This is a genomic window from Vibrio renipiscarius (assembly GCF_000827885.1).
GTDB classification, from domain to species: Bacteria; Pseudomonadota; Gammaproteobacteria; order Enterobacterales; family Vibrionaceae; genus Vibrio; species Vibrio renipiscarius.
The window spans coordinates 288,358-403,700 of the sequence record NZ_JTKH01000003.1; the positions used below are offsets into that span (position 1 = coordinate 288,358).

The 115,343-nt window shown below is 45.8% G+C and carries 108 protein-coding genes, 4 tRNA genes, 1 pseudogene, 1 riboswitch and 1 other annotated feature (2 of these 115 only partly in view); of the genes and pseudogenes, 43 read left to right on the top strand and 70 right to left on the bottom strand.

Going from position 1 to position 115,343, the window contains the following annotated elements; genetic code table 11:
- From OJ16_RS01575 to OJ16_RS01590, 4 genes are all read right to left on the bottom strand, one after another.
- A protein-coding gene (locus OJ16_RS01575; RefSeq protein WP_040986692.1) for a MurR/RpiR family transcriptional regulator crosses the window boundary here: on the bottom strand, positions 1 to 388 show its start. 464 nt of this gene lie to the left of the window's left edge; only the first 388 of its 852 coding nucleotides appear in the window; it begins with the start codon at positions 386 to 388; its stop codon lies beyond the left edge, outside the window.
- Between the two features lie 102 nt (positions 389 to 490).
- The gene (locus OJ16_RS01580; RefSeq protein ID WP_040986694.1) at positions 491 to 1,846 is read right to left on the bottom strand and encodes a PTS transporter subunit EIIC; all 1,356 of its coding nucleotides are present in this window, start codon (positions 1,844 to 1,846) and stop codon (positions 491 to 493) included.
- Positions 1,847 to 1,850: 4 nt separating this feature from the next.
- Entirely contained in the window at positions 1,851 to 2,750 is a 900-nt protein-coding gene (murQ, locus tag OJ16_RS01585) for an N-acetylmuramic acid 6-phosphate etherase (RefSeq protein WP_040986696.1), read from the bottom strand.
- A 289-nt stretch (positions 2,751 to 3,039) separates the two neighbouring features.
- Positions 3,040 to 3,735 (bottom strand): pseudouridine synthase, encoded by a 696-nt coding sequence (locus tag OJ16_RS01590; RefSeq protein WP_040986698.1) that lies wholly within the window; start codon positions 3,733 to 3,735, stop codon positions 3,040 to 3,042.
- A gap of 184 nt (positions 3,736 to 3,919) precedes the next feature.
- Between OJ16_RS01590 and OJ16_RS01595 the strand changes: the two genes are divergently transcribed.
- Positions 3,920 to 4,861 (top strand): hypothetical protein, encoded by a 942-nt coding sequence (locus tag OJ16_RS01595; RefSeq protein ID WP_040986700.1) that lies wholly within the window; start codon positions 3,920 to 3,922, stop codon positions 4,859 to 4,861.
- Between the two features lie 181 nt (positions 4,862 to 5,042).
- Here OJ16_RS01595 and OJ16_RS01600 read toward each other — a convergent pair whose 3' ends face one another.
- Complete coding sequence (locus tag OJ16_RS01600; RefSeq protein ID WP_040986702.1) at positions 5,043 to 5,825, bottom strand: ribonuclease H family protein; 783 nt, start codon at positions 5,823 to 5,825, stop codon at positions 5,043 to 5,045.
- Between the two features lie 488 nt (positions 5,826 to 6,313).
- Between OJ16_RS01600 and OJ16_RS01605 the strand changes: the two genes are divergently transcribed.
- The gene (locus OJ16_RS01605) at positions 6,314 to 6,571 is read left to right on the top strand and encodes a YdcH family protein (RefSeq protein WP_040986704.1); all 258 of its coding nucleotides are present in this window, start codon (positions 6,314 to 6,316) and stop codon (positions 6,569 to 6,571) included.
- A gap of 758 nt (positions 6,572 to 7,329) precedes the next feature.
- Here OJ16_RS01605 and OJ16_RS01610 read toward each other — a convergent pair.
- The 4 genes from OJ16_RS01610 to OJ16_RS01625 form a co-directional block, all read right to left on the bottom strand.
- Entirely contained in the window at positions 7,330 to 8,610 is a 1,281-nt protein-coding gene (locus tag OJ16_RS01610; RefSeq protein WP_040986707.1) for a DEAD/DEAH box helicase, read from the bottom strand.
- Positions 8,611 to 8,928: 318 nt separating this feature from the next.
- Positions 8,929 to 9,240: a hypothetical protein gene (locus tag OJ16_RS01615; RefSeq protein WP_152613808.1), complete on the bottom strand. Its 312-nt coding sequence runs from the start codon at positions 9,238 to 9,240 to the stop codon at positions 8,929 to 8,931.
- Positions 9,233 to 10,258, bottom strand: a complete 1,026-nt coding sequence (locus tag OJ16_RS01620; RefSeq protein ID WP_040986709.1) for a methyl-accepting chemotaxis protein — start codon at positions 10,256 to 10,258, stop codon at positions 9,233 to 9,235. Before OJ16_RS01620 ends, OJ16_RS01615 begins: the two co-directional genes overlap by 8 nt.
- Positions 10,259 to 10,803: 545 nt before the next feature.
- The gene (locus OJ16_RS01625; protein WP_040986710.1) at positions 10,804 to 11,187 is read right to left on the bottom strand and encodes a DUF2541 family protein; all 384 of its coding nucleotides are present in this window, start codon (positions 11,185 to 11,187) and stop codon (positions 10,804 to 10,806) included.
- Between the two features lie 275 nt (positions 11,188 to 11,462).
- On the opposite strand from OJ16_RS01625, the gene OJ16_RS01630 reads away from it, so the two are divergent.
- The 4 genes from OJ16_RS01630 (at position 11,463) to OJ16_RS01645 (ending at position 13,883) form a co-directional block, all read left to right on the top strand.
- A complete protein-coding gene (locus OJ16_RS01630) occupies positions 11,463 to 11,813 on the top strand; it encodes a rhodanese-like domain-containing protein (protein WP_408063494.1) in 351 nt (116 codons plus the stop codon).
- A 451-nt stretch (positions 11,814 to 12,264) separates the two neighbouring features.
- Positions 12,265 to 12,840 (top strand): HdeD family acid-resistance protein, encoded by a 576-nt coding sequence (locus OJ16_RS01635; protein ID WP_040986712.1) that lies wholly within the window; start codon positions 12,265 to 12,267, stop codon positions 12,838 to 12,840.
- 138 nt (positions 12,841 to 12,978) lie between these two features.
- Positions 12,979 to 13,470 (top strand): DUF3429 domain-containing protein, encoded by a 492-nt coding sequence (locus OJ16_RS01640; RefSeq protein ID WP_082030199.1) that lies wholly within the window; start codon positions 12,979 to 12,981, stop codon positions 13,468 to 13,470.
- Between the two features lie 11 nt (positions 13,471 to 13,481).
- Positions 13,482 to 13,883: a thiol-disulfide oxidoreductase DCC family protein gene (locus OJ16_RS01645; RefSeq protein WP_040986715.1), complete on the top strand. Its 402-nt coding sequence runs from the start codon at positions 13,482 to 13,484 to the stop codon at positions 13,881 to 13,883.
- Positions 13,884 to 13,895: 12 nt separating this feature from the next.
- Here OJ16_RS01645 and phnR read toward each other — a convergent pair whose 3' ends face one another.
- The 7 genes from phnR to OJ16_RS01680 form a co-directional block, all read right to left on the bottom strand.
- On the bottom strand, positions 13,896 to 14,606 hold the full coding sequence (gene phnR / locus OJ16_RS01650; protein ID WP_040986717.1) for a phosphonate utilization transcriptional regulator PhnR: 711 nt from the start codon (positions 14,604 to 14,606) through the stop codon (positions 13,896 to 13,898).
- Between the two features lie 222 nt (positions 14,607 to 14,828).
- Positions 14,829 to 16,361, bottom strand: coding sequence for an efflux transporter outer membrane subunit (locus OJ16_RS01655; RefSeq protein ID WP_040986718.1), 1,533 nt, complete (start codon positions 16,359 to 16,361; stop codon positions 14,829 to 14,831).
- 14 nt (positions 16,362 to 16,375) lie between these two features.
- Complete coding sequence (locus OJ16_RS01660; RefSeq protein ID WP_052810419.1) at positions 16,376 to 19,447, bottom strand: efflux RND transporter permease subunit; 3,072 nt, start codon at positions 19,445 to 19,447, stop codon at positions 16,376 to 16,378.
- Between the two features lie 9 nt (positions 19,448 to 19,456).
- Entirely contained in the window at positions 19,457 to 20,542 is a 1,086-nt protein-coding gene (locus OJ16_RS01665) for an efflux RND transporter periplasmic adaptor subunit (protein ID WP_408063495.1), read from the bottom strand.
- A 105-nt stretch (positions 20,543 to 20,647) separates the two neighbouring features.
- Positions 20,648 to 21,529, bottom strand: a complete 882-nt coding sequence (locus tag OJ16_RS01670; RefSeq protein WP_040986722.1) for a LysR family transcriptional regulator — start codon at positions 21,527 to 21,529, stop codon at positions 20,648 to 20,650.
- 145 nt (positions 21,530 to 21,674) lie between these two features.
- Positions 21,675 to 22,226: a GNAT family N-acetyltransferase gene (locus tag OJ16_RS01675; protein WP_040986724.1), complete on the bottom strand. Its 552-nt coding sequence runs from the start codon at positions 22,224 to 22,226 to the stop codon at positions 21,675 to 21,677.
- A gap of 321 nt (positions 22,227 to 22,547) precedes the next feature.
- The gene (locus tag OJ16_RS01680) at positions 22,548 to 23,489 is read right to left on the bottom strand and encodes a LysR family transcriptional regulator (RefSeq protein ID WP_040986726.1); all 942 of its coding nucleotides are present in this window, start codon (positions 23,487 to 23,489) and stop codon (positions 22,548 to 22,550) included.
- A 144-nt stretch (positions 23,490 to 23,633) separates the two neighbouring features.
- Between OJ16_RS01680 and OJ16_RS01685 the strand changes: the two genes are divergently transcribed.
- On the top strand, positions 23,634 to 24,974 hold the full coding sequence (locus OJ16_RS01685) for an MATE family efflux transporter (protein ID WP_040986728.1): 1,341 nt from the start codon (positions 23,634 to 23,636) through the stop codon (positions 24,972 to 24,974).
- A gap of 21 nt (positions 24,975 to 24,995) precedes the next feature.
- Positions 24,996 to 25,445 carry a hypothetical protein gene (locus tag OJ16_RS01690; protein WP_040986730.1) on the top strand — a complete coding sequence of 150 codons (450 nt, stop codon included), beginning with the start codon at positions 24,996 to 24,998 and terminating at the stop codon, positions 25,443 to 25,445.
- Here the strand turns inward: OJ16_RS01690 and OJ16_RS01695 are convergent.
- Entirely contained in the window at positions 25,434 to 26,468 is a 1,035-nt protein-coding gene (locus OJ16_RS01695) for a LacI family DNA-binding transcriptional regulator (RefSeq protein ID WP_040986732.1), read from the bottom strand. The genes OJ16_RS01690 and OJ16_RS01695 overlap by 12 nt on opposite strands.
- Positions 26,469 to 26,687: 219 nt before the next feature.
- Here OJ16_RS01695 and OJ16_RS01700 point away from each other — a divergent pair, with 219 nt between their 5' ends.
- A complete protein-coding gene (locus OJ16_RS01700; RefSeq protein ID WP_040986734.1) occupies positions 26,688 to 27,608 on the top strand; it encodes an aminoimidazole riboside kinase in 921 nt (306 codons plus the stop codon).
- A 169-nt stretch (positions 27,609 to 27,777) separates the two neighbouring features.
- On the opposite strand, the gene OJ16_RS01705 is transcribed toward OJ16_RS01700, so the two are convergent.
- The 3 genes from OJ16_RS01705 to pheS form a co-directional block, all read right to left on the bottom strand.
- Positions 27,778 to 28,806: a DUF4238 domain-containing protein gene (locus tag OJ16_RS01705; protein WP_040986736.1), complete on the bottom strand. Its 1,029-nt coding sequence runs from the start codon at positions 28,804 to 28,806 to the stop codon at positions 27,778 to 27,780.
- Between the two features lie 263 nt (positions 28,807 to 29,069).
- Positions 29,070 to 31,475, bottom strand: a complete 2,406-nt coding sequence (pheT, locus tag OJ16_RS01710) for a phenylalanine--tRNA ligase subunit beta (protein ID WP_040986738.1) — start codon at positions 31,473 to 31,475, stop codon at positions 29,070 to 29,072.
- Between the two features lie 18 nt (positions 31,476 to 31,493).
- Positions 31,494 to 32,477 carry a phenylalanine--tRNA ligase subunit alpha gene (gene pheS, locus OJ16_RS01715; protein WP_040986740.1) on the bottom strand — a complete coding sequence of 328 codons (984 nt, stop codon included), beginning with the start codon at positions 32,475 to 32,477 and terminating at the stop codon, positions 31,494 to 31,496.
- Positions 32,478 to 32,729: 252 nt separating this feature from the next.
- Between pheS and OJ16_RS01720 the strand changes: the two genes are divergently transcribed.
- A complete protein-coding gene (locus OJ16_RS01720; RefSeq protein ID WP_040986742.1) occupies positions 32,730 to 33,215 on the top strand; it encodes a GNAT family N-acetyltransferase in 486 nt (161 codons plus the stop codon).
- A gap of 182 nt (positions 33,216 to 33,397) precedes the next feature.
- Here OJ16_RS01720 and OJ16_RS01725 read toward each other — a convergent pair.
- From OJ16_RS01725 to uvrY, 7 genes are all read right to left on the bottom strand, one after another.
- A tRNA-Gly gene (locus tag OJ16_RS01725) sits at positions 33,398 to 33,473 on the bottom strand.
- A gap of 14 nt (positions 33,474 to 33,487) precedes the next feature.
- Positions 33,488 to 33,574, bottom strand: a tRNA-Leu gene (locus OJ16_RS01730).
- 84 nt (positions 33,575 to 33,658) lie between these two features.
- Positions 33,659 to 33,734 (bottom strand) — tRNA-Gly (locus OJ16_RS01735).
- Positions 33,735 to 33,784: 50 nt separating this feature from the next.
- Positions 33,785 to 33,858 (bottom strand) — tRNA-Cys (locus OJ16_RS01740).
- A 242-nt stretch (positions 33,859 to 34,100) separates the two neighbouring features.
- The gene (pgsA, locus tag OJ16_RS01745) at positions 34,101 to 34,658 is read right to left on the bottom strand and encodes a CDP-diacylglycerol--glycerol-3-phosphate 3-phosphatidyltransferase (protein ID WP_040986744.1); all 558 of its coding nucleotides are present in this window, start codon (positions 34,656 to 34,658) and stop codon (positions 34,101 to 34,103) included.
- 75 nt (positions 34,659 to 34,733) lie between these two features.
- Positions 34,734 to 36,566, bottom strand: a complete 1,833-nt coding sequence (gene uvrC, locus OJ16_RS01750) for an excinuclease ABC subunit UvrC (RefSeq protein WP_082030200.1) — start codon at positions 36,564 to 36,566, stop codon at positions 34,734 to 34,736.
- A complete protein-coding gene (gene uvrY, locus OJ16_RS01755) occupies positions 36,566 to 37,210 on the bottom strand; it encodes a UvrY/SirA/GacA family response regulator transcription factor (protein WP_040986748.1) in 645 nt (214 codons plus the stop codon). Before uvrY ends, uvrC begins: the two co-directional genes overlap by 1 nt.
- 379 nt (positions 37,211 to 37,589) lie before the next feature.
- Between uvrY and OJ16_RS01760 the strand changes: the two genes are divergently transcribed.
- From OJ16_RS01760 to OJ16_RS01770, 3 genes are all read left to right on the top strand, one after another.
- Entirely contained in the window at positions 37,590 to 38,075 is a 486-nt protein-coding gene (locus tag OJ16_RS01760) for a DUF3015 domain-containing protein (protein WP_040986750.1), read from the top strand.
- Positions 38,076 to 38,216: 141 nt separating this feature from the next.
- Positions 38,217 to 40,070 (top strand): Lnb N-terminal periplasmic domain-containing protein, encoded by a 1,854-nt coding sequence (locus OJ16_RS01765; RefSeq protein ID WP_040986752.1) that lies wholly within the window; start codon positions 38,217 to 38,219, stop codon positions 40,068 to 40,070.
- Positions 40,071 to 40,271: 201 nt separating this feature from the next.
- Complete coding sequence (locus OJ16_RS01770) at positions 40,272 to 42,635, top strand: DNA polymerase II (protein WP_040986754.1); 2,364 nt, start codon at positions 40,272 to 40,274, stop codon at positions 42,633 to 42,635.
- Here the strand turns inward: OJ16_RS01770 and OJ16_RS01775 are convergent.
- Together OJ16_RS01775 and OJ16_RS01780 are read right to left on the bottom strand one after the other, a co-directional pair.
- Entirely contained in the window at positions 42,621 to 44,645 is a 2,025-nt protein-coding gene (locus OJ16_RS01775; protein WP_268871266.1) for an EAL domain-containing protein, read from the bottom strand. The two genes, OJ16_RS01770 and OJ16_RS01775, sit on opposite strands and share 15 nt — an antisense overlap.
- A gap of 257 nt (positions 44,646 to 44,902) precedes the next feature.
- A complete protein-coding gene (locus OJ16_RS01780; protein ID WP_040986759.1) occupies positions 44,903 to 45,670 on the bottom strand; it encodes a nucleotidyltransferase domain-containing protein in 768 nt (255 codons plus the stop codon).
- A gap of 178 nt (positions 45,671 to 45,848) precedes the next feature.
- On the opposite strand from OJ16_RS01780, the gene yeiP reads away from it, so the two are divergent.
- Together yeiP and OJ16_RS01790 are read left to right on the top strand one after the other, a co-directional pair.
- Entirely contained in the window at positions 45,849 to 46,415 is a 567-nt protein-coding gene (gene yeiP, locus OJ16_RS01785; RefSeq protein WP_040986761.1) for an elongation factor P-like protein YeiP, read from the top strand.
- Between the two features lie 2 nt (positions 46,416 to 46,417).
- On the top strand, positions 46,418 to 46,738 hold the full coding sequence (locus tag OJ16_RS01790; protein WP_040986764.1) for an HI1450 family dsDNA-mimic protein: 321 nt from the start codon (positions 46,418 to 46,420) through the stop codon (positions 46,736 to 46,738).
- Positions 46,739 to 46,872: 134 nt separating this feature from the next.
- Here the strand turns inward: OJ16_RS01790 and ihfA are convergent, their stop codons facing one another.
- Together ihfA and OJ16_RS01800 are read right to left on the bottom strand one after the other, a co-directional pair.
- A complete protein-coding gene (gene ihfA / locus OJ16_RS01795) occupies positions 46,873 to 47,169 on the bottom strand; it encodes an integration host factor subunit alpha (protein WP_005599656.1) in 297 nt (98 codons plus the stop codon).
- 327 nt (positions 47,170 to 47,496) lie between these two features.
- A complete protein-coding gene (locus OJ16_RS01800) occupies positions 47,497 to 47,790 on the bottom strand; it encodes a hypothetical protein (RefSeq protein WP_040986769.1) in 294 nt (97 codons plus the stop codon).
- 88 nt (positions 47,791 to 47,878) lie between these two features.
- Here OJ16_RS01800 and OJ16_RS01805 point away from each other — a divergent pair, with 88 nt between their 5' ends.
- The 6 genes from OJ16_RS01805 (at position 47,879) to OJ16_RS01830 (ending at position 50,829) form a co-directional block, all read left to right on the top strand.
- A complete protein-coding gene (locus OJ16_RS01805; RefSeq protein ID WP_040986771.1) occupies positions 47,879 to 48,112 on the top strand; it encodes a hypothetical protein in 234 nt (77 codons plus the stop codon).
- Between the two features lie 137 nt (positions 48,113 to 48,249).
- Positions 48,250 to 48,798, top strand: coding sequence for a septation protein A (locus OJ16_RS01810; protein ID WP_040986773.1), 549 nt, complete (start codon positions 48,250 to 48,252; stop codon positions 48,796 to 48,798).
- Positions 48,799 to 48,948: 150 nt separating this feature from the next.
- Positions 48,949 to 49,344, top strand: a complete 396-nt coding sequence (gene yciA / locus OJ16_RS01815; protein WP_040986775.1) for an acyl-CoA thioester hydrolase YciA — start codon at positions 48,949 to 48,951, stop codon at positions 49,342 to 49,344.
- 107 nt (positions 49,345 to 49,451) lie between these two features.
- Complete coding sequence (locus tag OJ16_RS01820) at positions 49,452 to 49,748, top strand: YciI family protein (protein WP_040986777.1); 297 nt, start codon at positions 49,452 to 49,454, stop codon at positions 49,746 to 49,748.
- Positions 49,749 to 49,750: 2 nt separating this feature from the next.
- On the top strand, positions 49,751 to 50,146 hold the full coding sequence (locus tag OJ16_RS01825; RefSeq protein WP_040986780.1) for a GspS/AspS pilotin family protein: 396 nt from the start codon (positions 49,751 to 49,753) through the stop codon (positions 50,144 to 50,146).
- Positions 50,147 to 50,607: 461 nt separating this feature from the next.
- On the top strand, positions 50,608 to 50,829 hold the full coding sequence (locus OJ16_RS01830) for a hypothetical protein (protein ID WP_040986782.1): 222 nt from the start codon (positions 50,608 to 50,610) through the stop codon (positions 50,827 to 50,829).
- A 58-nt stretch (positions 50,830 to 50,887) separates the two neighbouring features.
- Here OJ16_RS01830 and OJ16_RS01835 read toward each other — a convergent pair whose 3' ends face one another.
- Positions 50,888 to 51,163 carry a DUF1289 domain-containing protein gene (locus tag OJ16_RS01835; RefSeq protein ID WP_040987121.1) on the bottom strand — a complete coding sequence of 92 codons (276 nt, stop codon included), beginning with the start codon at positions 51,161 to 51,163 and terminating at the stop codon, positions 50,888 to 50,890.
- Between the two features lie 154 nt (positions 51,164 to 51,317).
- Here OJ16_RS01835 and OJ16_RS01840 point away from each other — a divergent pair, with 154 nt between their 5' ends.
- The 5 genes from OJ16_RS01840 to OJ16_RS01860 all read left to right on the top strand — a co-directional run bounded on the left by OJ16_RS01840 (position 51,318) and on the right by OJ16_RS01860 (position 56,176).
- Positions 51,318 to 51,761, top strand: coding sequence for an META domain-containing protein (locus tag OJ16_RS01840; protein ID WP_040986784.1), 444 nt, complete (start codon positions 51,318 to 51,320; stop codon positions 51,759 to 51,761).
- Positions 51,762 to 52,037: 276 nt separating this feature from the next.
- Positions 52,038 to 53,180 carry an ABC transporter substrate-binding protein gene (locus OJ16_RS01845; RefSeq protein ID WP_040986786.1) on the top strand — a complete coding sequence of 381 codons (1,143 nt, stop codon included), beginning with the start codon at positions 52,038 to 52,040 and terminating at the stop codon, positions 53,178 to 53,180.
- A gap of 26 nt (positions 53,181 to 53,206) precedes the next feature.
- On the top strand, positions 53,207 to 54,889 hold the full coding sequence (locus tag OJ16_RS01850; RefSeq protein WP_040986788.1) for an ABC transporter permease: 1,683 nt from the start codon (positions 53,207 to 53,209) through the stop codon (positions 54,887 to 54,889).
- Complete coding sequence (locus OJ16_RS01855) at positions 54,873 to 55,553, top strand: ATP-binding cassette domain-containing protein (RefSeq protein WP_040986790.1); 681 nt, start codon at positions 54,873 to 54,875, stop codon at positions 55,551 to 55,553. Before OJ16_RS01850 ends, OJ16_RS01855 begins: the two co-directional genes overlap by 17 nt.
- An 8-nt stretch (positions 55,554 to 55,561) precedes the next feature.
- Positions 55,562 to 56,176, top strand: coding sequence for a CDP-alcohol phosphatidyltransferase family protein (locus OJ16_RS01860; protein WP_040986792.1), 615 nt, complete (start codon positions 55,562 to 55,564; stop codon positions 56,174 to 56,176).
- Positions 56,177 to 56,370: 194 nt separating this feature from the next.
- Here OJ16_RS01860 and OJ16_RS01865 read toward each other — a convergent pair whose 3' ends face one another.
- From OJ16_RS01865 to OJ16_RS01880, 4 genes are all read right to left on the bottom strand, one after another.
- Positions 56,371 to 57,306 (bottom strand): class I SAM-dependent methyltransferase, encoded by a 936-nt coding sequence (locus OJ16_RS01865; protein WP_040986794.1) that lies wholly within the window; start codon positions 57,304 to 57,306, stop codon positions 56,371 to 56,373.
- A gap of 8 nt (positions 57,307 to 57,314) precedes the next feature.
- Positions 57,315 to 58,010, bottom strand: coding sequence for a TIGR01621 family pseudouridine synthase (locus OJ16_RS01870; RefSeq protein ID WP_040986796.1), 696 nt, complete (start codon positions 58,008 to 58,010; stop codon positions 57,315 to 57,317).
- A 184-nt stretch (positions 58,011 to 58,194) separates the two neighbouring features.
- Positions 58,195 to 59,811, bottom strand: a complete 1,617-nt coding sequence (locus tag OJ16_RS01875; protein ID WP_040986798.1) for a methyl-accepting chemotaxis protein — start codon at positions 59,809 to 59,811, stop codon at positions 58,195 to 58,197.
- A 158-nt stretch (positions 59,812 to 59,969) separates the two neighbouring features.
- The gene (locus OJ16_RS01880; RefSeq protein WP_040986800.1) at positions 59,970 to 61,313 is read right to left on the bottom strand and encodes a sodium-dependent transporter; all 1,344 of its coding nucleotides are present in this window, start codon (positions 61,311 to 61,313) and stop codon (positions 59,970 to 59,972) included.
- A gap of 373 nt (positions 61,314 to 61,686) precedes the next feature.
- Here OJ16_RS01880 and cls point away from each other — a divergent pair, with 373 nt between their 5' ends.
- Positions 61,687 to 63,141, top strand: a complete 1,455-nt coding sequence (gene cls, locus OJ16_RS01885; protein WP_040986801.1) for a cardiolipin synthase — start codon at positions 61,687 to 61,689, stop codon at positions 63,139 to 63,141.
- A gap of 138 nt (positions 63,142 to 63,279) precedes the next feature.
- Positions 63,280 to 64,485 carry a cystathionine beta-lyase gene (locus tag OJ16_RS01890; RefSeq protein WP_040986802.1) on the top strand — a complete coding sequence of 402 codons (1,206 nt, stop codon included), beginning with the start codon at positions 63,280 to 63,282 and terminating at the stop codon, positions 64,483 to 64,485.
- Positions 64,486 to 64,626: 141 nt separating this feature from the next.
- On the opposite strand, the gene OJ16_RS01895 is transcribed toward OJ16_RS01890, so the two are convergent.
- From OJ16_RS01895 to pspA, 7 genes are all read right to left on the bottom strand, one after another.
- Positions 64,627 to 65,199, bottom strand: coding sequence for a DNA-3-methyladenine glycosylase I (locus OJ16_RS01895; protein ID WP_040986803.1), 573 nt, complete (start codon positions 65,197 to 65,199; stop codon positions 64,627 to 64,629).
- Positions 65,200 to 65,222: 23 nt separating this feature from the next.
- Entirely contained in the window at positions 65,223 to 68,357 is a 3,135-nt protein-coding gene (locus tag OJ16_RS01900; RefSeq protein ID WP_052810417.1) for an efflux RND transporter permease subunit, read from the bottom strand.
- The gene (locus OJ16_RS01905; RefSeq protein WP_040986805.1) at positions 68,350 to 69,435 is read right to left on the bottom strand and encodes an efflux RND transporter periplasmic adaptor subunit; all 1,086 of its coding nucleotides are present in this window, start codon (positions 69,433 to 69,435) and stop codon (positions 68,350 to 68,352) included. Before OJ16_RS01905 ends, OJ16_RS01900 begins: the two co-directional genes overlap by 8 nt.
- Position 69,436: 1 nt before the next feature.
- A complete protein-coding gene (locus OJ16_RS01910) occupies positions 69,437 to 70,471 on the bottom strand; it encodes an efflux RND transporter periplasmic adaptor subunit (RefSeq protein WP_040986807.1) in 1,035 nt (344 codons plus the stop codon).
- A 156-nt stretch (positions 70,472 to 70,627) separates the two neighbouring features.
- Positions 70,628 to 71,014, bottom strand: a complete 387-nt coding sequence (pspC, locus tag OJ16_RS01915; protein ID WP_040986809.1) for an envelope stress response membrane protein PspC — start codon at positions 71,012 to 71,014, stop codon at positions 70,628 to 70,630.
- Positions 71,007 to 71,240, bottom strand: a complete 234-nt coding sequence (gene pspB, locus OJ16_RS01920) for an envelope stress response membrane protein PspB (RefSeq protein ID WP_040986811.1) — start codon at positions 71,238 to 71,240, stop codon at positions 71,007 to 71,009. Before pspB ends, pspC begins: the two co-directional genes overlap by 8 nt.
- 75 nt (positions 71,241 to 71,315) lie before the next feature.
- Positions 71,316 to 71,984 (bottom strand): phage shock protein PspA, encoded by a 669-nt coding sequence (gene pspA, locus OJ16_RS01925; protein WP_040986813.1) that lies wholly within the window; start codon positions 71,982 to 71,984, stop codon positions 71,316 to 71,318.
- A gap of 190 nt (positions 71,985 to 72,174) precedes the next feature.
- On the opposite strand from pspA, the gene pspF reads away from it, so the two are divergent.
- The 6 genes and pseudogenes from pspF to OJ16_RS01955 all read left to right on the top strand — a co-directional run bounded on the left by pspF (position 72,175) and on the right by OJ16_RS01955 (position 78,682).
- Complete coding sequence (gene pspF, locus OJ16_RS01930) at positions 72,175 to 73,164, top strand: phage shock protein operon transcriptional activator (RefSeq protein ID WP_040986815.1); 990 nt, start codon at positions 72,175 to 72,177, stop codon at positions 73,162 to 73,164.
- A gap of 301 nt (positions 73,165 to 73,465) precedes the next feature.
- The gene (locus OJ16_RS01935) at positions 73,466 to 75,085 is read left to right on the top strand and encodes an ABC transporter substrate-binding protein (protein WP_040986817.1); all 1,620 of its coding nucleotides are present in this window, start codon (positions 73,466 to 73,468) and stop codon (positions 75,083 to 75,085) included.
- The gene (locus OJ16_RS01940; RefSeq protein ID WP_040986819.1) at positions 75,085 to 76,047 is read left to right on the top strand and encodes an ABC transporter permease; all 963 of its coding nucleotides are present in this window, start codon (positions 75,085 to 75,087) and stop codon (positions 76,045 to 76,047) included. Before OJ16_RS01935 ends, OJ16_RS01940 begins: the two co-directional genes overlap by 1 nt.
- Positions 76,034 to 76,905: pseudogene (locus tag OJ16_RS01945) on the top strand (ABC transporter permease subunit). The gene OJ16_RS01940 and the pseudogene OJ16_RS01945 overlap by 14 nt, the downstream one beginning before the upstream one ends.
- Positions 76,905 to 77,900 (top strand): peptide ABC transporter ATP-binding protein, encoded by a 996-nt coding sequence (locus OJ16_RS01950; RefSeq protein ID WP_040986821.1) that lies wholly within the window; start codon positions 76,905 to 76,907, stop codon positions 77,898 to 77,900. The pseudogene OJ16_RS01945 and the gene OJ16_RS01950 overlap by 1 nt, the downstream one beginning before the upstream one ends.
- On the top strand, positions 77,897 to 78,682 hold the full coding sequence (locus tag OJ16_RS01955) for a peptide ABC transporter ATP-binding protein (protein WP_040986823.1): 786 nt from the start codon (positions 77,897 to 77,899) through the stop codon (positions 78,680 to 78,682). Before OJ16_RS01950 ends, OJ16_RS01955 begins: the two co-directional genes overlap by 4 nt.
- 91 nt (positions 78,683 to 78,773) lie before the next feature.
- Here OJ16_RS01955 and OJ16_RS01960 read toward each other — a convergent pair whose 3' ends face one another.
- Positions 78,774 to 79,679, bottom strand: a complete 906-nt coding sequence (locus OJ16_RS01960; protein ID WP_040986825.1) for a manganese-dependent inorganic pyrophosphatase — start codon at positions 79,677 to 79,679, stop codon at positions 78,774 to 78,776.
- A gap of 234 nt (positions 79,680 to 79,913) precedes the next feature.
- Here OJ16_RS01960 and OJ16_RS01965 point away from each other — a divergent pair, with 234 nt between their 5' ends.
- Positions 79,914 to 81,119: a putative manganese transporter gene (locus OJ16_RS01965; protein ID WP_040986827.1), complete on the top strand. Its 1,206-nt coding sequence runs from the start codon at positions 79,914 to 79,916 to the stop codon at positions 81,117 to 81,119.
- Between the two features lie 127 nt (positions 81,120 to 81,246).
- Here OJ16_RS01965 and hisIE read toward each other — a convergent pair whose 3' ends face one another.
- The 9 genes from hisIE to OJ16_RS02010 form a co-directional block, all read right to left on the bottom strand.
- A complete protein-coding gene (gene hisIE / locus OJ16_RS01970) occupies positions 81,247 to 81,882 on the bottom strand; it encodes a bifunctional phosphoribosyl-AMP cyclohydrolase/phosphoribosyl-ATP diphosphatase HisIE (RefSeq protein WP_040986829.1) in 636 nt (211 codons plus the stop codon).
- Complete coding sequence (gene hisF, locus OJ16_RS01975; RefSeq protein ID WP_005599588.1) at positions 81,879 to 82,667, bottom strand: imidazole glycerol phosphate synthase subunit HisF; 789 nt, start codon at positions 82,665 to 82,667, stop codon at positions 81,879 to 81,881. Before hisF ends, hisIE begins: the two co-directional genes overlap by 4 nt.
- Complete coding sequence (gene hisA / locus OJ16_RS01980) at positions 82,649 to 83,386, bottom strand: 1-(5-phosphoribosyl)-5-[(5-phosphoribosylamino)methylideneamino]imidazole-4-carboxamide isomerase (RefSeq protein WP_040986832.1); 738 nt, start codon at positions 83,384 to 83,386, stop codon at positions 82,649 to 82,651. The genes hisF and hisA overlap by 19 nt, the downstream gene beginning before the upstream one ends.
- 12 nt (positions 83,387 to 83,398) lie before the next feature.
- Positions 83,399 to 84,013 carry an imidazole glycerol phosphate synthase subunit HisH gene (gene hisH, locus OJ16_RS01985; protein ID WP_040986834.1) on the bottom strand — a complete coding sequence of 205 codons (615 nt, stop codon included), beginning with the start codon at positions 84,011 to 84,013 and terminating at the stop codon, positions 83,399 to 83,401.
- Positions 84,014 to 84,022: 9 nt separating this feature from the next.
- Entirely contained in the window at positions 84,023 to 85,096 is a 1,074-nt protein-coding gene (gene hisB, locus OJ16_RS01990) for a bifunctional histidinol-phosphatase/imidazoleglycerol-phosphate dehydratase HisB (protein ID WP_040986836.1), read from the bottom strand.
- A 97-nt stretch (positions 85,097 to 85,193) separates the two neighbouring features.
- A complete protein-coding gene (hisC, locus tag OJ16_RS01995) occupies positions 85,194 to 86,234 on the bottom strand; it encodes a histidinol-phosphate transaminase (protein WP_040986837.1) in 1,041 nt (346 codons plus the stop codon).
- Positions 86,234 to 87,535: a histidinol dehydrogenase gene (gene hisD, locus OJ16_RS02000; protein WP_040986840.1), complete on the bottom strand. Its 1,302-nt coding sequence runs from the start codon at positions 87,533 to 87,535 to the stop codon at positions 86,234 to 86,236. Before hisD ends, hisC begins: the two co-directional genes overlap by 1 nt.
- A 4-nt stretch (positions 87,536 to 87,539) precedes the next feature.
- Complete coding sequence (gene hisG, locus OJ16_RS02005; RefSeq protein ID WP_006714239.1) at positions 87,540 to 88,436, bottom strand: ATP phosphoribosyltransferase; 897 nt, start codon at positions 88,434 to 88,436, stop codon at positions 87,540 to 87,542.
- A gap of 50 nt (positions 88,437 to 88,486) precedes the next feature.
- Positions 88,487 to 88,623 (bottom strand) — a sequence feature (His leader region).
- A 214-nt stretch (positions 88,624 to 88,837) separates the two neighbouring features.
- Complete coding sequence (locus OJ16_RS02010; RefSeq protein WP_040986844.1) at positions 88,838 to 90,433, bottom strand: Na+/H+ antiporter NhaC family protein; 1,596 nt, start codon at positions 90,431 to 90,433, stop codon at positions 88,838 to 88,840.
- 111 nt (positions 90,434 to 90,544) lie between these two features.
- Positions 90,545 to 90,728: riboswitch (Lysine riboswitch) on the bottom strand.
- 513 nt (positions 90,729 to 91,241) lie between these two features.
- On the opposite strand from OJ16_RS02010, the gene OJ16_RS02015 reads away from it, so the two are divergent.
- The gene (locus OJ16_RS02015) at positions 91,242 to 91,649 is read left to right on the top strand and encodes an H-NS family histone-like protein (protein WP_040986846.1); all 408 of its coding nucleotides are present in this window, start codon (positions 91,242 to 91,244) and stop codon (positions 91,647 to 91,649) included.
- Positions 91,650 to 91,731: 82 nt separating this feature from the next.
- On the opposite strand, the gene OJ16_RS02020 is transcribed toward OJ16_RS02015, so the two are convergent.
- Positions 91,732 to 93,036: an inosine/guanosine kinase gene (locus OJ16_RS02020; protein ID WP_040986848.1), complete on the bottom strand. Its 1,305-nt coding sequence runs from the start codon at positions 93,034 to 93,036 to the stop codon at positions 91,732 to 91,734.
- A gap of 92 nt (positions 93,037 to 93,128) precedes the next feature.
- Positions 93,129 to 93,398: a hypothetical protein gene (locus OJ16_RS02025; protein WP_040986850.1), complete on the bottom strand. Its 270-nt coding sequence runs from the start codon at positions 93,396 to 93,398 to the stop codon at positions 93,129 to 93,131.
- A 340-nt stretch (positions 93,399 to 93,738) separates the two neighbouring features.
- Between OJ16_RS02025 and mnmA the strand changes: the two genes are divergently transcribed.
- The 3 genes from mnmA to purB all read left to right on the top strand — a co-directional run bounded on the left by mnmA (position 93,739) and on the right by purB (position 97,028).
- Positions 93,739 to 94,860 carry a tRNA 2-thiouridine(34) synthase MnmA gene (gene mnmA / locus OJ16_RS02030; RefSeq protein ID WP_040986852.1) on the top strand — a complete coding sequence of 374 codons (1,122 nt, stop codon included), beginning with the start codon at positions 93,739 to 93,741 and terminating at the stop codon, positions 94,858 to 94,860.
- 28 nt (positions 94,861 to 94,888) lie between these two features.
- On the top strand, positions 94,889 to 95,506 hold the full coding sequence (gene hflD / locus OJ16_RS02035; RefSeq protein WP_040986854.1) for a high frequency lysogenization protein HflD: 618 nt from the start codon (positions 94,889 to 94,891) through the stop codon (positions 95,504 to 95,506).
- A gap of 151 nt (positions 95,507 to 95,657) precedes the next feature.
- Complete coding sequence (gene purB, locus OJ16_RS02040; RefSeq protein WP_040986856.1) at positions 95,658 to 97,028, top strand: adenylosuccinate lyase; 1,371 nt, start codon at positions 95,658 to 95,660, stop codon at positions 97,026 to 97,028.
- A 74-nt stretch (positions 97,029 to 97,102) separates the two neighbouring features.
- Here the strand turns inward: purB and OJ16_RS02045 are convergent, their stop codons facing one another.
- From OJ16_RS02045 to htpX, 9 genes are all read right to left on the bottom strand, one after another.
- Positions 97,103 to 97,678, bottom strand: a complete 576-nt coding sequence (locus tag OJ16_RS02045; protein WP_040986857.1) for a DUF3833 domain-containing protein — start codon at positions 97,676 to 97,678, stop codon at positions 97,103 to 97,105.
- Complete coding sequence (locus OJ16_RS02050) at positions 97,678 to 98,283, bottom strand: chalcone isomerase family protein (protein WP_082030201.1); 606 nt, start codon at positions 98,281 to 98,283, stop codon at positions 97,678 to 97,680. Before OJ16_RS02050 ends, OJ16_RS02045 begins: the two co-directional genes overlap by 1 nt.
- On the bottom strand, positions 98,261 to 98,803 hold the full coding sequence (locus OJ16_RS02055; RefSeq protein ID WP_040986858.1) for a DUF2878 domain-containing protein: 543 nt from the start codon (positions 98,801 to 98,803) through the stop codon (positions 98,261 to 98,263). Before OJ16_RS02055 ends, OJ16_RS02050 begins: the two co-directional genes overlap by 23 nt.
- 9 nt (positions 98,804 to 98,812) lie before the next feature.
- On the bottom strand, positions 98,813 to 100,057 hold the full coding sequence (locus OJ16_RS02060) for an SAM-dependent methyltransferase (protein WP_040987124.1): 1,245 nt from the start codon (positions 100,055 to 100,057) through the stop codon (positions 98,813 to 98,815).
- A 1-nt stretch (position 100,058) separates the two neighbouring features.
- The gene (locus tag OJ16_RS02065) at positions 100,059 to 100,862 is read right to left on the bottom strand and encodes a DUF1365 domain-containing protein (RefSeq protein ID WP_040986859.1); all 804 of its coding nucleotides are present in this window, start codon (positions 100,860 to 100,862) and stop codon (positions 100,059 to 100,061) included.
- Position 100,863: 1 nt separating this feature from the next.
- Positions 100,864 to 102,180, bottom strand: a complete 1,317-nt coding sequence (locus OJ16_RS02070) for an NAD(P)/FAD-dependent oxidoreductase (protein WP_052810416.1) — start codon at positions 102,178 to 102,180, stop codon at positions 100,864 to 100,866.
- A 12-nt stretch (positions 102,181 to 102,192) separates the two neighbouring features.
- On the bottom strand, positions 102,193 to 102,930 hold the full coding sequence (locus tag OJ16_RS02075; RefSeq protein WP_040986861.1) for an SDR family NAD(P)-dependent oxidoreductase: 738 nt from the start codon (positions 102,928 to 102,930) through the stop codon (positions 102,193 to 102,195).
- Positions 102,927 to 103,346, bottom strand: coding sequence for a nuclear transport factor 2 family protein (locus OJ16_RS02080; RefSeq protein ID WP_040986863.1), 420 nt, complete (start codon positions 103,344 to 103,346; stop codon positions 102,927 to 102,929). The genes OJ16_RS02075 and OJ16_RS02080 overlap by 4 nt, the downstream gene beginning before the upstream one ends.
- Positions 103,347 to 103,565: 219 nt before the next feature.
- The gene (htpX, locus tag OJ16_RS02085; protein ID WP_040986865.1) at positions 103,566 to 104,435 is read right to left on the bottom strand and encodes a protease HtpX; all 870 of its coding nucleotides are present in this window, start codon (positions 104,433 to 104,435) and stop codon (positions 103,566 to 103,568) included.
- 360 nt (positions 104,436 to 104,795) lie between these two features.
- Here htpX and OJ16_RS20110 point away from each other — a divergent pair, with 360 nt between their 5' ends.
- Positions 104,796 to 104,960, top strand: coding sequence for a hypothetical protein (locus OJ16_RS20110; protein ID WP_173425033.1), 165 nt, complete (start codon positions 104,796 to 104,798; stop codon positions 104,958 to 104,960).
- Between the two features lie 104 nt (positions 104,961 to 105,064).
- On the opposite strand, the gene bioD is transcribed toward OJ16_RS20110, so the two are convergent.
- Genes bioD through bioB form a run of 4 tightly spaced genes read right to left on the bottom strand, consistent with a single transcriptional unit; the run spans position 105,065 to position 108,739 of the window.
- Positions 105,065 to 105,745, bottom strand: a complete 681-nt coding sequence (gene bioD / locus OJ16_RS02090; protein WP_040986867.1) for a dethiobiotin synthase — start codon at positions 105,743 to 105,745, stop codon at positions 105,065 to 105,067.
- Positions 105,742 to 106,557, bottom strand: coding sequence for a malonyl-ACP O-methyltransferase BioC (gene bioC / locus OJ16_RS02095; protein WP_040986869.1), 816 nt, complete (start codon positions 106,555 to 106,557; stop codon positions 105,742 to 105,744). The genes bioD and bioC overlap by 4 nt, the downstream gene beginning before the upstream one ends.
- 3 nt (positions 106,558 to 106,560) lie before the next feature.
- Positions 106,561 to 107,715, bottom strand: a complete 1,155-nt coding sequence (locus OJ16_RS02100; RefSeq protein ID WP_040986871.1) for an 8-amino-7-oxononanoate synthase — start codon at positions 107,713 to 107,715, stop codon at positions 106,561 to 106,563.
- Positions 107,687 to 108,739, bottom strand: a complete 1,053-nt coding sequence (gene bioB / locus OJ16_RS02105) for a biotin synthase BioB (RefSeq protein ID WP_040986873.1) — start codon at positions 108,737 to 108,739, stop codon at positions 107,687 to 107,689. The genes OJ16_RS02100 and bioB overlap by 29 nt, the downstream gene beginning before the upstream one ends.
- Before the next feature lie 163 nt (positions 108,740 to 108,902).
- Between bioB and bioA the strand changes: the two genes are divergently transcribed.
- A complete protein-coding gene (bioA, locus tag OJ16_RS02110) occupies positions 108,903 to 110,180 on the top strand; it encodes an adenosylmethionine--8-amino-7-oxononanoate transaminase (protein ID WP_040986875.1) in 1,278 nt (425 codons plus the stop codon).
- A gap of 63 nt (positions 110,181 to 110,243) precedes the next feature.
- Here bioA and OJ16_RS02115 read toward each other — a convergent pair whose 3' ends face one another.
- The gene (locus OJ16_RS02115; protein ID WP_236688464.1) at positions 110,244 to 110,906 is read right to left on the bottom strand and encodes a DUF2057 family protein; all 663 of its coding nucleotides are present in this window, start codon (positions 110,904 to 110,906) and stop codon (positions 110,244 to 110,246) included.
- 82 nt (positions 110,907 to 110,988) lie between these two features.
- The gene (locus OJ16_RS02120) at positions 110,989 to 111,963 is read right to left on the bottom strand and encodes a porin (protein ID WP_040986877.1); all 975 of its coding nucleotides are present in this window, start codon (positions 111,961 to 111,963) and stop codon (positions 110,989 to 110,991) included.
- Positions 111,964 to 112,477: 514 nt separating this feature from the next.
- Here OJ16_RS02120 and dinG point away from each other — a divergent pair.
- Both dinG and OJ16_RS02130 read left to right on the top strand, forming a co-directional pair.
- Positions 112,478 to 114,550, top strand: coding sequence for an ATP-dependent DNA helicase DinG (gene dinG, locus OJ16_RS02125; protein ID WP_040986879.1), 2,073 nt, complete (start codon positions 112,478 to 112,480; stop codon positions 114,548 to 114,550).
- 45 nt (positions 114,551 to 114,595) lie between these two features.
- Positions 114,596 to 115,343 carry the 5' portion of a sulfite exporter TauE/SafE family protein gene (locus OJ16_RS02130; protein WP_040986881.1) on the top strand. The gene runs 32 nt beyond the window's last position, so the window shows 748 of its 780 coding nt (coding positions 1-748); it begins with the start codon at positions 114,596 to 114,598; its stop codon lies beyond the right edge, outside the window.

Here is a 115,343-nt window from a genome sequence, read left to right on the forward strand (position 1 = left end):
ATAATTCCGCACACTGATCAATCATGTCTGGCTCAATCAAACAGAGCGATTGTTCAATTTTTTCCGTAAATAAGCGCTTTGATTTTTCGACAATATCTTGCGTCGAATCTGACAACGATATCTCTTGGTACACTTGAGGCGATTGCTGCAATGCAATTTGTTGTGCCGCACCGGCTAGCTGAAGCTTGAGATCCGGAAAACCGGAACAGCCGATACTTTTAGCAAAACGAATGATCGAAGAGTCACTGATGCCTAATGTCGCCCCCATCTTAGTGGCGCTTTGGCGAGCTAAATCAAAATTCTGCTCAATAATGAATTGCGCGATTTTTTGCTCATTCACATTCATTGAATGGGCGAGTGCCTTAACCTTATTGATCAGGATGTTCATTCATTCCCTTATTCACAAAGTCTAACTTTTTATCAAAGCGTAACGTTATGAAATTATATAATTAATTGGGACGCCGCTTCAACGAAACCGCGCCCCAGAGTGCTATTCTTTAGGTTCCGTAAAACCCAGTATCAGTGATGCGATAAAACCGACCACACACGCGCTGAGTACCGCGAGCAAAAAGTGAATAATTTGCCCTTCGCCAACCAATGGGATCAGCGACAACCCGGCGGTGCCAAACGGAATGATAATCCCAACTTTAAAGGCAGCCATCACCGCGCCACCCGCAAAACCACCGATACAACCCGCTATAAATGTTTTGCCCAGTGGAAGAGAGACGCCGAACAGTAACGGTTCACCAACACCAAGCACCCCAACTGGCAGAGCACCCGCGATCGTTTTCTTCAAACGTTGGTTCTTGGTTTTAATGTAAACGTAAGCCGCTGCACCAACCTGCCCCATTCCACCCATGGCGAGAATTGGGAATAGATAGTTCAAGCCAAACGTTTCTAGAATTTGGGCATGAATTGGGATCAAACCTTGGTGTAAACCGGTCAACAATAAGAAGAGGAAACCACCACCCAGCACACCACCAACCGCAACAGAACCGGCAGAGTCATTCAATAGCGCAGCAGACACTAAGTTGCCTAGCCACATATTGACCGAGTGCGCTATCGGTTGAAGGATGATGAGCGCAACGGCTGATGAAACTAAGATCGTAACCGTTGGGGTAAAGATGAGATCCAGGCTTTCTTTGCAATGGCTTCTAAACCACAGTTCAAACTTAGATGAAAAGACACACACAAGAAGAACAGCGAACATACCGCCGCCACCAGGTACTAAGGCGTTGCCAAACAGCTCAATATTAGACAAACCTGGGCTAGCGAGAATCGCCGCCATGACCGCACCAATTGCCGGTGATGCTTGCAACTCTTTCGCGGTATTCATACCGATCATCACCGATAGCACCGCAAACACCGCTCTACCGACAATGTTGAACAGGTCGAAAATATCCGCATGCAGCGCAACAAATTCGGGAGCGACCAGCTTGAATATGTTGACTAAACCAAGCACCAAACCACAGCCAATCAATGCTGGGATAGTCGGCACAAAAATAGCCGCTAAGGTATTCAGCGCCTTACGAATCGTCATCGGTTGCGTCTCAACGCTGTCGCTCGTTGGTGATACGCCACTCTTGTTCATTCGCTTGTTGAGCACGCTCACCACTTTCGCCGCCGTTCCCATACCCGCGATGATCTGAAATTGTTCGCCAGCATCAACAATGCCTTTAATGCCTTCCACACGGCGCAATTCTTCACCATTAAATAGCGAACGATCTTTTAGCACAATGCGCACACGAGTCATGCAGTTGGTTAACGTTGCCACGTTTTCAAAACCGCCGATGTATTTTTCAATCCCATCCGCGATCACTTCCAAGTGTTCTATCTTATCCGCCATACGACTATCCTTGCTGTAACTGCTGCTTTAGAGAACGAAAAGGTTGCGCGGCAAGCGCTAGGGCTTCTTGCGCAGGAATGTCTAGTGAATGATACAAAACCGCTGCTCGAACGTTGTAACCAACGGCAATGAGTAACTCTTGAGCAATTTGTTCATTCACGTCACAGATTTGAGCGACCATATGCTTGGCGCGAATGCGCAGTTTTTCATTACTGGCTTTCACATCCACCATGAGGTTGCCATGCACTTTACCCAGCTCAATCATCACCGCGGTGCTGATCATCCCAAGCAACATTTTCTGTGCCGAACCGCTCTTCATTCTTGTCGAACCAGCCAACACTTCCGGCCCCACATCTGGCGCAATAGACAAATCCGCGTAATCACAAATCAAACCGGGACCACGAGTCGTTAACGCCACCGTTTTAGCCCCAATTGAGCGCGCATACTTCAAGCCCGCGATGACAAAAGGTGTTCTGCCACTCGCAGCAATCCCAAGTACCACATCGAGCTCATTCACCTCTCGAGCACGCAGTTCTTCTGGCGCAGACTCTGTGCAGTCTTCTATATTTTCAACGGCTTGGAGCATAGCTTGCGCGCCACCCGCGATCACTGACTGCACTAAATTTGGATCGGTTCCAAATGTAGGGGGGCATTCTGCTGAATCCAATACACCAAGCCGGCCACTCGTGCCCGCTCCAACATAAAACAGTCGACCGCCCTTTTTCATTTGTTTGGCAATCAAAGTCACGACAGTACTAATTTGCAGTAAGGTTTTGCGTATTTCAGTCGCGACTTGCATATCGTGATGATTGAGTAATGAAAGCACTTCAATCAGTGGTAATTCAGAGAGCATTTGAGTCTCTAAATTTTGCTCTTTGCTGATGGTGATAGACAGATCGTCCATACCGTTCTCCGTTGAGTTTCGACACGAGCAATATATACAAATATCGAAACTCGACAATTTATGTCGCCGCTATTTGTGATAGTTATCACGAGTAAAAAACAACACGTTGGGATCTGTAGCTAAAAAACACATCAAATCATTAAATTACAATACGTTAATAACGCTTGATGCTTTTCTATTTTATTAAGCGGAGAAAACAACGTCGAGAGTCGACATTGCATGATCTAAATGTGGGCGGTTATTTCTAAACCAATGCCTCAAGGGAGACAATACTCGACATAAATGACGATTATTGAGCATCACCAAATGACGCGACTTCATCATCGGTGAGATAACGCCATTGTCCTTGGGGAACATCCAACTGGATCGCACCAATCTTCTCTCGATGGAGAGACACCACGCGATTGCCCACCGCCGAAAACATGCGTTTGACCTGATGAAATTTGCCTTCGGTGATTGTCAGTAAAACCTCTTGCGGGTTAATCACTTCTAGCCTAGCAGGTCTTGTCAGCGTGTCCTCACCTTGCAATTGCACGCCTCGCTTAAAAAGCGCCGCCACGTTTTCCGCTATAGGACGAGATAGCCCGACTCGATAACATTTCTCGCACTGCTTACTTGGCACCGTAATATTGTAAGACCAGCGGCCATCATCTGTCATCAACACCAGCCCGGTGGTGTCGGCATCTAAACGTCCAACAATATGCAATTCTGAGACGTTTTCCACTGCCACATAATTAAACACCGACGGGTAACGTTCATCGATGTTCGAGCAAATAGTGTCCGCTGGCTTATGCATAAGAAGGTAACGAAACGGGCGCGCCTTTAATCGCGAACCATTCAGCGTCACTAGATTATTTTCATGCACTTGCATCGCTTCATTTTGCGCAATTTCGCCATTAACGCACACTTCACCGTCGTGTATCGCGGCAAGCGCTTGGGGTTTTGAGAGTGACGTACTTTTACAAATGAATTTATCAAGGCGCATGGGTAGCTCGTAGGGTGTTGCAGCAAGGAGGCGTCATTATCCCTACTCGCCCGCAATTAGCAATGAGCAATTAGCAAGGAGCAATTGGCATTTCACCGCTTGCTGACGATGAGCATCACATCACTAGATACTTTCAAGGATTAACCAAGTAAACTGATCGGATCCAAACTCGTTTAAACCTATCATGCTAAATCACACGCCAATCGATATTCCGTTTAATTTTCGCCATACCTGTTGGTTTTGTGGTGAGCCGTCATCAAAAAGCCTGCACTTTCCCCGCCAGGCAAGTAAAACGTCACAGCACACAGCACTCACCCTGCCAGCGTGTCGTGAATGTGACGCAATCAAGTACCCAAGCAAGGTCAACTCAATTTGGGTATTGCGTGCTTATTTAAAACAAGCCTTAATCACGAAATACACCAAGCATCTCGCCATCGGGGAAAACTGGACAGAACAAGAGTTATTAGAGAGTGGCTTCTCAGGCGCGCTTCTGGGTGGCTTTGGCGACAGCGCATGGCAGATGTATGAAATAGCCAAACAACGCATCGCATTTGAGGGATGGCCCCTGAGCATTGACGATCTGCCTTTCTATACGATCGATGATACCAGCGGTTTTGAGTATAACGAGACACGCTTTTCATCGCTGAGCACCTGCATCGATTTCTTCGTCGCAGCAACCGGCGTTGATCACGATCTACTGACCCAGTTAATCGATATTGTCACACCCAACCGCTTTGATTATGCGTTGAAAATCGCCAAACTGAACAAGCGAGTCTCTCCGACTCGACGCAATCAAATCATCGAAGAAATAACCGCGCAAGAAGATGAAAAACGTGAGGCTGAATTTGAACGCTTAGCGCAGAGTACGATTAATGATGCGATTATCGATGTTGAGGTTTCTGGCACGATCGCGCCCGCATTTGCGATTCAGTGGGCAATGGAAAGAGGCGCAAAGTCGCTCTTTGAACTCTGCCCTCTGGAAGATGAGTATTTTGATGATTTTGAACACTTAGGTGGCGCGGCGGCTTTCGCTTCATACAACGGCCTGCAACTCTATTTGAAAGCACGAGAAGACCAGGCATGGATAGACGCCAATGATCCGAACAAGGATCTATGGCGCGAGTAACTGACCGCAACCGCCTCAATTCACGCATTTGATAAAAATGGGCAAGATGATCGCTCTATCTTGCCCGATTCGCCCATGACTGGCCTGCGCCATGTGACTTAAGCGTTATTCGTCGCGATGTGATCAATCACGATAAGCCTTGCGCGCAATTAGTCTTGGGCTCAATTAGGCTTGGGCGCGATTAGCCGCGACGGGATGCCAAAATCTCTTCAATATTCGACGATTCACGGTACAAACTTAGCGACGTTTCTTGAGATTCAATCGCAATGATCGACATGCGATCCGCGAGTTCGTTGCCCTCGATGCCAACGTGACCATTGACATGATGAATCGTGATTTTAGATTTTATCTGCTGATACAATGCATACATCTGCTGGATCAGTTCTAAGTTTTTAATTTCACCGCCCGCTCTTACCCAGCCTTTCTTTTCCCAACCAGACGCCCACTGGGTAATACACTGAATCGAATACATCGAGTCGCAATAAATAGCGACACTTAGCCCCTGAGCACTCTTCTCTTGCGCGATCAGAAACGCTTGATGCAAGCCATTAAGCTCAGCCGTGTTATTGGTGCCCATTGCTTGATATAAACCATACCAAAGCTCAGAGAGTTGATTATTATGATACAGCGCTAAACCCGTGCCAGCTTCGCCTGGATTCGGCTCACATGCACCATCAGTAAAGATCTTAATATCAAATGCCATCTCAATAATTTGCTGCTGACTTAAAGCGGCCGCTTTCGGTTTTTTCGTCCATTTCGATGCTGCCGATTTCGCGCCTTTTGCTGGCGAACTGCTTGCGCTTATATTACTTTTGCCGCCAAAAGCGGCCTCGGCTTCTGCCAAGGTTGGATAAGACTTAAACCGAGCTCCGGCAAACTTATCGACCTGTGCTTGGCATTGTGCCCATGTGGTAAAGATACCCGGTTCACGTCCTTTCCAGACGACATAATATTTTGTTGCCACTGTTTTTATCTCTTTTTCATCAACCGACAAAACACACACAAAGCATGCTATGCAATCGCGATTCAAACACGCCAAAATCTAACGGTTGGAAGCGACTTCGTCGGTATCATTCATCATGAGTGGAATATTATCATCATCAGCGTGGAAATGATGGACTAACGAGAAGAAAAGCCTGAACAATGCTGACAATCTCAATGCAAACAACCGCTGAGAAAGCAAAATGACTGAGCTTAATCATCGCTAGCCTTGATCATAACTAGCCTTGCTCATAGCCAGCCTTAAGCATCGCGAGCCTTAAGCATCGAAATCCTTAATCGTCGAAAGCCTGAATCATCGAAAGCACAGAGACACGGTCATAAGCGGCCGCTCACAACTCAATTCAATGCTCACAAACAAAGCAAATAGGTCTGCGATTTTGTGCCAGCAACCTCATTTATTCCAGTTGATCCCATCTATACTCATTACAAGACTACGGATGAGGACATTCAATGCTAAATGAAAATCACGCTTTTATCTTAGACTTCCCAGAACTCAAATTAGACATTGTTCAGCTCAATCACGACGACCCCACCTTCAAAGAAACAATGCAAAAATACCACGTACTCGACTATGACATTCGTCAATTGGAGCTCGCCGATAGCCCAGTTGGAGATGAACATATGCACCAGTTGAAAGTTCAACGCGCACAACTCAAAGACATCTTGTACCAACAGCTGGTTGCTCATCATGAGCAAGCGAATCACTGATCATCACGTCATAAGCATAAATTCGCGCCTCAATAACCGGATATATCGAGGCGCTCAAGCAACTTCCTCTCTTATATTAACCGCGTCGCATTATCAGAATGCCATCGGCTAATGATTGATGCGTCATTCTTTGTTACAAATTAAAAATCAAACCAAAAAATAACACTATATTATTGTTTTAAAAGAATAAAAATCGACACACCTCTTTGTAGTACGCCCAAAAACACGTCCATACGAAACTTGAAATGTAAGATTTCATTACAAACATTACGTCTCGCTCGCCCTATAATCCGCGCGCTACATATTACGCTTAATGCATATGGTTGATGAATTTCTGAATGAAGCAGCATCCCTCTCTCAATAGAGAATACGTAAAACTTGGCGGTGCCATGCATGCCACTTTCCGCCGCTTGTCAGTGGAAAATAAGATAAAAACATTAAATGAATTACATGTAAGGATAAGAAAAGGAAGATTCAAACCGTTCTAGCCAAAGAGCCTTGCTCATTCATCACGATTTTTGCCCATAAAATTAGCGGCCAATGTAACTAATTTTCATTCGGCATTTCAGCCAGTCACGTACCTCATAGCATGACTGGCTTTTTTCAATGTCTCGATCACTCTCTTCTCGCATCACAATACCGCCAACGTTCATCTCTACGATTCGCCGACTCTCGTTTGCAATGCGCGGTTTTAGCAGGGAGCTAAAACGAAAAAAGGCGATGCATAAGCATCGCCTTCAATATCTGTGTTCGTCAGATTACTTGTTTTTTGCGCGAATCATACGCATCAAACGGCTGCGACGCTCAGCATCACCTTGGTTTGAATCACTTGGGTTATTAGTACGAGTACGGCGGTTTTTAAATGCCGGTTTCGTGTGCATTTTTTCAATCAATGCATCACGGTTTTTAGGCTCGTAACCTTCTAACTCTTTACGGTAGATACGTTGACCAATCAAGGTTTCAACTTGTTGTAGCGTTAGCTCTTCTTCGCGGTTTACAAAAGAAATCGCGTTGCCTTTTTGTCCTGCACGACCAGTACGACCGATACGGTGTACATAATCTTCCGCTAGGAATGGCATATCAAAGTTCACTACGTGAGGTAGGTTTTGAATATCAAGACCACGAGCCGCAACATCCGTTGCAATCATCACGCGTGCTTTACCTTCTTTAAACTCATCTAATGCACGACGACGAGCGCTTTGCGCTTTATCACCATGGCAAAGTACTGCTTTGATGCCATCAAGTTTCAGTTCTTTAACCAGTTCATTCGCGGTTTCTTTGTAGTTCACAAAAACCAACACTTGTTTCCAGTTTTTGCGACCAATCAACTCAGACAACAGCTCACGCTTGCGCTCTTGCTCAACTGGGTAAACAACGTGCGCGATGGTTTCTGCCGTTGTGTTTTCACGAGCCACTGAAATGCGTTTTGGAGAACGCAGGATCTCACCAGCAAGTTTGTTCATTTGCGCAGAGAACGTCGCAGAGAACAGCATGGTTTGCGGCTTCGTCGCAACGCCTTGCATAATTTTTTCAATTGCAGAGATAAAGCCCATATCCAACATACGGTCCGCTTCATCAAACACAAGGAATTCTAAATTCACAAGTGATACGTTATTTAGCTCAAGGTGCTCAATTAGGCGACCTGGCGTAGCAACCAAAATATCAACACCCTGCTCAAGTGCTTTCTGTTGAGAAGCCATTTTCTCGCCACCATAAATCGCCACGCTTTTCAGCTCAGTGTATTTGGTATAATCGCGAACGTTTTGAGCAATCTGTGCCACCAACTCACGCGTTGGTGCCAAGATAACGGCACGGGCTTGATGGCGGTTACGTGATTTTGGTTTATCTAGAATGTTTTGAATAATAGGCAATGCAAACGCGGCCGTTTTGCCGGTACCCGTTTGAGCATTAGCAAGAATGTCGTGGCCACGACGGGCCATAGGAATCGCTTGCTGCTGAACTGGAGTTAACTTCTCGTAACCACATTCAGCGAGCGCTTTTACGATTTCTGTAGAAAAATTTTGTGATGCAAATGACATATCTTGTTCCTAAAACTAACGGCTAATACCAAACATAAGCATAACCAAAAATACGGTGGCAGATTATAGAGCAGAACCTGCACATTGGGGACCTATTTTAAACAATCACTGAAATTAATCATCGTTTGCCCTGAGATTAAGGCCGAATATTGCCTAATTTAGCGCCAAAGGCCGCAAATTGGGGCTGACGAATAACGCTGAATTGTCGACACCGGCCACTCTGGCGACAAAACAGAGTAAAAATAAAGCGAAAACTAGCCTCGGATCAGCGTCAATCTGACGATTGCTCTCTTGATTGACGCGATAAACGAGATCCCGTTATATCAGGTTAACTAACAACTCGTTTTCTTTTTTTAGTGCGTAGCAACCGCGATATACCCGCCTTATCTCTTTGATTTGCTCAGACGCTGATTTCGCATAGAGTTGATTCAGATAAATAGACGATTCTGGGTACCCTAATTCCTGTACCGCTCGCTTAAACATACTTTCAATTTTGGTAAAATCTTGCTGTTTAAATTGTTCGGTAAAATCTTTACACGTAATCGCCGCCTCAAGTGACGGAACCACAAAGCACAGCATTAGCATCGTACCGGACTGAGCCCAAATACGAGTAAGTTTTCGATTAAACATCTTGGGCTCTTTGTTGCGAAAATTGCTTCATATTAATGATGCTCGCGTTGATGTAAGCGTGTTTTTCTTGGACCATTTTGGCATTGTTAACACTCTTTTCCAATTGGCTGTAAACCTCTTCAATTTTAGAGGAGAGATCCGATGCAACAACCGTTTGACTGTTTGATGTTTCTTGCACAATCGTATTAATCGAAGCCAATGTGTTGGTGCTTGCGTTAATACTCTTAAATGCCTCACTCAATTGTTTTGAGAGCAGAAATGACTTCTTAATTACCGACTGATTTTGGTTGATGTGATCTTGAGCTTTCGTGCTAAACGCATTCAGTTTTTCGACCGCATCTTTGATGACTAATGTGCTGTTTTGAGTTTGCATTGAGAGCTTACGCACTTCGCTGGCCACAACCGAAAATCCCTTGCCATGCTCCCCCGCTCGCGCGGCTTCAATCGACGCATTCAGAGCCAGTAACGCCGTTTGGCTTGAGACTTGATTAATGGTATCAACGACCAAGTTGATGTTAGTCGAGCATTCAAATAGCTTGGAAAAAATCTCAGCGGAGTCTTCAATAGATTTAAACACCTGCATAGCAATTTGATTGTCGTATTCCATCAAACGGCGACCATTGTGCAAATGTTGCAGCACCATTTCAGTGGCATTATTCGCCATCGTCGCTTCATTTGTCACACTTTCAGAAGTCGCTGACAACTCCACCGTGGACGCTGAAATCAGTTCCAGGTTCAAAAAGCACTCTTCTGTCTCTTTCACGTTCTGATTTAAACTGTCGTAAGAGGATTGATACGAAGCATGCAAATCATTCAAAAAGTTAGCAATATCCACATTGGTTTCCTTCAGCTTAAGCTGAGACTTCACCAATAACGAAAACAAGATTCCAATGCCCAACGAGAGCAGCAATGCTAAGTTTTGGATCACATCAACATCAAACGTTGATACCGCGTAATGGGTAGATGACACGATGCCCACTACCAACAGAGTTAAAACCATTAATACTTTTAGGTTCACTTTTTCCGCCTAATCGTTAAACGCCACTATCTACTGCAATCCATTACGTTTTATGCCAATCCATTGGTGATGGTTTTTATAAAACCACCCAAACTGCATATTTTTCACTCAACCCTTTGATTCGTTTTTCATGCGCTTTGTAGGAAAAATCCTAATACTCTTGCGTACTTTGCATCACATTAATTGTTCACAACGCGAACCATCGGCATGGCTTTTTGTATAACAAAGCCCACCAGACAGGATGTAATGTCTTAACAAATAAAGATATCCCAAGAAAAACCGAGGAGAAGTGCAGAACTTAGCCCGCCAAGACTACGTTTTTTTATACGATAGCGAGATTTACCAATACATGCGGCTACAGAATGGTAATCGTGACGATTAGCGTTAGTTGTTATCCACAATTTGCGCTTCCGAAGAAGGCAACGCGTCCTCTTGATGGTTTATTAAATCGCCAGTGTTCACGATTGATTGTGATCTGCGTTCAAAAAAATTAACGCATAAATCGTAGATATAAAAAAACCACTTATTCAGTGGTTTTTAAGCGTTTATTTTTTTTCTTTTCCGTAAACTCGTACGCCCGCTTTAGAGCCTTCTGAGTTGCCGTATACATCAATACTTTTTACGCAGCGGCGATAGCCAAAGTAGCGCCAATCACTTTTATCATCTTCTTTGAAATCACGGTAGAAGCTGAACGTTTTGCTTTCACCGTTCTGGAATTTCACCACGGCTTTGCGAAGCGTCAAATCTTTTTCCGCGCGGATCTGAATGGCATTGGTGCGACGGCAAATAACCATTGGAATCTTTGCTGCAGCACTGCCGTGCTCCAGTAAAATGGTACGGCCTAGGGTAAATTTATCATCCGCGTGTGCTTGCGAAGTTAACAATGCGGCCGCAACAAGCGAGCCAATTAGCATCAATTTAGTTTTCATGGATTGTCTGTCAATAAACAAAGTGCGCGCATTTTAGGGTTAAATTCTATTTTGCGTTAATAATATTTTATCCCAATCGGCAAATATGACGTAGCTCTGACCCAATGCTTACAAAAACCAAATGGCCTTGCCTCCCCCGAGCGCTCAATTACACCAAAACAGTAGAGAACAGCGTTGGTTTATTTGGCGAAGGTGTTCGTATAAAATCACTCTGGTTTGTCTCGTTTGGCAAGCGCTACTCGAGAGAATTGCCTCCCCGCTTATTTCAAGGAATGATGATGAAATTAATACACGCTTTACTGCTGGCTGTTCTGAGCTTTTCTTCCCTTTCGGCTTTCGCCTCAGAGCGCGCAGAAAAAGGCTGGCAGTGGATCGATCAAGGCGCTGTGATTGTGGATGTTCGAACTCCGCAAGAATTTCGCTCCGGCCATCTTGAAAACGCCGTGAACTACCCACTCTCCGATATTGCTCAATACATCACCCAACTCGACAAAACGCAACCTATCGTTGTCTACTGCCGCAGTGGTGCCCGTTCTGGTCGTGCGTATGACTATTTACAGTCGCAAGGTTTTATTCAGGTACACAACGCTGGCGGCTATGTCGAAATGAACCAAGCCCGCAACTAGCCCCTCGACCATTTGATTAAACCCTCAATTAAATCCTCCGATGACACTGAGTGACACTCACACGGCCATCCGTAATGGCCGTGTCCATATTTTGCGATTAAGCGTAAACCCCAATCATTTTGTGCGCACTCTCCATTCCTCCACTAGACTGGTATAGAAAACAACAATGTACATGATCGTGCTTGCTGTACTTAGAGGCGTTTGATGTCTTTTACTTCACCACCGCTCGTCGATTTACACAGCGCAACGACGCACGGGTCGTGGCTCCAAAATGGCGTCAAAAGTACAAACAAAGCCTTCTCTTTCAGATAGGGAAATGGTTTCAAAGAGGAAAAATAGTTTCAAAGGAAAAAATGAGATCTTAGTTTGTGCAACAAAACGATCATGTAATGGAACAAAAGGCGTAGATTGAACCTACCTGCTGGATTGAATAAATATAAAGGAATTCATGATGAGTGATATGCAACAAAATCAAATGACAGGTCAAACATTACTTTCTAAAGGTTGGAAATGGTTTGCCATTGTGGGCGTGTTGATCGCGATCGCCGGTTTAATTGCCATCAATCTTCCGGTTATGACGGGGGTGACCATTACGACCATCATTGGGGGAATTTTCTTATTCAGTGGCTTAGTTCAGGCTTACCACACCTTTAGCATTCCCGCTTGGAAAGACAAGCTTTGGTATGTACTCAGCGCCGTTTTGTACATCGTGGGTGGTCTATTTATCTTATTTAAACCACTTGCAGGCCTCGTGACAATGACCATGCTGATGGTGGTTGTGATGATGTTTAACGGCGCAACGCGCATGATTTTTGGATTTCGTAGTACCGCATTACCGGGCAGAAATTGGATCATTCTAAGCGGTCTTATCTCTCTAATTATCGGTGGGTACTTCTTTTCTCTACTTGGCGACCCTGCTTTTTCCATGTCGCTACTGGGGATCTTTGTTGGTGTCTCGTTGTTGATAGAAGGCGTTAGTTTTATCTTCCTTGGTCTACAAATGCGCAAAGCCGCGAACAGCCTCTAACTCATGGCTAAATGAAAACTCGTCTGCCTAGCCACGAATAAACTTCGTGGCTACTTTTTCCCCTCGCCATTTGCATGCCTTGTACAAAAACCACACAAAAAACCGACAATCTCACCCACTCGTTGATCGAATCGCTTGATGATACGTATCATTGATATGATAAAAATTCTCGGATTTATGGGGTTAATTCCCTTCATCGCGCTCCCCATCATGGCTTACCTTGCCCAAGACAGCAGCCCGCCTTTTGCCGGGTATCACGCGTTGGTCGCCATTCATTTGATGTACGTATTTCTTATCTACAGTGCCATTATCGCGGTGTTTATGGCTGGGGCCATCTGGGGGCGAACCGTTGAACAACCTTCGCCGAGGTGGGTACCGCTGCTATTTTCCAACGTACTCGCACTTTTTGTTCTATTTCTCGCCTTATTCGTCACGGATTCGGCGCTGCTATTAATCGCTGGCTTGATTTTGGCGCACTGTATGAACTTGTTATTCGAGCCTTTTTGTTCTCCTCAAGAGGATAAGAGACTTCAAGATGACAAAACAAGTTACCTGAAACTGCGTACTATTTTGACGACAGTGGTGATCAGTTCGCACCTTGCTTTCGCATTTATCATTTATTCGTTGTAATGGGGGGGAAAATGGAAGGAAATCGCATTTCACCAAGCAAAACCATCATTTTTTATGACGGGGCTTGCCCACTCTGTGTGAAAGAAATGACCGCCTTACGCTCACTTCTTGGTGACAAGGTCACCTTTGTTAATGCGCTCAACAACCAAAGCATGGCGGATTACCCCGATATCGAAATAACCGAAAGCCTACGAATTTTGCATGTTCTCGATAATACGGGACAGTTGCGGTTAGGCGTGGATGCCAACGTCTACCTTTGGGCGTTAACGGGTAAAAAACCTTGGTTGCGCGTTCTGAGATGGCCAATTATCCGCCCAATAGCCAATGCTGGTTACTGGTTCTTTGCTCGTTATCGATACCAATTGTCAAAATTACTCACAGGACAGTCTCGCTGTAAGCAATGTGAATTGTAAGCGCAACTGGTGTTAATTCTCGCGACAAAGCTCTGAAACTGACTCAATGCTGATGCCATCATGACGCCAATATTCGACTTGGCAATCGATGGTGTTTCCTTGCGCATCTTTGTGCGTACGCTCAATCTTCATCGCGGGTGTACCCACCGTTGCTCGTAATGCCTGAGCAATCTCCCCCGATAAAATGCTGATCGAAACGTGATAATGAACTTGATGGTACTCCATCGAATAATGCGCTCTGTACGCTTGCGTCAACGAAGTGGTGAGATCCAATTGTAACAAGTTAGGACAGCGTTCTGGATGAACGTAGTTGGTTACGTGAGCGACTGGGCGAGACTCTAGACAGCGCACGCGTTCAATACAAAAAACATCTGAAAACGGCGCTAAATTTAGGAGACGCGAAGAGTCTTTGTTGGCCAGCATCGCTTTTGCGCTGAGCACGACGTTGCTGGGTACTCTATTTTGCGCTAAAGCGAGATCATAAAAGCCCAATGGTTGGGATGGGTTATAGCGCAGCGGGTTAGGCGCAATAAACCAACCTCGGCGATCTTCACGATAGAGGCGTCCTTCGGCTTCCAATAGTGACAAAGCCTCACGTAACGTGACACGAGTAGTAGAAAACGACTCCGCGAGTTTGCGTTCAGAAGGCAATTTCTGCCTCGCAGAGAGCATGCCTGATTCAATTTGTTCTACGATCGCATCTTTAATTTTTACGTATTGCACGAGCCATCCCTATCATTGTTCACGTTAACGACAGCATTCATGGTTTCTGCCACCTAACCGCTTAACGCATTAATCACTCGGAATATTACCGCAAAAACGCCTGTCGATATATGACTATCCAAGAAACAAACAATGTTATCGATGGGAGAATTCACCTCAAATAAAACAATCGCTTACGAACTACTGCCGTGCCGAAAGCGATCATCTTGCCTCAAAACAGACCTATTGCGTTTGCCAATCCCCGCCTAACGATTTATACACGCCAACCGTGACTTGCGCCGCCTGCAAACGCGCCGCAAGTTGCCTGTCTTCCATCGCGCGTTGTTGTCGTTGGGCATCAAGTACCGACAAGTAATCAATCAAACCCGCGTTGTACAGCGAACGCGCTTTTTTCAAAGCGAGGTTGGAAGAGGCCACTGCTTGAGCAATCGACTGCTCATTTTCTTGGCTACGGCCATAAGCAAACAAGAGTGAATCCACCTCTGTCATCGCCGAATCGACAGCGTGTTGATAGCCCATCACCGCATTATTAAGCCGAGCTTCATTCAACTCAACCATTGCCTCTCCTCGCCCACCATCAAATACGTTCCAACTTATCCCTGCCGAACCAACCCAGCCAAATGAATCACTGCTGAATAAGTCGTCAAAGCTACTCGCGGAGACACCTGGCGCGCCGGTTAAGAAAAACTTGGGATAACGATTCGCCACCGCGACCGCGACGTCTTCATTAATTGCCGCCACTTCTCGCTCCGCCATTTGAATGTCGGGTCTGCGTGTTAACAAATCAGAAGGCAGTCCGACAGGTACAACCCCTTTTATCGTGGGTAAGCGGTCACTCTTGGCGAGACGGATATCAATTTGAGTCAGTGACTCTCCCAATAGTGTCGCCAACCTTTGTTTATGGACTTGCTGCGCGATCTCTAACTGAGGCATCAATGAACGTGTTGCGGCCATCATCGCTTGCGCCTGAGCAAGATCCAAATCCGAACCATACCCACTACGAACCACTTTTTTCACCAGTTCAGTGGTTTCTTCTTGATCGGCAATATTGGCTTCTAGTAACTGCATGCGCTCTTGTGCACCAAGGTATTGCAAGTAGTTATGGATCACGTCTGCGGTTAGCAATGTCGTTAAGCCACTTTGATAAATCTGCGCTTGTTCAACTCGAATTTGCGCCGCGTTCGTTTGGTGATCAATACGGCCGAACAGATCCAACTCCCAAGCGATTGAAGCGCCAACAAACCCACCATCATGCTGATTATCGAGCAATGTCGCACTGCCCAATTCAGGAGGAAGCATGGGGGCGCTATCGCCAATAGGATTTAACGCCGGCCCTAACAACGAATCATTTTGACTCAATTGATAATTCACATAACCGGCACCAACATTGACGGTCGGCACTTTAAAAGAGGCGACCACCGACTTGTAACTATTGGCCATCTTGATCCGCTCAGCGGCCATTTTCAACGGGATGTTTTGGTGTTGAACATCCTCGATCATCGTATTTAATGTCGTATCGCCAAACTGATACCACCAACGCTCGCCAGCTTGTCCGATCCCCTGTTTTTGATGATCAAGATCGTTCATGCTCTTCTCTTCCTTAGAGAGATCCGCATACAGATAACTTTCAGCCATTGTCACCATCGGTTGCTGATAAGGTTGCTGATAGTCCGGACCAACGGCGCATCCGGTTAAAAAAAGAGACAATGCCAGTGGGGCAAGCCTTAACGTCTTGCTAAGCGGTAAGTGTGTCATGATTCTTACTCCCATTAATTCGATGTATCGGCAGAAGGCAGCATTTGTGTACCTTCGCTTGGCTGTGGTGCCTCGTCTTTGTAAGCCAAGCGATAAAGCGCAGGCATCACGAACAAAGACAACACGGTGGCCGCGGCTAACCCACCAATAATCGTGGCGGCCATTTGATCGAACAATAAATCGCTAAGAAGTGGAATCATCCCCAACGCCGTGGTTAATGCCCCCATTGAAATGGCCATTGTACGGTTAATCGTCGCCTCTTTAATTGCATCGGATAACGAGCGACCATTGGATCTTTCAAGCTCAATTTGGTCCATTAGCACGATGCCATTTTTGATGATCATCCCCATCAAGGTAATCGCCCCGATCAACGCCATAAACCCAAAAGGCTTATCAAACGCCAGCAAAGCGAAGGTGGCTCCCGTTGCGGCAAGAGGGATGATGGAGAAAATAATGACTGGCTGTTTGAAGCCATTAAACATCGCCACCAAAATGATCACCATAATGACCAGCGCCTTCGGTAACTGTTGAATAATGTCCGACACCGCTTTGTGCTCATCGTAATACTCACCGCCCCACTCCATGCTGTAGCCTGGAGGTAACGCGATCGCTTCAATTTGTGACTGAATGTCATTGCGTACGTTCGCTGGCGTGCTTGAGCGATCAACACCGGCTTGGGCAGTAATGGTTTTCACCCGATCTCTTCGCCAGATCATGCTCTCTTCCATATTCAGCTCAAAGCCATCAACCACTTGCCCTAAAGGTACCGAATGCAAACCCAGCAATGATTTCACAGGGATCGTTTCTAACGATGCCATACTTTGATCTGGGCTACGCAATTGAATTGGAATCAACTCATCATTAAGCTTCATTTGCCCCAATGGCATGCCGTCCGACGCCCGTTTCATCGCAAAAGCGATGTCGGTTCGATTGATCCCAGCGCGGCGAGCGCGGTCTTGATTGATCATCGGCTCAAGCACTTTGCTTTGCTGTCGCCAATCGTCTCTAACGTATTTTGCATCAGGGTGGCTTTCCATTATCGCTTTCGCTTGATTGGCTAAATGATGCAACACCTGCGCGTCGGGCCCTGAGAATCGCGCCTCCACGGCGTACTTATCCGCAGTGGCTAACTTCAATGCTCTAAAACGAGGTTCAGCATCTGGAAATTGCTGAGAGACCCATTGATCGCCTCGTAAAACCAGATCCGAAATGCCCTGATAATCACGAGTATTAATCAGTATTTGGCCGTAAGCAGAATCAAGCGGCTCCGGCTCAACAGTCACCGAAAAGCGCGGCACACTCGCTCCAACAGAGCTTGAAATACTCACCACTTCTGGTTGCTCCATAAGCCATTGCTCTATGCGCTGCATATCTGCCGACGTTTGTTCAATTTTGCCGCCATTCGGCAGCCAATAATCAAAGAAAACGATGGAACGATCCGATTGAGGAATAAAGTTGACCGCAACCGAAGGGATTGCAAACACCGTCACAACCACCAAAGGAATAAGTGCAGAAAGGGCTTTTTTCGGATTATCCACCGTCCAACCCACCAAACGCTTGTAACCCTTGAATTTATCTTGGCCTTTGGCGAGATTGGGCTTAATAAACAACCAGCACATTAAAATGGTAAAGGTCATTGCCACCAGCCACGACAACAAAAGTGATGACGCGATGATATAGAAAACGGAACCGGCAAATTCCGCCGCATCGGTTTTTGAAAATAGCACTGGGCTGGCACCCATAATCGCGATAACCGTCGCGGCGAGTAACGGCAATCCTGTCTCTTTGACAGACTCAATCGCGGCGTGCGTGCGGTCAATCCCTTTATTGATTTTGACGATCATCATGTCCGTGATCACGATGGCATTATCCACCAACATTCCGAGCGCCAGAATGAAGGTGCCTAATGATACGCGATGCAAATCGATGCTGTTGATGTTCATGTAAGTTAACGTCAATAGAATCGTTAACAACAAGCTGCCACCGACAATGCTGGCACTTTTAAAGCCCATAAAAATAAGCAGCACCACAAACACAATCGCAACACTTTCAAGCAAATTGCCGACAAAGTTATCTATCGACTTCTGCACTTCATCCGGTTGATACGCAACGGCAGAAATATCGACGCCCAGTGGCAAACTCGCCTGATATTCGTCGATAATGGCACGGATCGTATCCCCCAATGACACCACGTTGACGCCTGCAACAGGACTCACGGCTAACGTGACCGACGGCACGCCGTTATATCGGTTCTCGGTTAGCGCTGGCGTTTTATAACCCATAGAAACGTCGGCAACATCGCCCAAACGCACCAAACCCGTCCCTAATTCACTCACGCCCCCTTTGATCACTAGGTTGCGAATATCATCGAGCGATTGAAACTCACTCCCTTGATGAATGCGGATGCGCTCGCGGCCAACATCAAACTGTCCGGCTTCATATGTCATGTTCTGACTGTTCAGTTGACTCCACACTTGCCCAAACGACACCCCGTATTGGGCAAGACGTTCATCGGGCATATCAATGTGCACCGCACGAGGTTGTACACCATGCAGTTCGACTTTCTTAATCCCATCAATGGTTTTTAAACGGCGCTGTAACTCTTCAGAATATCGGCGCAATTCTTCCGGTTTTGCATCGTCACTGTGAACTGCAAACAGCATGCCGTACACTTCCGAGAATTCATCTTGCACAATACTGATTTGAGCGGTACTCGGCAGTTGCAGTTTCACATCATCCACCTTGCGGCGAAGTAAATCCCACTGTTGCGGCAACTCGGTCGATTTTAAGCTTTCTTTGATGTCCACAAACACCATCGACATCCCCGGTGTAGACAACGAACGCAAGCGATTTAGCGCCCCCATTTCTTGCAGCTTAGTTTCAATCGTATCGGTGACTTGCAATTCAACCTCTTCGGCCGACGCGCCAGGGTATAAGGTCACAACAACCGCGGTTTTCACCGTAAAGCTGGGGTCTTCCAACTTGCCCAGATCAAAATAAGAATAGATACCCGCAATAATACTGAGCGCGGTAAAAAAGAGGACAAAGGTTCTCTGACGAATCGCGAATTCAGCTAACTTAAACATGATTCATCCTTACTGTTGTCGAACAATAATGTGGTCAGCTTTATCGCCATCCGACAAATAATGGCTGCCACTCACGACAACGTAATCGTTGGCGTTCAACTCACCGACAACACACGCCTGATACGCGTCTAACGAGTTGAGATTCACTTCTGTTCGCACCACTGCGCTGTCGCGCACGACATTGACATGCATCTCGTCCTTCTGACCAATAAGGGCAGAATAAGGAAGGCAAAAGCCAGGATTACTTGGACCAATTTTGGTACTCAAAGAGACGGACTTACCTGGGAAGAGCGCGGTTTCACCTTGCTCAATGCGATAAGTCACGGTGTAAGTTTGCTTAATAAGATGGGGAAGCGGCGAAATTTCAGTGACGTACGCCGTGAGTGACTGCTCAGAGCGATACCACGAAACCTGGCCGATTTGGCCAAGCTCAAGAGAATCAATCAAGGTTTCAGGTACATCAACTTCGACCTCGAGTTGCGCATTATCTTGTAATGTCGCAAGAGCAATGCCCGGTAAAATCTGCTCATGCACCTCATAATCCACACGTCCAATAACACCATCAAATGGGGCTTTGATTTCGGTGTAAGCTAACGTATCGTGCGCACGCTGGATGTTTTTTTCCACCACCTTTACGGCCGACAAACTGCGCTCATAGCCACTTATCGCTCGGTCAAGATTAACCGGAGCAATGGCGTCATCGGCGGTCGCTTGTTTAACACGCGCTAATTCTGATTTTGCGAGTTTGTGTACCGATTGCGCTTCGAGCATTTTGGCTTCAAGCTCTTCGAGCGCGACTTGATAGTCATGCGGATCAAGCCGAGCGATCACTTGCCCTTGTGTGACTGATTGACCTTTTGTCACATAAATGTGTTCGATTGTACCCGGCACTCGAAATGCCAATGAGGTTTGCTCTTTTGAACGCACAACGCCGCTGAAATGTTTGCTCGCATTATTTTGGGTATCTGAAAGTTGCACAACTTGCAGCGCTTGCGGATTAAGACGGACCGTCGGTTCCACTTTTTTGGCTTGATTGCAGCCAGAAAGACTAACTGTCACGGCTGCGCATACTGTCGAAATAATGAGTTTATTGATTCTATTCATAGTCTATAACTCCATAATGTTAGAGCTATAATAATATTGAACAGTGTTCGAATAACTAGCGAACTGCATGACTTACTGTCACGTATTTCATGACAATTAGATCAGCTTAGGCATCTCTTGTAATAAATATTGAATCAATTTTCGACTGGCTTGGTTCAGCGTTCTTGGCTTGGGATAGAGTAAATATCCATGCTCATTAATCGAAGTATGGCGTGCTAATACGGGCACCAACGTGCCAGCCTGCAATTCTCTCGTCACCAAGATTTTCGGTAACGAAGCAATGCCTCTACCAGCGATCGCGGAATCTTTCAAAAACGCCGTACTGTTGGAGATCAGCTTTGATTCAATCGTCACTTCACCTTCTATAAAGCGCCATTTTCGATCAACTTCGCCAGTGGGCCAGCGAAAGCAAAGCACACGGTGTTGACGTAATTCTTCTAGCGTTTTCGGCTCACCACAGCGCTTAAGGTAATCAGGTGAAGCCACTAAATGGCGATCCAGCGTGAGTACATTGCGAGCAATCAGATCGGAATCAATGAGATTTCCGCCATGAAAGGCAATGTCTAGCCCTTGCTGATACATATCGATGAATCCGTTACTGATCACACGAATATCAAGTTCGATTTGCGGGTGTTGGTCCAAAAACTCAAACAAGATGGGCTGAATGATGTCGTGGGTTTCAGGCAAAATACCCAGTTTGATCTTACCTTGGATAATATGATCACACTGCGTAAGCGATTGATTGGCTTTATCGAACAACGCCAAAGCCTGCAAGATTTCGTGATAGTAAATCTCACCTTGATTGGTGAGAGAAAGGCTACGAGTGGTACGATGAAAAAGCGGGATGGAGAGATCGTTTTCTAAATCATTAATCCGCCGACTTACGTTCGCTCTCGGTAAATCCGATGCGTTGGCAGCCGCGGTAAAACTGCCCAGTTCAACCACTCTAACAAACAGTTTTAAGTCTTCGATTTTCACGTGTGTCACTTATCCCTAAATAACTACCCATACACAACTATCCGTAAACAACGGGGCCTACAGCATAAGTCACTGAGAATAAAACACTAGAGAGGGATAAGCAAAAGGCACGTTCACGCGCGCGAAAAAAAAAATAAGATACGATTTAAAAAAGATGACCCACTTGTGTCGGTTCAATTCTAAACAAGCAATGCGATTGTAATTCATGCCCATCACTGAGTTTAGGATGATTAAAATCCAACCGCGTATTCAGCATGCCAAGTCGTTTCATGACATTTTGGGACGGGATATTGATATTCGCACTAAATGAATACACTTCATCCACCCCGAGCACATAAAACGCATAACGTAATGCCTGCTCAGCCGCTTCTGTTGCGTAACCGTTATGCCAAAATTGGCGATCAATGCGCCAGCTGATTTCAATCAGTGGCACTCGTGGGATACCACTCTCACCGTCTTGAAGGTTAAGCCCCACAAATCCGATAAATTCCCCCGTCGCTTTTAACTCTACAGCCCAAAATCCCCAACCATTTTTATCAATGTCCGCGCGAATTTCATCGGCAAGCTGAGCGCTTTCAGATTCACTCAAGGTGCTGGGAAAGTATTTCATAACCTCTGGGTCTGCGCACATACGTGCGAAGTGAGGATAATCCTCATTTTCCCATTGACGAAGTACTAATCTTTTCGTTTCGAGCATTTATCTTTTGGCCTATCGGGTTTTCGAAATATCTAAATGAAAAGTGCAGCTTCTAAATGAAACTGATTTGATAGCACTATATCATTTTCACACATGAGACAGGATGTATTAGGTTAACTTTGTTGAAGAAAATCGACATTCAACACATAAATGGGCGTTGTTAATGTTCATCCTTACATCATGACAAATAAACTAAATCCTGACAGGCACTGCTATCTGTCAGCTGATTTATTAGTCACAAAATATAACCACACTAATACTAAAGTCTTTATTGCCCTTTTTCTCTTCCATCAAAAGATGACAACAGCGCGTGAAGTGCTTTTATTCAATCTGCCATTGGTACAACTCGGCGAGCGCTCTCAGGTTTTGCTCTTCTTGTTGGTTGATCGCTTTTAACCACATCAATAAGTCGTTGGCAATTGCGGAACTGTGGGGGCAATAGGCGAAATATTGCCAAGCGCTCGAGCGAATTGGGCTACCAATGGGCGTGCAAAGAAAGCCTCGCTTAAGCTCAGGTAAAACCAACATTAAATCCGTCACCGTCGCCCCCTGCCCCGCAAGGCAAGCGCTCAACGCGAGATCGAGACTCAAAAACGACGTATCTCTCGATGGCGTTGGGTATTGCTCCGTTAAGCGCGAAAGCCACACTTGCCAATCATAATGATCTTCTGTCGCGTGCAATCTTGGCATTTGTAATACCTCGCTCAGTCCTTGCATCTCAGAATGTGTTCCGGTGGCGTACACAGGCGCCATGAACTCCTCTCGCAAGAAAGTGACTTTGGGCTGCCCACGGTACCGTTCTGGTTGGCGAGTATTTAAGATCAAGACATCGCATTGTTCCTGCTGCAAATCAGGGTCTTCATCTATGGAAGGGATGATGACAATTTCATGGTCAGGATAACGAGCATTCAATTCCATCACTTTTGGGATCAATACGCGCGTCGCAAAGCTCAAGGCACTTTTGATGACTAGGCGTTTTTTAACGGGTCTTTGCCACTGTTCAAGCAACGTTTGCAGATCTTGATAGTTAGCGCGTAAAACATGAAAAAGATCACGACCTCGCTCGGTCAATTCGATCGAACGATGTTTGCGACGGATCAAAGCGGTATCCAATTCGATCTCTAACTGTTTAACCTGACGGCTCACGGCACTTTGCGTCACATGCAGTTCTTGTGCGGCTTGCGTAAAACTCATCAGACGGGCAACCGATTCAAACACTTTTAAGCTGTTGTGGCTGTAAGGCAGGTTTGGGTAAGATTTCATCCATTCACTCACATTACCTATAGTCATGCTAGATTGACACAAATCTCATTTGAAGGCCACGCCGATAAAACGTTAAATATGTCGCATTAACAGCAATCAAATAGCGACTAACGCTATATCCTCTTTTTTATTTACGAGCATTCGATGAGAAACATCCTCACTTTAGCATTCCCTCTTATCATCTCTCAGCTCATCTCTATGGCATTGGTACTCACCGATGTTTGGATGATGTCACGCTTGAGTATTTCGGCCTTAGCGGCGGGCGGACTTGGCGCGTCTATCTACTCTTTTGTCTTTATTGTGGCCAGTAGTACGATTGGGTGCGTAGCGAACCTTATTGCCATCGCGTATGGTCAGCGCGTCGCGCGACCAGATCATGGTAATCAACAAATTCGCTTTGCCATTAAAGGGGCAGTATTGCTTTCCGTCATGTTGTCCGCCGTGCTGATTACTTGCTTTAACTGGGCTCCGGAATTACTGCGCTTCGCGCAACAGCCAGAATCGGTCATCGACCCAGCCATGCAATATGTGAACGCTCTTAAGTGGGCGATGTTACCTTCCCTACTATTATTGGTGCTGCGAGGGCTCACCAGTGCATTTGGCAATGTCCGTTCGATCATGGTGATGTCGTCGCTCACTATTTTCCTCAATGTGCCATTAAGCTATTTGCTGGCATTTACGTTTGATTTTGGTCTTGCTGGTTTAGGCGCAGGTACCGTATTAGCGGCGAGTTTCGTCATGGTGGGTTACGCTTTTTGGGTATTTCAACGCGACGAATTTAAGGCATTTTCACCGTGGAAGAATGTGCATGAATATTCTTTCTCACTGCTCAAACCGTTGTTGGCAATGGGCTTGCCCATCGCTCTCGCAGCATTACTTGAGCACGGCCTCATTTATGGTGGAACACTGATGGCAGGCACTATTGCCGTCGCCGCCCTCGCCTTACACCAAATATTACTGCAATGTTTGAGCTTTACGTGGAATATCAATTTCGGCTTCGCGCAAGCCTCTGCCATCTTGGTGGGTCAACAATACGGGGCGCAAAACTACCGTGCGATCAAGCATATTGCCGTGCGCAGTTTTCTGTTAACGACGGTGATCAGTGTCGTCTTATGCGGCGGTTTTTTACTATGGCCTGAGTTTATCGCCCACCTGTTTAATCTCGATGAGCCATTAACCGCTCTGCTTTCGTCGGTATTGTGGGTGGTTGCCTTGTCTTTTATGGTCGATGCATGGCAACTGCTGGCGATCAATTTGTTGCGAGGAATGAAGATCGTCATTGGGCCAACCATTATTACCGCCGTGGGTTATTGGCTATTTGGCTTACCGGCCGCATGGTGGCTACTCAAACCTTATCAATTGACGGGTATTTGGGCTGGCATTGGGATTGGCCTTGCGGTCACTGGCGTGTTGCTGTTAGTGCAATTGATTGTGGCGATACGTCAACATGAGAAATGCAGCGAAAATGCGCAACTTGAGCATTAACGTGGGCGCAAAGAGATCAATATGAACGATACCGATATTGAATTTGAGCATATCATGCTTGAAATCCAAGCGTTGCGCTGGCCCATGGTTGAGCGCTTTATACTGAGCTATTTTTGTTTCGCTCACGGCTACGTAACAAAATCAGGGAAACCCGATTGGCAGCAAGCTCGTGAGCGATGCCCACGTTCAACTCGCGTGAGTTCAACCCGCCATGCCGAACTGGAGCCCCTAGTACCGATCGATACCATCGTCGGTGAATTGAAGCGTTACCATCGGGATGGGGAACTCACACCCCGTACTACACGACGTATCATTGACGGCTTGCTTCACTATGCCGTCATCACTCAACAAGAAAAACAGCAACTGCACCAACTGGGTCTAAAACAGGCGATGCCCGCCTCTTGGTATCACTCGCAAGAGAAAAATCCTTATGCTCGATTTGAGCGGGCAGACATCCATCTAGTTCCTTAACGATTCTGCCTCGTCAATGGTAGGTTTTGTACGGTAATGAACTTTGGCGGCGATCACCTCAGAATGGTGACTCGTCGTTGCACAATCAAGCTGAGCGAGCGCGTTATCAAACAAGGCTTGGGCGAGCGCTTGGCTGTCTTGTTCAATCGAATCAATCTTGATGGGTAAACAGTCGAGGATCGCATAGTGATCAAAGGTCGCTAACCGTACGGAATCATTCAATAGTTGATGCTCGCTTAAATAACGTAACACCCCTTCCAGCAGACTGTATGACGCGGTAAATACCGCTTTCGGTACTCGACCCAATTGATCGACAGCCTGCGCCATCATCGCGTAACCCGAATCGGCTTGATAATCTTGGCAGAACAACCACTGAGGATTGCATTCCATGTGCGCGCTTTTAAAAGCAGCCTGATAGCCCGCTAAGCGATCTTGGCTTGGGGAAAGCGCAAGTTGCCCACCAATAAAAATGCATTCTGCATTCTGTTTGATTAAATGGCTCACAACTTCCTCGGTCGCGGATTGAGCATCGGTTTTAATATTGATAAATGCACTGTCTGTAAACACGCGATCAAACAAAATAATCGGTAAGGCACGATTAAGCTGTCGATAAAAGTGATCGTCACTCATGGCGGACGCCACCAGCAAAATGTCCACTTGGCGCTCAATCAGGTTGTGTACCGCTTTCTTTTCCGTCTCGATGTCGTCGTTAGACGAAGCGATCAACAATTGGTAGCCCGCTTCACCCAGCATGAATTCGAGACTCTTCGCGATAGAGGCAAAACCCATGTTGGTGAGATCGGGAATAATCAAACCAACCGTAAATGTCTTCTTCGATTTAAGAGCGCGAGCATACAGACTGGGCGCATAATTGTGCTCACGTACGATGCGTTGCACTTTTTCAACCGTCTCCGCAGTAATTCGGTGCTTTTCTGCGTGTCCGTTAAGCACAAAACTGACGGTTGATTTTGATACCCCAGCCAAGAGTGCAATATCCGCGAGCTTAATTTTTGAGTTACTCATTCCCTTTCCACTGGTCGTCAAACTGCCGCAATCATAACGCTTGTCATTAACGCTGTCAGCGTAAGAAAAGCGGCGCGCTGCTCACCCGTTCACTAGAGATCGGCCACGATCACATTTTCACCCAAAAATGAGGGGGCGTTGAGCAACAAAGATTGATTTGCTAAACCGTTTTAGCAATCATATACGCATACTTACTGACTCTGCATAAAGGCAAGCAACATGAATAAAGTTTGGCTCACCGGTGACGCTGTCGTCGACCTTATCCCTGACACTGAACACACCTATTTAAAATGCCCAGGCGGCGCACCTGCCAACGTTGCTGTTGCGATCGCCCGCTTAGGCGGAGAGACGGCCTTTTTTGGGCGCGTGGGTCACGACCCTTTAGGTCGATTCATGAAGCAAACGCTCAATGACGAAAATGTAAACACCGATGCGCTGGTACTGGATGAAGCACAACGCACTTCAACGGTGATTGTCGATCTCGACGCCAGTGGCGAACGCAGTTTCACTTTTATGGTGAAGCCAAGTGCTGACCAATTTTTAGTGCCATCGGATGTGCCAGCCTTTGCCAGCGGTGAGTGGCTGCATGTTTGCTCTATCGCCTTGGCGAATGAGCCAAGCCGCAGCACGACGCTAGAGGCGATGACACAAATTAAGCAAGCCGGTGGCTTTGTCAGTTTTGATCCGAATTTGCGTGATGAAGTATGGGCGAATCCCAATGAGATGATTCCGGTTGTGCTTCAAGCGGTAGCGCTAGCAGACGTTGTGAAATTTTCTGATGATGAGCTGCTGTTTTTAACCGACACGGACACGTTAGAAGCGGGCTTAAACGCGATTGCACCGCTCAACAATACCTTAGTGCTGGTGACTCAAGGCGCGAAAGGCGCACTTGTGGTATTTAATGGCAGCCAAAATCTGATTTCAGGTCAAGCCGTTCAACCGGTTGATACCACTGGCGCAGGGGATGCTTTTGTCGGTGGTTTGCTTGCAAAACTGTCACAGCAGGTTGATTGGGCATCGGACAGCACTATCCGCCAGGCGGTCAATTGGGCCAATGCGTGTGGCGCTCTTGCCACGACACAAAAAGGGGCAATGACCGCCCTACCCACTCAAGCTTCGCTTATGGAATATATCGGCTAGAAACAAAAATGCCCCGCAACCATTGCGGGGCATTTTTTCACGGTAAAGTCGATCCCGCCAAAGGAACCATATCGTTTTTTCATCACAATATCGTTTGATCATTTTGAATTTAAATTGAGCAGATAGAGAGCACTTATCAGGCTTATTCTGCTTCATTATTGGTTAGCTCCTATTCTGACAAAAAAACTGGCAGCTCTTGAGTTTTGAGTTGCTTGTCTCTATACCCCACAAGCTTAGTGTATTTCTTAACTACAGATTCTTGAGAACCAAAAATATGCATATGAGCTTTCTCAGCTAACTTTGTATTGAGTTTTTGGACCATGCTTAAGTTTGCTTTAAGTACTCCTTTGGGATAATTGTTTGAGCTGCTGATTATCAATGCATATTTAGGTGATAGTGGATAATACAGGTCACATTCATTGACTGAAATTTGTTTTATTTCATCAGTAATAGACTCATGTACATTTACAACAGGCTGATCACTGGTAATAAATGGTTCTTCTGTATGGTTTATTAACATGCAGTAATTGTCAAAATGATTCGTTTGATAAAGGGATGCTCCAAAATTTTCACCAATTAAATAGTTACTAAACCATCGGCATTCCATTGATATCTTTGCTAGATATTGTTGGTTTTCTAATTTCTCTGGCATGCGGTTAGTCATTACGTTTGCTGTAGATTTAAACGACTTGGTTCTAGCAAATTGATGCCCAATAAAGTGACAAAAATGGATAAAGTTTGCTTCATTGTTTAATACTGATAATCGACCTTTAGCTAATTTTGATATTACGAATCTAGCTTTTTCCTCGTGTTCGGTATACTTGTTCTCAAGCCAATTCTCTTTTGCAGCTTTTATCTCTTGCTTAATTTCGATTGAGGCTGTTCCGTTTATCTCTGCAAGTTCCTCAAGATGCTGGAGAATTAGAAGTTCTTCCAGTAATTGTTGATGTTCCCGCTCTATTTCTGATGGACTAAGTGCTGCTAGCGCTTTAATACAAGCTATGTGCGCGTTGTTTAAATACTGTACTTTATAAAAAAACTTCTCTTTGGCTACTAATTTGGTGCTTTCGTATATTACTTTGCCTTTTGCAGTTACAAACCATACTTTTTTAGTATTTGACCAGTTTCTTAGGTAATGAGCCCAAACATAATGATGCTCTTTCTTAATCTGTAGGTGTTTGGGTAAACTTATTTGCAAATTTTTCTACCTTATTTGTCGTTTGTATTATGCGTAATTTAGAAATAAGACGTATTTTACCGCATTTAAAGTTCTGACATATGAGTCCTCAACACATTTCTGTCCAAAACCACGCCAGAAATTACTCAACATTCATATTCTGCGACGGTGATTCTATCAAGGTACTCACCCCATCTCGTCACGATATAAAATAATACCGATATAAAAAAACCCGCTTAATAAGCGGGTTTTTGCATTGCTGTAGCATCAAACTGTTGGAAAAATTAGTCGCGTAGTGCTGCGCCAAATTTGTCTGATACATGCGCGACGATCGCTTCTACCGCACCAGCGATATCTGCATCTTCAAGCGTACGCTCAACAGATTGTAGAGTAAGGGCAATCGCTAGGCTCTTCTTGCCTTCTTCCACGCCTTTACCTACGTAAACGTCGAACAGTTTCGCGTCTTTTAGGAACTCACCACCTTGCTCTAGACACGCGGCTACGATGTCGCCAGAAGCCACAGCTTCGTCAACAACCACTGCGATGTCACGACGGTTTGATGGGAACTTAGAAAGCGCAACCGCTTCTGGGATCACTTTAGTGTTGATCGCAGACCATTCGATTTCAAACACGATAGTACGACCGTTTAGGCCAAACTTACGCTCAAGCTCTGGGTGAACCGTACCAATAACACCGATTTCTTTGCCATCAACAACGATTGCTGCTGATTGACCTGGGTGAAGTGCTGGGTTCGCCGCTTTTGCTTCTGCAGAAAGCGCAGCAAAAGAGTACGCTTTGTCGTTTGCTGTTAGCTCAAGAACCGCTTCTAGATCACCTTTAAGATCGAAGAAATCAACCGTGTTGGTTTCTACGTTCCAGTGCTCTTCACCACGAGTACCTGCGATAACACCTGCAAGCATTGGCTCTTGGCGCATGCCGTTTTCAGCTGATTCACAAGGGATGAAACGCAGACCGTATTCGAACAAACGAACACGTGGTTGCTGACGTTTTTGGTTGTGAACAACCGTGTTTAGTAGACCTTGGATTAGGCCAAGACGCATCGCTGACATATCCGCAGAAATTGGGAATGGCAGAATTAGCGCTTCGATACCTGGAACAACCAGTTTTTGCTGCTCAGGTTCAACGAAGCTGTAAGTGATCGCTTCGTGGTAACCACGGTCAACAAGAAGGTTACGTACACGCTTAAGCGGTAGGTTTGCTTCTTTATGATCGTTCATGCTAAGCGCAGCAACAGGTGATTGGTTAGGAATGTTGTCGTAACCGTAGATACGACCCACTTCTTCAATCAAGTCTTGCTCAATCGCAATATCAAAACGCCATGTTGGTGCTGTCGCAACCCAACCTTCTGCATTCGCTTCTACAGCCATGCCTAGACGCTCTAAGATCTCAACCACGTCTGCATCTGCAATGTGGTGACCTAGTAGGTTGTCTAGTTTAGTGCGGCGTAGTGCAACTTGGTTTGCTTTTGGTAGATCGGCTTCAGATTCAACCGCAACCACTGGTGCAACTTCACCACCACAGATTTCAACAAGCAGTGCGGTTGCACGCTCCATTGCGTTAACTTGCAGTGCGTAATCCACACCACGTTCAAAACGCATAGAAGAATCTGTGTGTAGACCGTATGCACGAGCACGACCACGGATGTGGTCAGGGGCAAAGAATGCACACTCAAGCAGTACGTCTTTTGTTTCTGACGTCACACCTGATTGCTCACCACCAAAGATACCCGCAATCGCTAGCGCTTTGTTTTGGTCTGCAACCACTAGAGTGTCTGCATTTAGCTCTGCTTCGTTACCATCTAGAAGCGTCAGCTTTTCGCCTTGCTCTGCCATACGAACCACGATACCGCCTTCAATCTTAGCAAGATCGAATGCGTGCATAGGTTGGCCTTGCTCTAGCAGAACAAAGTTAGTGATATCAACAACAGGATCGATAGAACGAATACCACAACGACGCAGTTTTTCTTGCATCCAAAGTGGTGTTTCCGCTTGAACGTTAACGTTCTTAACGATACGACCTAGGTAACGTGGACACGCCGCTGGTGCTGTTACTTCGATAGCAATCGTGTCTTCGATAGACGCTGCAACCGCTTCAACTGAAGGCTCAGTTACGTCTGCACGGTTTAGTACGCCAACTTCACGCGCCATACCACGAATGCTGAAACAGTCAGCGCGGTTAGCGGTTAGGTCTACGTCTACGGTGACGTCGTCTAGGCTTAGGAATTCACGGAAATCAGTACCGATAACCGCGTCTTCTGCAAGCTCCATGATGCCTTCTGATTCCACGTCGATACCCAGTTCAGTAAATGAACAAAGCATGCCGTGTGAAGGTTGACCACGTAGTTTCGCTTTTTTGATTTTGAAATCGCCTGGAAGAACAGCACCTACCGTTGCCACAGCAACTTTGATGCCTTGGCGGCAGTTAGATGCGCCACAAACGATGTCTAGAAGCTCTTCTGCGCCTACGTCAACTTTCGTTACGCGCAGTTTGTCAGCATCTGGGTGCTGACCACATTCTACAACAAGACCGACTTTAACGCCGTTGAACGTGCCTGCTACTGGTAGTACGTCGTCTACCTCAAGGCCCGCCATTGTAATTTGGTGTGTTAGTTCGTCAGTGGTAACCGCAGGGTTTACCCACTCACGAAGCCATGATTCGCTGAATTTCATAGTGATGAACCCTCTGGATTACTTGAACTGTTTTAGGAAACGAAGATCGTTCTCGAAGAACGAACGTAGATCGTTTACGCCGTAACGCAGCATAGTGAGACGCTCAACGCCCATGCCGAATGCGAAACCAGAGTATTTTTCAGGGTCGATGCCTACGCTGCGTAGTACGTTCGGGTGAACCATACCGCAACCTAGAACTTCTAGCCATTTGCCGTTTTTGCCTTTCACGTCCACTTCAGCAGAAGGCTCTGTGAATGGGAAGTAAGATGGACGGAAACGCACTTCCACTTCTTCTTCGAAGAAGTTACATAGGAAGTCATGCAGCGTGCCTTTCAGCTGTGCAAAGTTCACGTTTTCATCAACCAGCATACCTTCCACTTGGTGGAACATTGGCGTGTGTGTTTGGTCGTAATCGTTACGGTAAACACGGCCAGGAGCGATGAAACGGAATGGTGGTTTGCCACTTTCCATGGTACGGATCTGTACGCCAGAGGTATGAGTACGAAGCATCAAGTCTGGGTTAAAGAAGAAAGTATCATGATCAGTACGCGCTGGGTGATCAGCGGCGATGTTCAGTGCATCGAAGTTGTGGAATGCATCTTCGATCTCAGGGCCAGACTCAGTGGTAAAACCAAGTTCGCCAAAGAATTGCTCGATACGCTCAACAGTACGAGTAACTGGGTGTAGACCACCGTTCTCGATGCGACGACCTGGTAGGGTTACGTCGATCGTTTCTTCAGCCAGTTTCGCTTCAAGCTCTGCACGTTGTAGTGCATCTTTGCGCGCAACGATAGCTTGTTGAACGACGCCTTTCGCTTTGTTGATCTCTTGACCAGCTTCGCGGCGTTCTTCTGGTGGCAGTTTGCCTAGGCTTTGAAGTTGAGTGGTTAACTCACCTTTTTTACCTAGATACTGAACACGCACTTCATCAAGTGCGACTAGCGACTGCGCAGCTTCAATAGCGGCACTCGCATTAGCAATGATCTCTTCTAGATGTTGCATCGTTTCCTCATCTACCTATGTCTTTGTCCGAGTCTAGCTTCGAAACAAACCACATAAGCGGTAGTGTCCATAAGCGTCCCGACAGGGATCTTGGGTCTTTAAATAGCCCTACATAGTAACGAATGCCAAGTCTAAATCCAATCGCAAATCACTATTCTCACTGCCTTTGCGTAAATTTTCATCTTTATGATTGAATGTGAGGAAATTCATGCCCATATCATGGCAATAATTCCCCCGATAAAGGACACCATCATGACGGTAACTGTCTTACCTATTACGACCGAGCAAGATGAAGAGATATCGCAAATAATCAAAAGGGTTGGTGCTGAATTTGGTGCTATTGGTGAAGGTTTTGGCCCAGCGGATGCCGAAGTGTCAGCGATGAGTCGTTATTACACCCTCGACAAGCGCAGCCTGTATTTAGTCGCCACCGTAAACGGCCATGTGGTTGGTGGTTGTGGTTTAGCGCCGTTTAACGATTCAGATCAGACATGCGAGCTAAAAAAACTGTTTTTATTACCTCAAGGGCGAGGATTGGGGTTAGGTAAAATGCTCAGTGAGCAATGTTTGACGTTTGCTAAACAGCAAGGCTTTACACACTGTTATCTCGACACGCTGGCGTCTATGCAGTCAGCCATTCGTTTGTATGAAAAATTGGGGTTCGAGCACTTAACTCAACCGATCGCAGGGACCGTACATGGCGGCTGTGACGTCTGGATGCTCAAAAACTTGTCATAGACCCACCCTTGCGGAGAATCACTGACTTTAGCCACATTTTCACTGTTAGATGGTGTGGCTGTTAGATTGTTTAGCTGCTCGCTAAGCAAAGAGCAATCATGCTAAACCCAAGATCGAAAAACAGTCCACTATCAAAAGCGACAGACGAAAAAAAACCTCGATATAATATCGAGGTTTAATTTTGGAGCGACACATCGGGTTCGAACCGATGACCTCAACCTTGGCAAGGTTGCGCTCTACCAACTGAGCTAGTGTCGCATAAAAGGTTTAGATGGTGCCCCGGGCCGGACTTGAACCGGCACAACGCGAACGTCGAGGGATTTTAAATCCCTTGTGTCTACCAATTCCACCACCAGGGCACACAAATCTAAATTTGTGAGGCTCTACTGTAAAGTAAGACACCATCGTGATATCGATTGTTGGTTAATCGCTATCATTTAATTTGGAGCGACACATCGGGTTCGAACCGATGACCTCAACCTTGGCAAGGTTGCGCTCTACCAACTGAGCTAGTGTCGCATTTTTATCACATTGCCATTTTCTTCATAGAAATAAATTCTAATAGAGAATGGAGGCGCCTCCCGGAGTCGAACCGAGGTCCACGGATTTGCAATCCGCTGCATAGCCACTCTGCCAAGGCGCCTTCGTTGTTCCTTCGAGCTTCACATTGCTGCGTTCCTCTTGGGTACGGGATGCATTCTACGGATTCGCCCCAATGAGTCAACACTATTTTTTGAATTTTAATTCGTTTGGCTAAATTACCACCAAAAGTGGCTAATTTGATTGTTTTTATATCTATATTGAATGGTAATCCAATGACTTTATTGGAAAAAGCCTATTGCTCCAGACAAAAAAAACGGGCCTAAGCCCGTTTCTCTAAAATCACTATTGATGTTCTTCACTCAATAAGTCGTCTTTCGCCGCCATCAAATACTGCGCCATCGACCAGTACGTCAGAACAGTGGCAATATACAGCGCTATGTAGCCTAGCCAAACCATCCAATCGTCGTAACGCCAGATAAGTACCCATAAAGCAAACATTTGCGCTACGGTCTTAAATTTACCGACCCACGAAACCGCAACGCTAGCACGCTTACCAATTTCTGCCATCCACTCACGCAGTGCAGAGATGATAATTTCACGACCAATCATGGTCACTGCAGGAATCGTTACCCAAATACTATGGTAATGATCCGTGATTAAGATAAGCGCCGTAGCCACTAATACTTTATCCGCGACGGGATCAATAAACGCACCAAAACGAGAGGTTTGACCCAATTTTCGCGCCAACATGCCGTCTAACCAATCGGTAAAACCGGCAACCCAAAATACCATGGCTGCAGCAAAAGGTGCCCAGCTATAAGGAAGATAAAACACGACGACAAAAACTGGTATTAAGAAAAGTCGTAGTAAAGAAAGAATGTTAGGGATGTTGAAACGCATATATATTGACTCTTATCGTTTGCGTATAGTGCTGTTTACTGCCTAAAAACAGGCTCACATGTTGCTGGATTTTCGTTATTGTTTCAATGCTTGATAAATATTTTCTGCTAAAGAATGACTTATCCCCGGTACTTTGGCGATTTCTTCAACACTGGCTCGTTTCAACTCCTGTAATCCACCCATATATTTCAGTAGCGCTTGACGTCGTTTAGGCCCTACCCCTTCAATGCCTTCAAGAGGACTTGTGCGTCTTGTTTTACCGCGTTTTGCTCGGTGGCCTGCAATCGCATGATTGTGGCTTTCATCGCGGATATGCTGCATTAGGTGGAGCGCTGGCGCATCACTTGGTAAATGAAATTCGTCTCCGTCGGTTGTAATCAACGTTTCCAAACCCGGTTTACGAGTGACGCCTTTCGCGATACCAATCAAACGCGGTCGCTTTGGCCAATCTTGCCAATGTTGAGCAATGATGTCATGGGCACGATTAAGTTGCCCTTTACCCCCATCAATAAACACGATATCGGGTATTTTTTCTATCTCTAATTGCTTAGAGTAACGTCGTTCCAACGCTTGCCCCATCGCCGCGTAATCATCACCACCGGTAATGCCAGTGATGTTGTAACGTCGATACTCTTGCTTCACCGGTCCTTCTTGGTTAAACACCACGCATGAAGCAATCGTGCTTTCACCCATCGTATGCGATATATCAAAACACTCCATACGCTGGATAGAATCTAACCCCAATAACTCCCTCAGCTCTTTGAAGCGCTGTGAAATCGTCATCTTATGGTTAATTTTACTGGTCATCGCCGTCAGTGCGTTCGTATTCGACAGTTTTAAATAACGAGCCCGGATGCCCGTTGGATTAACATGAAACTGGACTTTGCGACCTGCGATACTCGATAACGCCTCTTGTAATGGTGCGACATCATCCAGCAACCCTTGATTTAGGATAATACGCGTTGGCATCGTACGAGCTTCATTATGACTCAAATAATACTGGCTCAAAAAACTGTAGAACACTTCCTGCTGACTGGTGTTGCGCGGAATTTTAGGAAAATAGCTACGGCTCCCCAACACCTTACCCTGACGAATCATCAGTATATGGATGCAAGCGATGCCATTTTCTTGCGCAAAGCCAAGTACGTCCATGTCATCCATCGTATCATCGGAGACAAATTGTTGTTCTTGAACACGGCGAATCGCTTGAATTTGATCACGAAATTTGGCGGCCTGCTCAAATTTTAGTGCGTGACTGGCCTCCTCCATTTTCCCAATCAAGGTTTCAAGCACTTGCTTATCTTTGCCCTGAAGAAACAACCGAACATACCCCACCAACTCCGCATAATCCTCATCCGAAATAATCGTGCTTACGCACGGTCCAGCGCAGCGGCCAATTTGGTACATCAAGCAAGGCCGAGTCCGGTTGCTATAAACCGTATCTTCACACTGACGGACAGGAAATATTTTTTGAATGAGGTGTAACGTTTCACGCACCGCTCCTGAATCAGGATACGGGCCGAAATACTCGCCTTTTTTCTTTTTTGCGCCACGGTGCATCGACAATCGAGGATGCTTGTGGCCACTAATGAAAATATAAGGGTAGGATTTATCATCACGCAGCAGCACGTTGTATTTAGGCAAATACTGCTTGATGTAATTGTGTTCGAGGATCAGAGCTTCTGTCTCGGTGTGGGTCACCGTGACATCTATTTTTGCGATATGACTGACAAGCGCACGCGTCTTCTCACTGTCTATCGTTTTGCGAAAATAACTAGAAAGGCGTTTTTTGAGATCTTTTGCTTTACCGACATAAATAACCACCAACTCGGCGTTATACATTCGATAAACGCCGGGTTGGTTAGTCACTGTCTTTAAGAAAGAGACAGAATCGAAAATAGGGCTCACTACAATGTCTCTGTATCGAGCATCCCATGTCGAATGGCAAGGTGCGTTAACTCAACATCACCACTGATATTCAGCTTGGCAAACAATCGATAACGATAACTATTAACCGTTTTTGGGCTCAGGCTTAATTGCTCTGAAATATCAGTTACTTTCTGCCCTTTCGTAATCATCATCATGATTTGCAACTCGCGCTCAGACAGATCGGCAAATGGATTTTCCGATGCTGGAGAGAATTGGCTTAACGCCATCTGCTGAGCAATCTCTGGCGATATATAGCGTTGGCCGCTATTCACCACTCGAATGGCATTGACCATTTCATCTGGGGCAGCACCTTTGGTTAAATAACCAGCAGCGCCAGCTTGCATCACTTTCGTTGGAAACGGATTCTCCGTATGAACAGTTAAAACGATAATTTTCACATCTGGATTGAAACGTAATATTTTCTTGGTTGCTTCTAAGCCACCAATGCCAGGCATATTCATATCCATTAGTACGACGTCAGAATGGTTGTTACGACACCATTTTACCGCCTCTTCACCGCTTTGAGCTTCCCCTGCTACGTTCATGCCACGGACGTCTTCAATAATACGTCGTATCCCTGTGCGAACCAGCTCGTGATCATCTACAAGGAAAACACTTATCAAACTTGTATCTCCACACTATGTTACTTGCTATGTGACTTAATTTTGTATCGGCTGACACGGGCAGCAGAAACAAATCGAGTCGCCTAGTTTAACGTAAAAAATGAAATTTTCACTACTTTGATGAATATGTGCCGAAACACTAAGTTTAGCAAGTACTAATTTTTAGTTCTGATGACGTAGTAGCAAAGATCATTTTTATCAACGAATTAGCACTAATAGTTTAGGTTCGCTAGCAATTCTCAATTATGCGCCTTTTTATTTAGTTACATGGATTGAAAATGAAACCAATTTCATTTATTTTCCTGCGGTTGGTAATGGTGAATTATCACAAACAAGCTGACGAGTAACGTCGGCAAATGATAATGATTAAGGATATTTTATGAAAAAGCTACTAGCAGTGGCGGCTCTAGCTGCAACACTTCCTCTTTCTAATGTTGCAATGGCTGATGCCGATATCGGTTGTGGTCTAGGTACTATGGTATTTGACGGTAAGTCAGGCAAAGTATTCAAAATTCTAGGTGCGACAACAAACGGCACATCTGGTAACCAAACTTTTGGTATCTCTTTTGGTACACTAGGTTGTGACGGTAACGGCACAATCAACTCTGCTCAAAAACTTGCTCTATTCATTGACGGTAACATGGACAACCTTGCTCGTGATATCGCTAAAGGTGAAGGCGAAACTCTAGCAACTCTTTCTGAAGTTTGGGGCGTTCAAGCATCTGACAAAGAAGCGTTCAACGAGCTAGCTCAAGAAAACTTCGCAGAAGTGTTCAAATCTGAAAACGTAACTTCTGAAGAAGTATTTGCTAACCTAAACACGCTAGTTGCTGCTGACGCAACTCTAGCGGGTTACGCAATCTAATTCCGAACTCTGCTTCGTGATTAAAGTGCCCTTTTCTGGGCGCTTTTTTATATCTCTCATCTTATTTGTTGTGTCTATCGATAAGCACGTTCGCTGCCAGCGTCCTTACCCATAAACTCAATAGCCTTTCCACGGATTTGAATGAACTATTCCGCATTATCTAAAGCACTACTCATCGGATGTGGGTTATGTACTCCTTCGTTCGCATTTTCTGCTGACACCCTCAATATTGAACAACTCGCAAAAGATCCATATTGGCTAAAATTAGGCCACTATTTACCGAGCATGATCTCAGGCCATAAAGGGACAGTAGACAGCGATACATTTTATCTGGCTGAAGATGGCGCGCGTTCACCACAGAGCGAACTACAAGCCACTGTCGATGCGCTATATAACGTTGATACCACGATTGCTGAACAAAAACGCTGTGAGTACCCAGCGCGTTATACTTGGCTGCAAACTCAGCAAGGTCAATCGGCTGAACTGAACTGCCCAGAGCTCAATACTTGGCGTGAAGTTCTCGATCCTGAAGGGCTCACTTTGGTCTTCCCGACCGCCTTTATGAACAACCCATCGTCGATGTTTGGTCATACTCTGTTAAGAATCGATGCCAAAGATCAAACGCGTCATAAAGAATTGGTCGCTTTTGCGATTAATTTCGCAGCAGAACCCGAAACCGATGACAACGCGGCACTCTATGCACTGAAAGGATTAGTCGGCAGTTATCCTGGTCGCTTTACGGTCATGCCTTATTACCGCAAAGTTCGTGAATACAATGACATTGAATCGCGCGACATTTGGGAATATCAACTGAAGTTAAATGAAGTTGAAGTTGAGCGTGTATTACTGCACCTGTGGGAAATGCAAAGAGCAGAATTTGACTACTATTTTGCCGATGAAAACTGTTCTTATCAGCTGCTTGCCCTCCTAGAGCTGGCCCGCGATGATTTGTATCTTGTTGAACAATTTCCATTACATGCGATTCCGTCAGATACCGTTGAAGCGCTCAATAATGCGGGATTACTTGCCAAGCCCAAGTACCGTGAATCATTTGGCACACGCTTGCTACACCAAGCCGACGAAATTGACCCTGAACTTTTCGATGCTGCGGTAGCCGCGAAACAGGGAGACTTCCCTAGCGCTGAGGAGTACAGCGAGGCGGAACGCGCAGCGATTTTAGAATTTGCCTATGAATGGCTCAATTTTGAATTGTACGATGTCGGTCTAGATCGTGACCCAACCGCGAAACGTTTGACTGAACTGCTCTACCAACGTAGCCGCATTAAAGTCGACTCTCCCTTTACACAAGCCCCACCTCCAGATGTCTCGCCAGAACAAGGCCACGCATCCGCGCGCACCGGTTTGAGTTATCAACACAGCGATCATTATGGTCACCAAGCGACTTTAGAATGGCGCGTGGCGTACCACGATCTCTTGGATTCACAGCAAGGCTTTATTCCCGGAGCCAAAATCAGCTTCCTTGACACGCAAGTGAGCGTGGATGAGCAAGGCACTTCTCGCTTTGACCGATTCTATTTGATTGACGCGATGGCCCTCGCACCAAGCAATCGCATTTTCGATAGCTTAGCTTGGAATGCACGCGTGGGTTATGACCGCATGCCAAACGAAGGCAAATTAGAAAGTCGTTGGTTTGGCCAAGGCGGCTACGGTAAAGCGTGGGGCGACGCAAAAGCATTGCATCTTTATGGTCTGCTGTCTGCCGAAATCAGTGGCGGAGAACTCACCGATTACGACGCGACTTTGGGTGCCGGTATTGAAGCAGGATTGATTTATCAAGTCGCTGACCACCACCGCATTGGTCTAACGGGCCAATACCTTGCGCTGGTTGACAGCCAGGCGGATCAAAATGCCAAAGCGAACGCCAGTTGGCATTGGCAATTGAGCCGCAATACCGCTCTGCGCAGCCAAGTAAGCTACCTCAATTGGGGAGAAGAAGAGTTAAGCGGAAAACTCACGGCCTACCTCTACTTCTAGCCCAATGGGTATCAACCAAGCGACTCATCAATTCCGGCGAATAATACCGACGGATAATGCGAGCAGATGATGAGTCCTCCATTCTAAGGGGCGTATTTACGCCCCTTAATTTTTGCTTCACATCACAAAGTCGTAATACAATCCACTATCACGCCGATACTGCGCCCCAGACAGTCGGTCGCTATTGATAGGAAGACATCGTTGACGATTCAACAAGGCTTTTTGCTTACACGCCAAGCGCGCGATCTCAATAACAGCACTCAAATTGAGTTGTGGTTGGCGACAGAACAAGGGCCATACCAATTGCTGATCGACGGTGAGCGTCCGGTCTTTTTTATCGAACAAAGCGCACTCACAGACGCAACTCAAATTGCCGTCTCATTGAATCTTACCTGCGATATAAAACCTTTACCGCTCAAGCATTTTAACCAAGCGGCACTTTGTGCTTGCTACTGCGATACGATCAAAGGCTCTCGACAACTGGCTGATGCGCTGCAGCAGCAGGACATCACCGTCTACGAAGACGATATCCGACTCGCAGATCGATACCTGATGGAACGCTTCATTCAAGGTGGCATCGAATTTACGGGGGTGGACACACCTCTAAAAGGTCACACCAAGGTCACTCAGGTAAAGTGCCGCAAGTCAGCCTACTCAACGCAGTTAAACGTGGTATCGCTTGATATTGAATGTTCAGAAAAAGGCATTCTGTACTCCATTGGACTCGCAAGCCCGATGGATAACCGCGTAATCATGATTGGTGAACCGCAAGAATGTGAGACTCCGGTTCAGTGGGTTAATAACGAAAAAGCGCTGTTAGAAGCCATGATTGATTGGTTTGACCGCTTTGACCCCGATGTCATCATTGGTTGGAACGTGATTGATTTTGATTTCCGCTTACTGCATAAGCGAGCGGAATGGCACAAGTTAAAACTGGCCATAGGACGCGCGCGTCAAGCAAGCTTCTTCCGAATCTCCAACACCACGCAACAAGGGTTTATTTCCATTCCAGGTCGGGTCGTGATGGATGGCATCGATACCCTAAAAACCGCCACTTACCATTTTCGTCGCTGGTCATTAGAGTCTGTCGCTCAAGAGCTACTTGGCGAAGGCAAACAAATTCACAACGTGCATGACCGCATGGCGGAAATCAACCACATGTACCGTTATGACAAGCCTTCCCTCGCTCGTTATAACCTGCAAGATTGCGTATTGGTGAATAAGATATTCTTACACACTCACCTACTCGATTTTGCCATTGAGCGCAGTAAGTTAACTGGGGTCGAACTGGATCGCATTGGCGGCTCAGTCGCCGCCTTCACTAATCTCTATTTGCCACAACTTCACCGTGCAGGTTACGTTGCGCCAAACCTTCAGCCAGAAAACTGGATCGCCAGTCCCGGTGGCTATGTCATGGATTCACTGCCCAATCTTTATGATTCGGTACTGGTTCTGGATTTTAAAAGCCTTTATCCCTCGATTATTCGTTCATTTTTGATTGACCCTTTAGGCCTCATTGAAGGTCTAAAGCTCGAGATTGGCGTAAACGACGAACAGGCCGTTCCTGGATTTCGCGGCGGCCAATTCCACCGTCATGAACACTTTTTGCCAAAGATGATTGAAAACTTGTGGGCCGCACGTGATGTCGCTAAGCGCAATAATGAAAAGGCGTTTTCTCAAGCCATTAAAATCATCATGAACTCGTTTTACGGTGTATTAGGCTCATCAGGCTGTCGATTTTTTGATACTCGCCTCGCGTCGAGCATCACCATGCGCGGGCACGAGATCATGAAGCAGACGAAAAAGTTGATTGAAGCACAAGGGTATCAAGTCATTTACGGCGATACCGATTCCACTTTCGTCTCTTTGAATGGTCAAGTTTCGCAGCCGCAAGCCGATGCGATTGGCCAATCACTGGTGGCGCACATCAATCAATGGTGGACGACGCATCTCAAGCAAGAGTACAACCTCGTTTCTATCTTGGAGATCGAATACGAAACCCATTATAAAAAGTTTTTGATGCCGACCATCCGCGGCCAAGAGACGGGTTCGAAAAAACGCTACGCAGGATTAATTGGTGAAGGTGAGCAAGAAAAGATCATTTTTAAAGGGTTAGAAAGCGCCAGAACCGATTGGACTCCACTGGCACAATCTTTCCAGCAGCACCTCTATCAGATGGTGTTTCATGGTGATGATCCATCTACGTACATTCGTCAGTTTGTCGAAGACACATTGTCTGGACGCTACGATGACCGCTTGGTTTATCAAAAGCGCTTGCGTCGTAAACTGAGTGACTATCAAAAGAACGTACCGCCTCAAGTCAGAGCGGCGCGCATGGCCGATAAAATTAATGAACAATTGGGCCGAGCGTTGCAGTATCAAAATCGTGGCCAAATAGAGTATTTGATCACACTCAATGGTCCCGAGCCGAAAGACTATCTCAGCAGCGCTATCGACTATCAGCATTATATCGACAAACAGTTAAAACCCGTGGCCGAAGCCATTTTGCCTTTTATCGGTCTGGATTTTAAAACGCTGAGCGAGCCTCAGTTAGGGCTCTTTTAGTTCACTCGGAACGGTGTTGCAATCTGCAATATAGCAACGCAATGCCAATAAAGAGATCGATTTACTGTAGTACCAACCTTGGATGGACAAGTTATAGCGCAATGGAATGCGCTCAAGCTGACTTTCCGTTTCAACCCCTTCCACCACCACCGCCAAATTAAGATCTTGTGCAATACTGATCAAACCATTAAAGACTTTTTGTCCTTTGCTGTTCTCTATGGCTTGGATAAAGCTTCGGTCAATCTTAATTGCGTCGACGTCAAACATCGTTAAATAACTGAGTGACGAAAAACCCGAGCCAAAATCATCAATAGAGACTTTTGCGCCGACACGATGGAGCGCCTCTAGCGAAGCGGCCACCAGCGCCTTATCAAGCAACAATGACTCTTCCGTGATTTCAACATGCACATACTCACCAACCCGGCTGATATAACCAACCAATTGCTCCATGAGACTGGCATCAAGTAGCGTTTCTGGTGTCAGGTTAACGCTGGTTGGCACCGCCCATCCTTCCCGGATAGCAATTTTAAGATCATGCACGACTTGAATCACCACCCAGCGGTCAATGTCTTTCATGAGACCGGCCTGTTCAAACGTCGACAAAAACGCGCCTGGATATTCAATATTTCCCTGTTTATCCACCGAACGAATAAGCGCTTCTGCGCCGATAACCTGCCCTGTCACTCGACATATTTGAGGCTGATATTCAATGCAAAATTCTTTATCCGTAAAGGCGTGCAGTTTTTGCTCCAAAACTTGCTGACGTTTATGCGCAAAAACCAGCTGACCGACTCGATCGTCACTTAACGTGCGCGCCTCTTCTTCTCTTCGCGAATACGTCGTATCTAACGAAGAAAACTGTATTGTTTTATTGGCCGTCGATTTATTCAGCCACAGGACAAAAGGCAGGTATATCAAACCAGAAACCACAATGTTCACTAACTGTAAGAGGCTGGCATTAATGTCGCCTTGAGTGACAATGTAAGCATTGACGAAAACAGGACTGCTAAATGGCATCCCAGTCACAGGCACATCGACGAACCCCAGACTGACCGCAAAATACGCCACGATCGTATTGGCCACCGGAGCAATCAAAAAAGGAAAGAACAACCTGGGATTAAAAATGATCGGTAAGCCAAACAGCAGCACTTCGTTAATATTCAACAAACCAAGCGGTAAACTGGCAAGTGCAATCAAACGATAAGCGCGATTATTGCTGAACAGTAATAACACCACGACAAACCCTAATGTTGCCCCAGCGCCCCCAACAAAAGTAAATACCGCCAGAAAGGAGTGATTAACAAAATGCTGCGTATTCCCAACTGTTAGCATCTCGCTGTGCGCAACCTCAACGGCACCTTGCAGCACATCAACCCAAGGCAATAAACCGTAGTAGCCATGAATACCAAGAAACCACAGGAAAGAATTCACCATGGCAAAAATGGCACCAAACTCTAGCGGTGAATCATCGTATTGAATATTAAAGAGCGCGGTTAAGCTGCTTGATTCAACGAGATGGATGACGAAGGCATTGATGATCATCACGCCGATCCCGGCAAGAATGCAGGGAAGAATTAGGTTGAGCGACTCTTTTACTATGCGACCAAGATGGTTATTTGAAACAAATTTCATCCAACGTATTTTGTAGAATGATGCGATTAACGGCACGGCATAAAGCGGCGTCATCACTGCAATCATCAATTCAAATACGATCGTACTGTCTGAAAAACGAAATAATTGTTCAAAAACGACCAAGTAGACAATTAGGACCAGCGCAATCGGGGGTCTGGGTAACCGCCAACGCATCGCCAAAATATAAGCGAGCGCGCCAGTTAACAGTACGGGCAGTAGGCTATTGGTGACTTCGTAAAGAGAAAAGAGCGTTTGTACCCACGGCTGATCCTTTCCGAATATAAATTCGCCAAGTGAAGCAATGAATAAAATGGAAGAGATAATCATGAGACACGGCAGTATCCACAGCAACCCTTCTCTGATCGCTTGCAACTGCACCGCTAATGATTTCTGAGCTTGTTTTAAATAACTAGCAATGATTTTGGGTGCTCCATCATTGAAACAAAATGGTCATTATCTGAAAGATAGTAAGCCATTCTGTTTCTTATCGATGTGAGCCATATCACTTAAGACGCGTGTGAAATTGCACTGCGCCCATGATTCATTTGTTACTTTTAATTTTGTGATGTTTACAGCTTATCGTACGGATTTTTCATACTATCCTTTTATACAAACCTTTCATACGAACGCTGCCACTAGCCAATTCTAAACTCTGTCTTTTTAAATTGTTTCACTAACCAATCACCGTAAGAATCAAGAAGACCAATCACCGAACGCTTTGCTACGACTCGATTAGAGAGCAATATACTAAGTCGCTCGATTTCCAACTGCATCATTGGGTAGTATCGAAGGAACTCTTGTCCGCATATTTGAGGATCGTCATGCCATCCTTTTGTTCGAGGGATCACCAATGAATAGCTTGCTCTGAGCAATTTTTTAGCGATGATTTGTTGAGCTTTAAGATGTTCGTCGTCATTTTTAGCGCGAACAATTCGATGGCGATACACCGCCAGCCAATCTTCCACATCCATATTCCAATGTTTTGCGATCTCCCAACTGGGTTCGTAATCCCCAAAACATTCCGATAAATTTTCCCCATACACGCACACCGCGCAGTGACGCAGCAAAAATCCCCAAGAGAAGATACTGTCTAGAGAAGCGATATCACTCACCAACGCCGTCTTAAACGATAATTCTGTGATATGCGCATGTGAGCTCTGAAAGCGCCAACGAATAGAATTAATTAACGCCGTGCGGTTTTGCGCAAAACTTTGCTGTGTCACAACGATAACATCAAGGTTTGAACGATGAGGCGTTGCCGTTTTTTTAGCTACACTGCCAAAAATATACACACTGTGCAGGTTTGCCCCCAAGCCAGAACGTAAGAAAGTGACAAGATCATCAATCGCTTTACTATACTGAGGTTGGAAGGGTTGTGCGGGATCGATTGTGGTTAATATCATCAAAAAATCATGAAATCTAACGGATTGAACTGCATGATCTCTTAGTGGCGCTTTTTGATCAAGATAATCAAGCTAAGAATCGTTGAAAACTAGCAATATCAGTGCGAGTTCAAATAGCATCTTCCAATTAGTTGGGTATATAATGCCGCCCTTACAACTCATATGAAGGAAATTGTTCATGCCTAAGGCGAGTGAGCTAAAGAAAGGTTTTGCTATTGAATCAAACGGCAAAATCCTACTAATTAAAGACATCGAAGTGACGACTCCTGGCGGTCGTGGCGGCGCAAAAATTTACAAACTGCGTTGTGTTGATCTAAACACTGGTGCACGTGCTGACGAGCGTTATAAGTCTGACGACGTGGTAGAAACGGTTGACATGTTCAAGCGTCAAGTTGCTTTCTCGTACGTTGACGGTAATGAGTACATTTTCATGGACAATGAAGATTACACTCAATTTACTTTTAAGAAAGAAGAGATCGAAGACGAACTTCTTTTCATTACTGAAGAAATCAAAGGCCTTCAGGTTGTTCTAATTAACGGTACTGCGGTAGCGTTAGAGCTTCCTGCAACGGTTGAGCTTGTTATCGAAGAAACAGACCCTTCAATCAAAGGTGCTTCTGCTGCGTCTCGTACTAAGCCTGCACGTTTTGCAACTGGCCTAACTGTGCAAGTTCCAGAGTACATCGCAAATGGTGATCGCCTGATCATCAACACTGCTGAACGCAAGTACATGAGCCGCGCATAATTATGGCTGAACTCATTTCTTACGATGATGCTATCGATGCGGCTTACGACATTTTCCTTGAGATGGCACCCGATAATCTAGAACCAGTAGACGTGATTCTTTTCACCGCTCAGTTCGACGATCGCGGTGCAGCCGAATTGGTTGAGACTGGTGATGACTGGGGCCAACACGTCGGCTTTGACGTTGATAAAGAAATCTATGCAGAAGTTCGTATTGGTTTGGTCAACGAAGAAAATGATGTGTTAGATGATGTGTTTGCTCGCTTACTTGTAAGCCGAGATCCTGAGCACAAATTTTGCCATATTCTGTGGAAGCGAGACTAATCACACTGTGTGATTAATCTCCGCCACCACAAACAAAAACACCCAAGTTTGCACTTGGGTGTTTTTTTATCGCCAACCTGAAAACAAAATACGTTCTCTCGGCAATAAAACGACTTCAATCCATCGATAGCGTGTTAGCTGTCACCTTTAATGGTTTCAACGCGGGCTTTAAGCTTTTGCCCAGGGCGGAAGGTGACTACACGGCGCGCGCTAATAGGAATGTCTTCACCCGTCTTTGGGTTACGTCCTGGACGTTCATTCTTTTCGCGTAGGTCAAAGTTACCAAATCCTGATAGTTTCACTTGCTCTCCGTTTTCGAGTGCTTTGCGAACCTCTTCAAAAAATGCCTCAACCGTTTCCTTGGCATCTCGTTTACTGTATCCAAGCTTTTCAAACAGGTTCTCTGCCAAATCGGCTTTAGTGAGCGCCATAGAATTTTCCTCAAAAGCTGTGTTAAACATCACTGTCGTTAGACAGCGCCAAAGCATTTCGCCTCGTCAATCAATAACATAGAGACATTACTTGGAAAGTGTATGCCAAGCTTCTGATTTTCGCCAACATTTTTATAGTAAGTTAACACTTTTTTCATAATTATCAGCTAGATATATCTACCAACTCACCCTATAACTCATCACTAAATCATATTTTTAGCTTCAAGTGCAGACAATTAAACCACCACGAACATAAATTTTAGAATTTATCGCTAAAACGAATTCTTATCGGCTTTTTTTACAATACGAGTAATGTCATATAAATCATTAACTTAATGGGCTATTTATTATAAAAAAGAAAAATCCGCTCATTTTATGAGGAAAAATAATCATTAATCCCAAAACGGCCACCCTATTCCCCTGATTTAACACAAATAAGCAACATGGAGCATAATCTACGTTGTGCTTATGAAATGGCATCATTGCGCTGCCATTCTCGATCAAAATACCTTTCAGGACACGCCCACTCTTTTCTCTTTTTGATTCTTTTTTTGCAATCGCCTTCCCCGAGCAAACTCGGCCTTTTCCTTGTGATTGTTCTTTTATAACAACCCTATTCACTCTTTTTTCATATTTGGCATTCAATATGCTTATACATAGTCAAACAGAACGAGAACACCCCCTAATCAAATAAGAAAGGAGAAATGTGATGGAAATGAAGCGCCATAGCTACTATCACTTGATTCACCACGGCATTAAGACGCTATTAGTGGATAGAATTGGTCACTTTACTGAGCTTGAATACCATCAATACCTCAATATGATGACCGGGAAATCAACTTGCTTCTCAATGAGCAATGATGAATTGGTCAACGCCGTCAACTCGCTACGTGAAGAGGGTTACCTTGAAGATTTAAAATCCTCAATTCCCCATGAAGCGTGATTCAACAAAAGATTATTCCGTCATCATGGCACGCATTCACGCACAGCCTCTTTGAGCCATTTTGCCGATGACGAGTTGGTGTTAATACACCGAATTGGGTAGACTAACTTTCTCCCCTGTCGCGATAGACCGATTAAATGAAGCAACTGATTGATTTTGTCCCACTGATCGTCTTTTTTGTCTTATATAAAATGTATGACATTTACATTGCCACCGGTGCGCTGATTATTGCGTCGGCTATTCAGATCGCCTTAACTTTGGCGTTGTACAAAAAAGTTGAAAAGATGCAGATGATTACCTTTCTGATGGTCGCAATTTTTGGCGGGATGACCATCTTCTTGCATGACGACAATTTCATAAAATGGAAAGTGACCATCGTTTATGCGGTGTTTGCTCTCGGTTTAACGATCAGCCATTTTCTCGGTAAATCGGCGATAAAAGGCATGCTTGGCAAAGAAATTTCATTACCCGAACCCGTATGGGCAAAAGTAACGTGGGCGTGGGTGATTTTTTTCCTCGCATGCTCTGGCATCAACATTTATGTTGCCTTCGAATTACCGTTAGATGTGTGGGTTAACTTTAAAGTTTTTGGCTTATTAACGGCGACATTCGGGTTTACACTTCTCACCGGCGTGTATATTTATAAGCATCTGCCAAAAGACAAAAGCAAAGAGCAAGGCGAATAAGCCGATTGATGCTCCTCTTCGCTTATCGGATGATCTTCATTCAAAAAAACGTATAATATAAGCAAGCGGTCTTTTACGGCCGCTTTTTTAGTGCCAAAATTCCATTTCAGTTCTTTTTTGAGCTGACGTCATTATGTTGTGGATGTCAAAATGAACCAGGAAATTACTTCACCGAGGGGGCAACTCCTCCTCCGTACTCTCGCGATGCCTGCGGATACTAATGCCAATGGCGATATCTTCGGAGGCTGGATCATGTCACAGATCGATCTTGCCGGTGGCATTCTAGCGAAAGAAATTTCAGGCGGCCGCATTGTGACCGTTTCCGTCTCCAGTATTACGTTTAAAAAGCCCGTCAAAGTGGGTGATGTCGTGTGCTGTTACGGCGAATGCACAAAAATTGGCAACAGCTCGATGAGTATCGATCTCGAAGTATGGGTAAAGCCTGTCAAAGAGCACTGTATTGAAGATCGTTTTATGGTTTGTGACGCGACGTTCAACTATGTCGCCATTGATACAAATGGTCGACCACGTACGATCAATGTCTAATCTTAATCACAAACATGGCGAATGAATGCTCATTTTCGCGATGCGTACCTGCGGATTGCAAGTTCATCGCGTAGAGTTGCCCGTAAACCACCCACAAGGATAGCAATATGTTGTACATCATTTTTTCTCAAGATGTTGAGAATTCACTCGAAAAAAGATTGAGTGTTCGCGCAGCTCATTTAGAGCGTTTACAACAACTGCAAGATGAAGGTCGCTTGTTAACGGCAGGCCCGATGCCAGCCATTGATTCAGATAACCCAGGTGAAGCTGGTTTTACTGGTTCTACCGTTATCGCTCAATTCGACTCATTACCAGAAGCACAACAATGGGCAGACGCGGATCCTTATATCGCCGCGGGTGTTTATCAATCGGTCATCGTAAAACCATTTAAGAAAGTATTTTAATCATGAACATTCGTTTGGCTCTGGCTCTGTTGCTTGGCTCTGGTTTACTCGGCTGTGCCTCAGATGGTAATCAACAACGCCAGCTTGAACTTCTCGCGTCTAACCGAGCCAGCCTACTCTCGGCAGAACTGCCTTTAGAGGCCGGTCCATTATCCATTATGCGAGCTTCAGCGAAAGGAACCACCATTGAAATCATGATGGTGTATAACCAAGAGCAGCAAGGTGCAAAGCCATTACAGCAAGTGCTTAATACCAGCATTAACCGTTACTGTACACATAACGACACAAAAGCGAATCTCGATGCGGGTTTAAGCTACCGAATTAAAATGCGTAATAGCCGTGGGCAACTCATGGCCGACCAATTTGTATCGAAAGAAACGTGCTCCCAAGATAACTAAGTTTGAGTGCTCGGCGTCTGTGCTAATTCTCAATGTTATCTATGTCGGTGCCTATGTGATATCTCGATAGGCATCGATTTTCCTGAAAATCCTTCCTGCTTTATCAAAACTGCTGGTTTTGACTCACTTTACTGCCCATCACTTAACTCAAATCAAAATCATCACAAACGAGCGCCCTAGCAGCCGCATATTGCCCCCCATCCGCCTAGCGACCTTCCATAAATAATGCCGTTCACAGAAGACTTTTACATTTTGATGAATATTAATGTGAATATTTTATTTCACTTTATCGTTACCGACAAAAGCGTTAAATATATGGCAAACAAGACTTTAAACGAGTCATACACACCATAAACTGCCCGGTATTAGCCTAAAAATTAGAAAATCATTCTAATACTATATTGACGGTAGCGCATCGGAGTTCTAACTTTTTTAAAGGCTAATTAACTGAGGGTTCCGCTATGAAACGTGCTAGTACGACTTATCGTCTTCAACTCATCAAAGAAGTCGCGACGAGGCAGCAACGACTGAAAGGCGGTGACCCTATGGCAGCTTACGTACAGCACTTGATCGATGATGATCCTCATTGCGACAACCCTATGGAAGCGAACCAGCGTTTTTCTGGATGTCATTTTGATGATAGTGCCGGAGGTTGGGTCAGTGATAAGTGGGGAATGAAATAGCATTACCTCGGCCATTAGTGGCCCGTTCTCGCTAAATCAGAAGGTAAACATGGCGGCCTTAATCAAACAAACGCTTTTGTTTGGTTGGGCTGTCAGGCACATTCTGTGACTCAGAAGGTTCACTAAGACATTTTTTACTATTAGATAGACGCTTTTTACGCAAATAACGCTGCCGACAAAGTTTGATCACGTGTAATTGCTGTGCTGGCGTCATCGATAACCAATTAAATCGCTCTTCCCGCTTGCGCATACATCCCGTGCAGTACCCTCTGTCATCCACAGAGCACACGCCAACGCATGGATTTTGAACCGCGAAAAACTCTAATTGCTCCACATGCATCCCGCCATAAGTCAGTGAAACACAAAAATAAAAAGCCAAACTATGACCAAAAGCTAACACAAACGACACGGCTTAACCTATAATTGTGCCGTTGGCGTTTATCATGGTGTACAGACGTATACCTTATTGTTTTTTGGAGTTTATATCTATGAAGCTTAGTTCACAAACACTACTTGCAGCACTTTCTCTTCCAGTGTTGATGACCGCGTGTGCAAGCAACGGTGATGAAGTGAAACAAATCACAGCAGCAGACCTGCAGCACCACAACTGGTCTTTAGTCAGTGTGGATGGCAAAGCCATCGTAACTGAAGAAGGTCAAGCAGCGCCAAATCTGGAAGTTGGTGAAAAGATGACAGCAAATGGTAACGCTGGCTGTAACAATTTCTTTGGCCAAGCTGAACTGAAAAACAACCAATTCCGCATTGAAAAAATGGCACTGACCATGAAGATGTGTATGGGCGAGTCAATGAATGTAGAACAAGCATTCTCTCAAACGCTTTCAGATTGGAGCGATATGGCTCTGACAAAAGACAGCCTAGTGTTGACCAATGATGTTCATACGCTGACATTTAAATTGAGCGATTGGAAATAATCCATCAAATCAATTCTGATTCAAACAAGAGAGCAGCCCATTGGTTGCTCTTTTTTATTTCCCCACCCTTTAATTTTTCTTGGTTTAAACGCCATGATGCAAAGCCCTCATCACTCGCACACTTTTCAAACAATTGACTAACAATCACGCCAAATACTTAAATAATTTCATTTTTTTCCGTCATAATGAATAAAATAGACATCTTATCCGGTCTAGAATATCAACGCCGTTATTGCACGTACTCAAACCGGATTATTCACGAAGATAGGGACCACTATGACAAGGCTGTTCACACTCATTTTCACTCTTATTGTTAGCTTCTCAAGTGCAGGGGCAGAACAATGGCAAACGACAACAGAACAAGCGAAAGGTCAGACGGTCTATTTTCATGCTTGGGGTGGTAGCCAAGAGATCAATAACTACCTTCGCTGGGCCGCAGAGCAAGTGCAACAACAGTACGGGGTGACATTAAAACATGTCAAAGTGACGGATATTGCCGAAACCACCTCCCGCTTAATCGCCGAAAAAGCAGCGAATCAAAATCAAGGCGGAAGTGTTGATCTGGTGTGGATCAACGGTGAAAATTTCAAATCAATGAAAAGCCATAATTTACTCTTTGGCCCTTTCGTTGACACATTGCCTAATTGGGCATTGGTTGATAAGTCGTTACCCGTTGATAAAGATTTTTCAGAACCCACACAAGGGCTAGAAGCACCATGGGGCGTTGGGCAGCTTGTGTTCATCCATGATCGTCAGCAAGTGAGCAATCCACCCGTCTCCTTCAATGAATTACTCAGCTACGCACACGCATTCCCAAATAGAATTACCTATCCGCGTCCACCTGAATTTCATGGCACCAGCTTTTTGAAAGCGTTACTTATCGAACTCACCGACAATAGCAGCGCTCTTAGCCTCCCAGTCACGCAATCCAATTTTGCCTCAGTGACTAAGTCCTTATGGCAATATTTGGATCAATTACATGCTGTCGCCTGGCGTCAAGGAAAGCAATTTCCTGCGGGAAGTGCCGAGATGATTCAGCTGCTTGATGATGGCCAAATTGATCTTGCGATCACCTTTAATCCAAACGCTGTTTTTTCCGCGCAAGCAGCCGGAAAACTAGAAGACACCACAACAGCGTATGCCATGGAAGCGGGCGCCCTTTCTAATATCCATTTTCTAGCGATTCCTTGGAATGCGAACTCCCCGCAAGGGGCTCAAGTGGTGATCAACTTCTTGCTTAGCGCTGAAGCACAATCACGTAAAGGCGATTTGAATGTCTGGGGCGATCCAGCGGTGCTGAACAACCAATACCTCACAGGATCCGCTAAAAAGACCACCCTATTCCCTTCACTGGCAGAACCGCATCCTAGCTGGCAAGCGGCACTGGAAAAAGAGTGGCAAAAGCGTTATGGCAACTAGCTTAAGTCATCAACGACGAGCAACTCATGTTTAGATTTTCGTACCTGCTGTTCATTTTGATTGTCATTGTCCCTATCATTCCAGGTTTTGGTGGGGTCATACTCTCGTCGTTGAGTTATGTGCCTCCTTTAGACATGCATAATGTGTCTTGGCTCGGTTACACACAGCTTTGGGCATGGACCGGTTGGATAGAATCACTGGCTTTGAGTTTTTTCAGTGCTCTGACGAGTACCTATCTTGCTGCGATTTTTTGTTTTTCAATTTTGCAGCAACTTTGGACGAGTCAGCATTGGGCCAAAGTAGAAGGATTGCTGTCTCCTTTATTGGCCATGCCTCACGTCGCATTTGCGATTGGGTTTGCTTTCCTATTTGCTCCGACAGGCATCATCGCTCGGTTGGCGTTTCAATGGTTTGGGATTGAAGTTGACACCCAATCAAGCGCTTGGTTAGTGCATGACCCATACGCCATCGGACTGACGCTCGCACTTGCCCTGAAGGAAACACCCTTTTTGCTCCTTATGAGCCTGCCCATACTGCAGCAACTTAATTTAAAACGAAGCCAACAAATCGCCGCTTCGCTGGGGTACTCACCTCAAGAAGCGTGGCTAAAAATCGTTTTTCCTCAATGGCTCAAAAAAATGCGTTTCGCGTTATTTGCCGTCATCGCTTATGGCGTCTCTGTCGTCGATGTCGCCCTCATTCTTGGCCCTAATAACCCTCCAACATTGGCCGTGCTTGTATGGCAATGGTATAACGACCCTGATTTAAATCTCATTCCTCGCGCCTCCGCAGGCGCGGTAGTGTTGTTCTTACTCGCGAGTGGACTGATGCTGCTCGTGATAAGTATTGAAAAATCGCTAACTCGCTGGTGGCCAACGTGGCAATTTTCCGGTCGATTTGGCTGGAAACTGCCCGGCTCGTTGATTTTCTCATGCTCGGCATTACTCGCCGGGCTAATGGTGCCATTGTTTATTCTTTGGAGCGTCGCTCAGCGTTGGCGCTTCCCTGATTTATTGCCAAGTAAATTGAGCCTGAATTTTTGGCAATTTGAGTGGGCCAACATGGCCCCAACACTCTTTAATAGCCTCTGTTTAGCGCTCATCACCGCCAGCATTTCATTAGGATTAGGCTTGATCGCACAAGAATACAAAGCACAACGTAAACATGTGATTCCTGATTACCTCATTGCGCTGCCAATGCTGATCCCACAGTTGTCCCTGCTGTTTGGATTGCAAATCGCCAGCTTATATTTATCGTCGGATGGTTATCTCGTGTGGGTGCTGTGGGCGCATGTCTTTTTTGCCTTCCCATTTGTCTATTTGGCTCTCGACGGTCCGTGGCAAAGCTACAATCAAAACTTCACCAACACATCGCTCAGTTTGGGCAAATCACCGGTCGCAACTTTCGTTACCGTCAAAATACGCATACTGCTACCCGCGTTACTCTATGCTTGGGCTGTTGGCGCCAGTGTGAGTCTTGCTCAATACTTACCGACGTTAATGCTTGGGGGCGGTCGCATTGCGACAATGACCACCGAAGCGGTCGCCCTTTCAAGTGGCTTTGACCGACGAGTGACGGCCATTTATGCCATTTTACAAGCGATCTTACCGTTTCTCTTTTTCTCTGCCGCTCTGTTCGTTAATCGCTTAACTCAACGTAAGCATTCGATGTCATTCAAGGACAATAATCTCCATGACGCTCTCACTTGAAAACCTCACCATTTCTAAGCGAAACGGCACGCCACTTTGCGAACCGATGAATTTCACGATTAACAATGGTGAAATGACGGCATTAATGGGGCCAAGTGGGTGCGGTAAATCCACCTTATTTAATCTCATTGCCGGTCATCTAGACGACGCTTTTGACTACCAAGGGCAAGTCATACTCAATCATCAGCGCATTGACCTACTCGCCGCCCACCACCGAGAAGTGGGGATACTTTTCCAAGATGATTTACTGTTTCCACATTTGAACGTCTGGCAAAATCTCGCCTTTGCGCTGCCAAATTCAATTAAAAAAAGACAACGCCAAGAGCAAGCATTGGCTTGCTTACATTCTGTTGACTTAGTGCATTTAGCACACTCATACCCCGACCAAATTTCCGGTGGGCAACGTGCGCGAATCAGTCTGTTGCGGATGATCCTTGCCAAACCCAAGTTAGCGCTATTGGATGAACCGTTTAGTAAATTAGATAAGGATTTACGTTATCAATTTAGAGATTGGGTCGTAGAACAACTGGCCATGGCCAATATTCCAACATTGCTGGTCACTCATGATGTTGATGATGTGCCTTCCAAAGCAACCATACTTCAGTGGCCGAATCATACCAGCTCGTCCCCACTCGCCAACCAACCACATGATGTGAGCCTCTAAGGTAAAATATGCTTGATAGATTTAGTATTCAATTGATTCGCCAACCGTTGCATTGTGCCGCTTCAGCTTTGGATAAAAGGAAGATCAAAGCCAATCAAGTGACGCTCTTTGGCTTTGCAATAGGTTGCCTCGCGTTGCCAGCCCTGATTGAGCAATCCTACTTGCTTGCTTTGATTTTGATTGTGGTAAACCGTGTTTGTGATGGGTTAGATGGCGCGCTCGCACGGATTCAAGGCATCACCGACGCGGGAGGGTTTCTCGACATCAGTCTCGATTTTCTATTTTACTCACTGATTCCCTTCGGCTTTGTATTGGCCAACCCTGAGCACAATGCCGTGCCTGGTGCCTTTCTGATCTTTGCCTTTATCGGCACGGGTAGCAGCTTTCTTGCCTTTGCGGTGATGGCGGGAAAACGAGGCATTGAAAATCCCGTCTACCAACATAAATCGCTTTACTACATGAGTGGATTAACCGAAGGAACCGAAACCATTGCGTGTTTCATTTTATTCTGTTTATTACCCCACCACTTTGCCACCATTGCCTATATCTATGGTGCAGCATGCTGGTTCACAACCGCCACCCGCATCTACGCGGGGTATAACACGCTCTCTCAGCGCCACTAGATTGACCATAAAAAGAAACCCAGAGCGGTATTCAACCCAAACAACTTGAAGATGCAGGTAGGTAACAAGCGAACAAAGCCTCTGAGCATAGGTGTACTATGTGATGAGGTTTGAGAGTGCCTGTCAACACCGCTGCAACTTCAAGTAGGACGGGTATATCGACTCTGGGTTTCTTTTATGAAGAGAGAATAGCGTTAGTTTTTAAACACCAAGCACTTTAGAGAAGCTTGCTCGTTGATATCAGCAAACTCTGGCGGATTCTCAAGTCTTTCAACATAGGTTAACTCTGGTGCTTCTTGCGCCATACCATCAATCAGGAAGCTGCAATCTACCGCTGGAGAGTTAACACACGCCAGCACTTGACCATTGTCCGTCAGCAAATCCGGTAAACGGCGTAATATCTTCTGGTAGTCTTTCGTTAGAGCAAAGCTGCCTTTCTGAAACGAGGGCGGATCGATAATGATCATATCGTACGGACCTGATTTCTTGATTTTTCCCCACGATTTAAAGATATCATGGCCAAGAAAGCGAACTTGGTTGATGTTATGACCATTCAATTGATGGTTCTCACGTCCTTTATTGAGTGACGAACGTGCCATATCCACATTGACGACTTGATCGGCTCCGCCCGCAATCGCCGAAACTGAAAAACCACAAGTGTAAGCAAATAGGTTCAATACATTCGCTTGTTTTGCATTGGCTTTCACCCAATCACGGCCTAGGCGCATATCAAGGAATAAACCAAAATTTTGGTTGCGACCAATATCCAGTTGGTATTTCAGGCCCGACTCAACCACAACTGGGCGAGGGTCAAATTCACCCAACAGAACTTCTGATGGCGCGCCATCACTATAGCGGTGTTGAAGCAAGATGGTGCGACCTTGCTTTTGACGCCAAACATCAGATTGGCTGAGTGTCGTTAGCCCTTGCTTTAATTGGCTCAAAAACTCATCGTCTACCGGTTTAAACACGTTCACAATCAACTGGCCTTGTAACCAATCACACGTTAACTGTTCAAGCCCTGGCCAGCACTGGCCACGTCCGTGAAATAAACGACGCACTTCATCTGGTGCCACTTCAAGCTGTGTTTCTACGTGCGAAAAAAATGTCGCTAATTGATTTAATTGCATAACCGCTCTTATTTCTTAATTACTGGCCAATTGAGTTGCCAAGGAGTTAACCACTGTCCAATCGCCGCTTGTGCCGCTGGCTGTTGCCATTTTGTGCCCAATTGAGGGTAGTCGCGTGGATCACACATAAAGTCGAATTGCTCGCCTAAATACTCAAAACGCAGAGCAAAGGCATGCAAATATCCCCTATCGGCTTGGCTTGCAACATTGTAGATCGGATCGCCAACAATCGCTGAGCCAACAGATTTCAACGCAACTCGAATTTGGTGTGTTTTACCGGTATGGGGTTTACATAAAAAGAATCGCTCCCCCTCTTCACCCGCCAAAGAGAAAAACTGTGTCACCGCAGGGTTTTCTTGGCTATTGAGCAACATCCAAGACGAACGACGTGAACGCGCCATATCACCGCGCACTAAACCTTGTTTCTTTTTCGGTTTTTTACTGCCAATGGCCAAGTAAAATTTACCCACTTGACGTTGAGCAAACAGTGACGATAAAACACTCGCCGCTTGGCTATGTTTTGCAAGGATCAAAAGTCCTGACGTCATTTTATCCAAGCGATGGACAAGAAAGAGATGCTTATCTCCAGACTGCTTTGCCACTTCCTGCAATAACATGGTATCACCATCATCTTTATGCACGGAAACATCAGGATGTTTATTTATGATGAGGAAATCGGGGTGGTTAAAGAGGATATCAAACATGAAAAAGGCTCCATTTGGGAGCCCTGAGTATATACACTCCCCAATGCCTTATAAAGACATTGAGGAGAACAGAACCGAGTTTCCTTCAACCGACGTTACGATTAGAACAAAACTTATGCAATGTTGTTTCATCGCATTTAGACCGCTCAACCAGTAGCCGCACAATGGTCACTCAATTGCGTTATCACGCGATACGGAATGTGCCCACCAGCGATTCTAACTGCGATACTTTTTGGTTAAGGCTAGCCACATTGATTGACGTGTTGTTCGCCAACTCTAATGAATTCGCCGAAATGTCACTGATGGAGGTAATGTCCGCTGCAATTTCACGAGTCACTGCCGCTTGTTGCTCGGCCGCCGTGGCAATTGAGTTAATCATACTTTGTACATGACTCGCTCCGGATACGATCTCTTCTAACGCATTGACGGCACCTTCGCTCTGATTAACGCCAATCTCAACCAGACGGCAGTTATCTTCTGTAAAAGTAACGGCTTCGTGCGTTCCGGTTTGAATTGACTGGATGATTACCGAGACTTCTTTGGTTGCATTGGTTGTACGCTCGGCTAGTGCACGAACCTCATCGGCGACCACAGCAAATCCACGACCAAACTCGCCGGCACGTGCCGCTTCAATCGCCGCATTCAGCGCTAATAAATTGGTTTGCCCAGCGATATCTTCAATCACTTTAATGACTGAGCCAATCTTCTCACTGTGACTACCGAGTTGATTCATTTGCGTCGACATATCGGTCATTTGTTGGCTCACTTGTTGAATGCTCGCCACCATCGTTTTGATCACGCTTCGTCCATCTTCTGCCGAAGTCTCTGATCGTTTTGACTCCTCAAAGGTCGCATTGCCCTGCTGCGCAACCTCAGCGATAGTTAAGCTTAACTCTTCCGCCGCGGTCGCGATAAGCCCCGCTTTATCGGCTTGGGCAGACGCGCCACGTAAAGCATCTTGACTGATCGTATCCAACTCTTTAGTCACGCCTTTAACTTCATTTGAAACCGAAGAAATCGAACCGATTAGACTCACAAGCGAGCCCTGCATTCTATTGATTGATACCGCGAGATTGGCCAACTCATCGCCAGATTTATCAATAATGGCCTCGGTCGTTAAGTCGCCATCTGCAACCAATTTTGCTACGTGATCTAAGCGACTTAATCTCGTCGTAATCGAGTTGGATAATAGATAAGCAATCGCGCAAGTCACGATGAATGCCACCGATGACAAAATTAAGATCGTATATTCAATCTGATTGAATGATTCATTTAATCCGAGCAGTGCGGCGTTAGTACCATCAATTTCTGCCGTCGCAACGTTATCGAGAATGCGCTCAATCGGAATCAAATAATGCTCATAATACTGATGGAGTAAAGGCAACATCGCCTCTAGGGGAGCATTCTGTTGAAGCATCGGTACAATCATAGATTCAAATTGCTCAGCAAAGTTTGCCATCAAACGTTCGATCTCTTCAACACGTTGAAAATCTGACGCATTATTCGATTCTAATTGCTTTAATTTGGTTACAATATCCGCAAATTGTTGCTTGCTGGAATAATAGCCATCAAGCCCGCCTTTAGCCCCAGTGATTGCACCTGTCGCATCACGGAAAACATCCCCGCTTTCATCAATAATAATCAGATAGTTCACCACCTCTGGCACATCATCGATACGGATCTTATCCGCCGCCTCATGGGATGACAAAACCTCTTGCCATATCAAACTCACCATTAAAATCAAAATGGCCAGAATGGTGCCAAATCCCAGATACAATTTTTTTCTTACAGACAACGTCACGCTTCACCTTCCCGGTTGAAATAATTAAGCTTGGTCATATATCCCTGCTTTATACCGATTATCATCCCGTTATCGCCCAACACCTAAACTTCTTTAATTTTTAATGAGTTAAAATGAAAAAACCTCCAATAAAGGAGGTTTTTTGCGCTCAATATCACCTAAAGAACAGAGAACATAAATACCGCGAGTATCGCAACCGGACAAACAATGCGCACATACCATGGCCAAATTTTCCAAAATAGCCCTTGCTCAATTTCAGGATTACCTTCTTTCAGTTCATTTAGCAGTTTATTTCTATTCCAAATCCAACCAACAACGATCGCCCAAACCACGCCCAATAGTGGCTGCATATAAACCGTTGAGATGTCAGCGACGAGACCAAATAGCGATCCAAAATTCAGCGCAATCACAATACTAAGCACTAAAATCGCACTGCCAATCACCCATGTAGCTTTGCGACGCGTCATATTCAGTTCGTCTTGTGCGCAAGAAACCGGCACTTCTAACAGTGAAATAGACGAGGTCAGCGCAGCGATCACCATCAAAACAAAAAATCCAGTACCGACAATCATACCCATACTGCCCATGGTATCGAACATTGCAGGTAGCACCGCAAACACCAGATCGCCCGAGCTCATCAGGTCGCCGGCCGCATTAAAGATCTCTACGCCATTGTTTTTGGCGACAAACATTGCAGGAAGAATCAAAAGGCCTGCACTAAACGCCACAGCGGTATCAATCGCCGCAACCTGAGCGGCGGTTTTAGGAATGTTGACATCTTTCTTCAAGTACGAGCCATACACCATCATCGAACCAACGCCCAGAGATAGCGAGAAGAATGCCTGCCCCATTGAGTCGACCAGCAGCGCAGGAGTGACATGTGACACATCAGGAATGAGGTACATTTTTAGACCGTCCATCGCGCCATCTTGGGTAAAGATATAAACGATCATCACCCCAAATAGAACGAATAGCATTGGCATCAAACGGGTTGACCACTTTTCGATACCGTCTGCAACGCCTTTCTGCACCACGTAAATAGTCAATAGCGAGAACAATAACGCCAGAATGACATTGCGTGCGTCACCAAAATTCACCAACCAATCGGCGGCGCTTTGCAGTCCCACCACTTCTAATGCGGGAGCCGCGGCAAAACCCATTAGCCAACCGGCGAGAATCGAATAAAAACTGAGGATCATCGAGGCCGCGACCATTGCAATCAGGCCGAAAAATCCCGCAGCAGCGCGATTCTTTGTCCAAATGCTGCGTAAAGACGCAATCGGATTCGATTGACCATAACGACCAATCGTCAGTTCCGCGACGAGCATCGGAAATGCGAGCAGAAAGACCATCACTAAATAGATAATCAGGAACGCAGCCCCACCATTGCTGGCTGCCTTTGTAGGAAATCCCCATACATTACCAAGGCCAACCGCAGACCCTGCTGCTGCCATGATAAACCCCAATTTTGAAGAAAATTGACCTCTTGAATTACTCGCCATAGTTATTTACCGCTTAGTTGTATTTGCATTGTGAGTGTCAAAAGTTGGTGGTGTAATATTTTATTTACACTTCATAATAATTTTACTGACGACTCGCGTATGGTAAGTAAAACAGTTTAGGAATAAAATTGGAATCCGGTTAGTCAAAATTACCATCGAGCGCACAACTATTAGCACTTAAATGGTGATTTATTAATCAATTTAAACATTTCGTCGCATATTCCCCTCACAAAATACTCAAATTGACTGCTCCATCACTTTCTGGATGAATTTTCATTTTTTTGCAGTAATCCCCTCATTTTGTTCGGCTTTTATTGTTATACCTCGCAAAATCAGCGACTATTAAATCAACAGCTTTCTTATAGGAATCTTGATGGAAAAGTTTTATCACTTTGTCACTATCGCTGGCATTGCGTTGTACTGGATCTTAGTCGCGGGTGTCACGCTTCGTGTGGTACTAAAACGTCGCGCTGTCAGCGTTTCCCTCGCGTGGCTAATGGTGATCTACATTATTCCGGTTGTTGGCGTGGCGTGTTACTTCCTTTTTGGTGAGCTAAATCTAGGCCGCAAGCGCGCAGACCGAGCCCGTGAAATGCTGGCTCCCTTCGTCGAGTGGTTCTCTAAATTGAGTAATTGCCAAGCGCACTCGCCAGAAAATTTTGGCCGCCATATCTCGCGTATTGATGAACTATGTAACAACCGATTAGGGTTGCCCGCCTTAAGTGGGAATGAATTGTCGTTGCAGAGCTCGCCTCAAGCGATCATGCAGTCGATTGTCGAAGACATAAATCAAGCCAATACCAGTATTCGGATGGTGTTTTATATTTGGCATCCTGGCGGCATGGCTGACGATGTCGGTTATGCTCTGATTGCGGCAGCGAACCGCGGTGTTGATATAAAGATACTGCTCGATTCCGCCGGCAGCCCTCGATTTTTCCGCAGTGATTGGCTCACAAAGATGCAGCAAGCGGGTATCCATGTGGTGCAAGCCCTCGAAGTCAGCCCTTGGCGTATTTTTCTACGTCGCTTGGATTTGCGTCAGCATCGAAAAATCATTGTCATTGATGAAAAAGTGGCTTACACCGGTTCGATGAACATGGTTGATCCCGCCTTCTTTAAACAAGACTCTGGGGTGGGTCAATGGATTGATATCATGGTGCGTGTAACGGGGCCTACCGTTAATGTATTGTCTGCCATTCACAGTTGGGACTGGGAAGTCGAAACGGGCGAACGCAGCTTTCCTTTGATTCCCGAATGCACAACAGAAGCGCTCCGCTCTGAGCACCCGATTCAAGTCGTCCCTTCAGGGCCGGGCATGCCTGAGTATCTGATTTATCAAGTGCTCACGTTAGCGATTAATCAAGCCAATGAGTCAGTCAGAATTACCACGCCTTATTTCGTACCTAGCACGGATTTGTTAGAAACCTTAAAAATGACCGCTCAAAGAGGTGTAACCGTCGAGCTGATCATCCCTCACAAGAATGACTCCATGATGGTGCAATGGGCATCGCGAGCCTTCTACAGTGAATTGATGCAAGCAGGTGTCAAAATCTACGAATTTTATGGCGGCTTGCTGCATACCAAATCTGTCGTGATTGATGAGCAATTTTGCTTAGTGGGCACTGTGAACATGGACATGCGCAGCTTATGGCTGAACTTTGAAGTCACCCTTGCCATTGATGACGAAGAGTTCACACAGAAAATGCATCAATTACAAGCGGGATATATGGCCCAGTCTCATTGCGTATCGCTGCAAACATGGCAACAGCGCTCAATCTATTACCGCTTTTTAGAGCGCATATTCTACTTATTTAATCCCTTATTGTGATCTTAGACCGAGCTTAGCCTCGGTCTCTTTTTTGTCATTTCGGTTGAATCCCTTTCAACTCGCCTTGCTTTGTGACAATGAGCATGGTTTAAATAGACCCATACCAAATAAGTTCAAGCTTGAAGACAAGGACTTCTTATGTCAGAAGGAAAACAAACCAAATTTGTCACCGCAGGTCGTGATAAAAAATGGACAAATGGCGTGGTTAACCCCCCCGTTCAACGTGCATCAACCGTGGTTTTTAATACGGTAGCAGAACAGCAAAACGCCATTGTGAATCGAGCCAATAAAACACTTTTTTATGGCCGTCGCGGGACCAATACACATTTTGCTCTCCAAGACGCCATGGTCGAAGTAGAAGGCGGAGCGGGTTGTGCACTTTATCCTTGTGGTACGGCTGCCATTTCTAACGCGATCCTTTCTTTTGTCGAAACCGGCGATCATATCTTGATGGTCGATACCTGTTATGAGCCAACCCGTGATTTCTGCAATAAGATCATGGCGAAGATGGGGGTCGAAACGACGTATTTCGATCCAACGATTGGCGCTGAAATTCGCGACCTGATTCAACCCAATACTAAGGTACTGTTTCTAGAATCCCCTGGTTCAATCACGATGGAAGTGCAAGACGTACCGACGTTAGCACGCATTGCTCATGAGCAAGATATCGTGGTGATGCTGGACAATACATGGGCTGCAGGCGTGAACTTTTCACCTTTTGACTTTGGTGTGGATATATCGATTCAAGCTGCAACCAAATATATTGTTGGCCACTCCGATGTGATGCTTGGCACTGCCGTTGCCAATGAAAAACACTGGCCTCAACTGCGTGAACAAAGCTACTTAATGGGGCAATGCGTCTCCGCCGATGATGCGTATCTTGGCCTACGCGGCATACGCACTTTGGATGTTCGTTTGCGCCAACACGCCGAAAACAGCTTAAAAGTGGCTCAGTGGCTACAATCTCGCCCAGAGGTTGACCATGTTCGTCATCCGGCACTTGAAACTTGTCCTGGCCATGAGTTTTTCCTAAGAGATTTCACTGGCGGGAACGGCCTGTTCTCTGTCGTGTTAAAAAGCAGCTACCCGAAAGCGACCACGGCGCTATTAGATGGCATGAAACATTTTAGTATGGGTTACTCATGGGGCGGTTTCGAAAGCCTTATTCTGGCGAATGAACCGGCGAGCTTCAATCATTTGCGCACGGTGGCTCATCCTCACTTTGAAGGAACGTTAATTCGTCTGCATATCGGGCTTGAGGACGTGAACGACCTTATTGCCGATCTCGAACAAGGTCTCGCTCGTTATAACGCGCTGATTCTTGAAAAAGAAGCGTCTTACTAAACCAGCGTTGAGCATCGCTTTTATATTGATGTGTTACGTAAACGAACAAAGCCCGCATTAATGCGGGCTTTGTTCCGATTGCAGCATGGTGACGAGCTAAGCGGCCATGTCTGCCGCTATGTTTAGCTACTATATCTGGCGCTATGTCTCTTGCTGCCGCTTTTTACAACATCCCTCTAAATGATCATCCACCATACCGGTCGCTTGCATAAACGCGTAACAGATCGTCTCGCCTACAAACTTGAACCCTCGCTTCTTAAGGAATTGGCTCATTGCTTTCGATGCGTCTGTCGCGGTCGGCACTTGGTCCATGCTCTGCCAGTGATTGATGATGGTCTTGTGATCAACAAACTGCCATAACGCATTCGACAGGCTGCCGTATTCTTCGATTAACAACAGTGCCGCTCGTGCATTTGAAAATACCGAAGCGATTTTCGCCTTATGCTTAACGACATCAAATTGCTCAATAATCGCTGCGACATGATTTTCATCGTATTGGCTAAGCGTGTCTAAATCATACGATTCAAATGCACTGCGATACCCTTCCCTCTTTTTCAAAATGGTTAACCAGCTTAATCCCGCTTGAGCCCCTTCTAAGGTAATAAACTCAAACAACGTCGTATCATCATGAACAGGGATCCCCCATTCGTTATCATGATACTCTCGCTCAAGCGGGTGTTTTAGTGCCCATGCACAAGTCATCTTTTCATTCATTTGCGTTCTTGTTCTAGCTCTTATTAATTAGGCTGTTGCTCTGCTATTGCCGACGATGTTTCTTGCGGCACTGGCACGCGATGAAACAAACGATACAACACAGGCACCACAATTAATGTCAGCACCGTCGCAAAGCCCAAACCAAACATGATCGTTACCGCCATCGGTTTAAAGAAAATATCCGGCAATAGCGGCACCATGCCTAAAATCGTGGTGATAGCCGCCATACACACCGGTCTAACCCGGCTCAACGCTGCATCAACGACCGCTATATAGGGCTCTTTACCTGATTGGATCTCGATATTAATTTGGTCCAACAGCACAATACCATTTTTCAGCACCATACCCGATAAACTCAAAAAACCAAGTAACGCCATAAAGCCAAACGGAGTATTCAGCGCCAATAACCCCACCGTGACACCAATGATCGCCAACGGTACGGTACACCACACGATGAGCGGTTCTTTCACCGTATTAAACAGAAACACCGTGATCAAGAACATGAATAGGTAGCCCATCGGCATCGTGGTAAAGAGTGAAGCCTGAGCCTCGCCTGAGGATTCATATTCTCCTCCCCATTCAAAACTGTATCCTGGCGGTAATTCGATCGCTTCAACGAGCGGTTGAATACGCTTCTGAAGCGTGGCTGCCGTTTCTTCTCCTAAGATATCAGGATCAGCCATAATGGTGAGCATGCGCTTGCGATTCTTACGCACGATAATCGGGTCTTCCCAACGTAGGTCGTATCCCAATGTCACTTGCTGTAGCGGGATATATTCACTCAGTGCCGGGCTCCAAATTTTCATGCCTTCAATATTGCGTATATCCACCCGCTCCTCTTCTGGAAGACGTGCAACAATAGGCATCAAGGTTGTGCCATCACGATAAATACCGACCGATTTACCAGAAAACGACATCGCCAGAAAGTCATCAACATCGGATTTAGTGATGCCGTAACGACGAGCTTGGCTTTCATTAAATTGCGGCTCGAGTATTTTGGTACGTTCGCGCCAATCATGTCGAATATTGGTTGCGCCCGCATCCGCGCGCATGATGTCTTCAACTTGAGCGCCAATAGTACGCAATATCGTTGGGTCTGAACCAATGATTCTCGCCTCGATTTTGGCGCCGCCACCAGGCCCAAGTTCGATTTGTTTTAGCTTGTAATTCACGTCTGGGAACGTGGTTTCTAAGTGCGTTCTGAAACTTTCCATCAAAGCGGCTAATGTTTCATAACTGTCCACTCGAGTGGTGATTTCGCCATAAGCGGCGTAGCTCTTTTCTGGTGCATAGGTCAACATAAAGCGCTGTAAACCCTTGCCTGCCGTCGTGGTCACATGGCTCACCCCATCCTGTTTCACCAACCACTGCTCAAGCGCTTTCAATTTGGTATTGGTCGCTCGGATGTCGGTCCCTTCTGGTAACCAAACATCGGTTTGAAATATCGGCGTGGTGGATGACGGAAAGAAGGATTGCTTAACGTGCGTGAATCCGTACATGCTGCCCACAAGCCCGACCAATAGAATCACTATCGTCAACCATGCTCGTTTCATGCAAAATTCAAGGAAATTTTTGTAAATGACAAAAATCATACCGTTATAAGGGTCGCTGTCTTCACCCGCTTCTGGTTTTTTCATTCCTCGGAAAAACAAGTCGGCAAAAAAGGGCGTTAGCGAAATCGCGGTAAACCAACTCAGCATCAAAGAGATCAGCAGCACGGTAAACAAGGTGCCACAGTATTCTCCCGTCGAATCTTCTGACAAACCGATCGGCGCGAAAGCCGTCACCGCAATCACCGTTGCGCCAAGTAGCGGCCATTTCGTCTGTGTAACAATGTCGGTTGCGGCTTGCAGCCGTGTCCTCCCTCGCTGGGTACCAATTAATATCCCTTCCACCACGACAATGGCATTGTCCACCAGCATCCCCAACGCAATAACCAATGCGCCTAACGAGATACGTTGTAAGTCAATTTGGAAGTACTTCATAAAGATGAAGGTACCAAAAACGGTCAACAGCAAGATCAAACCAATCAGTAAACCGGAACGCAAGCCCATAAAGAACAGCAGAACAATAATCACGATCGCGACGGCCTGACCAAGACTGACGACAAAGCCACGCACCGATTTATCAACTTCTTTTGGTTGGCTGTATATTTCAGAAATCGCGACACCAACTGGTTGCTGGTATTTCAGTTCCGCTAATCGTCTATCGAAGCGTTCGCCGACTTCAACGACATTGACACCTTGCTGGAACGACACCCCCACATTCAATGCCAAGCGCCCGTTAAACGTAATAATATTGCTTGGTACTTCAACATACCCACGCGTAATGTCTGCCACGTCGCGCAAATAAATCAACCCTTGGGCACCGGTATCGGTGATGATCAAATCACCCAGTTGATCGACATTTTCAAATTCACCGGTTGGATGAATACGAATATATTCATCGCTGATCCTCACAGCGCCAGCGGACGAAACCACATTTTGGGTCGACAATAAATTAAATACGGTGGTTGGAGATAAGCCTAAGCTGCTCATTCTTTTCATGGAAATTTCAATGAACACTTCTTCTTGCTGTTCGCCACTCACCGAAATTTTGCTCACGCCATCAATAAGCTCAAGCTCTCGGCGCAGATAATCAACATAATCGAGCAGTTCTTTGTAACTGTATCCTTCGCCAGTCACCGCCAGCAAAATGCCGTACACATCACCAAAATCATCAATGACCTGCGGTTCATTAACCCCGGGCGGAAGCGAACCTTGTAAATCCGTCACCTTGCGTCGCAACTCATCCCAGATTTGCGGCAGATCGTCAGGGCCATAATTGTTTTTCATCGTCACGGTGATCTGAGATAAGCCGCGGCTTGAAATGGAATTTACTTCATCCACGTACGTCAGTTGCTGGATGGCTTTTTCCAGCGGATACGTCACTTCCTCTTCCACTTGCTGTGGGGTTGCACCAGGGTAACTTGTGATAACCATGGCATCTTTAATCGTAAAGGCAGGATCTTCCAATCGACCCAAGCCAAAGAATGCGCTTATCCCACCAATCAAAAAGATCAGGGCGATCATCCAACTGATCACACGGTTGCGAATAAAATACGCGGCGACCCCAGTGATCTCACTATCGTCTTGAGGCGTTACTTTTTCGTTACTCATCATTAGCCTCCTTGCCAATAACCTCGACTTTCATGCCATCTCGCAGTTTTGCGACGCCTGCAATCACGATTTGTTGTTGCGCTTCCAAGCCGCTCAATACCTGAATGGTATTTTGGCTCGCTTTACCGGCCGTAATTTTTTGCTTCGTTACCGTATTGTCATCGTTCAGTAACCATACAAATTTGTTTTCACGATCAAGCTCATCACCATCCCCGTTAAAAATCGCCTCGATGGGAATCTGCACACCCTGCTTGAGTTCCAACCCGACCTCCTTGTTTTTCGAGGTCACTTCAACGGCCATGCCATCTAAAATGTACTCATCATCTGGCATTGGAAGAGAAAGCGTGACATTAAACGTACCGGATTTAGGATCGGGCTCCGTGGTAAATTCTTTAATGGTGGCATGGTATTCATTACCACTTTGCACTTTGACTATGGCATCAATTCGTGACAGTGCGTCTTGTTGCGGCTGTTTAACAAAGATTCGGTCAGGCAGTTGAATCAATATCTCGACACTTTCTATACTGTGAATATTCACCACTTGCTGGCCTACTTGAATATTTTCAAATTGGTCCACCGATACCCGCGAAATAATGCCATCCACCGGGGCTTTTAGTTGTGTAAACGACAAACGTAATTTGGCTAATTGCATTTCTGCCCAAGCAATTTGGCGCTGGGCGGCAATTTCATCAAATTGAGACTTTGCCAATAGCCCTTTATCAACCAGCGGCTTTGAACGGCGATATTGACTATTAATGACCGAATAACGCGCAGAGGCATTGTCCAAATCGAGTTGAAAATCGGTGGGATCAAGCTGGGCAATCATTGCCCCTTTTTCCACTTTATCCCCCTCTTTGACATACACCTTGTTGATTTCACCCGACACGCGAAAACTCAAATGTGAACGCTCCGCGGCGTTCGCCACGGCAGGAAAATACAGGTTATCGCCTTTCGCTTGGCTATCGAGTGTCACGACAGACACTTTCGGCAAACCAAAATCGGCATATTCCACTTCTCCACCACAGCCGATAAGGGCAAATGCTGGCAGTAACCAAGTAAAATAGGTTGTGATCTTCATGCTATAACCCCCGTTCCTTAACCCATTCACGCACTTTGATGCCCGCTTGAATGCCCGTAACGCCTGAAATAACAACTTGGTCACCATCCTCTAAACCAGAAAGCACTTGGCGTAAATCATTGAGCTCAACCGCCGCTTTTTCAACAATGCCTTGTGCGTTAACACGCCAAACACAGGTCTTGCCGTTTTCATTAAACAACGCTGACGCGGGGATTCTAGTGGCACTCGAAGACGCTGCAATCACACGGACGCTGCCTGACATTCCCGGTAAAATACCGACGTTGTTCGGACGTTCCATAATCATGGTCACTTTATACGAGCCCGTTTTAGGGTCCGCTTCTGTATCTATTTCTTGAAATGTTAAGGGGTACTGACTCTCTGGGAAGGCGTCAAAAATCATGGAGGCTTGAGGATCCACACCGGAAGAAAAACGGTTCAATAAATGATCTGGGAGCTGAAAGAATACTTTGATCAACTGATTCGTTTGAATATTCATGACCCCTTGCTTAGCGGCAATGTACTCATGATTTTCAGCGGGAATAATCGAAATCGTTCCCTCATAAGGTGCTCTAAGCTGGGTATACCTTAAATTGGCATTCGCTTGATCTAAGGTCGCACGCGCCGAATTTCGGTTTGCTTTGGCTTGATCAAAATCTTGCTCTGACACCACCTTATCTTGGCGCAACTTTCTGTAGCGCTGATATTGCACATCCGCAAGGCGATACTGAGCCTGAGCTTGCTGAGCAAGTAATTGATATTCATCGGGGTTTAAGGTTGCCAGCACTTCGCCTTTCACCACACTCTGACCCGCAACCACATCAATGGTTTGCAACTGTCCGGGCACTCGAAACGCAAGAACCGCTCTGTCACCGGCTTCTGAGCTTGCAGGAAAGCTACGAATAAAAGCCGAGTTACCGACCGTGACTGAAAATAATTTCGCTGGTCTTGATTCCGGTTCAGGTATGGGGGGGAGATCCTTCCCGCAGCCATAAAGTACCAATGTGGCTAAGGCGAGTAAAAGGGGGGTCTTGTGCATAATCAATCATCCATATTGCTGCTGGCAGACAAAGCCTTTAACAAAAGATAGATGACTGGCTTGGAGTCCGCCAGTTTGATGACGACTTTACGAAGGAATCTTCATTAATAAAATGAATAACTTGAGGGAGGCTCGCTCCCTCATTGAAAGGTTCGACTAGAGCTTGCTGAATTCGCGATTCACTTTAAAAGTGTCTGAGGTCACATAAGCCTCGATTCCACGCACTTGATGCTCTAACTGTTCAAAATCTTTTTCTAGCGTATTAAGCAATTGCTCCGGAGACTGGCCGGCTTGCCAAGGCTTACTTTTTAACTTGTGTTCTTGCTGGTTTTTGAGACTTTCTACATAGTTAGCGGGTTGCTTCTCTAACATTAGCGATAAAGCGATATACGCAAGTAAGACTAAGAATGAACCACCAAGCAATGCCGCTGAGATAAATAGAATGCGAACCAGCCATACTTCGGCCCCAATATAATGAGCAAGGCCCGCACACACACCTGTTAATTTGCTATTAATCGTATCGCGATATAGCTCTTTACTCATAACGACGCCTCCAACTTGGCGATTCCGCATCGAGAATTCGCTCTAGGGTTTCCACACGTTTTTGTAATTGTTCTGATTTCCCAGACAATGCATCCAAACGCTGAAAGTCTTCTTGGGACAAGCCACCGCTGGTTTTCCGTTTACTACGATAGTGCAGAATAAGCCACAGCGGAGCCACAAAAATCATAAAGGCAATTAATGGGATAGCAATCCAAAACGATGACATAAGTCACTCCTAAATTAGTCATGAGGCAGGTTTCTACCTGCCATTTTCACTTGCTAAAACGGCAAGGTAAGCCGATTATTTTTTATCTTCCATTTGCTGCTTGAGTTTAGCCAGCTCTTGTTCAATTTCGTCTTGTGCTTGCAGCTCTGCAAATTCTTGATCGAGTGATTTACCTTGTCCAGTCTTCGCATAGAGATCGGCTTCAGCTTCTAATTCATCAATTTTTCGTGAGTATTGATCAAATTTTGCCATTGCTTCGTGTGTACGAGCAGTATGAAGATGACGCTGCACGTCACGACGATTAGAAGCGGTTTGACTGCGAATGGCTAACGCTTGTTGCTTCGCTCGTGTCTCCGTAATTTTGCTTTCTAACTTACCAATTTCGCCCGTGAGTTTATTAATGGTTTCTTCTACTAAAGTTTGCTCAGTGTGGAGCCCTTTCAGCACATCTTGCAACTTTTGTTTTTCAATCAAAGCTGCGCGCGCCAAATCATCACGTTGCTTTGTCAGCGCTAATGTCGCCTTTTGCTGCCAATCTTGTACTTGGTCGTCAATGGCCTCAACTTTGCGTGCCAGCTCTTTTTTATCTGCTATTGCTTTGGCTGAGTTCGTACGCACCTCAACTAACGTGTCTTCCATCTCTTGAATAATGAGACGAATCATTTTTTCAGGATCTTCCGCTTTATCTAAAAGCGCACTGATATTTGAATTTACGATGTCGGCGAAACGAGAAAAAATACCCATGAATGACTCCTTATTAACTTTCATATCTGCATTACACACTAATAGAGTAATCAAATCGCGTGCCAACTTTTAAAGCCAATAAAAACAACACCTTATCAATAGGCGCATAAAAACAGGCTTGTATGTGTGATGATTTTGACCAACTATAGGTAAAATTTACTCAATCACTTACGTTCGCTTTTGGTGGCCTATGAATAAGAACCTTATTGGAGAATCTCCTGCTTTTCTTGCCGTGCTTGATAAAGTGTCAAAACTGGCCGCGATAGAACGCCCGGTTCTGATTATTGGCGAACGTGGTACGGGTAAAGAATTAATCGCGCAGCGCCTGCATTACCTATCCAAGCGATGGGACCAGCCCTTAATTTCAATTAACTGCTCGACATTGAGCGAAGGGCTGATTGATTCTGAGTTATTTGGCCATGAATCTGGCTCATTTACGGGATCGAAAGGTCGACATAAAGGCCGCTTTGAACGCGCTGAAAATGGCACTCTATTCTTAGATGAACTGGCCACGGCCCCTTTATTGGTTCAAGAGAAGTTACTTCGCGTGATTGAATACGGGCAGTATGAGCGTGTGGGTGGCCATGAATTATTGAATGCCAATGTTCGCTTGGTGTGCGCCACCAACGCCGATCTCCCTGCAATGGCCAATCAAGGCGCGTTTCGCCCTGACTTACTCGACCGCCTTGCGTTCGATGTTATCCACCTTCCTTCTTTACGCGAACGCCAAGAAGACATTCTATTATTGGCGCAATACTACGCCATCAAGATGTGTCGAGAACTAGGCTTTGACTATTTCGTCGGTTTCAGTGAACTCGCTCAAAAAAGCCTGCTCAGTTATTCTTGGCCGGGTAACGTTCGTGAACTTAAGAATGTTGTTGAGCGCGCAGTTTATCAACATGGTGAATCTGAATTGATGATCGACACGTTGATTTTTGACCCCTTCCAACGCGCACCTCACGCGGTTACCGACGATAAGATAAGCGAAGAGGTGCCAGCGACGCATTTCGAGTTCCCACTTGATTTCAAAGCATGGCAAGAACAACAAGACCAAATCATTCTTAATGCGGCGCTTGAACAGAGTAAATTCAATCAACGCAAAGCGGCCAATTTACTCGGTCTTAGTTACCATCAGTTGCGGGGAATGGTGAGAAAATACGATCTCACGCGTGAAGATTAGTGGTGTTTTTACAATTCCTCATGAGTTTGCACCCCTGAGCATCTATATTGACTATAGACAAACAGCTTGGCTTTGCCGGTAGAACGCAGCGATGAATCCCCCTAAACCTCGATAAACTTGATGATTAGGGTGCATAAGCACCGCCAACACCGCCGCAATGTCAGGCTGAAAGGGTCTATATCGTTATAAATAATCACTACACCTTGACGATAACAAATCACTTTGAAAACAAACAGTAGTCAATGGAGTCTGGGTTCAGGCATAATGGGGAGTTCCGTTGTGCTTTAAAAGCCAAATTTATATGAAAGCATTCATACAACTCACTCTTAGCTTTTTTGCCGTAGGCATTCTCGCGGGATGTGGGGAAGAAATTAGTCACGAGAAAGTCCGTCAAAGCGGGTTTGTTTTTTGTGGTCAAGCTGGTCCTGCGACGTTCAATCCGCAATTGGTCGACAGTGGTATCACATCTGAAACACTCAGTGCGCAACTGTTTGATACGTTGCTGACGCTCGATCCCAATACCTATCAGCCAATTCCTAGTTTGGCCGAAAGCTGGCAAGTGAATGATGCCGGCACTGAGTACGTTTTCACTCTCAAAACGGATGTGCCTTTTCAAACGACCGATTGGTTTACCCCTTCTCGCACTTTAACCGCCGATGACGTCGTCTTCAGTTTCCGTCGAATCATTGATACCAATCACCCTTTTCACTCTGTAGGTGGTGGGCTTTACCCATGGTTTACTGGTATCGATTTTCATAATTTGTTAGTGGATGTTGAGGCGCTAAATAGCCATCAGGTAAAATTCACACTGGCATATCCAAATAATACTTTTCTGTCCAACATTGCCACCAGCCATGCCGTTATTCATTCAAAAGAATACGCCAATCAACTGATGCTTGCCGACGAATTGAATTTGATTGATAGCCACCCAATTGGAACCGGACCTTTTTACTTAGATGAACATCAAATCAATGATTTGGTTCGATTAAAGCGCCACCCACTCTATTGGGCGGGTGCCGCCAAAATGGAACAAGTTGTCTTTGATATTTCACACCGTGGCACCGGTACATTGGCGAAGTTACTGCGTAACGAATGTGATGTACTCAGTTCGCCACGCTCGAGCCAAATTCCAACCATTGAAAGCCATGACTCCATTGATCTCATTGCCAAGCCAGCAATGAACATTTCATTTGTGGCCGTCAATACCACGCATCCGGCGTTGAAAGATCCGCAAGTGCGTAAAGCGCTGAACTATGCCATCAATCGCCAAAATATCTTGGATTCTGTTTATTACGGTACGGGTAGCCAAGCCTATTCCGTGTTACCACCGAACTCGTGGGCCTATAACGGCGACAACATTCAAATCCGATATGACCGCAATTATGCCATCGCACTCCTACGTGAAGCGGGCTATGGCAACGGGCTCACCCTCGATATGTCGGTCACGCTAGAGCCGCGCTCGTACAATCCGAGCCCGCGTAAAACCGCAGAGTTAATCCAAGCCAATTTTGCCGATATTGGCATCACGTTAAACTTGGTGACAGATGATCGCTTCGATCGCTCAGACATCAATTCAAAACTGAACACCGATTTGCACCTCACCGGCTGGATTGCTGATACCGGCGATCCAGACAACTTTCTTCGCCCACTATTAAGCTGTGACTCAAAGCGAGCAGGCCTAAATGTGGCGAGTTGGTGTAACCCTGACTTCGACTTCCTTCTTGATCTCGCACTTGAAGTCGATAAGCCGCGTTATCGCCTAAATTTATACAAACAAGCACAAAACATTTTGAATGAAGAGTTCCCTGTGATTCCGCTTAACCATGGTATGCAATTTCAGGCTCACGACACGTCATTGAGCGGGTTTAAAGAGAGCCCATTTCACGCCAGACCTTATGATGAAGTAGAGAGGGTTAAATAATGCTGCTTTATACGATTCGTCGGCTGAATTTATTCTTTATCACGCTGCTCATTTTGACCATTATCGGTTATAGCTTGCTGCGGTTAGATCCCAATTCACATTGGGCAATGCAAGAATACTGGAGCGGTTGGACCACTTACCTTGGCGAGTTAATGCAACTCAATTTTGGGGTAAATAAAGCGGGTGCGCCTATTTTAGATGAACTTCGCGTCGTCTTTCCTGCCACGCTTGAACTGTGTCTGATTGCCTTTGTTCTTTCACTATTTATTGGGATCCCTATCGGAACCATCGCGGGCATGAAGCAAGGTAAATGGATTGATACACTCATTTCGTTTACCTCGATGTCTGGCTATTCTGCGCCGCTATTTTGGGTCGCGCTGATGATGATCATGGTGTTCTCTCTCAACTACGAGTACTTCCCTGTTGCCGGCCGTTATGACTTACTCTACCAAATTGAGCATGTCACTGGGTTTGCTGTCATCGATGCCTTTCTGACCACTGGCGAGTACCGCACACAAGCGCTACAGAGTGTTATCGACCACCTTATTTTACCGTGTCTCGTGTTAGCGCTCGCGCCCACGACTCAAGTGATTGGACTCATGCGCACTTCGGTTTCTGAAGTCATGAGTAAAAACTACATTCGAGCGGCACGAATCAAAGGTTTAACCACCTACGAAATCGTGACGCAACACGTTTTTCGTAACGCGATTCCTCCGATCATCCCGAAAATTGGCGTTCAGCTATCCAGTATGCTGACATTAACGATTGTGACGGAATCGATTTTCAACTGGCCTGGTATTGGCCGCTGGTTATTAGATGCGTTATCGAACCAAGATTATGTCGCGATTCAAGCTGGGGTAATTGTGGTGGCAACGCTGGTATTAACCGCGAATATTTTATCGGATTTGATTGGCGCGATGATCAATCCGCTGATAAGGAAAGAGTGGTATGCTAACCGATAACATTTATCAAGAAGAACGCATCCCAACTCAGTTTGAGCGTTTCTGGCGTAGCTATAAAGCGAACAGCTTGGCGATGTTTGGTCTGTGGTGTTTAGGCTTAATTATTCTCATTACGCTAATTGCACCCTGGCTAGCCCCCCATGATCCACAAGCTCAATCGGGTGAACTGCTATTGCCACCCTCTTGGAGCCCAGCGGGAACTGTCGAATATTTTCTAGGCACCGATGATCTTGGCCGTGACATCCTTTCACGACTGATTGCCGGCTCGCAGCTCTCTTTTGGTGCTGCGGTATTGATTACGGTTATTTCAGCAGTGATTGGTTGCTTTATTGGCATTATGGCCGGCATGACCAAAGGTCTACTCTCAAGTACCTTGAACCATCTCCTCGATACCGTCATGTCGATGCGATTATTTTTGTCGCCTTTTTAGGGTTCGGCGAATTCAATATTTTACTCGCGATCTGCTTGGCGCTTATTCCTCGATTTGTTCGTTCCGTGTACATCGCCGTTCACACCGAGGTAGAGAAAGACTATGTCATGGCTGCACGCTTAGATGGGGCCAACGATTTCTATATACTGTGGAACTCAATTTTACCCAACATATTGGTCGTCATTGCCAGCGAAGCAACATTAGCGCTCTCAATCGCCATTCTCGATATTACAGCACTGGGCTTTCTTGGCCTTGGCGCTCAAGCGCCGAGTGTAGAATGGGGCGCAATTTTGGGCGACTCCGTTGAATTAATTTACTTAGCTCCGTGGACCGTAACCCTTCCTGGATTAGCGATTATGTTTACAGTGATTACCGTCAACTTAGTCGGTGAAGGGGTACGACAAGCACTCAACGCGGGAATCGAATAATGCCTTTATTAGATATTCGACATTTAACCATTGAAATCGAAACACCTCAGGGCTTAGTCAAAGCGGTTGACCGCATGAGCCTGACGATGAATGAAGGTGAGATCCGCGGTTTAGTGGGTGAATCTGGCTCAGGTAAAAGCTTGGTCGCGAAAGCCATCGTCGGCGTGTGTAAAGACAACTGGATTGTCACCGCTGACCGAATGCGGTTGGGCAACATCGATTTGTTGCAACTCACACCCAGTGAGCGCCGTCGCGTGATCGCACGTGATATTGCCATGATTTTCCAAGAACCATCTACCTGTCTCGATCCCTCTGAAGAAGTGGGCAAACAACTGCTTGAGTCGATCCCGCGCCGTGCGTTTGAAGGGCGTTGGTGGCAACGACTGACTTGGCGTAAAAAACAAGCTATCGCTCTACTGCATAAAGTGGGTATTAAAGACCATAAAAAAATCTTGGCCAGCTACCCATATGAATTGACGGATGGTGAGTGCCAAAAAGTCATGATTGCCATGGCAATTGCAGCAAAACCGAAGCTTTTAATTGCAGATGAACCGACGAACGATTTAGACCCGATTACTCAGTCACAAATCCTACGCTTACTTAGCCGTATGAATCAGGTGCACAACACCAGTATCATGCTGATAGGTCATGACTTAACCACCATTACCCAGTGGGCGACACGTATCACGGTGATGTACTGCGGCCAATCGGTAGAATCGGCTGATACAGATAAGATTCTCGCGAAACCTAAACACCCGTATACCGATGCGCTGCTAAAGGCGATGCCTGATTTTTCTGAATGGATTCCGCATAAAGAGAAATTACAGTCACTGCCAGGAAGTATTCCCCCACTACAGCACCTGCCGATCGGTTGTCGTTTAGGGCCTCGATGCCCATACGCGCAGCGACAATGTGTCGAAATTCCAATGGCAAAACGCGTGAAAAACCATAAGTTTGCATGTCACTTCCCTCTGAATATGGAGAAGAAATCATGAGCGCTCTGCTCGAAGTCACTGACCTATCTAAAACCTTTACCACTCGTTCGGGTTTATTTGGTCGTAAAGAGCAACACGCGGTTAAACCGGTTAGCTTTACTCTTGAAGCCGGTCAAACGATTGGTTTTATTGGTCAAAATGGGTCAGGAAAGTCAACGCTTGCTCGCATGCTTGCGGGTATGGTGGAACCGAGCTCGGGTGAAATTCGCGTCAATGGCGATTTGTTGGAACACAAAGATTATTCCACACGCTGTAAGCTGATCCGTATGATTTTCCAAGATCCAAATACCTCTTTGAATCCTCGAATTCAGATTGGCCGCATCCTTGAAGGCCCGCTTAAGCGAAACACCAGCATGCCTCCAGAAGCGCGCATGAAACGAGTCAAAGACACCTTGTTACGTGTTGGCCTGCTACCTGAACATGCTTACTTCTATCCGCAGATGCTGGCAACCGGTCAAAAACAACGTGTCTGTCTTGCTCGTGCCCTGATTCTGCAACCATCGATTATTGTGGCCGATGAAGCCCTAAATGGTTTGGATATGGCGATGCGCTCGCAGATCATCAACTTGTTCTTAGAACTGCAAGAAGAGATGGGCGTTTCGTTTGTCTACGTGTCACAGCACATTGGCGTCGTGAAGCACATTACAGACAAAGTCATGGTGATGCATCAAGGTGAGGTGGTGGAAGCCGGCGATACTCAGCAAATATTGACCTGCCCTGAGCATCCAATCACTCAACGACTGGTGGAAAGCCACTTTAATAAAGCGCCTTGCTTCAAATAAGGGCTCTTTACCAGTACACACGGTGAGACTGACGAAAAAAAACCATCCAATCGGATGGTTTTTTACTATTTAGGACTCGTTAACGAACGGATTAAACCAATTCGTTTTGCAGCCAAGGCCAGCCTTGCTTCTTGCGGCTTAGCGTATTTTCCATCATTAGCATGCCGTCAACTTCGTGCTTAACAAGCTTCTCAGCCCATTCGCCTTTGTAAAGTAGACGAGTTTGTGCGGTTGTAATATCGGTTAGCATTACGGCAGCAAACGCTAGTGATTCTTCAGTACAACGACGCTCAAGATCCGCTTCTAGCGCTTCAATCATGCCATCAACTTGCTCTAGAGTCGCAAGCTCAACTTGACCAACAACAACATCACGACCATTGAAAGGGTAACCTTTCAGATCTTTCTCTACTAGCTCAGCAGCAGAAAGACCGTCGATGTCCGTTTTTGCAATCAATAGCTCTTTAATGAAGGTATCAACATCTTGCACATCCGCGATTTGAGCAAGCTCAGCAACCGCGTCTTTGTCTTTTTGAGTACAAGTTGGAGAAGCGAAGCCTACTGTGTCAGATAGAATCGCTGACATCATCAATTTAGCAATTTGAGGTTTGATCTCATGGCCTTCAATCTTGAACATGTTGAACAGTACTGTGTTAGTACAGCCTACAGGCCAGATCCAAGCTTCCATTGGGTTTACTGTCATCACATCACCTAGACGGTGGTGATCGACAATACCAAGAATTTCAGCGTCAGCCACGTCATCTGGTGCTTGTGCAAGATCTGAGTAATCTACTAGCCAAATTTGCTCACCAGCAACGCTTGTGCGTAGTTCTGGAGAAACGGCACCCGCCACATCTAGGATGTGTTGAGTTTCGCGGTTAATTTCGCCTTGGCGAATTGGCATAGCTTCAACGCCACGCGCTGTTAGCAGCTCAGTGGCTACGATTGCACTACAGATACTATCACTGTCAGGGTTCTTGTGACCTACAACTAAAATCATTGCTCTTCCTATTAAGTCTTGTTTCGTACCGCCACGTTTTACATCGTGGTTTTCACGCATTTAGTGTGATTTAGGCACTTTACTCACGAAAGTCGATACTTTACCTGATTTTTGTCATTTGTCATCGGTTTCAGCCAATCGCCATCAAAAAGAGAGTTCAATTTAATTATCTGTTGCAAATAATTATCATTTGCATATATTGATAATGAGAATCATTTTTATTGAGTGCCATGTATGAATCCCATTTCTATCTCACAACGTCCCGAGTGGCTATCGCTAGGCCAATTTAAATTGGCTTACAAACGTTTGTTATTGCCCGTCGTTCTTATTGCTCTTGTGATGACGGATATAACGCGAAATGTCACCGTCAATACGCTGTCCGATGCGTTTTGGGCAGTCTCCAGCTATGTGGCATTTACTTTAGCGATTTACCATTACGCATCCATATTGATGAGCAAAGAAAACAAGCTCATGGCACTCTATAACCGATCTCGTCACCATCAAGTCGCGTTTGCCGCGATTCTTGGTGCCCTGCCAGGCTGTGGCGGCGCGATTATTGTGACCACACAGTACGTCAGTGGCCGCGTAGGCTTTGGATCGGTGGTTGCCGTGTTGACCGCCACCATGGGAGATGCCGCCTTCTTATTGCTTGCCAGTAAGCCCGAGATTGGCTTTGCCGTCGTCGCGCTTGGCGTCGTGGTGGGTTGCCTTTCTGGGTGGGCGGTTAACGCCATTCATCGCGATGACTTTTTAAGACCGGAGCTCAAAGAGCCACTTCAACCCCATCGCCGTAACAATGAATCTCAGCAAACGCCATTAGAATCAAAAGCCATCAACCTACAAGGTACCTTTTGGAAAGGATTGCTGATACCCGCTACGATCATTGCCGGATTAGGCTCATTTCAAGTCGATATTAACGCACTATTCCATCTGCCTGACATGGGTATTGAGTGGATAGGAACTGCGCTTATTATCATCAGTATGCTGTTATGGGCGATGACTAAAGAGATCAAAGACTATGAGTCAACCGTTGCGGAAGACACCAAATGTATCGCCTCTCATCCGTTACAAAAAGCCGCGCAAGATACCAACTTCGTCACCGCTTGGGTTATCGTCGCTTTTATGGCCTTTGAGTTAACCACTTTCTTTGCCCAGATCGATTTACCGACATTTTTTTCTGGCTGGGGGGCGTATATGCCGCTAATGGGGCTCGCGGTTGGGTTACTGCCTGGTTGTGGACCACAAATCTTGGTCACTAGCTTGTATATTTCTGGCGCAGCACCACTTTCCGCACAATTGGCCAATTCAATCTCTAATGACGGGGATGCTTTGTTTCCAGCCATTGCATTGGCCCCAAAAGCCGCCTTAGTCGCGACCTTCTACTCGGCAATTCCAGCCTTAATCGTTGGCTACGGTTTCTATTTTCTCTTTGAGAGATAGAAGAGAGAAGAGAGAAGAGAGAAGAGAATAAACAGTACGTGTAAGAACCGAAAAACAAAAAACGAAAAGGGTTGCCAATCACAGCAACCCTTTTTAAACATTCTAAACAGCGGTTTTCAACAACGAATTATTGATGGCGTTCTTTCAGCTTGTTGATGACATCGTTCAGCGACAAACCTTGATCTTGAAGTAACACCAGTAAGTGGTAAATCAAGTCCGCAGATTCACACACTAATTCCGCCCTGTCACCCGACGTTGCCGCAAGCGCGACTTCAACGCCCTCTTCGCCCACTTTTTGCGAAATACGTTTGGTACCACGAGCGTAGAGGCTGGCGGTGTAGGATGAATCAGGATCGGCATTTTTACGATCAGCCAAGAGCTGTTCAAGCTGATGAAGCCACACCATTTGCGACTCTTCTTGCTTATCCGCATCCCAACAGGTTGTTGTGCCTGTGTGGCAAGTCGGCCCGGCGGGTGTCACTTTCACCAACAACGTATCGTTATCACAATCTAGTGCCGCATTGACCAATTTCAGCACATGACCCGAACTTTCACCTTTGGTCCATAGGCGCTGTTTAGTGCGTGAGAAAAACGTGACTTGGCCCGTTTCTCCCGTGGTTGCGAGAGCATCTTCATTCATGTAACCCATCATCAAGACTTGGCTAGAGAGAAAATCTTGTACGATAACCGGGACTAAGCCATCGACTTTTTGCCAATCAATACGCTCAATTAGGGCGTTCACATCGCTTGTTTGAAAACTCATAACTTCACCTCTACTGGCCTAGCTTCAACACCTTGGCGGATTAAATACTGCTTTAGCTCGCCAATATTAATCACTTGTTTATGGAACACCGATGCGGCAAGCGCGCCATCGACATTGGCTTTATCAAACGCTTCAGCAAAGTGCTCCATTGCACCAGCGCCGCCCGACGCAATCAGTGGTACATGACACACTTCGCGCACCATATTAAGTTGCTCAATATCATAGCCGTTGCGCACGCCATCTTGGTTCATCATATTCAATACGATTTCGCCCGCACCACGTTTCTGTACTTCCTGTACCCAATCACGAGTTTGCCACTGGGTTGCTTTGGTGCGCGCCTCATCACCGGTAAATTGATAAACCTGATACTGGCCCGTCTCTTTATCGTAATAAGAGTCAATGCCCACCACGATACACTGGACGCCAAACTTATCGGCTAAATCCGTAATCAACTGTGGGTTAGCCAGCGCTGGAGAATTAATCGACACTTTATCCGCACCAAACTCTAAAATGCGCGCCGCATCTTCCGCCGATTTAATACCACCAGCGACACAGAATGGAATATCAATCACTTCCGCAACACGTTTCACCCAGCTTTTATCGACCACGCGACCATCGCTAGAAGCGGTAATGTCATAAAACACCAGCTCATCCGCACCTTCTTGCGCATAACGCTGAGCCAATGGCACAATATCACCAATGATTTCGTGATTGCGGAACTGAACGCCCTTCACCACTTGACCATCACGGACATCGAGACATGGAATTATTCGCTTTGCCAACATGCAAACGCCTCCTCTGCGGTGAATTTACCATCGAGTAATGCTCGCCCCACTATCACACCCGCCACACCTGAACCTTTTAAGGCGGCGATATCATCAAGCGAGCCAATGCCGCCCGATGACTGAAATTGCACTTGCGGGTATTGCTGGCAAAGGTCGACATACAACTCAACGTTAGAGCCTTCTAATGTGCCATCGCGTGAAATATCGGTACACAACACGTGCTTAAGGCCCACGGTAAGATAATCATTAATCAAGGCTTCAATCGTCACGCCGGAGTCTTCTTGCCAGCCTGAAATCGCCACTTTACGCGTACCCTCGGCATCGATATTAATATCCAATGCTAAAACGATTTTTTCTGCACCGTATTTTTCCATCCAGCCTTTGACTCGATCTGGTTGTTTAACCGCCGTTGAGCCTACGACAACGCGTTGCGCCCCCGCTTCTAGCAAATCAACCACATCTTGTTCGCTGCGTACGCCACCGCCAATTTGGATCGAGGCGGGTGTGCTGGCCAGCAGTTTGGCAATCAAATCAAGTTGACGTGCCGTGGTGTCTTTCGCTCCGGTTAAATCCACCAAGTGCAACCAGTTAGCGCCCGCTTGGTGATAAAGGTTGAACTGCTCAGCCGGATCGACTTTGTATTCGGTTACTTGACCGTAGTCCCCTTGATAAAGGCGAACTACCTGTCCCTCAATTAGATCTAGCGCTGGAATGATCACAAATAATTCCCTTTATAAGTTTAAGAAGTTCTCAATAAGTTTTGAGCCCGCTTTGCTCGAACGCTCTGGGTGGAACTGCACACCGTAGTAATTACCACTTTGCACCGCCGCCGTGAACGGCTGACCATAATCGCATTCCGCAATCGTGTACTCGCCCACAGGCATCGCAAAACTGTGCACGAAGTAGAAGTATTCTCCCTCTTCGATGCCTTTAAATAGCGGATGTTCCGGTAGAGACTTAACGGTATTCCAACCCATATGAGGAAGGGGTAACGCGCCTGTTTCCATCCGTTTGACTTCTCCATCACACAGGCCCAAACACTCCACCTGTTGGTCGGCTTTTTGGCCTTTCTCTTGTGACGATTTACCAAGAAGCTGCATGCCAAGGCAAATACCCAGCAGCGGTTTCTCAACTTGCTTAACCAAGTTGATCAAATCGCGCTCTTGCAGGTTTTTCATCGCCTCACTCGCCGTGCCAACACCCGGAAGAAATAACTTATCTGCCGCCAGCACAACTTGGGGATCTTTGGAAATGTCTACCGAGAAGCCCAAACGCTCAATGGCGAATCTAACCGAAGACACATTAGCGCAACCGGTATCGATAATGACGATTTTTTGCTCGTTCATAACCACTCCTTACAATACGCCTTTGCTACTTGGTAGCTCGTTACCTTCCACTTTAATCGCTTGACGCAGCGTACGCCCAAACGCTTTAAACAAGCTCTCGATAATGTGGTGGTCGTTATCACCTGTTGATGATAGGTGTAAGGTACACGCTAGCGTGTCGGTTAATGAACGGAAGAAGTGCACCACCATTTCTGTCGACAAATCGCCCACTTGGTCGCGGCTAAACTTCGCATCAAATTTCAGGTACGGACGGCCAGAAAGGTCAAGCGCGCATTGCGCCAAACATTCATCCATCGGCAGGCTAAAACCAAAGCGGCCAATACCGCGCTTATCGCCTAGTGCATCTTTTAATGCTTGTCCAAGCGCTAATGCGGTATCTTCAATCGTGTGGTGATCATCAATGTGTAAATCACCTTCCACGGTACACTTCATTTGGAAGCCACCGTGAGTGGCGATTTGATCCAGCATGTGGTCAAAAAAGCCTAACCCCGTAGAGATCTCATTGCCGCCCTGCTCGTCCAAATTAACGAACACTTTAATGTCGGTTTCTTTGGTGGTGCGAATCACTTCTGCCACACGGGCTTTAACCGTCAGATCTTTGAGAATTTGCGGCCAATTCATCGTTTGCGGGTGGTACTGGATACCTTGAATCGCCATATTCTCCGCTAACTGAAGGTCTGTCTGGCGATCACCAATCACAACCGAGTGTTGAAAATCAACTTTGCCGTTTTGCAGATACTCTTTCACCATACCAAGCTTTGGTTTACGGCAAGAACAGTTTTGCTCTTCAAAGTGTGGGCAAATCAGCACGTCATCAAACGTCACGCCTTGTGATGCAAAAATTTCCATCATCATGTCATGGGGCGCATCGAAATCGGCTTGTGGGTAGCTCTCTGTTCCTAAACCATCTTGGTTAGTAACCATCACTAAACGATAACCCGCATCTTGCAGCGCAAGTAAACTTGGGATCACAAACGGTTCTAGTTTTAACTTGTCTAAACGATCAACTTGAAAATCCACCGGCGGCTCAACAATTAAGGTGCCATCACGGTCAATAAAGAGTATTTTTTGCTGCTTGCTCACTCGAACATCCTTATTTCTATTTTTACCCTCTTAGCTGTGCAAGAGGGTTTCCATTATTATTGCTATCCACACGCCTAACACTTTTTGGGCGGGGAGATTAAGCGTAAAAATTACGGATAAACCCGACCGTTTTTTCACACTCATCGCGGTTACCAACACTAATGCGCACGCAATTTTCTATCGGTGAATTACGCAGAATAATGCCGGTATCCCATGCTCCTTTAAACAGCGCATCACCATCACTAAACTTAACTAATAAGTAATTACCCCAGCCTTCAAATACTTCGACGCCCGCAATCATCGATAGACCCACTTGTAAGTAAGCACGGTTGGCATTGAGATCGAGCATTTGATATTTGGCGCGTGCAAGGCCCGCTTCAGAGAGTGCTTGAATGGCAATATCAGCAACCGGTACTGGTACTGGATACGGAGCAATCACTTTGAGTAAGACATTAATAATCTCTTCGCTTGCCAGAGTGAAACCACAACGTAAGCCTGCCAGTGCAAATGCTTTCGATAAGGTCCGTAAGATGGCCAGATTTGGATATTGTTCGAGCAAATCAACCGTCGACGCCTCAGGACAAAAGTCGATGTACGCTTCATCCATCACCACAATGGCGCGCTCTTTGGTCATTTCAAGCAGTGAGATAATGTCTTCACGTTTAACCAAATTACCGGTTGGGTTGTTTGGGCTACACACAAAGACCAGTTTCACGTTATCTAGGTTTTGCTCGATAGTGGCTAAATCTAATTGCCACTCCGCTGTTAAAGGCACGACTTTACGCGTCACGCCCATGGTTTCGGCACTGATGCCGTACATGCCATAGGTTGGTGGACAAAACAGAATCGCATCTTCATTGGGTTCACAGAAAGCACGAATGAGCAGCTCAATCCCTTCATCTGCGCCACGAGAAGTGAGCGTTTGTTCTGGCTTCACGCCAGCATAAGAAGCGTAAGCCTGAATCAGCTCTTTCGGCTGGCATTCGCTGTAGCGGTTAAGACGGGCAAAATCGGTCTTATATTCATTATTAAATGGCGATTCATTTGCGTTAAGCCATACATCACCGCAGCCACCAATACGGCGCGCTGATAAATATGGCGTTAGCTGTTGGACCTGCTTACGGGCTAACTTTTCCATTATGCTTCTCCTCGTTGAAGCAATTTTTCAACACGAATAGTCACCGCACGTTTATGTGCATCGAGACCTTCTGCCTCTGCCATGGTTACCACCGTTGGCGCCAATGCTTTTAAGCCTTCCGCTGACAATTCTTGCACCGTCATACGCTTAGAGAAGTCAGCTAAACCGAGGCTTGAATAGGTACGGGTATAACCGTAAGTTGGCAATACGTGATTAGTACCTGATGCATAATCCCCCGCAGACTCAGGTGACCAATCGCCTAGGAATATCGAACCGGCGTTATCCAGTAATGGCAACAACTCACGTGGATTTTTGGTTTGCACAATCAAGTGCTCTGGGCCATAAAAGTTTGAAATGGATACCGCTTGAGTGAGAGACTCAGAGATAATAATCAAACTTGATGCGAGTGCTTTCTCGGCAATATCCGCGCGAGAGAGATCTTTCAATTGACGCAAAACAGCGTCAGCCACTTGATCCGCAATCACCGGTGAAGGCGTGACCAAAACTACTTGAGAATCAGGGCCATGTTCCGCTTGGCTCAGCAAGTCGGAAGCAATAAAGTCAGGATCAGCCGTCTCATCGGCAATTACCAAGACTTCCGAAGGGCCGGCTGGCATATCAATCGCCGCGCCACGGAAATCATTACTCACTTGGCGCTTAGCTTCGGTGACATACGCATTCCCAGGGCCAAAAATCTTATCCACTTTGCTGACCGATTCTGTGCCATAAGCCATGGCCGCAATCGCTTGGCCACCACCAATGTTATAAACCTCGTCAATATTACATAGCTTAGCGACATAAAGGATTTCATCGGCAATCGGCGGAGGTGAACACAACACCACTTTTTGACAACCCGCTATTTGCGATGGCACGCCCAGCATCAATACCGTTGAAGGCAAAGGCGCGCTGCCGCCAGGAATATACAAACCCACATTTTGAATGGGACGCGTCACTAGCTCACACACAACTCCCGGCTGGGTTTCCACTTTAAGAGGCTGCGGCTTTTGCGCTTTATGGAACTTGGCAATGTTGCTATACGCTTGCTCAAGCGCTTGCTTCATGTTGTCCGTCAAACGCGCGGAGGCGTCATCAATTTCTTGCTGAGAAACACGAATCGAGTTTGGCGTCACACGATCAAACTTTTCCGTCAATTCTCGTATCGCCGCATCGCCCTGTTGACGAACTTGAGCAATCACTTGCGAGGCTGCCGCCGTAATATTCGCCCCTTCCGCAATCGCTGGGCGCTCTAATACCGCATCTTGCTGCGTTTCACTTAGAGATTGCCATACCACTGTTCTCATTGGCTTACTCCATCATTTTTTCAATCGGCAGCACTAGAATAGAACTCGCGCCTAACTCTTTAAGCTGTTCCATGGTTTCCCAGAAGAGATTTTCGGTACTCACTAGGTGAACAGCCACTTTTTGCTTATCCGCAGACAGCGGTAATACCGTTGGGTCTTCCGCACCAGGCAATAGCGCTTTTACTTGCTCTAAACGATCAACGGGTGCGTGCAGCATGATGTACTTTGATTCTTTGGCTTGCTGTACGCCTTGCATGCGCGTCAGCAGTTTTTCGATCAGCGCTTGTTTATCAGCCGCAAATTCACCCGTACGTTGAATCAAGGTCGCTTTCGAGCGGAAAATAACTTCCGCTTCTTTTAGGCCATTCGCTTCAAGGGTTGCACCGGTTGAAACAAGATCAGCAATCGCATCCGCTAAACCCGCACGAGGTGCGACTTCAACAGAGCCCGTTAGCATACAGGTTGAGAATGGAATACCTTGCTCATCCATATAGGCTTTCAGCAGGTGTGGGTAGGTCGTGGCGATACGCTTGCCCGCGAGATCTTGAGGGCCGGTGTATTGTTGGTCTTTATTGATGGCAATCGATAAGCGACAGCCGCCAAAATCGAGGCGACGCAGTTGCAGAAACTCGTTCGGTTCACCCAATGCTTTACGGTCTAAACGCACTTCTTCAAGTTCATTTTCGCCGATAAAACCCAAATCAACCACACCATCCATAATCAGGCCTGGAATATCATCGTCACGAACCAGTAACAAATCAATCGGCATATTTTGCGAATGAACCACTAAGCGTTCACCCATAATGGTAAATTTAACGCCACACTGTTTCAGTAATAACTGACACTCTTTGCTTAGGCGACCTTTCTTCTGTATTGCGATTCTTAGGCGTTGTGTCTGCATTGCGATATCCCTGTGCAAATTTTGATAATTTTTGGTTTCAAGCCACTAAAATTGAAAAACCCTCGGAAGATGTGAGTCTCCCGAGGGTTAATTCTAAAAATCTTTTGATCTTAGCCTCCGGGAATTTCCTGTCCCCCGGGTATGCGTTCATCTCCCGAAAGACTACATTGGGTGATGGTGATGATGGTTGTTCATAACACTATTTCGCATACTGATTAAGCTCTTCAATTCCGCTTGGTTGATAACCACACTAACTAAGCCATTAACTTTTTTCAACCTTTAATTTAAGTTTTTTGCAACGCTCCGCACACAGCTTTTCTATTTATCATTATCAATGACTTATCAAAGATACAAAAAAGGAGAGCATGAGCTCTCCTTTTTTAGGCAATGGACGAATTTAATTAGTTCGTGGTCATTTTTGCTTTCGATAAACTATTCAAGATAAAGCAAACAATAACGAACGCAGCACTACATGCCGCTAAAGAGAATAGCAGTGAATCTGTCATGCCCAACACAATAAAGCCGATGCATGAGATTAACGCCACCGATAGCGCATAAGGAAGCTGAGTGGTAACGTGATCAATATGACAACAACGCGCACCGGTCGATGACAAAATCGTCGTGTCTGAGATTGGTGAACAGTGATCACCAAATACCGATCCCGCCAGTACCGCGCTCAACATTGGTAGCATCAAAGCAATATCAGTACTGCCAGCCATGTCGCCCGCAATTGGAAGCATAATGCCAAACGTACCCCATGAACTGCCGGTCGCAAATGCCATCACACCAGATAACAAGAACAGAATAACAGGCAACCAATGTGGATCCACGTTACCTTGTGCCATTGTAGACAGGTAGCTACCCGTTTTCATGTCACCGATAACGGTACCAATTGACCAAGCAAACACCAAGATCAAGATTGCACCAAACATCGATTTTGCACCAATCACGAGTGTACGCAACACTTCAGCGGCAGGAAGACGTTGGCGAATAACCGTAATCAATGCCACGATCAGACCCACTGAGCCACCATAGATAAGTGAAATGCCGACGTTGGTATTTTCAAACGCACCTAACAACGCAAATGGCTTACCACTTTCAGCCAATACTTGGCCACCGGTATAAAGCATTGACGCTACCGTCGCGACAATAAGGAGAACAATCGGTAAAATCAGGTCAAGCACACGACCTTTGTCGCTTTCGCGAATATCCAATTCTTCATCAAGCGAACGAGCTTCTTCTAATTCATCGGTTTGCTTTTCATCATCAAAGCCACGGCCTTGAGAAGCGGCAATTTCATGCTCACGCATTTTACCCACATTCAAACCAAACCATGACACCGCAAAAACCATTAATAGCGCGAAGATGGCGTAGAAGTTCATTGGCACAAGACGCATGTAAGCACCAAGCGCTGAATATTCAGTAATACCGTGCGAAACCAAAATACCGCTGATGATGGTCATAATATACGCACCCCAGCTTGATGCTGGCATCACCACACACATTGGTGCAGCAGTCGAATCTAGGATATAAGCCAATTTAGCGCGGGATACATAGAAACGATCAGTCACAGGGCGAGAAATGGCACCTACTGCAAGGCTGTTAAAATAGTCATCAATAAAGATGAAAATACCTAAAAATGCAGCCAGTAGCTTCGCGCCACGTTTGCTTTTGATGCGCGATTGAGCCCAATCGGCAAATGCACGCGTACCACCAGACAATGTCAGCAGCGCCGTCATCATGCCCAGCAACAACAAGAAGCCAATAATACTCATGTTGCCTGCGTTTAACGCGCCATCTTCAATGAAAACACCGAATACCGTATTTTTCACGTAACCTGCCGCGCCACCGACTGAATAATCAGCCAATAAAACCGCACCCAATACGATACCAGCGCCCAACGACAGCAACACGCGACGGGTTAGAATGGCAAGACTTAAAGCCACTACCGGAGGTAGCAGTGATAAAGGGGATGTAGCAAAATCGATTAAATTCATGATCTTCAAAAACCAGTAATAATTGGTTAGAGATCTACTGCAGACGCATAGACTAAAAAGATAGCCCATACATTCAAAAGTTAGCGATAGGAAAGTGAATACTTGTCCCTAGCCTACAGTAGCGCTCCATAGTTATACAAATAATAGACTATGGCAGTGTTGCCCCTATTCGAGTGCAACCCCAGCAAGCTGTTTTGATTTACAAGCTCACTTCGGCGGAAAAGACCTTTTACGTTTATTCATTGGCATCACCCCAATAAACGCGACTCATTCATTCCGCTCCTCTACCGCATTAGCAAAAGATAGTACTAAGTAAGATTACTCTTAACATAGTATTAACCAAGCTAACGCATCAGGTGACGGTCATTGTACTTAACTTAAACATCATTTCAATACATCAATCTAAACTTTTATTGGTATTTTTATCATTCCACTAAAACGCGTACCGCATTTTTTAGCAAAAGAAAGAGTAAAACACGCGCATGAACTGCATCGTATTTAATCGTCTATTGTCATTTCCTGGTGAATATTCGCCGCGTATACATTGGTATAATTTATAAAACGTTCTATAAATAGAATACTATTTCCATTCTTTACTAGCATATATGAAACCACGCACTAAACTTAGAGTGATTGTAAATCTATAATGCTCAAAGGGGATGCTAGGACAGAATGTGAAGTGAGCTTAAAATATTTTGTTATCAGCCTTTTTTAAATTAAATTTTATCTGATTTTATATTTTTGAATTGTAATATCTACATGATCGGATTAACATCCATTTATCGCTTAATTATATTGGTATAATTTTATGTCGGAATTAACAAAAACACTTTTAAACATCCGTAGCCTACGTGCCTTCTCTCGTGAGCTTACTCTAGAGCAATTAGAAGAAGCACTAGAAAAACTATCACTTGTTGTATCTGAGCGTAAAGAAGCAGAAGAAGCGGAATCAGCAGAACGCGCAGAACAAGAAGCAAAATTGGCCGCTATTGCAGAACAAATTGCAAAAGACGGCATTGATGTTGAAGCTCTAATTAGTGCTCTTGCTGGCGAAACAAAAACGAAAGCAAAAGCTAAGCGCGCACCACGCCCTGCTAAATATAAGTATGAAGATACTAACGGCGAAGAAAAAACGTGGACAGGTCAAGGCCGCACACCTTCAGCTATCCAAGCTCTGCTTGATTCAGGCCGTAAGCTTGAAGAGTTTTTAATCTAGTCATTAGATTGTAAAAAAGGCGCCTTATTTAGGCGCCTTTTTTTATGCTAACAATACCCACAAAGTAGTAGGCATTATTCTTTTATCTTTCCCAGTACGCTTCTTCTAAGCTGTCTTCTCGCTCAGGTAAACCACGAGATAAACGCGGAGAGTGCTGTACTAATACTTCGTAGCTTGCACGGTTCGAATATTTACACACTTGAGAGAATGACGAATAAGTCAAATATGCGTGTGCATGCTTGCTTGAGTTAGGTACATTTTCTCTGTGGTATTTATTTGCCGCCATATCATGCAATAATGCTGATAACGCCGCATCCCCTGCACCATTGGTATTTTTGATCTTTTCTGGGCCACCCATATAAGGCGAAATATGTGAATACACTTTAATAGGATCTTCACACAACGCTTTTACTGCTGGGCGACTGAATTCATATCGGTTAAATTCAGCAATGCAACCTGGTAGCAACGGCAGTGAGGTTTCACGCTTCGCGTTCTCTTCCGTATAGCCAGCCATATAAAGACCAACTGGACCTGCAGTACACAATACCAAATCAACCCAATCCAGCGCTTTATCTGATGCCGCCAGTGGATCTGCCTCACCCGTTAGCGCTTCTGCTTCATCTTCGTTCATCGCAACCACAGAGACATGATCACGCAAGAAGTCTTGCCAGAATTTAGGATCGTCTTGAATAACGAACTTAGTGCCCAGTGTTAATACCACCGGTACATCGTGCTTCTTCGCGTATTCAATGGCGCGCATTGTTGCTTCTGGCATCGGGTCGCCTGGTTTACAGCGAACAAGATAAGCCGTTAATACAAGCGCAGAGGCATTTTTGAAGATTTTTTCAGGAATATTATCTGGATGAAGTTGATTCATCTGACCTTCGCTGATTGCAAACGTGCGTTCGCCATCTTCAGTAATCAGAGCAAAACAACGGCCAATCGCACCATCAACACCTTGTAGGTAGTTCAGATCCATACGGCTCGAGGTATTGCACAAATAACGATAGCCATAGCTACCAATTTTAATATCTTGGCTCATAACGCCCAATAGCGTTGAACGGTCATCCGCTAACACTGAGTAGTTATGTAGCGTATTGCCAATCGTACCACCCGCGTATTCGTTGGTAATAAGCGCTTGGTCTTTTAACTCGTTATAGAGTGTTTCTGCCGTTTGGTCATCAATAACCAGTGAGTGTCCCTTACTCAGTCCGTATTTTTCAATCAGCTCAGAACCCACCTTTGCTTCAATGTCCACCAATGTTTGGTCGATACCAATGATATGGGTGCGAGACATCTTCTTGCTCTCTTGCGCTTGGCTTACCAATGGGTCGCGAGCATGGACGGGAAAATAGTGCTTCGATTTACGTTGACCAGGAAATTTCATAACTATGATTCTGATTAAGGGATGACAGGAGGGCGGATTCTACCGCGCCATGGAAAGCGCGGCAATAACTGGGATTATAGCAAACGGTTGCGTTACTCGCCTTCCATAAAGTAAAGGTCAGGAAGGCTATCTAAATGCTCAGAATAACGCTTCAAATTAAATTCTCCGCCATTTTTCATCACGTCAAAAATCTCAATCGAAACGGCGCAAGCCATCATCGCGACCGCATCATCACGGCTTGTACCACTCATTCGTAAGCGCATTAGCGTTTCAGTGACCTTCACTGGATTGCGATCTTCAAGTTGATTCTCAATCACTTCAATCAGATCCGCTTCTTGTAATACTTGGTTTTCATCTGTCACAGGGTTGTACCTTAAACTTTGCACTTGAATTTTCGCCACTATGCCATATATAGAAAGTGAATACCCCTACTAGTTATCAATGCGCCCAGGTTACCGATACCGCTCTACGGCGAGTCAGTACTTGAAATGCCGAGTGGCACTTGCTCATTGACTCAATCGACGTAACCAACAGGGACACAACGATAAATAGGACGGGGATAACGTTAATAATTGACGCAGATTATTTACACAAAGTGGTTAAAAACCCTCAAATTCGAAGTGTGATTTCGATCTCGGATCTGTCACCGCGAAATGCTTTCTGTTAGAATCTGCCTCCAGTAAATTTTTGTGGTGTTAAGCAATGTCTGAGAACTGTATTGACAACAGTCAAAAGAAAGTCATCGTTGGTATGTCTGGCGGTGTTGATTCATCGGTTTCTGCGTATCTTCTAAAAGAGCAAGGCTATCAAGTTGAAGGCCTTTTCATGAAGAACTGGGAAGAAGACGACAACGAAGAATACTGTACCGCGGCCCAAGATCTCGCCGATGCACAGGAAGTTTGTGACAAGCTTGGCATCCATCTGCACAAAATTAACTTTGCGGCAGAATATTGGGACAACGTGTTCGAGTACTTCCTTGAAGAATACAAAGCGGGCCGTACTCCAAACCCAGATATTCTTTGTAATAAAGAAATCAAGTTTAAAGCGTTTTTAGAATACGCTGACGAAGTGCTTGATGCTGATTACATCGCAATGGGTCACTATGTTGATCGCTCTTTCCCACAAAACGGTGAAAAACCGCAAATGCTACGTGGTAAAGACAGCAACAAAGACCAAAGCTACTTCTTGTACACACTAAGCCATGAGCAAGTTGCACGTAGTCTATTCCCAGTGGGTCACATTGAGAAACCAGAAGTTCGCCGCATTGCGGAAGAGCAAGGCCTCATTACTGCGAAGAAGAAAGACTCAACGGGCATCTGCTTTATCGGCGAACGTAAGTTTACCGACTTCCTAGGCCGTTATTTACCCGCACAGCCAGGTAAAATCGAAACGCCTGAAGGTCAAATCATTGGTGAACACCAAGGTTTGATGTACCACACACTGGGTCAGCGTAAAGGCCTGCATATTGGCGGCCAAAAAGGCGGCGGTGGTAATGAAGACCCATGGTACGTGGCAGAAAAAGATCTGAAACGTAACGTATTGATCGCTGTACAAGGTGCAGACCACCCACTTTTGAAATCTAATGGTCTGGTTGCATCACAATTACACTGGGTCGATCGTACGCCAATCAAAGAAGCGCTAAAATGTTCAGTGAAAACACGTTATCGTCAAAGTGACATTCCGTGCACCATCATTCCCGTTGATGATAACACCATCAAAGTGATTTTTGACGAACCACAAGTCGCGGTAACCCCAGGGCAATCCGCTGTATTCTACCAAGGTGATGTCTGTCTTGGTGGTGGTATCATCGAACAACGCATTTAACAGACGTATAATTTAGGAGTAACTCTACGTGGCGAACACTCTTTACGACCGCACAATTGCATTTGCCGGCATTTGCCAAGCAGTGGCTTTGGTTCAGCAAGCAGCAAAGGACGGTCAGTGTGACTCAGACGCGTTTGAAACTTCATTAAAAGCGATTCTGAATATCAGCCCAAGCAATACCCTTGCGGTATTTGGCCAAGAAGCCAATTTAAAACTTGGGCTTGAGTGCCTAGTTCAAGGCATTGACAGCACACCAAACGGCAGTGAAATTACACGTTACATCATCAGTCTTATGGCGCTTGAGCGCAAACTAAGCGCCCGTAACGATGCAATGTCTCAGCTCGGTGATCGCTTAAAAATGCTTGAACGCCAAACCGATCATTTTTCGTTAACCGACGATCAAATGATGAGCAACCTTGCCAGCGTTTATCTTGATGTAGTAAGCCCAATCGGGCCTCGAATCCAAGTAACGGGCACCCCATCAATATTGCAACAATCAGGAAACCAACACAAAGTACGCGCCTTGCTGCTTTCAGGGATCCGCTGTGCCGTATTGTGGCGCCAAGTGGGTGGCAAGCGTCGTCATCTCGTTTTTGGTCGTAAAAAAATGGTTGAGCAGGCTCAAATTCTACTCGCTCGAATGTAAATACGAATAAATCTATCGCTCGCGTTCATTGCGGGCGGTTTTTTTTGACTAACACACCCCTTGCGCAAACGTTTGCGCAATGTTCGTGACAATAACGTCAGTTATTGGTATAAAGCTCACGAAATTTAGAAAATCAATTCAGGAGAACATCATGGAGTTGTCAGCACTGACTGCTGTTTCACCAGTAGACGGCCGTTACGGAAGTAAGACGATTGCGTTACGCGAAATTTTCAGTGAATACGGCCTATTAAAGTACCGTACGATCGTTGAAATCCGCTGGCTACAAAAGCTTGCCGCCACTGCTGAAATTGCAGAAGTTCCAGCATTCAGCGCACAAGCGAATCAATACCTTGATGATCTAGCGGCGAACTTCTCTGAAGAAGACGCGCTACGAATCAAAGACATTGAACGTACGACCAACCACGATGTAAAAGCGGTAGAATACTTCCTTAAAGAGAAAGTAGCAGGCGTACCTGAACTGCACGCAGTGAATGAATTTATCCACTTTGCTTGTACTTCTGAAGACATCAATAACACGTCACACGCTCTTATGCTTAAAGAAGCTCGTGAAACGATTATTCTTCCTGAAATCCGCAATTTGATTGATGCCATCAGCAAACTTGCTGTTGAGTACCGTGATATTCCTTTCCTATCACGTACCCACGGTCAACCTGCTTCGCCTTCTACCATGGGTAAAGAAATGGCGAACGTTGCGTACCGTATGGAACGTCAATACAAGCAAATCGAAAACGTTGAGATTCTGGCGAAAACAAACGGCGCAGTTGGTAACTACAACGCTCACCTTTCAGCTTACCCAGAGCTTGATTGGCACAAATTTAGCGAAGAATTCATCACTGAATCACTTGGCGTGACTTGGAACCCATACACAACTCAAATCGAACCTCACGATTACATCGCTGAGCTATTTGATGCGGTTGCACGTTTCAACACCATTCTAATCGATTTCGATCGTGACGTTTGGGGCTACATCGCACTGGGTCACTTTAAGCAAAAAACGATTGCTGGCGAAATCGGTTCTTCAACCATGCCGCACAAAGTAAACCCTATCGATTTTGAAAACTCAGAAGGCAACCTAGGTCTTGCGAACGCCGTGTTTGGCCATCTTGCGCAAAAACTGCCGATTTCTCGCTGGCAGCGTGACCTAACTGACTCAACGGTTCTTCGTAACCTGGGTGTGGGTGTGGGTTATGCGATCATCGCTTACACTTCTACGCTAAAAGGCATTAGCAAACTAGAAGTAAACCGTGAAGCGCTGCTTGCTGAACTAGACCGTAACTGGGAAGTATTGGCTGAGCCTGTACAAACGGTTATGCGTCGTTACGGCATCGAAAAACCATACGAGAAGCTAAAAGAGCTGACTCGTGGTAAGCGCGTTGACGGTGAAGCAATGCGTGCTTTCATTGATGGCCTTGAATTGCCTGAGCATGAAAAAGCACGTTTGAAAGAGATGACACCAGCAAACTACATCGGCCAAGCAATTGAGCTGACGGACAAACTGTAAGCACTCTTTGTACGCCATTTAGGCTTACGCGAATGTAAAAAAAGGCTTTCTTCGGAAAGCCTTTTTGTTGGGTGTCATTTGCTGATCTTATCTTGCTTATGCGTTATTTGGATTTTGGTGGGGGTTGGGGATTTTTGGAAGAAAATCGTTACTTGACCCACCTCGACACCAAACTTGCTGATTTTGGTGATGTTAAAAAGATGATTATCATCTTGACGGTATAGCCAATCATCCATTGATACCACAGTAGAAGAATCGCCATAAGGCAGGATTAAGTCATATTGCCATTGCATCGCATTGCCACGCTCTTCACCCAATGCAATGCCGACCACGTCCCCTGCGGTGCCTTGATATTTCTTTTCAGACAGCTTATCGATTTGCCACACCCGACGCTGCGTCTCACCATCATCAAAAACAAAATCTTCTTCCAGTGTGAGACGGTTTTCAACCACCTTACCAACAATCACGACTTCAAAACGTCGAGTCTGTTTGCCACTAAAATCTTGTACCATGCCCCATGCGATAACAGAACCTGAAAAGTATTCGAATAAGTCAAAACGACGCTCACTGTCATCATAATCCTCAAGCTGAGCACCACATCCAAATAAAAGGCTGCAAAATAGAATGGTGATAGCGAATTTTGTTTTCATTATTTTATCCCTATGAGTTCACGCCTTAAATCCGCGTATTCTGTCTCCGGAGACAACCAAATTGCCAAGAAGGCGTCATTCAATTGTTCATCATCAATGCGCCCAAGTAACCGATCATTTGGCAACCCCACAGAATAGTAGAATTGGCCGATCTGCCCATTCGTAACGTAAGTCAGCTGCTGCCCTTTTTTCACACTCGGAAAAATAGTGCCCAGCCGATTTATCCAATCTTTCGCTTGCGCTTGGTCATAGCCAAGTTTGAGCCACTGATCGTACGTCGCATCCAGTAACTGCGCCTGGCTGATACTGCGTTGATATTCAATATTGAGCGCTAAGGGATGCGGGCTGAGATCTTGGCTTATTTCATATTGTCCGCTCGGAGTGAGTAACGTTGAGGTATAGACATCAAAAAAAAACACACTTAATTGAGCTTGGCCTACGGGTTTCCATGCTTTCCAATCATCTTGGCTAATCACTCCAGCGATCCCTGTCGCGGATGCAGTAACGCAGTGAAAAAACAAAAAAGTGCCGGTTAATAAACGTAACCAATACAGGCCGATTTTGGATAGGCTGAATCGGACCCTAAGCCCTGCTTGTCTTTTCATCTTTTAACATCCTTACGCACAACATCGTCACCGCGGTCCAACCAATAAAAAGCCAGCCGAGCGTTGGGAGTAAGGCGTAGCCAAACGTCACCGCATCGAGTTTCGATCCCGCCCAATAGCTCAAGCTGCCCGATATGCCCCCCATCATAGATACGAGCGCTAAAGGATAACGACTCACTATGGGGACTAAAAACTGCACATACCACATGAAAATGGCCCATAACGCCATGAGCCAGAGGGGAAGAACACTCCTCTTGAAATCACTCCCTAAGTCATTCTCGACACCACTCTCGAAAACGAAGACACCGATTTGCTGATTCAACACATCGAAGCTAATACCAATTAAGCAAAGTAGCCCCCACTTACGCCATTGGAGCCATCGATATTTCGCGCTCACACCGAGGGTTAAGAGCACAGCGGCAACGGTCAACCATTGCCATTTATCCGCTCCCACTACCGCGAGAAACCACGTAACTTGAAACCAGGTCGATACCAGCAGAAACCGTTTAAACTCGCTCACGCGTGGCACCTAGGGCCTTTGAAAGGTCATGTGCACGGTACTGATGGTTTTCGCGCGAAAGCCCCCCTCGCAATAGCAGAAATAGTAGTTCCACATTCTGATAAAGCGCTCATCAAAACCAAGCGTCTTAACGGTATCCAAGTGCTGGTTAAACGCCTGACGCCAACAGTGAAGGGTTTGCCCATAATCTTCACCAATGTCGAACAAATCACGCACAACCAAGTCACTGTTAGTTGTTGCTGCTTGGGTTAACGCGGTGATCGACGGCAAAAAGCCTCCGGGGAAAATATATTTCTGAATAAAGTCGACACTATTGCTGTAACTTTTGTAGCGTTGATCCGCAATGGTAATCGCTTGTATTGCCATCAAACCTTGAGGTTTGAGCAAAGACTGACATTGACGAATATACGAAGGCAAAAACGCTTTACCAACGGCTTCAATCATTTCTATCGAGACCAATTTATCAAACTCACCGGTTAACAAGCGGTAGTCTTGTTTTAATAACGTAATTTGCGACGACAAACCCAACTGCTCTATTTTGTCTTTTGCGTAATCAAATTGAGCATCTGATATCGTCGTCGTGGTGACTTTACAGCCGTAAGTTTGCGCCATGTAAATCGCCATTGCGCCCCAACCGGTCCCAATTTCAATCACATGATCCGTCGCTTTTAATTGCAATTGTTGACACAAACGTTCCATTTTATTTATTTGTGCTTGCGCGAGAGAGTCACTCGGAGACTGAAACAGAGCCGACGAATACAGCATATTTTCATCAAGAAAGGTCTGGTATAACTCGTTACTCAAATCGTAATGCGCCGAAATATTTTTCTCCGAATTCTCCACCGTATTTCGGTTTAACCAATGATTAAATTTATTTAATAAAGTAGAAAGAAAGCTGCTGCGATTCTCAATGGTATCTAACGCGCCCATGTTCAACGCCATGAGTTCCATAAGAGCCGTCAAGTCAGGTGTCTCCCACCATCCATCCATATAACTTTCCGCCGCGGCAATACTGCCGCCCTTCAATAAGCGACTGTAGAAGGCTGGATTTCTGACAATAATGACCGCAGCAGGCTGACCAGATTGTGGCTCGCCAAATCGCTCACGCTGCACCACATCCCCCACTGCAAATTCTTCAACAATGCTCAATGTGCCTACAGACAATTTATTTAGGCAACTAAACGCGATACTGCGCGAGGTTTTATCTAACGTACTCAGCTGCTTAGGAAAGTCTAAAGTTTGAGTGGTCATAATCCTATGCTCCTTGCTTATCATTATTATTCTCGTGATGTGATTCTTGTACCGCACTTTTAGACAGGTGCTGAGACGGCGGTGGCACAGAAACGGAAGAATGGTCGTAAATCGGCGCGCCTTTCCGCCATAACTTAAAGGCATGCCAATAAATACCGATGGTGACTTTAACGGCCATTATCGGGGTTGAAATTAAGTGCTTGAGCAGGCTTTTTGAACAGAGTGGTGTTTTTTCCATTAGCAATGTCGCATCAAATTCTTTGCGATCTCGATGGCATTCCAAATGGACATTAAGTCTGTCATTCAGTGGTTTTATACGCCAATGGTACTGCTGCTCAATCGGATTGAAGGGGGAAACATGAAACGCCTTCTCATGTTGCCAGCGACCGCTTTCTGTCGCGGGTATTGCGTAATAATGACGCTCATTCCAGGGCGTATTACTGACCTCTGCCAACAGATAGCACCACTGGTCGTTCTCATCATAGAGATAGTAGAAATTAACCGGACTGAAATAGACCCCCAAATAACGCAGATGAATAACGGCCTCCACGCGACCAGTTAACGCCTCTCCCGTCAATTCGCAGACTTTATCTTGTACCGCTTGCTTTAAGTTACCTTCACCAAGGTAATCAGCACGACGAAAGCGAGCCCAATGCCACCAGCGCTTTCCCATCCCCCACACCTGACCAAATACCACGTCGGTTTCATCCAAGTCCAAACAAGGCATAAAGAGTGGGTAGTTCAGTGAATGAGTGACCGGTGAGAGCCTTCTGTGCCGCACCGTGCCAACCAATAGCGCACTTTTCATACTAAGCCGCTCCCTTAATCTCACCGTTTTTATTGTCGGCATGATCGGAGCCGTCATGTTGAGCGTTCAGTTCTGCAACCACATCCAGCGCACTTCTCACACCGTCTTCATGGAATCCGTTGTACCAATAAGCACCACAAAACCAAGTGTGTGTCTTACCGTTAATGCGATGTCTCTGTGCTTGCGCCTTCATCGACTCAATACTGAACACTGGATGGCTGTATGTGAACGTCCGCAGCACTTTACTCGGGTTGATGTAAGCGTCGCTGTTGAGCGAAACACAAAATGTGTGCTCGCAATCGATGTGTTGCAAGATGTTCATGTTATAAGTCAGTGTTGGCGGGGCGGTTTGCGCTTTTCCATTACCGCTTAATTGGTAATTCCATGCCGCCCAGGCCGCTTTGCGTTGCGGCAATAGGCATGTATCGGTGTGCAACGTCACGTCATTGTTTTGGTATTCTAAGCCTGACAACACCTCTTGTTCGTCAGAAGTGACATCATTCAATAGTGATAATGCTTGGTCGCTGTGACAGGCAAAAATGACATGGTCAAACGTGTTAACCACACCGTTCACATGCAGATGAACACCATTAAAATCACGCCAAACGGATTGCACAGGAGAAGAAAGATGAATGCGGTCTTTGAAGCCCGCAATGAGCGCCGGAATATATTGCTTCGAGCCCCCTTTGACGACATACCATTGCGGTCGGTTTACAACATCCAATAAGCCGTGATTTAAGAAGAAGCGTGCAAAAAAGTTTAATGGAAAAGCGCGCATATCAGCCAATGTCGAAGACCAAATGGCCGCCCCCATAGGCAAAATATAGTTTTCACAGAAATAGTCGTTAAAGTTATTCGCCGTTAGGAAATCACCAAGCGTGTGCTCATCTTCGGCTTGGCTGCTCTTCGGCTGCGCGGCCTGCGCTTTCACTAATCGATTAAACCGCAAAATATCAAAAATAAAGCCATAAAAACGCGGATTGAACCAATTGCGCTTTTGAGCAAATAATGTCCCTAACGTGTGACCATTATATTCTAAACCGTTTGATTGATTGGAAACGCTAAAGCTCATCTCAGTAGCCAGGCCCTCTACCCCAATCTCATTCATCAAGCGGATAAAATTGGGATAGGTTCTATCGTTATAGACAATAAAGCCGGTATCTACCGCGTATTGCTTATCATCCAGTTCTACTTCGACAGTCGCGGTGTGCCCGCCGATATAGTCGTTCGCTTCATAAACGGTCACGTCATGTTTTTTGTGAAGATGATAACCACACGTTAACCCAGAAATACCCGTTCCAATAATTGCAATTTTCATTCTCTACTTCCTTTAATCTTGGGTAAGTTTTGCGGTTAACGCGTTTTGCCAGCGATAAGGTAACAAGGCGATAAGACGTAAAATGAGGGTAAATCGTGTCGGGAAATAAAGGTAAGCGCTGCCTTTTTCAATGCCTTTCCTGATTGCACGAGAAGCCTCGTCAACATCGACCATGAGTGGCATTGCAAACGTATTTTTTTCCGTTAATGGTGTACGAACAAATCCGGGGTAAACCACGGTGACCTGAATACCTTTTGGTTTTAACGTTTGTTGCAACGTTCGAGCCAGGTAACTCACGGCCGATTTCGATGCGCCATACGCCTCAGCACGAGGGAGCGCAAGCTCGCTGGATATTGAACCGACAATCACTAAATGTGAGCCTCGCACAAAGCGGGTTTGTGCCGCTTCTATCGCGTGCACAAGCCCCATAACATTCACTTCAAATACACGCCTGATAAGCTGACTGTCCAACTCACCTTTTTCGATGTATTCACAATCCCCTGCGTTGAAAATCCACACGTCGGGTTTGCTTTGCATGCTATCGACCATCTGCTGAGTGGCTTGGCAGTCGGTTAAGTCAAAACACAAGGTTTCTATCATTTCAGGTGACGTTTCAGAAAACCGTGTGAGCTCAGCCAGCGCCTGAGGATTACGCCCACACGCCACCACTTTCTCCCCTGCCTTGAGATAGTCTTTCGCCAACTGGAAACCAATACCTGATGTTGCACCGGTTATAAATACCGTTTTCATTCACCTAATCTCCGTTTAATGGTGCGAATAACCGAACCGAGTACTGGTATATTTTCGTACAACATTTCACCTAAATCGAAGTAATCGCGGTGATAAATGACTTTTTGGTGAGAAAATTTGAGGTGGCTAACACCATTGACGTAGATTGTGTGACCGTGTTGGAGTTTTGGGTGTTTGAGGCTCATCGTCCAAGTAATGAAACCCACATCGTCCTGTTGCAGCTGACTTTTAATATCGAACTGACAAAGCTCGACATTGAGATAGAGCGAATCAAAATACCGTTTTAACTCATCCCATCCCTCTAAGCGATGAGCCGCATCTTCAAACACCACGTCTTGGTGATAAACCTCTTCAAGAAGATGCAAGTTATCTTTATTCAATTGCTGATAGATCAAACTGACTTTGGTGACATCCATGAACCAAACCCTCCGAACGTTTTTATTGTACAGTTTTTGTTTTTGTATAATTAACTTAGGACACTATCAATAGTTGTACAAATTTTTTTTTGTATAACTTATTCACATTTACGAAATGAAAACACGATGGATCAAAAAAGGCTTGGAGATTATCCAAGCCTTTCGATGCGATGTTTCGCTGTATTATATTTTGCTGTAAGTAAATAGATGAGCGTCTAATTACAAGCTATTGCGAAGCGCTGCAATACGTTTGTCTAGCGGCGGGTGGCTCATCAGCAATTCTGTCATTGACGCTTTACCGTTGATACCAAACGCCATCATAGAACCTTCTAGTTGAGGCTCATGGCTGACTTTCAAACGCTCTAGCGCGGCAATCATCTTCTCTTTGCCAACCAACTGCGCAGCACCGGCATCGGCATAAAATTCACGATGACGGCTGTACCACATGGTGATAAAGCTTGCTAGGAAACCAAACACCAACTCCAGCACCATTGAGACACCGAAGTAAACCATCATGTTGCTGCCGCCTTCCCCTTCTTCGTCATCATTTGACGAAACAATGTTCGCAATAAAGCGAGAAAGGAAAATAACGAAGGTATTCACAACACCTTGCATTAAAGTCATGGTCACCATGTCACCGTTCGCGATATGGCTCACTTCATGCGCCAAAACGGCTTCCGCTTCATCACGGGTCATGTTGTGTAATAGGCCAGTCGATACCGCGACCAATGAATCGTCACGCTTTGCGCCTGTAGCAAATGCGTTAATATCACCTGATTCATAAATCGCGACCGTTGGCATACCAATACCTACTTGCTGCGATTGACGACGAACCGTTTCAATCAGCCAGTGCTCGGTTTCATTGCGAGGGCTTTCAATCACCATGCCGCCAACAGAACGCAATGCCATGCCTTTCGACATCATTAGCGAAATAATTGAACCGCCAAAACCAAATACGGCTGCCATCAACAGAAGACCTGACAGACTACCAGGCTGCATCCCCGTCACAGCATAAACAATATTCAAAACAACACTTAAAACCAATACAACGGCCAAGTTGGTTGCAAGGAATAACATAATTCGTTTCATTACTTTTCTCCGAAACAGAAAGCTATTTATTAGTGGCTTACGTATACAGGTTATCGAATTCAAGATAAAACTTATCGCAGCCTTTAGTCTACCATCTGATTCAACTCATCCGGTTAGCCTATAGATATAGCCTAATCGCTTTAAACACAAGCGTTAGAAGCAATTTGATACATTTGTTTTTGCCCTTATTTGCCAAGCCGACAGAGAAAAAACCCGTCTCGCCAGCCGCAAATGGTCCTCGCCCATGCCACGCCTTAGACTTTGGTCTTATTGTGGAGTCACGAAAAGATGCTAAATTTCTCACAACGACACTTTCGCTTGTACCAGAAATCACGTAATCAACGTCAAAGGAATGCACCCATGGCTGAGACCAAAAACTATCAAATGGCTATTGATCTTTTGCGCTGCCACCTAGGCATTACAGAGGATGAAGCAAAACAACAATTGGGCTTAATGACAGACGCACCACAGCAACACCTTTCCGAAACGCAATCGGCATGGTTAAGTCTACAAAGCGACCTGTAACCGACACAATAAGATCGGCATAAACTCATAAAATAGACATCATGATCAAAAAAGGCTGCCCGTTAAAATGGCAGCCTTTTCGTTATTGCATTAAACCGTTCTCGTTAACCCAGTAACGGTGATACATCAATGTATTTAGCAAGATCTTTGCGCTTAACACTTGGAACATACGGGATCTCACCGATCTTCGGTGCAGCAATTTTTTGCTCTAGCATCGCAATGATTTCAGCGTAATTTTCCGTGCCCGGATTAATACGGTTCGCCACCCAACCAGCAAGCTCTAAGCCATCCGCTTTGATCGCATCAAGCGTCAGTAATGCATGGCTTAAACAACCTAACTTAATGCCCACCACCAAAACAACTGGCAGTTTTTCTTGCTGAACCCAAGTAGACAGGCAATCTTCATCAGACACGGGAACACGCCAACCGCCTGCGCCTTCAACAAGAACAATGTCTGAATTCGCTTTGTGTTGTGCCAATTTGTCACTCAGTACCGAGTAATCAATAACCACGTTGTCATGCTTTGCCGCGATGTGTGGTGACGCGGGTAACTCCAATGCATAAGGATTCACGTCCTCATACGCCACGTCAACCGTTGCCGCACTTTGCAGATATAAAGCGTCAGAGTGGCGTAAGCCTCCCTCTATGGTCTCACAACCTGCGGCGACCGGCTTATAGCCAATCGTCTTTAATCCTTTTTCCGCTAGTGCGTTCAAAATCGCTTTTGAAGCCACGGTTTTGCCAACATCGGTATCCGTACCTGCAATAAAAAATGCATCAATCATAGATTAATAATCCCCAAACAAACCTGATATGTTGCGGGTAGAAGACCCTGATGTTTTTTCCGAAAGGCTTGATACTCATGCTCGAGTTGAATGAGCATTTTACGGCTCGTTAACCCATGAGAACGCCCTGCAACATGATTTGCTCCAATGCCTTTAAGATCGCGCATCAAAGAAAATGCAGAGTCGTACCAAACCACAATAGACGCCAAGTCTAAGTGATGGTTATTGCAATGAGATTGCGCTAACGCAATGTTTACCTGATTGAGAGGGACAAAATCATTCACGTGTTGATGTGTGTCAATTTTTCGCCATGCCAATTTAAGCTCATTCAACGAGCCTTCTAATAAGGTTGAAAATAATGCCTGACCACCTGGCTTAGTGACTCGGCGCATTTCTCCAAGTGGTATCGCTAAATCATCACACCACTGCAACGCCAAACTCGAAAACACATAATCAAATTGATTATCGGCAAAAGGCAAACATTCCGCATCACCTTGCTGATAGCGCATCCCGCTTTCACCGCAACGTTTCCGCGCTTGCTCTAGCATCGGTTGCGAAAGATCAAGGCACACTACTTCAGCCCCCCGAGCGTTTAATTGCTGGCTAAAAAATCCTGTGCCGCAACCGAGATCAAGTACTCGGCTGCCGGTTAAATCATCAGGGAGTTGGGCGAGTAAACGCTGTCCCACATCTCGCTGAAAAGCCGCGTGCTGATCATAAGTGGCAGCCGCTTTACCAAATGAAGCCGCAATCGCCTCTTTATCTGCTATTGCGAGCCTAATGGCCGCTTCGTCAATATTGATTGCCTGCATCGTTTAATCCTCTAGTACACGTTTTAACGCGGAGGCTAATTGCGTCACGTGTTCCACGGTATGATTGGCGGTTAATGTGATTCTTAGCCTTGCGCCATCAACAGGCACCGTCGGTGAACGAATCGCGGTCAACCAAAACCCTTGCTCTCTTAACGCATTCGCAACCGACAATGCACGCGCACTCGACCCCATTAACACAGGCTTAATCGGCGAGTCCGTCTCTACATAGCCCTCCAGAGAAGCACATTGATCGTGATAGCAGGCTTGCAACTCTTGCAATTTATCTCGACGCCACTGCTGAGTATCTATCAGATCAATCGCGTGAGTTAAGGCATACGCCAAACTTGGTGGCATCGCCGTCGAATACACATGATGACGCGCGAACTGCGTGAGGTAATCACCGGTGGATTCATCACATAAAATAGCCGCACCAGACAGGCCAAATGCTTTGCCAAACGTCACGACTAATATTTGAGGCTTGACCCCCGCTTGGTTGCAACTGCCTCGACCTTGCTCGCCCAACACACCGATTCCGTGGGCGTCATCCACCGCTAACCAAGCGCTGTTTGGTAAGCACTGCTCTATGGCCTGTAAAGGCGCGCTATCACCATCCATGCTAAACACCCCTTCTGTTACCACTAAAGCGTTTGGCTCAATCAGCGCTTTTAAATGGGTAACATCGTTGTGTTTAAAGCGTTTCATCGTGGCGGGCGATAACATCCCCGCTTCGATAAGCGAAGCGTGATTCAATTTATCTTGCAGCAGCAAGTCGCCTTTTTGTAGCAGCGCGAACAGCATCGCTTGATTGGCGGAAAAGCCCGAGCTAAACAAAATCGCACGTGAGTAACCCAGCCACTGACACAAACGTGATTCCAATGCTTGATGAGCCGAGCTAAACCCGGTCACTAAGGGAGATGCGGCACTGCCATTCCCCAACAAATCAATGCCTTTCTTCCACGCGTTGGCGAGTTCAGCGTCGGTGGCGAGCCCCAAATAGTCATTACTCGAAAAATTAAGATAGGCGTGTTCACCAGCCGAAAAGCGACTTCCATTGCCGCCACACAACCCGGTTAGCTGGCGATTAAGACCTTGTTGTCTGCGCTCTTCAAGGGCAAGAGCGATACGCTGATCAAACGCTGGCTTCATAAAACAAATCATCTTGCGAAGGTCTTGCCGCTACACGCTCTACAACGCGATCCAACAAATCATTCTCTTCAATTTCGTCTGGGCGCTGGGATACCTGCTGGCTATTAATCCCAAGCTTATCGAACAGCTGCATATCTTTATCTTCCGATGGATTCGGTGTGGTTAAGAGTTTGCATCCATAAAAGACCGAGTTTGCCCCCGCCATAAAGCACAGGGTTTGCATCTGCTCATTCATGTCCTCACGACCAGCCGACAAACGCACCGCAGAAAGAGGCATCATAATTCGGGCAATCGCGATTAAGCGGATAAAATCAAATGGGTCTACATCATCAACCGCTTCAAGCGGTGTCCCTTTGACCTTCACCAACATGTTAACAGGCACGCTTTCAGGATGAGTCGGTAGGTTCGCTAACTCAACAAACAAGCCTGCGCGGTCACTGGCGCTCTCGCCCATACCAATAATGCCACCTGAGCAGATTTTCATACCTGCATCACGAACGTGAGAAAGGGTGTCAAGGCGGTCTTGGTAAGTTCGCGTGGTGATAATGTTGCCGTAAAATTCTGGTGAGGTGTCTAAGTTGTGGTTGTAGTAATCAAGCCCTGCACCCGCTAATTCATCGGCTTGATCTGGCGTGAGCATTCCAAGCGTCATACAGGTCTCTAGCCCCATGCCTTTCACGCCTTTGATCATCTCCGTCAAATGTGGCATGTCGCGCGCTTTCGGGTTCTTCCACGCAGCGCCCATACAAAACCGTGTTGAACCAGCATTTTTAGCCTTTTGGGCCGCATCCAATACGCGGTCGACTTCCATCAACCGTTCTTTTTCGACATCCGTGGTATAACGCGCACTTTGCGGACAATATTTGCAATCTTCTGGGCAAGCCCCCGTTTTGATCGAAAGCAGCGTGCTGACTTGAACGTAGTTGCTTTGTTGATATTGACGATGGACGCATTGCGCTTCAAACAATAGATCCATAAACGGTTTTTCCATCAGCTGCTGTACTTCAGCAACCGTCCAGTTATGACGAACTTCCACGTGTTTTCCTTTTTATATCCTTGCTAGCGGGTCACTAAACGAGAGTGATCATTAGAATTTTGCTCTTGGCTAGTCTACTGACACTTGCTAAGCTGTCAACACAAACGAAAACAACAAGTTGACCAATGGTTAACAATTAATCACTTCAGTAATGGGTATTCTGATGGATCTCGCTTTTGACCGCCGTCATATCTGGCATCCCTACACCTCAACATTAACACCTCTGACCTGCTACCCAATCGAACGAGCGGAAGGCGTTTGTTTATATTTGGACGATGGTCGTGCACTCATTGATGGTATGTCATCTTGGTGGGCCGCCATACATGGCTACAACCATCCACACCTTAATCAAGCTGCGCACCAACAAATCGATCAAGTCGCCCATGTCATGTTTGGCGGCATTACGCATCAACCCGCGATTGATTTGTGCAAACATCTCATCGCGATGACGGCAGAACCGCTACAGCACGTCTTCTTGGCTGATTCGGGTTCAGTGGCGGTCGAAGTGAGCCTGAAAATGGCGTTGCAGTATTGGCACGCCAAGGGGGAATCGCGCAGCCAGTTTTTGACCCTGCGTGATGGCTATCATGGTGACACCTTTGCCGCCATGTCAGTCACCGATCCTGACAACTCAATGCACTCGCTCTACAAAGGATTTTTGCCTCAACATCTCTTCGCCGACTCGCCTAAATCTGGTTTTTGGCAAGAATGGGACGAAAGGGATTTGGATGATTTCACCGCAAAACTCACCCTTCATCATCAAGACATCGCCGCGGTGATCTTAGAGCCGATCGTGCAAGGCGCAGGTGGAATGCGTATGTATCACCCGGCATTTTTACAAGGTGTACGTCGTTTGTGTGATGAGTTTGGTGTGTTGCTGATCTTAGATGAAATCGCGACGGGATTTGGCCGCACAGGCAAGTTATTTGCTTATGAACATGCGCACATCGAGCCCGATATTTTATGTTTGGGTAAGGCGTTGACCGGAGGCTATATGACTCTCTCGGCCACATTAACTACCTCTCATGTTGCCAATACCGTATGTGGGGGAGAAGCGGGTTGCTTTATGCATGGCCCCACATTTATGGGCAACCCCCTCGCCTGCGCCGTCGCGAATGCCAGCATGGAGATTCTCGCGAAAGGGGAATGGCAAGATCAAGCACAAGCGATTGAAGCACAGTTCGCCAAACGGCTACCGCAATTGGCCGAACATCCATACGTGACCGACGTGCGTTGGCTAGGGGCAATTGGCGTGGTTGAAACAGCTCACCCCGTTAATATGGAGAACATTCAAGCCCATTTCGTTGAGCAAGGCGTGTGGATACGCCCATTTGGCAAGCTCATCTATCTGATGCCACCGTTTATTAGCCAACCAGAACATATCGAAAAATTGGTTAAGGCAATCGAAACGGCGCTAAACAAGCCTGAGTGTTTTCAATAAACGTCCGAGCAATAAACACAAAAAAGGGTTGGCAATGCCAACCCTTTTCAGATCATCGGATGATTATTCTTGATCAATCATCCAACGACGGAATTCTTTACGTTCTTCTTTATTTGCTTGCAAGTACCATGCTTTCAATTGATCAACGGTCTTCGTTGCCATTACAGGTGCTGGCGCGGCTACTGTGCTGCTTGAGCCATTTGCGACAACAGATGACGTCGCAACCGCTGCCGTTTCAATCGCTACAGGGGCATCAATCAATACGCCGTCTTTGAAGTAAACACCACGCTGTTTGTTGTGCTCAGCAACTAGGTTTTCCATACCAGCGTAAGGCATAAAACCACCTTTACCCTCAAGCACGGCTTGTTCAAATACAATCTCTTGACCATCAACCAGCACTTTCCAACTAGGGGCTGCCTTTGAGAACTCTTGTTCTGCCGCCATCTCGCTATTCACATCAGGAGCGACAACTTTGAAGTTTTCACCCTGGGAATCAAAACTTATAACATAAGGCTTAGAAGTGAATACGCGCGAACCAAGCTTATCATCAAAACGAACAACCGTTTGAACAAAGCCTTCCTCTACTTGGTTCTGACCAATTTTTTGCTCTGCCTTTTGGCCATTAATATAGAGAATTGAAACTCCATCTTGCGCAGAAAGAACCGCGGCCTGCAGTGGAAAAGCCAACACCCCCACCATCACAGCGAATAAACTTTTAATTTTCAAAGGAGTTCCCCTTAAACAGCAATGTAATGTAAAAGTAAAAAGCCACCCGAAGGTGGCTTTAGTATATCTGATTAAGCAATCATTAGAATGATGCTTTAACACCGATAGCTAGAGCAGTGTCAGAATCGTCGTTGCCGTCGATGTCTTGACCAGCTACTTCAGCATAAGCTGTAGTGTTTGGAGCTAGTGCGTAACCTGCGTTCACGAACCAGTTAGTTGCATCAAATGCATCTTCATCGTGGTCAGCAACAGATACAGCAGAACCGAATGTCCACTTACCTAGGTAGTAGTCAGCACCTAGCGTGTAAACGTTAGTGTCTGCACCGTCAAAGTCTTTGTTAGTTGCGTAGTAACCTAGACCTACACGGAAGCTTTCAAAACCAGTGTAGTTAGCTTCGAAACCGAATGCATCTTCATCGACTAGGTTGCCTTCTGTATCACGTACGTTTGCAGTGTTTAGGTTTGCGTAGAATACAGACATGTCAAGGTCAGCTACACGGTAACCAAAACGACCATCGAAGTAGTCTGCATCAGTTCCAACGTGGTCTGCATCATCCATTTTGTTTTGAACGAAGCCAAGCGTAGTGTAGAAAGCGCCGTTGTCGTAGTCGTAACGGATACCTTCATCGCGACATGCGTAATCGCCTGAAGCACCTTCGTAAAGCTTGTTTACGTCGAATTGGTAATCTGTTGTGATGCCACCTAGGTCATCGACAGCAGTACATAGACGACCGAACTTGATAGAACCGTAAGTTTTTGAGTATAGCGCTACGTAGGTATCGCCGTTTTTAGTGTCTTTAGCGTTGTTGCTGTTAGAACCATCGAATTCCCAGTAACCGCCGAATTGTAGGTCATCGTTTAGCGCGTAACGAACATCAAAACCGAAATCTGCATCTTCGATTTGTTGCTTCATTGAGCTGTGATCAAAAGAGTTTTGGTAAGTAACTTCGATATCACCGTGAATGTCTACAGTCACGCCGTCTTGGTTGTAAAGTTCGATCGCTTGCGCAGATGTTGCTGCAAGAAGTACTGAAAGAGCTACAAGAGTCTTTTTCATAATAATCCACTGCCTTTTCTAGATTTGGGAAATCCTTATCCGGTTCCCTTTTTGTTTTTCAGTGGTGACTCAAACTCTTTAATGGTTCGATATCACCGCTCTCAAATTTCGAGGCCTAGATTGCAAAAGATTATTCTGCGTGTCAAATCTTATAAAAACAAAATATAAAAAAACATAAAAACGTTAATTATTAGTTACTTACACTTTTTACAGTCCGTTTTACGACCAACTTCTAACCATAATGATGCATTTATAACTACCCTAACAACACCGGTTAGTTAGTGTTTTATGCTAAAATTCACTTATAAGAACATCAATAGCAGTTTTTTATCTCACTCAAAGCCGGATATTGCAGCTCTATATTTTTCACATTTAGAATTAATTCTAAGTTCATGAAGGTTCAATCTTTTTTTGTGAAGGAGATCGAGATTTGATTGAAAAGGATTGTATTTCGTGAACTACTTAACGCTTAGAGAAGTGTGCTACACTCGATTTCCCCGAGAAAGGCGCCCGTATGTCAAACAGTAAAATACAAGAATCGATCCGCAAAAGTTATCAAAACCTCCAAGCTCAACTTGAGAACTTTGTTCCCCGCCGAGCTCAGAATTACCTTGTCGCGGAAATCGCAAAAACACTTTGTGGTGATTATCACAAAACCAATCGAATCATCGTTGCTGAGGCGGGAACCGGTATCGGTAAGTCGCTTTCTTATCTTATGGCAACCATTCCAGTCGCGGTTCAGAGTAATCGTAAAGTGGTGATTTCGACCGCGACCGTCGCACTGCAAGAGCAGTTAATTGATAAAGATTTGCCTCTGTTTCGTCGCATCACCGATCAATCGTTCTCTTTTATTTTAGCGAAAGGCCGTCAACGTTATTGTTGTGGCGAAAAACTCGCCTCAGCTTGCGGTGCCGATGGTGGCCAACTGGCGATGTTTGAATCAAAACCCAAGAAGAAAGACATCGAACTGTTAGAGCGTTTGCATAAAGCCTTACAACAAGGCAAATGGGATGGCGACAAAGACTCTTGGCCGAAAACCATTCATGATGACGTTTGGCGTCATATCGTGAGCGATAAACACAGCTGTAACAACAGCATGCCATCGCACCGAGGTTGCCCATTCCAAAAAGCACGTTCTGAGTTAGATAAGGCGGACGTCATCATCGCCAACCACAGTTTGGTGATGGCAGATGCTGACCTTGGCGGCGGCGTTATTCTTCCTGAGCCTGAAAATACCATTTACGTTTTTGACGAAGCGCATCACCTTCCGCATGTCGCTCGCGATCACTCTTCAGCGGCGGCAAGCCTGAAAGGTGCGGTAACCTGGCTAGAAAGACTTAACCAGTCCGTGACCAAATTTGCCGATTTAGCCGATGCCAAACGCGTTAGCCGCTTTCGCAATGAACTCCAAGATTCCATACAACAATTGATTCCATCACTTACGCAATTAGCCAGTCGTTTTGACCCCGCGCACTTTGTGGATGGCCTCTACCGTTTTGAGCATGGTGAGTTACCAACTTGGCTCGAAGAAGAGTCTAAACAATTAAAGATCCTTTCGCACAAAGGCGCTCAAGCGACGGCGAAAATTGCCGACTTAATTGCAGAGCGAGTCAAAGAAGGCGAAATTGCCACACGACTTGCCGAACCCGCATTGGCTGAACTCGGTTTTTATATTCAAAGAATGGATAATCTTGCCCAAGTTTGGCGCTTAATGGCGGAACCACAACGCGATAAAGGTGCACCACTGGCTCGTTGGCTTGAAAACAGTAACGAACGAGAAGGCGACTTTGTGGTGAACGTATCGCCATTAGAGGTTGGCTGGCAGCTAGATCAACAAATTTGGAGCCGTTGCCTTGGGGCGGTTTTAGTCTCGGCAACCATGCGCGCGCTCAACTCTTTTAGCTTTTATTGTCGCCAAGCGGGGATCAGTGAAAAGCCAGAAGATGGTACTCGTTTTCTGGCCTTAGCATCGCCTTTTGATTATCAAAATCAAGCAGAGCTCTACATCCCTAAGATGAAATACGAGCCGCAAGCAAGTGAGTTTACGGAATATCTTATTGAAATTCTGCCTAACCTAATTGCAGACAAACAGGCCAACTTAGTTTTATTCTCTTCTTATTGGCAGATGAACCAAGTGGCTCAAGCACTGGAAAGTTCATTTATCAAAAAAGGTTGGGCGTTACAAATTCAAGGTAAAGAGTCTCGCACTGAAATTCTCAATAAACATAAAACGCTCGTGCAATGTCAAAAAACAAGCATTTTATTTGGTACTGGCAGTTTTTCAGAAGGTTTGGATCTTCCTGGCGAGTTACTTGAGAATTTGATCATTACCAAGATTCCATTTGGGGTGCCGACTTCACCGGTTGAGCAAGCGCATGCCGAGTACATTGAGCAAAGAGGCGGTAATCCGTTTATGCAAATCACCGTACCGGAAGCGAGCAAGAAATTGATTCAATCGGTGGGTCGTTTGCTACGCAAAGAGCGAGATTGCGGCAAGGTGATCATCTTGGATAGACGCATTGTGACCAAACGTTATGGTCAATCATTGCTTGATTCCCTACCGCCTTTTAAACGAATCATCGAATAAATAAGTGGCACGCTTTTAAAAGCCACATAATAAGAAGAAGACTGAATGGAAATGTTAGAACCAACGATGCTGTTGGTATTGGCGCTGGTCGCATTTTTTGCTGGATTTATTGATGCAGTCGCGGGAGGGGGCGGAATGCTAACTGTCCCGACGCTTCTTTCTTTGGGGTTGCCCCCACACATGGCACTGGGCACCAATAAACTGGCGGCATCGTTTGCCTCTTCAACGGCGGCGTTTACTTATTATAAAAAGCGTTTATTCAAGCCTCAATGTTGGAACCGTTCCTTTATTGCCACCTTTATTGGCGCGATCGTGGGCACGCTTGTGGTTGACGCCATCAGTACTCAATGGTTAGAGAAAACTCTACCCTTGATCATTCTGGCGGCCGCGGTCTACACCATTTGGCACAAAACGCCGGAAAACAGCAGCAATGAGCCGCCTCCACCTTGTCCAGTCTTTCGTAAAAAGCAGGTCGTTCAAGGCGGTATATTGGGCTTTTACGATGGCATTGCCGGACCCGGCACTGGGGCCTTTTGGACCGTAAGTACCATGGCCTTGTATCGGCTCAATATTTTGGTGGCGTCTGGCGTCGCGAAAGCGATGAACTTTACCAGCAACTTCACCTCACTGGTGACTTTTGCTATTTTGGGGCATATTGACTGGGTACTTGGCCTGACCATGGGTGTATGCTTAATGGCAGGAGCCTTCGTTGGCGCGCATTCTGCCATTCGATTTGGCGCAAAATTTATCCGACCGGTCTTTGTTACTGTCGTCAGTATTCTGGCGATAAAAC

What these genes read in the sequence shown, in the direction of transcription:
- OJ16_RS01870 (WP_040986796.1), bottom strand. Translation starts at nt 58,010, where the DNA reads ATGTTTGATATCCTCTTTAACCACCCCGATTTCCTCATCATAAATAAA.
- mnmA (WP_040986852.1), top strand. Translation starts at nt 93,739, where the DNA reads ATGTCTGAGAACTGTATTGACAACAGTCAAAAGAAAGTCATCGTTGGT.
- pspA (WP_040986813.1), bottom strand. Translation starts at nt 71,984, where the DNA reads ATGGGTATTTTTTCTCGTTTCGCCGACATCGTAAATTCAAATATCAGT.
- pspC (WP_040986809.1), bottom strand. Translation starts at nt 71,014, where the DNA reads ATGAGTAAAGAGCTATATCGCGATACGATTAATAGCAAATTAACAGGT.
- bioA (WP_040986875.1), top strand. Translation starts at nt 108,903, where the DNA reads ATGGATCTCGCTTTTGACCGCCGTCATATCTGGCATCCCTACACCTCA.
- OJ16_RS01595 (WP_040986700.1), top strand. Translation starts at nt 3,920, where the DNA reads ATGCTAAATCACACGCCAATCGATATTCCGTTTAATTTTCGCCATACC.
- OJ16_RS01590 (WP_040986698.1), bottom strand. Translation starts at nt 3,735, where the DNA reads ATGCGCCTTGATAAATTCATTTGTAAAAGTACGTCACTCTCAAAACCC.
- OJ16_RS01805 (WP_040986771.1), top strand. Translation starts at nt 47,879, where the DNA reads ATGGAAATGAAGCGCCATAGCTACTATCACTTGATTCACCACGGCATT.
- OJ16_RS01845 (WP_040986786.1), top strand. Translation starts at nt 52,038, where the DNA reads ATGACAAGGCTGTTCACACTCATTTTCACTCTTATTGTTAGCTTCTCA.
- OJ16_RS01960 (WP_040986825.1), bottom strand. Translation starts at nt 79,679, where the DNA reads ATGATTTTAGTTGTAGGTCACAAGAACCCTGACAGTGATAGTATCTGT.
- OJ16_RS02100 (WP_040986871.1), bottom strand. Translation starts at nt 107,715, where the DNA reads ATGATTTGTTTTATGAAGCCAGCGTTTGATCAGCGTATCGCTCTTGCC.
- OJ16_RS01660 (WP_052810419.1), bottom strand. Translation starts at nt 19,447, where the DNA reads ATGTTTAAGTTAGCTGAATTCGCGATTCGTCAGAGAACCTTTGTCCTC.
- OJ16_RS01855 (WP_040986790.1), top strand. Translation starts at nt 54,873, where the DNA reads ATGACGCTCTCACTTGAAAACCTCACCATTTCTAAGCGAAACGGCACG.
- OJ16_RS02020 (WP_040986848.1), bottom strand. Translation starts at nt 93,036, where the DNA reads ATGAAATTTCCTGGTCAACGTAAATCGAAGCACTATTTTCCCGTCCAT.
- OJ16_RS01780 (WP_040986759.1), bottom strand. Translation starts at nt 45,670, where the DNA reads ATGATATTAACCACAATCGATCCCGCACAACCCTTCCAACCTCAGTAT.
- yciA (WP_040986775.1), top strand. Translation starts at nt 48,949, where the DNA reads ATGAACCAGGAAATTACTTCACCGAGGGGGCAACTCCTCCTCCGTACT.
- OJ16_RS01830 (WP_040986782.1), top strand. Translation starts at nt 50,608, where the DNA reads ATGAAACGTGCTAGTACGACTTATCGTCTTCAACTCATCAAAGAAGTC.
- OJ16_RS02045 (WP_040986857.1), bottom strand. Translation starts at nt 97,678, where the DNA reads ATGAAAACAAAATTCGCTATCACCATTCTATTTTGCAGCCTTTTATTT.
- OJ16_RS01865 (WP_040986794.1), bottom strand. Translation starts at nt 57,306, where the DNA reads ATGCAATTAAATCAATTAGCGACATTTTTTTCGCACGTAGAAACACAG.
- OJ16_RS01890 (WP_040986802.1), top strand. Translation starts at nt 63,280, where the DNA reads ATGTCAGAAGGAAAACAAACCAAATTTGTCACCGCAGGTCGTGATAAA.
- OJ16_RS01810 (WP_040986773.1), top strand. Translation starts at nt 48,250, where the DNA reads ATGAAGCAACTGATTGATTTTGTCCCACTGATCGTCTTTTTTGTCTTA.
- hisD (WP_040986840.1), bottom strand. Translation starts at nt 87,535, where the DNA reads ATGAGAACAGTGGTATGGCAATCTCTAAGTGAAACGCAGCAAGATGCG.
- OJ16_RS01765 (WP_040986752.1), top strand. Translation starts at nt 38,217, where the DNA reads ATGAACTATTCCGCATTATCTAAAGCACTACTCATCGGATGTGGGTTA.
- OJ16_RS02050 (WP_082030201.1), bottom strand. Translation starts at nt 98,283, where the DNA reads ATGAAAAGACAAGCAGGGCTTAGGGTCCGATTCAGCCTATCCAAAATC.
- dinG (WP_040986879.1), top strand. Translation starts at nt 112,478, where the DNA reads ATGTCAAACAGTAAAATACAAGAATCGATCCGCAAAAGTTATCAAAAC.
- OJ16_RS01690 (WP_040986730.1), top strand. Translation starts at nt 24,996, where the DNA reads ATGAACGATACCGATATTGAATTTGAGCATATCATGCTTGAAATCCAA.
- OJ16_RS01965 (WP_040986827.1), top strand. Translation starts at nt 79,914, where the DNA reads ATGAATCCCATTTCTATCTCACAACGTCCCGAGTGGCTATCGCTAGGC.
- hisH (WP_040986834.1), bottom strand. Translation starts at nt 84,013, where the DNA reads ATGAACGAGCAAAAAATCGTCATTATCGATACCGGTTGCGCTAATGTG.
- OJ16_RS01700 (WP_040986734.1), top strand. Translation starts at nt 26,688, where the DNA reads ATGAATAAAGTTTGGCTCACCGGTGACGCTGTCGTCGACCTTATCCCT.
- OJ16_RS01900 (WP_052810417.1), bottom strand. Translation starts at nt 68,357, where the DNA reads ATGAGTAACGAAAAAGTAACGCCTCAAGACGATAGTGAGATCACTGGG.
- yeiP (WP_040986761.1), top strand. Translation starts at nt 45,849, where the DNA reads ATGCCTAAGGCGAGTGAGCTAAAGAAAGGTTTTGCTATTGAATCAAAC.
- OJ16_RS01605 (WP_040986704.1), top strand. Translation starts at nt 6,314, where the DNA reads ATGCTAAATGAAAATCACGCTTTTATCTTAGACTTCCCAGAACTCAAA.
- OJ16_RS01825 (WP_040986780.1), top strand. Translation starts at nt 49,751, where the DNA reads ATGAACATTCGTTTGGCTCTGGCTCTGTTGCTTGGCTCTGGTTTACTC.
- OJ16_RS01790 (WP_040986764.1), top strand. Translation starts at nt 46,418, where the DNA reads ATGGCTGAACTCATTTCTTACGATGATGCTATCGATGCGGCTTACGAC.
- OJ16_RS01820 (WP_040986777.1), top strand. Translation starts at nt 49,452, where the DNA reads ATGTTGTACATCATTTTTTCTCAAGATGTTGAGAATTCACTCGAAAAA.
- OJ16_RS01655 (WP_040986718.1), bottom strand. Translation starts at nt 16,361, where the DNA reads ATGACACACTTACCGCTTAGCAAGACGTTAAGGCTTGCCCCACTGGCA.
- pspF (WP_040986815.1), top strand. Translation starts at nt 72,175, where the DNA reads ATGAATAAGAACCTTATTGGAGAATCTCCTGCTTTTCTTGCCGTGCTT.
- hisC (WP_040986837.1), bottom strand. Translation starts at nt 86,234, where the DNA reads ATGGAAAAGTTAGCCCGTAAGCAGGTCCAACAGCTAACGCCATATTTA.
- OJ16_RS01850 (WP_040986788.1), top strand. Translation starts at nt 53,207, where the DNA reads ATGTTTAGATTTTCGTACCTGCTGTTCATTTTGATTGTCATTGTCCCT.
- OJ16_RS02070 (WP_052810416.1), bottom strand. Translation starts at nt 102,180, where the DNA reads ATGAAAATTGCAATTATTGGAACGGGTATTTCTGGGTTAACGTGTGGT.
- ihfA (WP_005599656.1), bottom strand. Translation starts at nt 47,169, where the DNA reads ATGGCGCTCACTAAAGCCGATTTGGCAGAGAACCTGTTTGAAAAGCTT.
- OJ16_RS01615 (WP_152613808.1), bottom strand. Translation starts at nt 9,240, where the DNA reads ATGTTTAATCGAAAACTTACTCGTATTTGGGCTCAGTCCGGTACGATG.
- OJ16_RS02065 (WP_040986859.1), bottom strand. Translation starts at nt 100,862, where the DNA reads ATGAAAAGTGCGCTATTGGTTGGCACGGTGCGGCACAGAAGGCTCTCA.
- OJ16_RS01675 (WP_040986724.1), bottom strand. Translation starts at nt 22,226, where the DNA reads ATGCTCGAAACGAAAAGATTAGTACTTCGTCAATGGGAAAATGAGGAT.
- OJ16_RS01860 (WP_040986792.1), top strand. Translation starts at nt 55,562, where the DNA reads ATGCTTGATAGATTTAGTATTCAATTGATTCGCCAACCGTTGCATTGT.
- OJ16_RS20110 (WP_173425033.1), top strand. Translation starts at nt 104,796, where the DNA reads ATGGCTGAGACCAAAAACTATCAAATGGCTATTGATCTTTTGCGCTGC.
- OJ16_RS02015 (WP_040986846.1), top strand. Translation starts at nt 91,242, where the DNA reads ATGTCGGAATTAACAAAAACACTTTTAAACATCCGTAGCCTACGTGCC.
- OJ16_RS01760 (WP_040986750.1), top strand. Translation starts at nt 37,590, where the DNA reads ATGAAAAAGCTACTAGCAGTGGCGGCTCTAGCTGCAACACTTCCTCTT.
- pheS (WP_040986740.1), bottom strand. Translation starts at nt 32,477, where the DNA reads ATGCAACATCTAGAAGAGATCATTGCTAATGCGAGTGCCGCTATTGAA.
- bioD (WP_040986867.1), bottom strand. Translation starts at nt 105,745, where the DNA reads ATGATTGATGCATTTTTTATTGCAGGTACGGATACCGATGTTGGCAAA.
- cls (WP_040986801.1), top strand. Translation starts at nt 61,687, where the DNA reads ATGGAAAAGTTTTATCACTTTGTCACTATCGCTGGCATTGCGTTGTAC.
- OJ16_RS01610 (WP_040986707.1), bottom strand. Translation starts at nt 8,610, where the DNA reads ATGTCATTTGCATCACAAAATTTTTCTACAGAAATCGTAAAAGCGCTC.
- OJ16_RS01685 (WP_040986728.1), top strand. Translation starts at nt 23,634, where the DNA reads ATGAGAAACATCCTCACTTTAGCATTCCCTCTTATCATCTCTCAGCTC.
- hisIE (WP_040986829.1), bottom strand. Translation starts at nt 81,882, where the DNA reads ATGAGTTTTCAAACAAGCGATGTGAACGCCCTAATTGAGCGTATTGAT.
- OJ16_RS02080 (WP_040986863.1), bottom strand. Translation starts at nt 103,346, where the DNA reads ATGGATGTCACCAAAGTCAGTTTGATCTATCAGCAATTGAATAAAGAT.
- OJ16_RS01895 (WP_040986803.1), bottom strand. Translation starts at nt 65,199, where the DNA reads ATGAATGAAAAGATGACTTGTGCATGGGCACTAAAACACCCGCTTGAG.
- pspB (WP_040986811.1), bottom strand. Translation starts at nt 71,240, where the DNA reads ATGTCATCGTTTTGGATTGCTATCCCATTAATTGCCTTTATGATTTTT.
- OJ16_RS01840 (WP_040986784.1), top strand. Translation starts at nt 51,318, where the DNA reads ATGAAGCTTAGTTCACAAACACTACTTGCAGCACTTTCTCTTCCAGTG.
- OJ16_RS02120 (WP_040986877.1), bottom strand. Translation starts at nt 111,963, where the DNA reads ATGAAAAAGACTCTTGTAGCTCTTTCAGTACTTCTTGCAGCAACATCT.
- bioC (WP_040986869.1), bottom strand. Translation starts at nt 106,557, where the DNA reads ATGCAGGCAATCAATATTGACGAAGCGGCCATTAGGCTCGCAATAGCA.
- OJ16_RS02010 (WP_040986844.1), bottom strand. Translation starts at nt 90,433, where the DNA reads ATGAATTTAATCGATTTTGCTACATCCCCTTTATCACTGCTACCTCCG.
- OJ16_RS01640 (WP_082030199.1), top strand. Translation starts at nt 12,979, where the DNA reads ATGATACGTATCATTGATATGATAAAAATTCTCGGATTTATGGGGTTA.
- pheT (WP_040986738.1), bottom strand. Translation starts at nt 31,475, where the DNA reads ATGAAATTCAGCGAATCATGGCTTCGTGAGTGGGTAAACCCTGCGGTT.
- purB (WP_040986856.1), top strand. Translation starts at nt 95,658, where the DNA reads ATGGAGTTGTCAGCACTGACTGCTGTTTCACCAGTAGACGGCCGTTAC.
- hisG (WP_006714239.1), bottom strand. Translation starts at nt 88,436, where the DNA reads ATGCAGACACAACGCCTAAGAATCGCAATACAGAAGAAAGGTCGCCTA.
- OJ16_RS02075 (WP_040986861.1), bottom strand. Translation starts at nt 102,930, where the DNA reads ATGAAAACGGTATTTATAACCGGTGCAACATCAGGTATTGGTTTCCAG.
- OJ16_RS01680 (WP_040986726.1), bottom strand. Translation starts at nt 23,489, where the DNA reads ATGAAATCTTACCCAAACCTGCCTTACAGCCACAACAGCTTAAAAGTG.
- OJ16_RS01625 (WP_040986710.1), bottom strand. Translation starts at nt 11,187, where the DNA reads ATGAAAACTAAATTGATGCTAATTGGCTCGCTTGTTGCGGCCGCATTG.
- OJ16_RS01720 (WP_040986742.1), top strand. Translation starts at nt 32,730, where the DNA reads ATGACGGTAACTGTCTTACCTATTACGACCGAGCAAGATGAAGAGATA.
- OJ16_RS01905 (WP_040986805.1), bottom strand. Translation starts at nt 69,435, where the DNA reads ATGAAGATCACAACCTATTTTACTTGGTTACTGCCAGCATTTGCCCTT.
- OJ16_RS01935 (WP_040986817.1), top strand. Translation starts at nt 73,466, where the DNA reads ATGAAAGCATTCATACAACTCACTCTTAGCTTTTTTGCCGTAGGCATT.
- OJ16_RS01910 (WP_040986807.1), bottom strand. Translation starts at nt 70,471, where the DNA reads ATGCACAAGACCCCCCTTTTACTCGCCTTAGCCACATTGGTACTTTAT.
- OJ16_RS01635 (WP_040986712.1), top strand. Translation starts at nt 12,265, where the DNA reads ATGAGTGATATGCAACAAAATCAAATGACAGGTCAAACATTACTTTCT.
- OJ16_RS01580 (WP_040986694.1), bottom strand. Translation starts at nt 1,846, where the DNA reads ATGGCGGATAAGATAGAACACTTGGAAGTGATCGCGGATGGGATTGAA.
- hisF (WP_005599588.1), bottom strand. Translation starts at nt 82,667, where the DNA reads ATGTTGGCAAAGCGAATAATTCCATGTCTCGATGTCCGTGATGGTCAA.
- OJ16_RS01630 (WP_408063494.1), top strand. Translation starts at nt 11,463, where the DNA reads ATGATGAAATTAATACACGCTTTACTGCTGGCTGTTCTGAGCTTTTCT.
- OJ16_RS01950 (WP_040986821.1), top strand. Translation starts at nt 76,905, where the DNA reads ATGCCTTTATTAGATATTCGACATTTAACCATTGAAATCGAAACACCT.
- murQ (WP_040986696.1), bottom strand. Translation starts at nt 2,750, where the DNA reads ATGGACGATCTGTCTATCACCATCAGCAAAGAGCAAAATTTAGAGACT.
- OJ16_RS01645 (WP_040986715.1), top strand. Translation starts at nt 13,482, where the DNA reads ATGGAAGGAAATCGCATTTCACCAAGCAAAACCATCATTTTTTATGAC.
- OJ16_RS01940 (WP_040986819.1), top strand. Translation starts at nt 75,085, where the DNA reads ATGCTGCTTTATACGATTCGTCGGCTGAATTTATTCTTTATCACGCTG.
- pgsA (WP_040986744.1), bottom strand. Translation starts at nt 34,658, where the DNA reads ATGCGTTTCAACATCCCTAACATTCTTTCTTTACTACGACTTTTCTTA.
- OJ16_RS01955 (WP_040986823.1), top strand. Translation starts at nt 77,897, where the DNA reads ATGAGCGCTCTGCTCGAAGTCACTGACCTATCTAAAACCTTTACCACT.
- htpX (WP_040986865.1), bottom strand. Translation starts at nt 104,435, where the DNA reads ATGAAACGAATTATGTTATTCCTTGCAACCAACTTGGCCGTTGTATTG.
- OJ16_RS01880 (WP_040986800.1), bottom strand. Translation starts at nt 61,313, where the DNA reads ATGGCGAGTAATTCAAGAGGTCAATTTTCTTCAAAATTGGGGTTTATC.
- OJ16_RS01695 (WP_040986732.1), bottom strand. Translation starts at nt 26,468, where the DNA reads ATGAGTAACTCAAAAATTAAGCTCGCGGATATTGCACTCTTGGCTGGG.